We start from the raw sequence: 111946 nt of genomic DNA, 5'->3' as shown, positions 1-111946 counted from the left end.
GCCAAGGGGGCCTCGACCGTGCTGCTCTGTGCCAACCCGGAGGCGGAGGCCGCCCGGTCGGTGGACGTCTTCATCGGGGTGGACACCGGGCCGGAGGTCGTCACCGGGTCGACCCGGATGAAGGCGGGCACCGCGCAGAAGCTGGTGCTGAACACGTTCTCCACGGCCGTGATGGTCCGCCTGGGCCGGGTCTACTCGAACCTCATGATCGACATGGTCGCCACCAACGCCAAGCTCCGGGGTCGGATGATCTCGATCCTGATCGAGGCGACCGGCTGCTCGGAGGAGATCTGCCGGCGGGCCCTCCACGAGGCCGACGGCGACATGAAGGTGGCGCTGGTCTCGCTCGTCTCCGGGGTGGAGGTGTCCGCCGCGCGGGCCGCCCTGGCCCGCTCCGCCGACCAGGTCCGCGGCGCCCTGGCCCTGCTCGCCTCCTGAGCCGACCCCTCCCCTCCGCCCGCACTGCGACCCCCGTCACGTACGGGCATGGGCCCGCTGCCCGGATTGTTCACCGGGGGGTGGGGTATTAGCACGGGCGTGGATGAACCGACCGGTCCACTTGTGCGTGTCTCCGCAGTGACCAGGATCGCAGCACGACGGTGACCCGGGTCGCTGCGTCCGCGGGCGTGGCGGTGCTGCCATGGACCGGGACACGTCGACACGTCGATCCGTCGTCCCTGGCGTGGTGCCCATCGGAGAGCCGCCACCCGGGGTGCTGACAGCAAACATGGACCGCGCTCTCAGCGGATTATCAGGCATTCGTGACACTTTCGACTCACGACATGGAATCCCCGGCGCGTCTCAACTGTTGTGTAGGTGTCAGCACCGGTGGGCACAGCGGAAGTTACGGGGGAGGGCTGATGGACGTGGGGATGGCAAGGAACCGGGCAACCGGCGCGAGCGAGGGGACCGTGGGCAACGTGGACAAGAACATCGGCATGCGAACCGACGAGGTTGCCGAGGAGCGCGACCTGGTCGGCGTCTACCTTCACGAGATCTCCCGGACGCCACTGCTGGACGCCGCCAAGGAGGTGGACCTCTCCAAGGCCATCGAGGCCGGCCTCTACGCCGAGCACCTGCTCGGTGAGGACCGCGTCCCCGCCGGCGCCGACCGGGACGACCTGGAGCGGCTGGTCGCCGAGGGTGAGCGGGCCAAGGACCTGTTCATCCGGGCCAACCTGCGGCTGGTCGTGTCGATCGCCCGCCGCTACGTGCGTTCGGGCATGCCCATGCTGGACCTGATCCAGGAGGGCAACACCGGCCTGGTGCGGGCGGTCGAGAAGTTCGACTACGTGCGCGGCTACAAGTTCTCCACCTACGCGACCTGGTGGATCCGCCAGGCGATCAGCCGGGCGATCGCCCAGCAGGAGCGCACCGTGCGACTGCCGGTGCACCTGGTCGAGGACGTCAACCGGATGCGCAACGTGGCCCGGCAGCTCACCCGCGAGCTGGGCAGCGACCCGGAGCCGGAGCAGATCGCGGCGTCCCTCGGGGTCACCGTCGAGCGGGTCAACGAGCTGGTCCGCTGGTCGCAGGACACCGTCTCGCTGGACACCCCGGTGGGCGACGACGGCGACACCAACCTCGGTGACCTGGTCGCCGACAGCGACGCGCCGTCGCCGGAGGAGATCGTCCTGACGGGGCTGGAGCGGCAGCGGATCGAGGGTCTGCTCAACCACCTCGACGACCGTTCGGCCGGCATCATGCGGGCCCGCTACGGGCTCGAGGACGGCCGGGAGCACTCCCTCACCGAGGTGGCCTCGCGGTTCTCGCTCTCCCGGGAGCGGATCCGGCAGCTGGAGATCCAGGCGCTCGGCCGGCTCCGCGAGCTGGCCCGGGCCGAGGGGCTACAGGCAGCCTGAGCAGGGTAGGAACAACGGCGAACGGCCGGCGTCCGATAGGGGGACGCCGGCCGTTCGCCGTTCTGCCGGGTCAGCGGACCCGACCGTAGCCCTGGATGGGCATCAGGTTCATGCCCCGTTTGAGCACGTTACGCCCGGCGCTCGGCGCGTCGATCACCTGTCCGCCGCCGACGTAGAGGCCCACGTGCCCGAGCCCGCTGTAGAAGACGAGGTCGCCGGGGCGCAGCTCGCTCCGGCTGATGTGGGCCACCGCGCCCCACTGCATCCGGGTGTTGTGCGGCAGCGACTTGCCGGCCGCCCGCCAGGCCGCCGAGGTCAGGCCCGAGCAGTCGTAGCCGTTCGGCCCGTCGGCGCCCCAGACGTACGGCTTGCCGAGCGCGCCGTACGCGTACCGCACCGCGACGCCGGCCCGGCCGGAGACCGCCGGCGCCTCCTTCGCGCTGTCGGGTCGGGCCGCCGGCTTCTCGGTGGCGCGGCCGTACGCCTGCCGGCGCAGCTCGTAGAGCTCGGCCAGGTCGCGCTCGATCCGCTTCTTCGCGGCGGTCATCTCGCGGGCCTGCGCCGCCTGCCGGCCCAGCGTGACCTCCAGCCGGGTCTTCTCGTCGAGCAGCCGGCGCTGGTTGCCCGTGAAGTTCGAGATCTTCTCCTGCCGCTGCCGCGTGAGCTGGTCGAGCATGCCCAGCCGGTCGAGTAGGGTGTCGGCGCCGCCGGGACGCAGCAGCGCCTCCGCGGTGGTCAGGTTGCTGCCGGTCTTGTACGCGGTCACCGCCATCTCGCCGACGTCCGCCCGGCTCCGTTCGGTCTCCTGCTCCAGCGGACCGATCCGGCTCTGCACCCGTGCCACGGCGGCCTGGTTGGTCTTGATCTCCTCCCGGAGCTTGTTGTACGCCTCGACGACGTGTTCCAGCTTCGCGGAGGAGTTCTCGATCCGCCGGGTCAGCTCGGCGGGGGACGGTTCGGCCCGGGCGGGTACCGCCGGTGCGAGCAGCGTGGCCGACACCACGGCGACCGCCAGGGCGCGCAGCGTGTTCCTGAGGGACGACAAGAGCGGAAGGCTCCTCTCCCACCGGCCGCCGCGGGCTGCTGACGCCCCCGGCGACACCGGGCCGGTGCTGTCCGGGTGGACGGCGATCGACCGGGCCGGCCCGGACAACCTAACCCGGGGCAGGAGTGATGCGCAGTTGAAGCAGGGTCGAATGTTGGCCGAGTGACGGAAATTGTTGATCACGAGGGGGGCGGTGCGTGATCGACTCCTCCGGCCCGCCGCAGTAGGCAGCGGCTAATGTCGGCGATCGGGCGATCCATGCCGTTCGTCGTTGTCGACACATGCCGCCGCAACCTGAGCCGTTATGACCGACAAGACCGACATGGCGGTCGGAACCGGCGGGGCACGCGATCGCGGCCCTCGGACGCGAACCGAAATCGCCGTCCGGGCTGGCACGTGCGCCACACAATGAAGCGCGCAGCCGGGAATCCCGTCGACCGGCACGATGCGGGACCGTCGACGGAACCGACCCGGCACCAGCCGCGGGAGGTAGAACCGTGAACCCTCAAGGCGCCACCCGACAGACGCGGTCATCGCGGACGACCGCGCGGAAGAACACCCTCCTCTACGCCCGACCCGGGATCATCGTGACGGTCGACCGGTTCACCGTCGGCCGCAACAGCTGGCAGGTCACCGAGCTGACCCACCTGCAGACCGGCCGCGGCCCGCACGACCGCGTCGCGGTACGGGCCGTCCTGGTCACCGGCGCCATGATCGGCGGCGTCGGCCTGCTGCTCGGCTTCACCGGCGGGCTGCAACGGCTCACCGCGGGGGCGTACCTCGTCCTGGGCCTGGTGTTCCTGCTGCCGGTGCTGGTCGCGCTGGCGGGGGACCGGTGGCGACCGCCCGCGTACGAGCTGTGGGGCCGGCGCCGGGGCGAACGGGTGCTGCTGTTCAGCAGCGACGACGAGCGGCAGTTCGGCCAGGTCACCCGGGCCCTGCGCCGGGCCCGGGAGATGAACCGGTACGGCGGCTGGGAGGACCCGCTCGCCTCGGTCGACCCGTGGCGGCCCACCCGGTAGCCGGGGTCAGCCGGCCACCGGCTCCGGGGTGCGCCCGGACTGCTCCGCCGTCACCCAGGAGCTGACCCGGCGCTCCGCGTAGAAGGAGACGAACGGCACCGTGCCGGCCAGCATCACCAGGACCATCCGCTTCAGCGGCCAGCCGGCCCGGCGGGACAGGTCGAAGGCGGCCAGCAGGTAGAGCATGTAGAGGAAACCGTGCGCCTGGCCCACGGTCTCCACCAGGATCGGGTCGTCGAAGCCGTACTTCATCGGCATGCCGATCACGACCAGCAGGATCAGCGCCACGCCGACGATCCAGGCGATGACTCGGTACCGGGTCAGGGCTGCGCCCACCGTCGTCCGTCCTTTCGCGCCCGGCCTCAGCCGGGGTAGTCACCGGGCTTGGCGCCCGGGTTGTCGTTCAGCCATTGCAGGTAGTGGTTGTAGGCGGCCAGGTCGCCGTCGTCGCCGCCGTCGGCAGCCGCGGACACGCGGGCGACCCGCACGGGTCGGCGTACGACCGGGCGCGTCGCGGCGGCCTGCGGGGCGTCGGCCGGTCGCGTCCCGGCGGCGGTCGACGCCTCCTCGGGCGCGGCGGCCGCCGCCGGCCCACGCAGCGCGTGCCGGACCTCACGCCACCAGACGAAGACCACGAAGCCCGCGAAGATCGGCCACTCGACCGCGTAGCCCCAGCTGATCGCGTTGCCGGCGGCGGCCCGGCTGACCTGCCACCAGCCCAGCCCCAGGAAACCGGTGACGAGCACGACCATGGCCACGTGGCGCGCGATCCACGCCGGGGTCCAGAGCCGTTTCATGGCATCGAGAGTACCGGGGGCCGCCGGGGTCTCCGACGCGGCGTCGTAGGCGCGGGGAGGGTTTGGTGCCCTGCGGTGTGGGCATCCGTCTAGACGCGAGCCCAAACCAGAGCAGGGGGTCGATCATGACGGGATCGGTACGGCAGGACGACTTCGGCAGCCCGGAGCAGCGGATGCCCGAGTGGGACGGCGACCATGTCCACGACAGGGCCTCCGGCGAGGCGGATCCGCCCGACGGCGAGCTGCTCGGCGTCGACCCCGCCGAACTGGCCGACGAGGACCTGATCCGGGAGATGCACAGCCTGCACCGCACCCGCCTGGACACCCTGCGCCACGCGGCGGACTCCGCGCTCGCCAACCACCTGCGGCGCACCGCCGAGCTGGAGACCGAGTACCTCGCCCGGCACCCCGGCCGCGAGGTCGACCCGAACCGGCTGCGGGACGCGTGATGGCGTCCGCCGAGCGCGGGATGTCCGCGCCGCCGGAGGTGGTGTTCAACACCGCCACCGACCCCGCCCGGGCGTCGGCGTGGCTGCCCGAGCCGCTGCGGGCCGACGGCAGCCCGGCGGACGAGGTCAGCGCGGAGGAACTGCGGGCCCGGTGGAGCGCCGCCGAGGAGTGGTCGGCCGAGATCCGGGTGGAGCCCGCCCAGGCGGGCGGTGCCCGGACGCGGCTCGACCTCACCGGCGGTCCGGACGCCGGGCGCCTGGCCGACGAGGCGCTGGACAGCCTCGCCCGCGAGGTGGCCGACAACCTGCAGGCCGGCTGAGCCGGCCCGCACCACCGAGAAGACCGAGGAGACCGGGTGACCGCCCTGAAGGAGAAGGTGGCGCGGCTGCGCCAGGCGTACGCGCCGCACGAGCACCGGCCGCTGGGCGGCTACCTGGCGGCGATGGGCACCTACGCCGGGGTGACCGCCGGCATCGCCGGCCTGGTCCGGGCGACCGGCCGCCCGGTGCCCGAGCGTCCCGCCCCGGCCGACGTGGTGCTGCTGAGCATCGCCACCCACAAGCTCAGCCGGCTGCTGACGAAGGACGCGGTGACGAGCCCCTTGCGGGCGCCGTTCACCCGCTACGACAAGCCGATCGGCAGCGGCGAGGTGATGGAGCAGGTCCGCGACCAGGGCAGCTCCACCCGGCACGCGATCGGGGAGCTGCTGAGCTGCCCGTTCTGCCTCGCCGTCTGGGTCGCCACCGGGTTCACCGGCGGGCTGGTGCTCGCCCCCCGGCTGACCCGCCTGGTGGCGACCGCGCTGACCGCCGTGGCCGCCTCGGACTTCCTTCAGATGGCGTACGCGGTGGCGCAGCAGGCCGCCGAGGGCGGCGACCACGACGAGGACTGAGGACGTACGACGAAGGGGGCCGGCGCTTGAGCCGGCCCCCTTCGTCGTGCCTCTGCTTCGTCGCTGGACTGTGCTTCGTCGTGCCTGTGCCTGTTGTGCCCGGCGCGCCGGTTGTCTCGGCTCCGCCCGGCGGCCCGGGACGCTGTCGTGGCCCTGCCGGGGCGCCGGGTCGGCGTGTGCGGTGATCGTCGCCGCCGCGTCAGGTCGGGGTCGTGCCGTGGTCCTCGCCGGCCCAGCCACGGGAGGCCTCCGGCTCGCGCTCGTCGGCGTCCGCCCCGGTGATGATGTCCCGGTCGACCGCGGTGCGGTCGTGCTCGTTGGCGAAGTCGGGCTCCGGCAGCGTGTCCCGGCCCTCGGGGGGCTGACCGAGCGCCGGCAGCTTCTCGTGCTCTTCCTCGTGGTGGGACATCTCGCTCTCCTCACTGCTCGTCGGCCTCCGGTGCGGAAGGCCGTCCGCCCCCGGGGGACGGGTGGGCGGCGGTATCGCCCCACGACGGGTCGCCACGGCCCGTCAGGGCCGTGCCGGTCCCGGGCCGCCGGGCGTCAGGTGACCGAACCGCCGAGCAGGTCGGCCACCTCGTCCACGGCGTACTCGCCCTCGGGCAGGGCGGCCATGCGGGTGAGAAGCTGCGCGGGAAGCTCGGCGGCGACGGCCCGGCGGTAGATGTCCGCCTGGCTGATCCGCTCCTGGCCGTGGTAGAGATCCTCAAGGAGGTCGTCGAGGCGCCGGATGTCCGGCTCCTCGGTCACGGGCGCGTCCGTCACGGGTGCGTCGTCGGTCACGACGGTCAGCTACCCGCGTCCGAACCGGTCAAACGTCACCGCCTCGCCGTCCACGGGTCCGCGCCACCGCACTGACGGTCCCCGCGCCACCGCACTGACGGTCCCCGCGCCACCGCACTGACGGTCCCCGCGCCAGGCCGACGGTGCCCGTGGCCGTGCCGGCGGTGCCCGCGCCGTGCTGACGGCACCCGCGGTGCCGAGGGCGGCGGTCCGGGGGTGGGTCCGGCGGCGGTGCCCGCGGTGCCCGCGCTGTGCCCGGCCGACGCGGAGTCGCCACCGGCCTGTGACGGCGGTCACGGCGGGGACCCGGAACACCGGCGGCGGGTCGCCGGTTGAGTGAGGTGTCGGTGTGTCCAGTGTCCCCGGGCCTCACCTAATTGCCTTCGCGGAATACCGTCCGGCTGGAGCCGCGTCGTGCCACTCGCCGAGAGGCGACCTGCACACCGACACCGGTGCCGCCCCCGAGCCCTAGGGCCCGGGGGCGGCACTGTCCGTCTCCACCTCCCGCGCCGCCCCGCCCTCTCGCCCGCCGGCCTCGCGGCGATCATGAGGTTGGCGGCAGTGATGAAGATCGACTTCGCCGTTAACCTCATGATCACCCGGGGCGGGGCGGGGCGGGGCGGGGTGGGCGGGGGAGAGGTGGGGTGGGGTCAGGCGGGGGTGGGGGCGGGGGTTCGGCGGCGGGTGCGGACGGCGGCGGCCAGGTGGCTGAGGACCTCCTCGGTGGTGTCCCAGCCGATGCAGGCGTCGGTGACCGACTGGCCGTACGTCAGCTCGCGGGTCGGGTCGAGGTCCTGGCGGCCGGCCAGCAGGAAGCTCTCCAGCATGATCCCGACGATGCCGCGCTGGCCGGCGTCGAGCTGGGCGGCCACGTCGGCCGCCACCCTCGGCTGGTTGCGGTGGTCCTTGCCGCTGTTGGCGTGGCTCGCGTCGATCACCACGCGCTCGGGCAGGCCCGCCGCCCGCAACAGTTCCAGGGCGCCGGCCACCGACTCCGCGTCGTAGTTCGGCCGTCCGCCGCCGCCGCGCAGCACCAGGTGCCCGTCCGCGTTGCCCCGGGTGTGCAGGATCGCCGGCGTGCCGGAGACGTCGATGCCGGGGAAGACGTGCGGTACGCCGGCGGCCCGGATGGCGTCCACGGCGGTGCCGATGCTGCCGTCCGGGCGGTTCTTCATGCCGATCGGCATCGACAGGCCGGAGGCGAGCTGCCGGTGCACCTGGCTCTCCACCGTCCGCGCGCCGATCGCGCCCCACGCCACCGTGTCGGCGATGTACTGCGGGGTGATCGGGTCGAGGAACTCGCAGCCGACGGGGAGGCCCAGGCGCAGCACGTCGAGCAGGAGCGCGCGGGCGGTACGCAGGCCGGCGTTGACGTCGCCGGAACCGTCCAGCCCGGGGTCGTTGATCAGGCCCTTCCAGCCCACCGTCGAGCGCGGCTTCTCGAAGTAGACCCGCATCACCACCAACAGGTCGTCGGCCACCCGGGCGGCGGCGTCGCGCAGCAGGTGGGCGTACTCCAGGGCGGCGGCCGGGTCGTGCACCGAGCACGGGCCGACCACCACCAGCAGGCGGTCGTCGGCGCCGTCCAGCACCCGGCCGACCGCGCGTCGCCCGGCCAGTACGGCCGAGGCGAGCGTGTCGTCGAGGGGCAACTCGTGGTGCAGCAGGGCCGGGGTGGTCAGCGGCACGACACGGTCGATCCGCTGATCGCTGACCCGATCGGTCTCCGGGGTCGTCACGGTGGGAATCCTTCCGCCGACCGTGCCCCGGGGCCGGTGCCCGGGTCGAGCCGGCTGCTCGTACGCAAAAAGGCAGGAACGAGAGTTCCTGCCCGGCCGGCTCGAATGTGGTGACGTCAGATCATGGTGAAGTCACCGGCGTGCGAGCCGGCTGCCTAAACCATCGATACGAACGCGTCACGCGGCCCAGCGTACCCGACCGTGCGGGAAGGTCCACCCGGTCGTCGGGAAAGACTCGCTTCGCGTTCACCTTCGTCGATGCCTGCGACGGTAGTTTCATCGACACCGATCGCTGCATCTCCGGAGGTTTCCGATGGACCGTCGTACCGTCCTGCGTGCCACCGTCGTCGGCGGCGCCGCCGCCTTCGCCGGCAGTCTCTGGGCCGGCGCCGCCCAGGCCGCCCCTGCTCAGCCGGGCGCCAGCCCGTACGGGCCGCTCGGCGCGGCCGACGCCAACGGCATCCAACTGCCCGCCGGCTTCACCAGCCGGGTGATCGCCCGGTCCCGGCAGGCGGTGCCCGGCACGTCGTACACCTGGCACGACGCGCCCGACGGCGGCGCCTGCTTCGTCGCCGGCACCGGCTGGATCTACGTCTCGAACTCCGAGATCCTCACCACCGGTGGGGCGTCCGCGGTGCGCTTCGCCGCCGACGGCAGCGTCGTCTCGGCGTACCGCATCCTGTCGAACACCAACCGCAACTGCGCGGGCGGCGCGACCCCGTGGGGGACCTGGCTCTCCGGCGAGGAGGTCAGCCGGGGATACGTCTACGAGACGTACCCCGAGGGCGGCCGGGCCGGCGTGCGGCGGGCCGCGATGGGCCGGTTCAACCACGAGGCCGCCGCCTGCGACCCGGACCGCCGGGTCGTCTACCTCACCGAGGATGAGACCAGCGGCTGCTTCTACCGGTTCCGGCCGACCACCTGGGGCGACCTCTCCGCCGGCACCCTGGAGGTGCTGGTCGCGGGCACGGGCACCAGCGGCCCGGTGAGCTGGGCGCGGGTGCCCGACCCGGACGGCTCGCCCACACTCACCCGCGACCAGGTCGCCGGGGCGAAGAGGTTCAACGGCGGCGAGGGCTGCTGGTACGCCGGCGGCACCTGCTGGTTCACCACCAAGGGCGACAACCGGGTCTGGGCCTACGACGCGGTCAACCAGCGCATCGACCTGGCGTACGACGACTCGCTGGTCTCCGGGACGGCGCCGCTGACCGGGGTGGACAACATCACCGGGGCCCGCTCGGGCGACCTCTACGTCGCCGAGGACGGCGGCAACATGGAGATCAACGTGATCACGCCGGCCGGGGTGGTCGCCCCGTTCCTGCGGATCACCGGCCAGTCCTCGTCGGAGATCTGCGGGCCGGCGTTCTCGCCCGACGGCAGCCGGTTCTACTTCTCGTCGCAGCGCGGCACGTCCGGCTCCTCCTCGGGTGGCATCACCTACGAGGTGCGCGGACCGTTCCGCTCCTGAGCGGCCCGCCTCCGCCCGCGCCCGCCCGGCCGGGTCGGTCGCGATCATGCGGCGTGCCGGAGGCGGCGGCGGGGTATGTGGGCGGTCATGAGTCACGAGCAGAGCGACCAGGAACGGGTGGAGTCCCGCGCACACCTCCTGCCGGAGGAGGCGGCGGCCGGCAGCGACGACCCCCACGCGCAGGCGGAGGCCATCCTCGCCGAGTCCGACCTCCGGGAGGAGGACCGCAACGCCGCCCCCGACACCGTGCTGGAGCGGCGTACCTCCGATCAGACGGTGACCCCCATCGAGCCCCCCGACTGAGCCACTGCCCCTCGGGCCCGTCGCGAGCCCCGGTAGCTGTGCTCCCGCAGCCAGGCGACCGGGCCGACCGCCCGCAGCCCCGGCGGCAGGTTGTCGATCGGGTCGAAGGCCAGCGCCGCGTCCTCCCGGGCGCTGAGCTGGGCACCGAGGCTGACCTGCCCGAACGGACGCCACGGTCCGACGGCGGACGCGACCGCGAGCACCAGGCGCGGCGCGTCCGCCCGGGCCGCGGCGGCCACCTCGGCCAGGCTGCGGCCCAGGTCGGGCGACTCCGGGTCGGCCAGCGCGGCCAGGAAGAGCCGCCGCCGGCCCGCGCGCAACGGCATGATCGTGCTGTACGTCCCCGCGAAGCGCCGCCGGGGCAGCGGCAGGTTCCGCAGCAGCGGCGCGGCCCCGCTGGAGCTGACCAGCAGGTCGAACGGCCGGCCACCGTCGCGGTGCAGCCGCACGGCCAGCCCCAGCACGTCCGGCCAGCCGCCCGGGGTGGGCACGCCCTTGGAGAGCCGGACGGTCGCCCGGAAGCGACCCGGACCGTCCAGCAGCGGTACCCCGGTCGGCGGTCCCGACGTACCCCAGACGACGACCTCGCCCGCGAACGAGCGGCCCGCGGGATGCAGGAGGCGGGCCCGGCGCAGCCGGGTCAGGGCGGCGGTCGCGCGGTCGACCGCGACGGCGGCCCGGTCGGTCACGGTGGCGGCAGGCGGCATCCTCCCCCGGTACCCGGCCGCCGGCGGTCGATGCCTCGCCGCGTGCGGCGCGTCCCTTCCCGCGCACCTGATCGGATAGCGTCGTGCCATGCCCGACAGCGGTTACCCCTGGCCCATCGAGACCACCCGACTGGACAACGGCCTGCGCGTGGTGGTGAGTGAGGACCGCACCGCCCCCGCGGTCGCCGTGAACCTCTGGTACGACGTCGGCTCCCGGCACGAGCCCGAGGGGCAGACCGGTTTCGCGCACCTCTTCGAGCACCTGATGTTCGAGGGCTCGGTCAACGTGGCGAAGACCGAACACATGAAGCTGGTGCAGGGCGCGGGCGGCTCGCTCAACGCCACCACCAACCCGGACCGCACCAACTACTTCGAGACCGTCCCCGCCGAGCACCTGGAACTGGCGCTGTGGCTGGAGGCGGACCGGATGGGCGGCCTGGTCCCCGCGCTGACCCAGGAGACGCTGGACAACCAGCGGGACGTGGTCAAGAACGAGCGGCGCCAGCGCTACGACAACGTGCCCTACGGCGACGCCTGGCTGCGGCTGCTGCCGCTGCTCTACCCGCCCGGGCATCCCTACCACCACGCCACGATCGGGTCGATGGCCGACCTGAACGCCGCCGACCTGGGCACCTTCCAGGCGTTCCACCGGACGTACTACGCGCCGAACAACGCCGTGCTCACCGTCGTGGGCGACGCCTCGGCCGCCGAGGTGTTCGCGCTGGCCGACAAGTACTTCGGCGCGATCCCGCCCCGCGCGGAGATCCCGCCCGCGCCGGACGGCCGGACCGTCCCGGCCACCGGCCGACCCGCCGTGGAGACGGTCACCGCCGAGGTGCCGGCGCCGCGCGTCTACGTCGCGCACCGCACCCACCCCTTCGGCAGCCCCGGCTACGACGTGATGACGGTGCTCGCCACCGTCCTGGGCAGCGGCCGGGGCAGCCGCCTCTACCAGCGCCTCGCCGACGGTGAGCGGATCGCCCAGCCCGACCTGGTCGGGGCGTACGGCGTGGACCTGGCGCACGCCCCCGCGCCGCTGATCGCCACCGCCACGGCCCGCCCCGGGGTGAGCGCCGAACGACTCGGCGCCGGGCTGGCCGAGGTGGTCGACGAGTTGGCCACCGTCCCCGTCACCACCACTGAGCTGGACCGGGCCAAGTCCCTGCTGAGCACCTCGTGGTGGCGGCAGATGGCCACGGTGGACGGCCGGGCGGACACGCTCGGGCGCTACGCCACCCAGTTCGGCGACCCGGCGAAGGCCGCGGAGCGGCTGCCGGCCTGGCTCGCGGTGACCGCCGAGCAGATCGCCGAGGCCGCCGCCGAGGTGCTCGCCGCCGACGACCGGGTGACCCTGACCTACCTGCCCGAGGAGAAGCCCTGATGACGCTGATCGCCGACCGTCCCGGGCCCGGCGCCGCCCGCCCGTACCGGTTCCCGCAGGTGGTCCGCCGCACCGTGGCGGGTGGTCAGGTGGTCGCCGCGCACCTGCCCGGGCAGAACCTGGCCGTGGCCCTGCTGCTGCTCGACGCGGGCGCCGGCCGCGAGCCGACCGGCAAGGAGGGGCTCGGCGCGGTGCTCGCCAAGGCCCTGGAGGAGGGGACCGCGCAGCGCGACGCGACGGCGTACGCGCTGGCGATCGAAGGGCTCGGCACCGAGCTGGTGATCGGGCTGGACTGGGACTCCTTCCAGGTCAGCGTGCAGGTGCCGGTGGAGCGGCTGAACGCCGCCGTGGAGCTGCTCGCCGAGGCGGTGCGCACCCCGAAGCTGGACCCGGACGACGTCCGGCGGGTCCGCGACGACGAGGCGACCGCGCTGCGGATGGACTGGGCCAACCCCGGCCCGCGGGCCGACGCGGCGCTGCGCGCTGACCTGTTCGGCGCCGGTAACCGCTGGGGCCGCCCCCTGTACGGCGACCCGGAGTCGGTGGCGGCGCTGGACGTCGAGGACGTCACGGTCTTCCACTCCGAGTGGTTCATCCGCCCGGGCACGCTGGTCGTCGCCGGCGACCTGGACCGGCTGGACCTGGACGCGCTCGGCGCGGCGGCGTTCGCCGGCACCGGCGGCGGGCCGGTCGACCGGGGCGGCCCGATCGAGGTGCCGACCCGCCCCGGCCGGCGGATCATCCTGGTGGACCGGCCCGGCTCGGTGCAGTCCACGCTGCGGCTGGGCCACCCGTCGCCGCACCGCTCCCACCCCGACCACGTGCCGATGACGCTCGCCGGCACGGTGCTCGGCGGGGCGTTCACCTCCCGGCTCAACCACCTGATCCGCGAGGTGCGCGGCTACACGTACGGCATCCGGGGCGACTTCGCCTCGTCCCGCCGCTTCGGCCGCTTCGGGGTCAGCTCCAGCGTGCAGACGGCGGTCACCGCGCCGGCCGTCGTCGAGGCGGTCGGCGAGATTACCCGTACCCGGGAGACCGGGGTGACCGACGAGGAGCTGGCGGTCGCGCGCTCCTGGCGGGCCGGGCAGCTCTCGGTCGAGTTGCAGAGCCCCCGGGCGATCGCCTCCGCGTTGACCACCCTGGTCGTGCACGACCTGCCGGACGACTACCACGCCCGGTTGCGCGAGTCGCTGCTTGCCGCCGACGTGGCGGAGGTCTCCGCGGCGGCCGCCACGCACCTGCGCCCGGAGGAGCTCACCCTCGTCGTGGAGGGCGACGCCGCGGTGATCCGCGACGAACTCGTCGCCACCGGCCTGGGCGAACTGGTCGAGCACGCCTCCTGACCGGCCCGGGGCGGTGTGACATCGGTCGCGCCGCCCCCGCCCGGTGCGGGTGGCCCGTCCGGGGCGGCCGGCGTGGATGCTTCGGCGGGCCGCCCCGCCGGCTGACGATCCTCCCGTCCCACCGGCCCTTCCGGCGGTGTCGTTCCGTCCCGGTCGCGGCCCGGGGTGGCCACGGCCACCGCCGGGCGGGAGCGCCGCCGGCCCCGGTGGGTGGGAAAGCGTTCCCGGTCGGGTCGCCGGGCTGGGTAGCCTCGCGGGCATGAGGATCGGCATTGTGGGGGCCACCGGCCAGGTCGGTGGCGTGATGCGGCAGGTGCTGGCGGAGCGGGAGTTCCCGGCGGAGCAGGTGCGGTTGTTCGCCTCGGCGCGGTCGGCCGGGCGCGCCCTGCCCTGGCGGGACGGCGAGGTGACCGTGGAGGACGCGGCCACCGCCGACTACTCCGGGCTCGACATCGTGCTCTTCTCCGCCGGCAAGGGCACCGCGAAGGAGCTCGCGCCCCGGGTCGCCGCCGCCGGCGCCGTCGTCATCGACAACTCCTCGGCGTTCCGCATGGACCCGGAGGTGCCGCTGGTCGTCGCCGAGGTCAACCCGCACGCCGCCGCCGTACGCCCCAAGGGGATCATCGCCAACCCGAACTGCACGACGATGGCCGCGATGCCCGTGCTGCGCCCGCTGCACGCCGAGGCGGAGCTGGTCAGCCTGGTCGTCTCGACGTACCAGGCGGTCTCCGGCGCCGGCCTGGCCGGCGTCGCCGAACTCGACGAGCAGGTCCGCAAGGTCGCCGAGCACGCCGCCGGTCTCGCCTTCGACGGCGCGGCCGTGGAGTTCCCGGCCCCCCGCTCGTTCGCCCGGCCGATCGCGTTCAACGTGCTCCCGCTCGCCGGCTCGATCGTCGACGACGGCAGCTTCGAGACCGACGAGGAGCAGAAGCTGCGCAACGAGAGCCGCCGCATCCTGGAGATCCCCGGGCTGCGCGTCTCCGGCACCTGCGTGCGGGTGCCCGTGTTCACCGGCCACTCGCTCCAGATCAACGCCCGCTTCGCCCGCCCGATCACCCCGCAGCGGGCCCGCGAGCTGCTCGACGGCGCCCCCGGCGTGGCGCTCGCCGACGTGCCGACCCCGTTGCAGGCCGCCGGCCAGGACCCGACCTACGTCGGGCGGATCCGCGCCGACGAGACCGTCGAGCACGGCCTCGCCCTGTTCTGCTCCAACGACAACCTGCGCAAGGGCGCCGCGCTCAACGCGGTGCAGCTCGCCGAGCTGGTCGCCGCCGAGCGCCGCTGACCATCGCGTCCTTCCCGGGCCCCCGCCGGATTCGGCGGGGGCCCGCCGCGTCCTCCGTCCGGCCCGCCGCGTCGGCGTTCGGCAGGCACGCGGGCGCGGCGGGGCGTCCGCCGTGGTTCGATGGGTACGCCGTGACCGGTCGAGCGGGAGGTTGCCGTGACGGACGACGAGACCCAGCGGGCGTTGACGGAGCTGATCGCCGGCCACCGGCTGGGGGTGCTGGCCACGCTCAAGCGGGACGGGCGTCCGCAGCTCTCCACCGTCATCTACGCCTTCGACAGCACGTCGGCCCTGATCCGCGTCTCGGTGACCGACGGCCGGGCCAAGACCGCCAACCTGCGCAGGGACCCGCGCGCCTCCTTCCACGTCGGCAGCGACGACGGCTGGGCGTACGCGGTCGCGGAGGGGCGCGCCGAGCTGACGCCGGTGGCCGCCGACCCGGACGACGCGACCGTGACGGAGCTGGTCGACCTCTACCGGGCGATCCAGGGTGAGCATCCGGACTGGGCCGACTACCGGCGGGCGATGGTCGCCGAGGGACGCCTCGTGCTCCGGCTGCACGTCGAGCGCCTCTACGGCCTCCCGCCGCGCGCCTGACCCGGGCCGGGGTCGCACGCGTTACCCCGTGCGGTCGGCGGGTAGACGGCGGTGCCGACACCGAGAGGGGAGCACCATGACAACGGTCGGAGAGTTCATGACGACCCGGTTGGTGACGATGGACGGCAACGACACGCTGACCGCCGCGGCGCAGGAGATGCGCGACAGCGCCATCGGCGACGTGGTGGTGACCGACGGCGACGACGTCATCGGCATCGTGACGGACCGGGACATCACGGTCCGGGGCGTGGCCGAGAACATGGACCCGAACTCGACCCCGCTCAACCGGATCACCAGCAAGGACGTGATCACGGTGAGCCAGCACGACGACGCGGTCGCGGCCGCCGACCTGATGCGGACGTACGCCGTGCGCCGGTTGCCGGTCATCGACGACGGGCGGCTGGTCGGCCTGGTCTCGATGGGTGACCTCGCCGTGGAGCGGGAACCGCAGTCGGTGCTCGCCGACATCAGCGCCGACGAACCGAACAACTGACCGTCCGCCGCGGCGCGCCGGCTCCCCGAAGCGGGAGCCGGCGTCGCGTCTTCACCGTGGGCGTGGCGTCGTCGCCCCGGCGTGATGGACCGCCAGTCCTATGATCCTGCCGTGTCTGCAGAACCCCCCACACCAGGCCGGAGCCAGCCGAGCGGATGGCCGCCCCAGCACCGATCCACGACGACGGCGCCGGCCGGGGCGCCGCCCACCCGTTCCGGACCCATGGCGGGAGCCTGGTCGGCCGGCAGGTCGATCACGACGACGATGCTGGTGGTGCTGCTCGGTCTGGTCGTGATCGCGCTGAACACCGCCGTCGCGTACGTGGCGGTGGGCGCGACGGTCGTCCCGATCATCACCGGCCTGCTTCTCTGCCTGGTCTTCGTGTTCGCCGTACGTCTGCTGCACCGGGCCGCGTGGCTGGCCTTCCTCGCGGTGCTTCCGGCGCTGTTCGTCCTCGTGGGGTCGGTGCAGCTCGCCCCTGAGGCGGTGCTGGAGGCGCGCGGCGTACGCCAGGAGGTGACCATCGTCGACGTGCAGGTCGTCGGCAAGCGGCACGAGTTCATGCTCCAGGGCGCCGACGGGCGCCTCGACGAGCCGCTGGTCCATCAGGGCAGCAACCCCGGCTACCGGGTCGGCGACAGGCTCGCCGTGCTCACCGATCCGGACGGGGTGGTCGACCTCGAGGCCGCCGACCGGGTCGACTCCGGCGGCATGCTGGCGGCACTGCTCCTCGGCGGCGTCGGCTGGACCGTCATCGCGCTGCTCGCCGGGTGGCGCGGCCACGTCCGCCGGTGGAAGGGCCGCCACGACACCCTGGTGATCTAGCCGATGCGCCCCGGAACGGGGAGCGGGCCGCACCGTCGCGACGCGCCGGACGGGCGACTCACCCCATCCGGGCGAGGTTGGCCCGGCACCGGACGGGGACCCCTTGCTCGGGACATTGACCGACGGGGGGAGGAGAGGACCCGATGGTGGACGCGACGACGAGGTTCTTCGAGGACCTCGACCGGCGGGGGTACGACCCCCTGCTGGCGAAGTCCTCCGGGACCCTGCGCCTGGACCTGCACGAGGGGGCGCACACGACGCACTGGCTGCTGCGGATCGACCACGGCCGGCTCCAGGTGAGCCGGGAGGACCAGGAGGCCGACACGGTGGTCGGGACCAGCCCCGAGCTCTTCGAGGAGCTCGCCGCCGGCCGCGAGCACGGGGTGGCGGCGCTGCTGCGGGGGGACATGACGGTGAGCGGGGACCTCCGACTGGTGGTGCAGATGGAGCGGCTCTTTCCCGGCCATCCGGACGCCCGTGGACCACGCCGGCACTTCGAGGTCCATCAGGAGGTGCGGTGATGGCGCAGAGCAACACGGTCCGGATCCTGGACGGCAGCACCTTCGTGGTGTCCGAGGACACCGGTGACATCGAGGCGACACCGAGCGAGCCGACCGGGTTCTTCTCCCTGGACACCCGGTACCTGTCGACGTGGGTGCTGACGGTGAACGGCGACCGGCTCACCCCCCTGTCGTACGACGACCTCCAGTACTACGAGGCCCGCTTCTTCCTGGTGCCGGGGATGGCGACGCACTACATCGACGCCAAGCTGTCGATCATCCGGGAGCGGGCGGTGGGGGGCAGTTTCCGGGAGACGCTCACCATCCTCAACCACGACGAGAAGCCGGTCGACCTGGAGATCAGGATGGAGGCGGCGTCCGACTTCGCCGACCTGTTCCAGGTCAAGGACGAGATCCTCAACAAGAAGGGCGAGATCTACACGGAGGTCGAGTCGGACCGGCTGCGCCTGGGTTACCGGCGGGGCAACTTCATCCGCGAGACGCTGATCTCCGCGTCCCCGGCGCCGCGGTACGACCGCAAGGGCTTCGCCTACTCCATCCACCTGCAGCCCAACGAGCGGTGGGAGTCCGAGATCGACGTCAAGACCATGGCGCTCTCCCCGGGCGGGCGGGACCTGCGGATGGGCCTGCGGGCGCACACCACCGAGCGGCTCGCCCTCAAGCACGACCTCGACGAGTGGATCGCCAGGGCCCCCAAGGTCAACAGCCAGCACGACCGGGTCGCCTCGACGTACCGGCGCAGCCTGATCGACCTGGCCGCGCTGCGCTTCTCGCCGCTCTCCCTCGGCGGGGCGTCGTTGCCGGCCGCCGGCCTGCCCTGGTTCATGACCATGTTCGGGCGGGACAGCATCCTGACCTGCCTGCAGACGCTGCCGTTCACGCCGGACCTGTCGAAGACCACGCTGCGGATCCTGGCCTCGCTCCAGGGCACCCGGTTCGACGACTTCCGCGACGAGGACCCGGGCCGGATCCTGCACGAGATGCGGTACGGCGAGACCGCCGCCTTCGAGGAACAGCCGCACTCGCCGTACTACGGGTCCGTGGACGCGACCCCGCTGTTCCTGGTGCTGCTCGACGAGTACGAGAAGTGGAGCGGGGACGTCGAGCTGGTCATGGAGCTGGAGCGGGAGTGCCGGGCCGCGCTGAAGTGGATCGACGACTACGCCGACCTGGTCGGCAGCGGCTACATCTGGTACGAGCGGCGCAACACCGACACCGGCCTGGAGAACCAGTGCTGGAAGGACTCCTGGGACTCCATCTCCTACCGGGACGGCAAGCTGCCGCCGTTCCCCCGGGCCACCTGCGAGGTGCAGGGGTACGCGTACGACGCGAAGCTGCGGGCCGCCCGCCTGGCGCGCGAGTTCTGGGGCGACCCGGACTTCGCCGACCGGCTGGAGCGGGAGGCGGCGGCGCTGAAGGAGCGGTTCAACCGGGACTTCTGGGTGGAGGACGGCCAGTACTACGCCCTGGCCCTGGACCCGGACGGCCGCCAGTGCGACGTGCTGAGCTCCAACATCGGTCACCTGCTCTGGAGCGGCATCGTCGACCACGACCGGGCCGAGAAGATCGCCGAGCACCTGGTCGGTCCCCGGCTCTTCACCGGCTGGGGGGTGCGGACGCTGGCCGAGGGCGAGGTCCGCTACAACCCGATCGGCTACCACAACGGCACGATCTGGCCGTTCGACAACTCGTTCATCGCCTGGGGCCTGCGCCGGTACGGCTTCGCCGAGGAGGCGGCGGTCATCGCCAACGGCATCCTCGACGCGGCCACCTACTTCGAGGGCCGGCTGCCGGAGGCGTTCGGGGGCTACCCCCGCGAGCTGACCAAGTTCCCGGTGGAGTACCCGACCGCGTGCAGCCCGCAGGCCTGGTCGACCGGCACGCCGCTGCTGCTGCTGCGGACCATGCTCGGCCTGGAGCCGCACGAGGGGCACCTCGCGGTGGAGCCCCGGCTGCCGATCGGGATGGGGCGGATCGAGGTGCTGGACATCCCGGGCCGGTGGGGCCGCGTCGACGCGTTCGCCCGGGGCCGCCTCGACATGCACCGGCTCACCGACTAGCGCGGGCCCGGCTCCCGCGGGGGCCGGCGGCGACCGGGCGGACCGGGCGCCGCCGGCCTCCCGCGACCGGGGGCCGGCCCGCACGGGCGGGCGGGAGCGGGCCGGGCGCGGCGGCCCGGCGGGTCGGCATGGGGTTCAGCCGGGCAGGGTAAGTTCGCGCCATGCCGGAACTCGTGTACCCGCCCGTGATCGCCGCCGCCAAGACGATGTTCCGGGTCCTCGACCTGAAGATCACCATCGAGGGCGCCCACCACGTGCCGCGTACGGGCGGGGCGGTGCTGGCCAGCAACCACGTCAGCTACCTCGACTTCATCTTCTGTGGGCTGGGCGCGAATCCGGCGAAGCGGCTGGTGCGGTTCATGGCCAAGAAGTCCGTCTTCACGCACAAGGTGTCCGGCCCGCTGATGCGGGGCATGCGGCACATCCCGGTGGACCGGCGGGCGGGCGCCGGGTCGTACGCGACGGCGGTCAGCGCACTGAAGCGCGGTGAGGTGGTCGGCGTCTTCCCGGAGGCGACGATCAGCCGGTCGTTCACGGTCAAGTCGCTCAAGAGCGGGACGACCCGGATGGCGTCCGAGGCCGGTGTGCCGGTGCTGCCGGTCGCAATCTGGGGCACCCAGCGGCTCTGGACCAAGGGCCGACCGCGCACCTTGACCCGCCGGCACACCCCGATCACGATCCTGATCGGCGAGCCGATGGACCCGGCGGCCTACCCGGACGCCAACGCGATGACCGTCGACCTGAAGGAGCGGCTGACCGCGCTGGTCGACCGGGCCCAGCGGGAGTACCCCGACGCCCCCGCCGGCCCCGACGACACCTGGTGGCTCCCGGCGCACCTGGGCGGCACCGCGCCCACGCTGGAGGAGGCCGCCGACCTGGAGGTCCGCCGCCGGGCCGCCGCGGTCGACCCCGACGCCTGAGAAGGGTTCCCCGATCGACCCGACGCCCGACGGGGGGTTCCCCGGCCGGCGGGCCGGTCGGCGGGGGCCCCAGGGTGGCCGGATCGTTCCGCAGCGGGGCGGGATGGTGCCTGCCGCGCCGGCGCGTACCCGGCGAGGATTCAACCCATGAGCAGATCAGCACTCGTCGTCATCGACGTCCAGGAGTCCTTCCGCCGCCGCCCCAGCTGGGCGTACGCCTCCAATCCCGGAATCGTCGGCCAGGTGGACCGGCTCGTCGCCGCCGCCCGGGGGCGCGGCGAGCTGGTCGTCTGGGTCCTGCACGCCGAGCCGGGCACCGGCGGGGTCTTCGATCCGGCCAACGGGCACGTCCGCCTGATCGAGGGGCTGTCGCCCGCCCCGGGGGAACCCACGCTGGTGAAGACGTCGCACAACGCCTTCACCACCACCAACCTCCAGCAGCTGCTGACGACGGCGGGCGTCGGCGAGATCACCGTCTGCGGCATCCGCACCGAACAGTGCGTCGAGACCACCGCCCGGGTCGGCTGCGACCTCGGCTACGAGGTGACCTTCGTGACGGACGCGACGGTGACCTTCCCGACCCCGCACCGGGACCTGCCGGCCACGGCCACGCAGGAGGAGATCCTCGCCGACCCGCGCACCCTGTCGAACGAGGAGATGACCGCCCGCACCGAGTACGCCCTCGCCGGCCGGTTCGCCACCATCCGCACCGTGGCCGAGGTGACCGGGGCGGTTCCGGCCGGCGCGCGGGCCTGAGCCGATGCCCCGGGTCGTCTTCCTGCTCGTCCCGCAGCTGCACCTGCTGGACCTCGCCGGCCCGGCCCAGGTGTTCTCCGCCGCCGCCGACCTCGGCCACGACTACCGGCTGCACTACGTCGCCGACCGGGAGGTCGTGCCGACCGTGCAGGGCGTACCGCTGGTGGCCGGGCTCCGGTGGCCCGAGCTGACCCGCGACGACCTGGTGGTCGTACCCGGATGGCGGCTGCGCGCGCACGGACCGCAGGGGCCGGTCAGGCCGGACGACCTGCGGCGGCTAGCCGACCACCACGCCGGCGGCGGCACCGTCGCCAGCGTCTGCGCCGGCGCGTACGCCCTCGGCCGGGCCGGCCTGCTCGACGGCCGCCGCTGCACCACCCACCACGACGTGCAGGACGAGCTGGCCCGCCGGTTCCCGGCGGCGCGGGTGGTCCGCGACGTGCTCTACGTGGTCGACGAGCGGGTGGTCACCTCCGCCGGCATCGCCAGCGGCATGGATGTGGCGCTGCACCTGGTGGCCACCCGGCACGGGCCGGCGGTGGCGGCGCGGATCGCCCGCACCCTCGTCCTGCACTCCCGGCGCAACGGTCACGAGCCGCAGGCCGGCGCCCTGCTGCGGCACCGGTCCCACCTCTCCGACGCCGTGCACCGGGTGCAGGACCTGATCGACCGCCGGTTCGCCGAGCCGCTGCCGCTGGCCGACCTCGCCTGCGTCGGCGGGGTGGCCGAGCGGACGCTGACCCGGCTGTTCCGGCAGGCCACCGGGCTGACCCCGCTCGGCTACCAGCAGCTGCTGCGGGTGGAACGCGCCGAGCACCTCATCGGGCACGGCGCCACCGTGGAGGGGGCCGCCCGTACCGTCGGCTTCACCGATGCCCGGATGCTGCGCCGGCTGCGGGCCCGTGCCACCCACGGTCGGAGCGTCCCGGTCGGTAGTAGTCGTCCCGGGAGTGGAACTCGACCGGCAGCGACCCGGGCAGGGTGATCCGGGCCTCGCCGGCGCCCGGCCCCGACCCGGCCCGCACCGCCAGCACGTCCCGCTCGGGCGGCGACAGGTCCACCAGCTCGGGGTGGGCCAGCCGGAACCCGGCCACCGCCCGGCGCACCCGGCGGGTCAGCTCGACGACCTCCCCGGCGGGGCCGGTGAGGCCGAGGGCCGGCTGCTGGATGGTGCGCAGCGCGTCGCAGACCACCAGCAGGCGGGCGTGCTCCGCGGGCCCCGCCGCCCGCAGCTCCAGGCGGGACGGCCACTGCCAGCGGATCTGACCGCTGATCAGACCCGGCAGCCGGACGCCCCGGCGGTGCCGCGCGCCGTCACCGGCCCCGTCGACCAGGGCGAGCTGCGGCCCGCCGCCGATGTACGCGATCCGCCGGTCGGTGACGGTCACCGCCACCGGCTCGGGCAGCGTCCACCGCCGCCGGGCCTCCGTCGGGCCGAGCAGGTGCCCCGACGCGTGCAGCCGGTGCCGGGCGAGCACCCGCTCACCGGCCTCGACGACCAGCTCGTGCCGCCGGTCCAGCGCCGGGGCCACGTCGTCGTCCGCGTCGAAGCGGTGCGGGGCGATGAAGAAGGGGGACGCGTCATCGTGCATCGTCATGACCTCCGGTGCCGACGGCATCTCACTACGAGCGTCGCCGACCCCCGGCCGGCTGTCATGACGCCCGTTAGGGGGTCGGCCGGTCGTAGGAAGCCTGTGACCGATAGATGCCGATCTCCTCCGGCCGGACTAGGCCGTCCTCGATCGCCCGGGCGAGCAGCGCCGCCTTGGTGGCGGCCGGTCGCCCCGCTCGGGTGTACTTGATCCGCGCCCGGTCGACGTACTGCTTGACGGTGTGCTCGCTGATCCGCATCCGACGGGCCACCGACGCCTTCGACATCGACTGGAACCACAGCAGCAGCGCCTCACGTTCCTTGTCGGACAGGGCGGGCCGGTCCGGGCGGGGGTCACCCACGATCGCCCCGGCGAGCGCCGGCGGCACGTACGGGCGGTCGCTGGCGGCGGCCAGCACGGTGGCCACGCAGTGTTCCCGCCCCTCGTGCTTGGCCAGGAACGCGACCGCCCCGGCGTCCAGGGCGGCGAGGATCGTCTGCGGGTCGGTGTGCTCCGAGTAGACCACCACCCGCCGACCGGCCGCGCTCAGCTCGGCGAGCTTGTCGAGGGCCATCCGCCCGTGCAGCCGCAGGTCGAGCAGGACCACGTCGGCGTCGGGGGCGGCCCGCAGCACGGCGTCCGGGTCGTCGCCGGTCGCCAGCACCGTCAGCCGGGGCTCGGCGGCCAGCCAGACGCGGACCCCCTCGATGACGACCGGGTGGTCGTCCACGATCGCCACGCCGACCGGTCGACCGCCGGTCACCCCCGCCACCGGGTCTGCGCCCATCTGATCTCCCCGTCCCGCTCGTAGAGGTACTCCACCCGCCCGTCGTCGCCCGGCGGTCCGGCGGTGTCGGGACCAGGCCGGTCGGGCGTGACCAGGCTGACCACCACCTCGTCGGGCCCGGCGACCACGGTCAGCCGGGCCCAGCCCCGGGCGTCGGCCAGGAGCGCGGTGAGCGGGTCCGCCAGCCGGCGGCGCACCTGCACCGGCAGGGGCGGCGGGTCGCCGATCGTCACCAGGTCGATCGGCAGCCCGTTGCGGTCCGCCAGGTCGGCGGCGGCCCGCAGCTCGTGCAGCAGCGGGTCGGGCACGTCGTCGGACTCGGCGATGAGCCGGCGCAGCCGGGCGGCGGCCAGCACCGCCCGCCGCTGCACGTCCGGGTCGGCCGGGTCCGCCCGACCCTCGGCCAGCTCCGCGAGCACCTCCTCGGCGGCACCGCTGACCAGCGTCAGGCGGGCGCGCCGTTCCCGCCGGGCCCGTTCGGCGGCGTCCCGTTCGGCCTCCGCCGCGTGGGCGGCCGCCGCCGCGCCGGCCCGCTGCCGGGCCAGCCGCGCGATCGCCGTGCCGCCCACGAAGACCGCCACCTGAAGGGTCGACGTGGCGTAGACGGACATGGCGTACCGGGCCAGGTCGGCGGGGGCGGTCGCGCCGTGGCCGAGCACCCCGGCCAGCGCGATCAGCGCGTGGACGCCCAGCGTCGCGACCAGCCCGGAGGCCCGCCGCCCCCACAGCACCATGACGAAGAACCAGCCGAGGGTGCCCCACACCCAGTTCGCGGCGGTGAAGAGGTGCCGCTCACCGGCCGCCGCGAACACCACCGCGTCGACCACCAGCAGCAGCGCGGCCAGCGGCCAGGCCGGCAGGCGCGCGCCGCGCAGCAGCCGCAGGCCGGCCAGCACCCCGATCGCCGCCGCGAGCAGCCAGCCGGCGAGGACCACCGTCGGCGCGGCCAGCTCCGCCCACGCACTCAGCACCGCGGGCAGCGCGATCGCCGTGTGCCAGGCCAGCGCGATGACCACCGCCACGATCCGGGCGCCGCCGTCGGAGGCGGCGGCCACCGCCGCCGCCGGGTCCACCGGGGACCGGCCCGCGTCCGACGTACGCGCCGCCGGCACCGCCGTCGCCGGAACCGGCGTCGTTTCAGTCGACACCGGACCACTCCAACCGGATCCGGGTGCCGGCGCCGGGGCGCGAGTCGATCTCGGCGCTCCCCCCGACGGAGGACATCCGGCCGCGTACCGACTCGCGTAGCCCGTACCGGTGCGCGGGAACGGCCGCCGGGTCGAAACCCGGACCGTCGTCGGCGAGCTCGACCACGACGGTCTCGGCGACCCGGCTCAGCCGCAGCGCGGCGGACGCGCCCGGCGCGTGCCGGAGCACGTTGGACAGCGCCGCGTACGTGCTCTCCGCGAGCGCCTCCGCGACCGGGGCGGGCACGACGCACGGCGCCAGCTCGGTGGTGACCGGCAGTTCGGGCAGCCGGGCGCGCACCGCCCGCAGCCGCCCGTCCAGCGGCACCGGCCCCTCCTCGGGCGCGGACCGCGCGTCGGCCAGCGCGGTGAGGGTACGCAGCTCGGCGGCGCACCGGTCGCGCAGCGCGGCGGACGGGCCGGCGACCGCGCCCAGCCCGACCATCGTCAGGGTGGCCAGCACCGTGTCGTGCAGATCCCGGTTCTGCCGCCGCTCCGCGTCCCGCGCGGTCCGGGCGACCAGCGCCTCCCGGGTGAGCCGCTGGTGCGCCACGAAGGCGTCGTCGGCCCGACCGATGCGCCGCCGCATGATGGCGGTGATCAGCGCGCCGCAGGCCGTCTGCACCAGCAGCGTCACCGCGTGCGCGGCGGCCTCGTCGGGCTGGCCGGCGGCGTGCGCGCCGGTCGCGTAGGCCGCCGTCACCAGCAGCCCCGCCGGAACCGACCAACCGATGGGGGCGTTGGCCTGCGCGTTGAGGACCGTGGTGCTGGCCAGCACCGCGATCCAGCTCACCTCGCCGGGCAGCACCTCCGGGGCGACCAGCACCGGCATCGCCAGGCAGGCGGCGGCGGTCAGCGCCACGTCGCCGAGCACCATCGGGCGGCCGATGCCGTGGCGCAGCGCGCGGAACGCGTACCAGACCGACCAGGCGGTCAGGGCCGCGACGGCCGGAACCAGCAGCGTCGGCTCGACGGGCGGGGTGCGCACCGACAGGGCGACCACCGCGCCGACCAGGCCGCAGGCCAGGCGCAGCAGCGCCGGCAGGCGGGTGAAGATCAGAGTGAACGCGCCGCCGGCCGGAGTGTCCAGCGTGGTGGGCGACGTGGTCGGGGCGGCAACGGCCGGCATCGGGAAAGAGGGTCCTTCTGCGACAACGACCCGATCCGGGCCAAAAAGGGGGGATCGACGCCGGAGAATAGCACGAGTAACCGCCCGCGATCACCCTCGGTGCCTGCCGTGTCGCCGGTCGGTCAGCCCTTCCCGGTGCGGATCCGGACCGCCGACGAAACGGTGACCCGCCCGCACCGCCCCCGCGGACGCCCGGTCAGTTGATCGGCAGGACCTTCGTGCCGCCGCCCGCGATCGAGCGGGTCAGCTTCTTGCCGCTGGACCAGTACCAGCAGCGCACCCCCCGGTCGCCGCGCGCCCACGCCTCCTCGGACGGGAACCGGTACGTGCTGCCCGTGCGGTAACGGAGCATGCCGTCGACCGGCACCTTCGCGTAGCGGGCGATGACCGGCCGGCACTTCGCGTGGACGGCGTCCTCGTCCTTCGTCGCGTCGTCGTAGGACACGTCGGGCGCGGTCCAGACGCCCACGTACTCGAAGCGGTGGACCTTCGTGCACGGCACCGCGAGCAGGTTCGACCACTCGTCCTCCTCGGCGCAGCCGTACCGCAGCGGGGTGGCCGCCTTCAGCACGCCACGGAGGCTGCCCGCCCGGTTGACCGGCCGGTCGTTGTCGCCGTTGGCGCCGCTCACCGCGTCGAGCTCGAACAGGTCGCACCGGTACCACCGGCTGCCGCCCGTCCAGCCGGCCGGCGACGTGGGCGCCACCTGCACCGACAGCCGGGCGTCGCGCCACTCGCCGCGGACGAACTCCTTGGCCTTGGTGTCGCACTCGGCGAACGCGGACCGCATCGCCGCCGACCCGACGCGGGGCGGGATCGGGCGGGCGGCCAGGTCGCCGTTGAACGTGCCGATGTGGAACGTCTCGACCAGGTGCGCCTTCGCGCAGTCGACCGGCTGGTGACTGGTGAGGTAGGCGGTCGGCTCGGCGACCACGTGACACTCGCCGGCCTGCGGCGCGAACTGGCGGGCCTCGGCCACGGGCCGCCAGTCATCGGTCAGGTCCCCGTCGGTGCCGGCCGGCGTGCCGCACCCGCTCACCGCCGCCGCGACCAGCGCGGCCGAAGCCGTGACGCCCAGCCAGCGTCGCATGTGGTCCTCCCATGCCCCGTGACAACCGGCGCAGCATATGGCACCCGGGGTCGGACCGGATGCCCGCGGGGCGCGCCGCCGAGGTCAGCCGAGCCGCAGGTGCAGGTCGCGCAGCAGCGCCACCTCGGCGAGGTGGTGGATGGCCTCCCGGTTGATGTGCAGCACGAGCGTCGCCAGCGACCGGTCCGCGTAGGGCCCCTCCGCCGGGCCGCACGGCCGGGCCAGGCCGTCGAGGCCCAGGCCGCGCACCCCGGCGACCCAGCGGTCGTACGCCTCGTCGAGCTGCGCCAGCGCCGCGTCGGCGGTGCCGGCGTACGCGAAGGAGCCGTAGTCCACGGGGGGACCGCCGAAGTGGGCGGCGACGCGGGCGCCGAACACCCCCACGACGAGGTGCCCGAGCCGCCAGGCGATCGTGGTGACGGGCGCGGGCTCGGGCTGCGGCATCGCGAAGTCGATCAGGTGGTCGCCCTGCCCGACCGCCGTCGGGGCGGTGCTGCGCCCGCGCGGCCGCACGCCCCAGGCGCCCGGGACGGGCTCCCAGTGGTATTCGGCGTCGGTCAACCCGTCGAGGCGCGGGCGGGCCTGTAGGCGCCAGTGCCAGTCGAGCTGTTCGAGCAGCTCACCGTTCCAGTCGACGTCCATGCCCCGACGCTACGCCGTGCCTCCGACGTACCGCCGACTTTGGACCCTGGTGCTACCTTCACGCCATCGCCGCCGCACCGAGCCGGGAGCCGATCGTGCAGAAGAGGTACGTGGGCCTGCTCGCCGTCGTCGTGGCGACGGCGTGCCTCGCCGTCGTCGGCACCCTCGGCGGCTGGTACCTGGCCGACCGCACCGCGTCCGGGCCGGTCGACCCCACCACGTCCGGGCCGGTCGCCGCCACCACTGCCGCTGCCACCACTGGCGGCCCTTCGGCGGGCTCTCCGGCCACCGGCTCGTCGCCGTCGCCGTCGCCGTCGCAGCCCGCAGCCCGGACGTACCCGCTCGACCAGTCGGTCTACCGCCAGGCGGGCCTGACCGTCACGCTGGTCAGCGCGGAGGTCACCGGCGGCAAGCTGCGGCTGAACCTCACGTACCGCAACGGCTCGCCCGTCGCGTGGCCGGTGAGCTGCCCGACGGCCGAGGTGGACCGCACCTCCTCGCGGGTCGTCCTGCCAAACGGCCGGACCGTGCGTCCCGAGTCCACCTGGTGCACCACGACGCGGCCCGACGAGTCCTTCAGCATCGCGCCGGGCGAGCGGGTGGACAGCTGGGGCCTGTTCCCGGTGGCCCCGGAGAGCGGGTCGTCCTTCGCACTGACCTGGTACGACTTCCCGGCCCTCGACGTCCGGCTCCGCTGACCGTCCCCGTCGCGCCGTGGCCACGGGCTGCGGTGCCCGGCGCACGATCGACGACCCGGAGTGCGCCACGGCAGCCGGGCGCCCGGCAGGCCCGGGCGACCGGGCACGGCCGGCACGGGCACTGTGAGTTCAGTGACCGTGCCGGCCGGCAGGTGACATCTCTGGTCACCCGGATCGCCGTCGGTGGTGGACCCACCGGTGGCGGCCGCGCGGGTTGCGGCGGCGAGACAGAGGCGCTCGCCCACCTACCCGCGCGCTCGTGCTGACGGTGGCACTCCGGGCCGGATGCGATGCCTGGAATCCGTTGTACGGGTCAGGCCTGAGTCGCCCTGCGGCGCAGTCGGCTGGCTCCGACCAGGAGAGCGCCCGCGGCCAGCAGGCCGCCACCCAGCGAGAGTGCCTGGGCGGAGTCGACGCCGGTGACCGGCAGGTGGGGCTTGCCGTCCTTGCCGTGCTTGCCGTCCCAGTCGTCCTTGTCCTTGTCGTGCTTGCGGGGGTCGAACTTGCCGTGCCGGATGCAGACGGTGACGGTGGCCGGGTCGGATGTCACGGTCGCGCCGTCGTACCTGCCGGTCGCCCGGGCGGTGTTGACCACCTTGCCCTTCTTGACGTCGGCCGCGGTCACCACGTGCGGGTTGACGGCGTGGCAGTCGGTGCTCGTACCCGGTGCCAGGGTGGTGTTGTTGCAGACCACCGGGCCGGCGGTCGGGTCGTTGACCGCGACGTTGGTGATGGTGACGGTGCCGGTGTTGGCCACCCGGTAGGTGTAGAAGATCTTGTCGCCCTTGGCCGCGAAGCCGTCCTTCTCGCACTTGTCGCGGCACTCCGACTCGACCCGGGCCTTCTTGTCGATCGACAGGCTGGCCTGCGCCTCCTGGGTGGTGACGGTGAAGGTGGCGTTGTTGGACGGCACCAACTGCTGGCCGAGGAACCCGGTCGCCTGGGCGGTGTTGACGATCTTGCCGTTGGCCACGTCGGCCTTGGTGACGGTGTACGTGCCGGTGCAGGTGGTGCTCGCCCCCGGCGCGAGCGAGGTGGCCTGGCAGGTGATGCCGCTGACCGTGTTGTCGCTGACGGTGATGTTGGTGATCGGGTTGGCCGTGCCGGTGCTCTGGTTCGTCACCGTGTACGTGTAGGTGACCTTGTCACCGGCCTGGAGACCGCTGGTCGGCGTGCCGGTCTTGGTCAGGGTCAGCTTCGGGTTCACCTCGGGGTTCGAAGCGGCGCAGGTGTGGCTGAGCACGAAGAAGTCGCCGGTTCCGGAGATGACCGCCGAGGCGCCGGTCAGCGTCCAACCAGCCGGGAGCCTGATCCAGGCCTTGCTGGTGCCCATGTCGTTGACGATGGCGCTGTTGGGATCGGTCGGGATCGTCCGGGTGACGGCGCCGCCGGGCGTGCTGAACGTCGCCGTGACCGACTGGAACGTGCCGCTGGTCTGCGGGTTGCCCGGCAGGTTGAACACCCAGACGTCCTCGTTCGCGTAGGGCCCGCCGCCCAGGTTGGGATTGCAGTTCTGAGTGGACTGGGCCGCCGTCGTCGGCACGTTGCCTGGATTGATGTTGATGGTCTCCGCTGCCAGGGCCGGCGAGCCGCCCAGCAGCAGGGCGCCGGCCAGCAACGCGAAGGCGGCCAGCCGCGCGCAGAGGCGGGCCGGTCCGTACGTGGTAGAGGTTCTGCTCATGTAATCCCCCGTGCGTTGATCGTTGACAACGTTGGCAACGAGGGGTAAGGGGATACGTCACGTCGAGCGGAGAGGAATCCCCCACTAGGGGTATTGCCAGGTGGCGGCCTCAGCTGCACGCGGTTCGGAAAGTGCGCGCCAGCCATCCACGTCCAGCCGGCTTGACGGAATTCGCGTCCCGGCCGAGAGAAGTATCTGTGCGCCCGGCAGGATTCGAACCTGCGGCCTTGGGATTAGAAGTCCCCTGCTCTATCCGCTGAGCTACGGGCGCGCGCGTGCGTGTCGCGCGAGAAGGGTACCGCCGCCCACCGGGTGACCGGTGGAACGGGTGGTCGCGTGCCACGTCGCGAACCAGGGTCGCACGCGCCTCCGGCGCCGGTCACCCGGGTTCCGGTGTCCGCGCGGCCGGTACGCGGCGGGTCGTACCCTCGGCTGGTGCTGCTTGACCCGGAGATCGAGAACGACGTCGCGTACGAGTTGTGCCAGCTCCTCGGCCGCGCGATCCTGCCCGTCCGCCGGACCGACGCCGGGACGGGGGACGGCGACCGGGGCGAGGGCACCGCGTTCCTCTTCACCGGACAGGGGTCCGAGTACCTGCTGACCGCTGACGCGCTCACGCGAGCCGGGGCGGGTGAGATCGGGCTGCGGGCGAGCGTGACCGAGCCGGCCGGGGTGGCCGCCGACGCCGTGGCCCTGCCCGACCTGGCCGACCGGTGGCGGCACCACGAGGATCTCGGCGTCGCCGTCATGCCCACCGTCGGCCTGCACGAGCACGCCGCGGGGGAGGGCTGGCGGTGGCGTACCCAACAGGTGCCGGATGCGATCGCGGCCGATCGGGACGCGATCGCCCGGATCGGCGCGGAGCCGGGTTCCGCCGTCGTGCTCGCCCACGGCGTCGGCGCGGGCGACGCCCGGCCGCTGGAGGTGGCGATCGAGCGGGTGGCGCGGGTGGGCGACGCCGTCCGGCTCACGGCGGAGCTGCCGGCCGGCTACGTGGGCGCGCCGGTGTTCGGCGTGCAGGCCGGCGGCGACGGCGAGCCGGGGCTGCGGTGCCTGGGCCTGGTGCTGCCGGCCCGCGACGGCGGCCACCCGCTGGCGACCTTCGACCGCATCCGCGAGGCCGTCGACGCGCCGTGAGTCGAGGGCGGCCCGGCGCGGTCGGCGGTGAATGGGCGGCCGGCGGCGGACGGCGCGGTCGGCGATCGGTGGCGCGCGGGGCTGTCAGCGGGCGGCGTTCAGCCGCCCTGCGTGGGGGCACCCGCCGGGTCGGCCTCGTCCGCCGGCTGCCGGCTCGCCGGTGGGCGCTCCCCGGCGCGGACCGTCGGCCCGGCGTCGAAGAACGCGTCGGCCCAGCGCCCGACCTCCTGGAAGACCTTCTCCCGTACGGCGGTGCCGGAGAGCGTGAGGTCGTGCATGCCGCCGTCGAAGCGCGCCACGGTGACGTGCCGGCCGAGGCGGGGCGCCCAGCGGACCATGTGCTCGACGTCCAGGACGGCGTCGGCGAGGGCGGCCGACTCGTGCCACTTCGTGCCCTTGAACGAGCGGGTCGAGCAGGCCAGCAGCACCGGCACCTGGATGTCCAGGCCGGCGCGTAGCTGCCGCTGGGCGGTGCGGACGGCGTTCAGCCAGCCGGCCCGGACGGGGAATCCGGCGAGCGGCTTCCAGGTCAGGTCGTAGTTCCACTCGCCGTGGTGTTCGGCGTGGATACTCTCGCTGTAGACCGTGCCCAGCCCGAACGGCAGCACCCGGCGCGGCGCCCGGCGGCCCAGCCGGCCGACGGCGGCGGCGAGCGGCCGGCGCACCAGCCACGGGGCGTTGATGTCGAAGAAGGGGCTGTTCAGGAAGAGCCCGTCGATGATCCCGGCGTCGCGGCGGGCGTGCGCCCAGAGCGGCATGATCAGCCCGCCGGTCGAGTGGCCCATCGCGAGCAGCGTGTCGTGCCCGTCGTCCTCGCGGATGATCCTCGCGGCGGCGTCCAGCTCGGGGAAGTAGTCGCTGAGGTCGCGGCAGAAGTTCGGCGTCTGGTGGGGCCGCAGGCTGCGTCCGTACTTGCGCAGGTCGAGGGCGTAGAAGTCCCAGCCCCGCTCGGCGAAGAAGTCGCCGAGGTGGCCCTGGAAGAAGTAGTCGGTGAAGCCGTGCACGTAGAGCACGGCCCGCCCCGTCGGGCGGTCGGCCCGGCGACGGACCAGGGTGGCGACCACCGGTCCCTCGTCGTCGGTGCCCAGGTCGATGGTCTGCCGCTCGTACGGCGGGCCCAGCACGTCCGGTTCCACGACCGCGACGGTACGCCGGGAAGCTACCGGGCGGTAGCCCTGGGTGCTGCCCGGCCCCGCCCGCCCGCACCGGCGGACGGGGCCTCGGGCGTACGCGTCAGACGGTCTCGGCCTCGGCGCGGGCCGGGTCCGTGTCGGGCTCGACCTCGGCCTCGGCGGCCGGCGGGGGCACGTCACGCAGGTGCTTGTTGTGCCGCGGCTCCTGCTTGGTCTTCGCGTCGTTGAGCCGCCGCCGCAGGTCGTCCCGGACGTCGTTGAGCGCGGCGTGCAGGTCCTCCTCGGCGGAGGTGGTGACGATCTTCTGCCGACCGGCGATCCAGCACTCCAGGGTGACCTTCTGGCCCCTGGCCTCCCGGTCCTTGACCGACACCTCCAGCTCGGTGGCGTCGGCGTGGAAGCCGGCCAGCCGGGAGTCGAGCGTGGCGAACTGTTCCGCGATCCAGTTCCGGTCGCCCTGGGAGAACCCCGCGCCGACCCGCAGGCACTCCGCCACGGTGGCCGGGTTGGCGACGGCGCTCATCGCCGCACCTCGCCGGAGACGATGGCGGCTGCGGTGCTGGTCATCTTCATGATCGCTGACCTCTCGTTCGTGGTGCTGTCGGCGGTGCGGTTGATCGAATCCATACCCCGCCGGGCTCCGTCCGGAACGTGACGTGTGGCCCGCCCGTGGCGGCACCCGAAGCGCGGCCCCGCCTCCCGATCGTCGAGCCGATCGTGCGGGCTCCCCAGGGTCGCCCGGCCCTACCACACCGGGACCTTGATCAGGTTCTTGTCCACAGGCGGTCCGGTTGTCCACAGGCTCGGCGCGCGGCGCTGGCGACGCCCGCGCCGAGGGCCCAGGCTCGGCACCGAGTCGACTCGCGATGGCAAGCCCGATCTCCCCCTGGAGGGACGATGTTCGACACCTACGTCACGATCGTGGGCAACGTGCTGACCGCGCCGGAGTGGCGTCGCACCACCCAGAGCAACACCCTGGTGGCCAACTTCAAGGTCGCCTCGACCGCCCGCCGGCTCGACCGAGACAGCGGGCGCTGGGTCGACGGCAACAGCCTGCGCGTCCGGGTCAACTGCTGGCGCAAGCTCGCCGAGGGGGTGGCCGCCTCGGTGATGGTCGGCGACCCGGTGGTGGTCTGCGGCCGGCTCTACACCCGCGACTGGACGGACGACGCCGGCAACCACCGCTCGCTCTACGAGCTGGAGGCGGTCGCCGTCGGCCACGACCTGTCCCGGGGCCGCAGCCGGTTCCAGCGCAACCGGCCGACGATGACGACCAGCACCGTCGAGGACGCCGAGGCCGAGCACCGGGTGCGCGGGGAGACGACCGAGCCGGTGCCGGACGAGGACGCCCCCGTCCTGCCGGACCGCCGACCGCTCGACGACGACTTCGAGCCCGACTTCGGCGTGTTCGCCGGTCACGACCTGCCGGCCGACGCCACCGGCGACGACTCCCTCGACCCCTTCGACGACCCGACGGACGATCCCCACGGCGGGCAGCCCGACGGGCCGGAGCCGGAGGCCGACGGCCCGACGCCGGTGACTGACGCACCGGAGGACGCCCCGGGTGCCCGGGGTGGTCGGGGCGACGTGGCCGTGGGGGAGTCGGTCCCCTCGTCCGAGGAGGCCGAGGCGGGCGTCTCCCCGGCCGGCCGTGGCCGCCGGGGCCGGGGGCGGGTGCCGCAGCCCGCCTGACCGCCCGCGCCCGGGTGACACGACGGGGGCGGGGTGGCGCCGGCGGTGCCGTCGTCACCCCGCGTGTCCCCCGGGGCGCTCGGGTGAGTCGTTCTAATGCGCGGTGGGCGGTGGGCGGTGGGCGGTGGGCGGTGAGCGGGTGAGCGGTGCGCGGGTGAGCGGTGCGCGGTGCGCGGTGGGCGGTGCGCGGAGCCGGCCCGTCGGGGCCGCCCGCTGCGCGGTGGGCGGTGCATCGGCGGGCTCGTGGTGGACCGTTGCGGGGGGCTGCCCGACCGCGGCTGGGTCATGCGTGATCGTTTGCACGGCAGCCGGGCGTCCGCCGTCGTTCCTTCCGGGGCGGCGCCAAACGATCATGGGTGTCGCGGCTCGGGCCCGCACTGCCCGCACTTCCCCTGCCCCGCGCTCGACCGCCCGACCGGTCAAGTGGTCGACCGGACCGTGGGTCATTGGGGGAGGCGGAGTGGCCGGCGCGGTCCGGGCGATCGGGGACGACGGCCGCCGGGGCGCGGGTGGTCGGGTGTTCGGCCGGGGTCGGCAGGGCGCTCGGCTAGGCTGGCCGGCCGGAGGTGGTGGCGGGTGCGACAGGCGACGCCGGTGGCGACCGCGGCGGGACTGGTCGCGGGGTACGCCCTCGACGCGCTCCTCGGAGACCCCCGCCGGTACCACCCCGTGGCCGGCTTCGGCCGTGCCGCCGGGGCACTGGAGCGGCGGACGTACCGTCCGGACCGGCTTGCCGGAGCGGCGTTCACCGCGCTGGCGGTCGGCGCGCCGGTGCTGCTCGGCGTGGCCGCCACGGTCGCCACCCGGCGCCGGCCGGTGGCCCGGGCCGCCCTGGTCGCCGCCGGCACCTGGACGGTGCTGGGCGGGCGCACGCTGCGGCACGAGGCCACCGTGATGGGGCGGGCGCTGCGCGCCGGCGACCTCCCTGCCGCCCGGCAGCGGCTCGGCCACCTCTGCGGCCGGGACCCGTCCGGGCTCGACGAGCCCGAGCTGGCCCGCGCCACCGTGGAGTCGCTCGCCGAGAACACCTCGGACGCGGTCGTCGCGCCGCTGCTGTGGGGCGCCGTGGCGGGGCTGCCCGGCCTGCTCGGCTACCGCGCGGCGAACACCCTCGACGCCATGGTGGGTCACCGCTCGCCGCGGTACGCCCGGTTCGGCACCCCCGCCGCCCGCCTCGACGACCTGCTCAACCTGGTGCCAGCGCGGCTGACCGGCCTGCTCACCGTCGCGGTCGCGCCGACCGCGCACGGCGACCGGGAACGGGCGTGGCGCGTGTGGCGCCGGGACCGCAACGACCACCCCAGCCCGAACGCCGGGCAGTGCGAGGCGGCGATGGCCGGCGCCCTCGGCGTACGGCTGGGCGGACGCAACGTCTACTTCGGGCGCTCCGAGGTGCGCCCGTTCCTCGGTGACGGCCCCCGCCCCGAGGCGCGACACCTCAAGCGGGCCGCCCGGATCTCGGGCGCGGTCGGGCTGGCCGCGCTCGGGCTGGCCGCCGCGTACCCGCTGACCCTCGGCCGGCTGGTGGGCGCCGTCGGGCGCCGGGCCGCGCACCGGAGCGTCGCAGGCCGATCCGTCCTCGGCCAACTCGTCCTCGGACGATCCGTCCTCGGGCGGGCCGGCGTCGATCGGAGCGGCGTCGGTCGCGGCGTCCTCGGCCGGCGCGTCGTCGATCGGGTCGGCGTCGGGCGGCGCGTCGTGGCCGCGGCGGGGCGGGAGAGCGGGCGGTGAGCGGCGGCCTGCTGGTCGCCGGCACCACCTCCGACGCCGGCAAGAGCGTGCTCACCGCCGGAATCTGCCGCTGGCTGCACCGCCGGGGCGTGAAGGTGGCGCCGTTCAAGGCGCAGAACATGTCCAACAACTCCGCCGTCGTCGTCGGCCCGGACGGCCGGGGCGGCGAGATCGGGCGGGCGCAGGCGATGCAGGCCGCCGCCTGCGGTCTCGCCCCCGACCTGCGGTTCAACCCGGTGCTGCTCAAGCCGGGCAGCGACCTGGCCAGCCAGGTGGTGCTGCTCGGCGAGGCCGTCGACACGGTCACCGCGGGCAACTTCCGCGAGCTGCGTCCCCGGCTCGCCGAGACCGCGTACGCGGCGCTCGCCGAGCTGCGGGCCACGTACGACGTCGTGATCTGTGAGGGCGCCGGCAGCCCGGCGGAGATCAACCTGCGGGCCGGCGACTACGTGAACATGGGCCTGGCCCGGCACGCGGGACTGCCCACGATCGTGGTCGGCGACATCGACCGGGGCGGGGTCTTCGCCTCGATGTTCGGCACCCTCGCCATGCTGGACCCGGCCGACCAGGCGCTGATCGCCGGCTTCGTGATCAACAAATTCCGGGGCGACCTCGGGCTCCTCCGGCCGGGGCTGGACATGCTGCGCCAGGTCACCGGCCGACCGACGTACGGGGTGCTGCCCTGGGCGCTCGACCTCTGGCTCGACGCGGAGGACTCGCTCGCGTACGGCCGGGTGCTCGGCCGACCGGCGGCCCCGCGCGGCACCGACTGGCTGGACGTGGCCGTGGTCCGGCTGCCCCGGATCAGCAACGCCACCGACGTCGAGGCGCTCGCCACCGAGCCGGGCGTACGGGTCCGGCTGACCGTCGAGCCGGCCGAACTGGCCGCCGCCGACCTGGTCGTGCTGCCCGGCTCGAAGTCGACCGTGGCCGACCTGGCCTGGCTGCGGCAGACCGGCCTGGCCGACGCCGTCCTGGCGCACGCGGCGGCGGGAAAGCCGCTGCTCGGCATCTGCGGCGGCTTCCAGATGCTGGCCCGGGCGATCCACGATCCGGTGGAGAGCCGGCAGGGCAGCGTGCCGGGGCTGGGCCTGCTGCCGATCGAGGTCACCTTCGATCCACGCAAGACCGTCCGGCAGTCGGTCGGCACCGCCCGCGGCGACGTCCCGGTCCACGGCTACGAGATCCACCACGGGTACGTCTCACACGCCGACCCGGCGCTGACCCCGCTGCTGACCTGCGCGGACGGCAGCGGCGAGGGAGCCGTTGTGGGCGCCGTGCACGGTACCCACTGGCATGGCGCCTTCGAGTCCGACGGGTTCCGTCGCCGGTTCCTGACCGAGGTGGCCCGGCTCGCCGGCCGGACCGGCTTCACGGTGGCCCCGGACACCGCCTTCGCCGCCGTCCGCGAGCGCTCCCTGGACCTGCTCGGTGACCTGGTCGAGGAGCACCTCGACACCGACGCCCTCTGGCGCCTCGTCGAGTCCGGCCCGCCCGCCGGCCTCCCCTTCATCCCACCCGGAGCCCCACAGCTCCCCTGATCCCGACCCACCGCGCGGCCGCCCACCGCGCGGCCGCCCACCCCTCGGCCCCTTGGCGAGAGTGATCAAGAGGTTTGCGCCCTGTGGAGCCGCGAACCAGGACGCAAACCTCTTGATCATCGGCATGCGGCATGCGGCATGCGGCATGCGGCATGCGGCATGCGGCATGCGGCATGAGGCATGCGGCAGGGGCGCGGGTGCGGGGTCAGCGGGTGGGGCAGTCGGTTGGCGGCCCGGGTCCGGTCAGCGGCGGATGTCGGCGGGGCGGTCGGACATGGGTAGCCCCGCCTCGCGCCACGCCTGCACGCCGCCGATCATGTCGGTCGCGCGGTGCAGCCCGAGCGCCCGCAGGCTCGCGACCGCGAGGCTGGAGCTGTAGCCCTGCCGGCACACCACCACGATGCGCTGGTCGTACGCCGTGGCCTCCGGGATCCGCCACGCGCTGGCCGGGTCGAGGCGCCACTCCAGCACCGTCCGGTCGATGACGATGGCGCCGGGCAGGTCGCCCTGCTCCTGCCGCTGCGCGTCGGTGCGGGTGTCGATCAGCAACGCCCCGGTACGGACCGCCTCGACGGTCTGGTGCGGGGTCAGCCGGCGTACCCCGGCGCGGGCCTGTTCCAGGAGGGCGTCGACGCCCGGACTCATCACGGTGTGGGACACCAGCAGATCATCCCGCCCCGTTCCACGCTCCGCCCGACGAACGCCCCGCCGTACCCGACGAACGCTCGTTCGGGCGACCCCCGATCGGAGCGTCCGCGTGGCCGCCGACGCCGGGCTTCCCGCCACCGCAGGCTCGCATGGCGGCCGGGCTTCCGCCAGCGCCACGAGGTGCAACCGGATCCGGACGCCGCCTGCGGGCCCGCGCGGTGGCCGGGGATCCGGCCTGGTTACCGTCGGCCTCGTGGCGGTGGCGGTGGTCGAGGCGTACGACCGGCTGGCCCGGCGGGTGCTCGCCGGGCCGGCGCGGTTGGGGCGGACCCGGCTGGTGGCGGTGGACGGGCCGAGCGGCGCGGGCAAGAGCGCGTTCGCGGCGCGGCTCGCGGACGCCCTCGCCGCCCTGCCCGGCGGCAGCCGGCCGCCGGTGGTGCACACCGACGACCTGCTCGACGGCTGGGACGACCAGCTCACCTTCTGGCCCCGGCTGGAGGAGTGGGTGCTCGGGCCGCTGCGCGCCGGCCGGGCGGGAGCGTACCGCCGGTACAGCTGGGTCCGTCGGGCCTTCCTGCCGCGCCCGGTGCCGGTGCCGGTCGCGCCGGTGCTCCTCGTCGAGGGGGTGAGCGCGGCGCGGGCCGCCGCCACCGTGGACCTCACCCTGGCCGTCTTCGTCACCGCCCCGGCGCCGTTGCGGCTGGCCCGGGCGCTGGAGCGCGACGGCCCGGAAATCCTGCCGGACCTGCGCCGCTGGCACCTCGGGGAGCGGTCGCACTTCGCCGCCGACGGCACCGAGGCGCGCGCGGACCTGGTGGTCGACGGCGCCCCGGTCCTGCCGCACGACGCCGACCGCTACTACGTGCGCCGCCGCTGAGGCCCGTCGCGGCGGGCTCGGGCGATGTGGTCGGTAAGGCCGGCATACGATGCCGGTCATGACCACACCGATCATGTCCGAGTCCGAGGTCCGGGCTGCCGTCGAGCGGGAGCTGCCCGGCGTCCGCGCCGACCTGGAACGCCTCGTCCGCATCCCCGGCATCGCGTTCGAGGGCTTCGACCACTCGCACGTGGAGCGTTCCGCCGAGGCGGTGGCCGAGCTGCTGCGCGGCTGCGGTCTCGACGTCGAGATCGTGCGCTCCGGTGGCCAGCCCGCGGTCATCGGCAAGAAGGCGGCCCCGCCGGGGGCGCCGACGGTGCTGCTCTACGCCCACCACGACGTGCAGCCGGTCGGCGACCTGACGCTGTGGGAGTCGGACCCGTTCGAGCCGGTGGAGCGGGACGGCCGGCTCTACGGCCGGGGCGCCGCCGACGACAAGGCCGGCATCATGGCGCACGTGGCGGCGCTGCGCGCGTACGGGGACGCGTTGCCGGTCGGCGTGGTGCTCTTCATCGAGGGCGAGGAGGAGTACGGCTCCGACTCGTTGGAGAGGCTGCTCGCCGCGCACCGCGACGAGATCGCCTCGGACGTCATCGTGATCGCCGACTCCGCGAACTGGGACATCGGCGTACCGGCGCTGACCACCAGCCTGCGCGGCATCGTCAACTGCTTCGTTGAGGTGCGCACCCTCGACCACGCCGTGCACAGCGGCATGTTCGGCGGGGCGGTGCCGGACGCGCTGACCGCCCTGGCGCGGTTGCTGGCGACCCTGCACACCGACGCCGGCGACGTGGCCGTCGACGGGCTGGTCGGCCGGGAGGGCGCGAGCGTCGACTACCCGGAGGACCGGTTCCGGGCCGAGGCGGGGCTGGCCGAGGGCGTGGGCCTCATCGGCACCGGGCGGATCACCGACCGGCTCTGGACCAAGCCGGCCCTCGCGGTGCTCGGCATCGACGCCCCGACCACCGCCGAGGCACCGAACGCCCTGGTGCCGGCCGCCAGGGCCAAGCTGAGCGTACGGCTGGCACCGGGCGACGACCCGAAGCGGGCGTACGCGGCCCTGCGCGCCCACCTGGAGAAGCACGCCCCGTGGGGTGCGCGGGTGAGCGTCACCTTCGAACACGACGGCGACCCGTGCGTCATCGACGCGTCCGGCCCGATGTTCGACGCGGCCCGCTCGGCGTTCCGGACCGCCTGGGACGGCACCGACCCGGTGGACCTCGGCATCGGTGGTTCGATCCCGTTCATCGCCACCTTCCAGGAGATGTTCCCGCGCGCGGCGATCCTGGTGACCGGCGTGGAGGACCCGCAGGCCCGGGCGCACGGCCCGAACGAGAGCCTGCACCTCGGGGAGTTCGCCCGGGTCTGCCTGGCCGAGGCGCTGCTGCTCAAGAACGTCGCCGAGGCGGGCGTCGCCGGGCGTTAGGTGTCGGAACCGTAACTTCCGGGTCGATGTGGGCGTTTGCGGTGTGTCGGCGGTCGGGTTGTTATAGCCTCTCGAACATGCGTACGAATGAGGTGATGGGCCGGCTCGAGGCCGCCGTCAGCGCCCTGGGGGACGTCGACGTCTCCGCGTGGTCCGAGGACACGCTCAAGGAACAGCTCGGCGACCTGTCCGCCGCGCTGGTCGCTCTCGACACGGTGCTCTCCCGGGTCGCCGAGGAGATCCGCGCCCGCGGCCTGCGCATCGAGGAACCCGTCTCGGCCTGACCCGCCCACCCCTGGCGGGCGGAGGTTTCCCGGCGCCCGGGCACGGCAATGCCCGGGTCGTGTCGGAGGTGGCTGGCAGGATGGAGCCCGTGCGGTTCCTCGACCTGGCAGCCACCTCCGCCGCCGTCGGCGCCACCCGGGCCCGGCGGACCAAGGTGGAGCTGCTCGCCGCCGCGTTGCGGGCGCTCGACCCGCCCGAGGTCGCGGCGGGCGCCGGCTGGCTGGCCGGCGAGCTGCGTCAGCGGCAGACCGGGGTGGGCTTCGCGAGCCTGCGTGACCTGCCGCCGCCGGCCGCCGAGCCGACCCTGACCGTGGCCGCCGTCGACGCGGCCGTCGACGAGATCGCGGCCGTGCGCGGGCCGGGTTCCCAGGCCCGCCGCCGGGCGCTGCTGGGCGCGCTCTACGCCGCCGCCACCGCCGAGGAGCAGCGGCTGCTGACCGGCCTGTTCAGCGGCGAGCTGCGCCAGGGCGCGCAGGCGGGTCTGCTCGCCGACGCGATCGCCCGGGCCGCCGACGTGCCGCTCGCCGCCGTACGCCGGGCGCTGCTGCTCGCCGGTGACCTGCGCGCGGTCGCGGTCGCCGCGCTCGACGGGGGCGCGGCGGCCCTGGGCGCCTTCGGGCTCCAGGTCGGCCGCCCGCTCGCGCCGATGCTGGCCCAGAGCGCGCCCTCGGTGGACGAGGCGCTCGCGGCCACGGGCACCCCCGCCGTGGTCGACGTCAAGCTCGACGGCATCCGGATCCAGGTGCACCGCTCCGGCGACGACATCGCCGTGTTCACCCGCAGCCTGGACGACATCACCGCCCGGGTGCCGGAGGTGGTCGCCGCCGTGCGGGCGCTGCCCGCCCGCGAGCTGGTGCTCGACGGGGAGGCGATCGGGCTCGACGAGACGGGCCGGCCGCTGCCCTTCCAGCAGACGTCGAGCCGGGCGGCGCGGCGCACCACGCCGAGCGGCGCCGGAGGCGCCCCGGTGGCTCCGGCCGTGCGCGCCGCCGCCGCGTCCACCGGCGGGACGGTGCTGACGCCGTACTTCTTCGACCTGCTGCACCTCGACGGCGACGACCTGGTCGACCGGCCCGGCCGCGAGCGTTGGGCGACGCTCGACGCCGCGGTCGACGCCTCGCTGCTGGTCGGCCGGATGGAGGTCGACGGCCCGGAGCGGGCCGGCGAGGCGTTCGCCGCCGCCATCGACGCCGGCCAGGAAGGGGTCGTCGTGAAGGCGCCCGACGCCCCCTACGACGCCGGCCGGCGGGGTGCCGCCTGGGTGAAGGTGAAGCCCCGGCACACCCTCGACCTGGTGGTGCTGGCGGTGGAGTGGGGCAGCGGCCGGCGTCAGGGCTGGCTGTCCAACCTGCACCTCGGCGCCCGCGACCCGCGCACGGGCGACTTCGTCATGCTCGGCAAGACGTTCAAGGGCCTCACGGACGAGCTGCTGCGCTGGCAGACCGAGCGCTTCCTCGCCCTCGCCGTCGAGCGCGGCGACTGGGTGGTGCGGGTCCGCCCCGAGCAGGTGGTCGAGATCGCCTTCGACGGGGTGCAGACCAGCTCCCGCTACCCGGGCGGGATGGCGCTGCGCTTCGCCCGCGTGGTGCGCTACCGCGACGACAAGACGGCGGCGGAGGCCGACACCATCGACGCCGTACGCGCCATCCACGCCGGCCGCGTCACCGGCTGAGCGGGCCGGCGGGGCGGGCCGGCGGGGCGGGTCAGGCGGCGCCCTGCGGCGCGGGCTCGGCGGCCCGGTCGACGGGCCGCCGCGGTTCCACGCCCGCCAGCCGACGGGCCTCCCGGCGGGCCACCCAGCCGTAGCCGAACAGGGTCATCACGGCGAAGATCCACCACTGCACGACGTAGCCGAAGTTCTGCCAGTTGTTGGTGTATCCGACCGGCACGTCCTTGAAGGCGGGGTCGGCCGCCGGGGTCTGCTCGTCGAGCAGCAGGTACGCGCCGTGCACCGGGTAGGGCAGCTCCCGGGCCAGCCGGGGCACGCCGATCCGCCGGGTCTCCAGCTTGCCGTCCCGCCGGTTGACGGCGACCGAGCCGCTCTCGCTCAGGTGCACCCGTCCCGTCACGGTGACCTCGCCGGGCGGGAGGGCCGGCACGTCCGGCTGGACGGTCGCGTCGCCGCCGCGGGCCGGCGGGATCCAGCCCCGGTCGACCAGCACGGCCGTGCCGTCGGCCAGCACGAGCGGGGTGACCACCTCGAAGCCGACCGTGCGGTCCACCGAGCGGCCCCGGACCAGGACCACGTTCGCCGGGTCGTAGCGGCCGGTCACGGTGACCTTGGTCCAGGCCTTCTCCGCGACGGGGGCGGGGCCGGCCGTGCCGCTGCCGCCGGTCGGGGCGGGCAGCACGTCACGCAGCGGCACCGGGGCCATCCGCAGGCCGGCGTCGATCCGCTCGTTGACCTCCGTACGGCCGTGGTAGCGGTCCAGCTGCCAGTTGCCGAGCAGCACCATCACCGCCGCGGCGACCAGGGTCAGCGCGAGAATGCCCAGCCAGCGCGGCGTCAGCAGGAACCGGTACACGCCCACGAGGCTACCCCTGTGACCGGAGGCACTCGCTTCGACAGCCCCCTTCCGGGCCGGGCGGGGGGTGCCGGCGCCTCCGCCCGGCGTGCCCGACACCGCCGGCGGGGCCCGTTCGGCGGCGACCACCCGGCGGCCGCTTCGGCTATCGTCACGCGGGCGGACCGCGCGGTCGGCCCGCCGCAGGTCCCCCCGCCGCCCCGCAGGGAGTCGATGATGACCGTCGTGCCGCGCCTGGTGCTCAGCGCGCCGTCCTCCGGCCACGGCAAGAGCGCGCTGGCGATCGGGCTGCTCGCCGCGTTCGCCGACCGGGGCGTCGACGTCGCCGGGTTCAAGGTCGGCCCGGACCGCGTCGACGCCGCGTACCTCGGGCTCGCCGCCGGCCGCCCCGGTCGGACCCTGGATCCCCGGCTGGTCGGCGCCGACCGGATCGCCCCCCTCGTCGGCCACGGCGCGGCCGGTGCCGGGCTCGCCGTGGTGCAGGGCAGCATGGGCCTGTACGACAGTCTCGCCGGCCGCCCGGAGAGCGAGTCGACGGCCGCCGTGGCCACCGCGCTGCGCAGCCCGGTCGTGCTGGTGGTCGACGTCGCCGCGACGGGGCAGTCGGTGGCCGCCCTGGTGCACGGCTTCCGGTCGTACGACGAGCAGCTCTGGCTCGGCGGGGTGATCCTGAACCGGGTGGCGTCCTCCCGGCACGAGGAGCTGCTGCGCGAGGCGCTGGACGACATCGGCGTGCCCGTCTACGGCGCGCTGCGCCGCCAGGACCTGCCGTCCGTGCTGCCCGCCCGCCGGTACGGGGCGGTGCCCGCGCTCGCCCGCACCGACGAGGCCACCCGCGCGGTCCGCCGGCTCGGCGAGGCGGTCGCCGCCACCGTCGAGCTGGACCGGCTGCTGGGCCTGGCCCGCTCCGCCCCGCCGCTGCCCGCGCCGCCCTGGACGCCGCCGGCCGGGCGGGAGGCCGCCGGGTCGCGTCCGGTCGTCGCGGTCGCCGGGACGCCGGGCGGCAGCTACAGCCACCCCGAGACCGTCGAGCTGCTCCAGGCGGCCGGCGCCGAGGTGGTGACGGTCGACCCGCTGCACGACGAGGCGCTGCCCGCCGGCACCGGCGCGCTGGTCGTCGGCGGCGGGCTGCCCGAGTCGTACGCCGAGCAGCTCTCCGCCAACCGCCGGCTCTGCATAGCGGTCGCCGAGCTGGCCCGCACCGGGCGACCCGTCGTCGCCGAGGGGGCCGGCCTGCTCTGGCTGGCCCGGGAACTGGACGGGCTGCCCATGTGCGGCGTGCTCGACGCGGTGGGGACGCGCCGCGACGGCCTGGTGGCGGGCTACCGACAGGCGACCGCCCTGACCGACAGCCTCGTGGGGCCGGCGGGCACGGTCGTGGCCGGGCACAAGGAGCACCGCGGCGTGCTCACCCCGCGCGCCGGGGCGCGGCCGGCGTGGAGCTGGGACGGCGGGGCGCCCGAGGGCTTCGTCTGGCGGGGCGTGCACGCCTCGCAACTCACCCTGCACTGGGCCGCGTACCCGCAGCTGGCGGCCCGGCTCGTGGACGCGGCGGTGGCGGCGGCGGCCGACCCCGCGGACGCCCGGCCGGACGGGGTGCCCGCGTGATCGGCCAGGTGGCGGTCCGCCGCTTCCCGGCGCTGACCGTCTCCACGCCCCGCACCGAGGTACGCGCGCTGACCGGGGCCGACGCGGCGGCGGCCGACGAGGTCTTCGCCGACCGGCAGACCCAGCGGTGGCTGCCGCTGGCCGACACCTCCGGTCAGATCGACGGGCTGGCCTGGTGCACCGACCTGGCGCGGCAGCGGCGCGACAGCGGCGACGGCGACCACTACGCGGTGGTACGCCGGGAGGACGACCGGGTGGTGGGCTGCCTGTGGACCCGGCGCACCGACTGGGGCGCGCGGTGCACGGAGGTCTCCTACGCCATGGCGGCGCACGCGCGGGGCTTCGGCCTGGCGGCCGAGGCGGTCGACGCGCTCGCCATCGCGCTGATCCTCGAACACGGCTTCCAGCGCGTCGAGCTGCGGGTCGCCCCCGGCAACCTGGCCTCCCGCCGGGTCGCCGAGAAGGCCGGGTTCAGCTACGAGGGCCTGCTCCGCAACGCCGGCTTCGTCGGCGGCGGGCGGGTGGACCTCGAGGTCTGGTCCTTCGTCGCCGCCGACCTGCGCTGACTGTGGGTCCAGACGCGCGCGTGGCTCGTGGTGCGCGGCCGCCGGGGCGACTCCGGTGTCCACGCAGGTCATCGAGGCCGCCCTGGTACCACTACCGTTCGGCGTCGCTCCAACTAGGCGATCCTGCGGCGGTAGGTGACGATGGCGAAGGCGTACGCGACGACGAGGATGCCGACGCACCAGGCGAGGGCGATCCAGATGTCGGTGCCGACGGGCTGCTGTGAGTACATGTCACGGATGGCGTTGACGATGGACGTCACCGGCTGGTGTTCGGCGAAGGCGCGCACCGGGCCGGGCATGGTGTCGGTGGGTACGAATGCCGAGCTGAGGAACGGCAGGAAGATGAGCGGGTAGGAGAACGCGCTCGCGCCGTCGACGGTCTTCGCGGTGAGGCCGGCGATGACGGCGAGCCAGGTCAGGGCGAGGGTGAACAGGGTCAGAATGCCGGCGACGGCGAGCCAGGCGAGGATTCCGGCCCCGGAGCGGAAGCCCATGAGCAGGGCGACGAGCGTGACGACCATGAGTGAGATCAGGTTGGCGACCAGTGAGGTCAGCACGTGTGCCCACAGCACGGACGACCGTGCGATCGGCATGGACTGGAATCGTTCGAAGATGCCGCTCTTCATGTCCTGGAAGAGCCGGAACGCGGTGTAGGCGATGCCCGACGCGACGGTGATGAGCAGGATGCCGGGTAGCAGGTAGTTCACGTACGAGTCGGACCCCGTGTCGATCGCGCCGCCGAACACGTAGACGAACAGCAGCAGCATGGCGACCGGTGTGATCGCGGTGGTGATGATGGTGTCGACGCTGCGGGTGATGTGGCGTAGGGATCGGCCCAGCAGGACGGCGGTGTCGCCGAAGAAGTGCGTGGTCATCGTTGTTCCTCGCTCGTCGGTGCCGATGCTGCGGTCAGTGCGGGCTCGCCGGCCTTGCCGGCGGCGCCGACGAGCGTGAGGAAGACGTCTTCGAGGGTCGGTTGTTTCTCGACGTACTCGACCGTGGCGGACGGGAGCAGCTGCTTGAGTTCGGTGAGAGTGCCGTTCACGATGATGCGGCCCTCGTGCAGGATCGCGATGCGGTCGGCGAGGTGCTCGGCCTCGTCCAGGTACTGGGTCGTGAGCAGCACGGTCGTGCCCTGCGAGGCGAGCTGCCTGACGGCCTGCCACACCTCGATGCGCGCCTGAGGGTCGAGGCCGGTGGTCGGTTCGTCGAGGAAGATGACCGGCGGGTTCCCGATGAGGCTCATCGCGATGTCGAGGCGCCGGCGCATGCCGCCGGAGTATGTCGCCGCCTTCCGGGTGGCGGCGTCGGTCAGTGAGAACCGCTCGAGCAGCTCGTCCGCGATGGTGCCCGGGTTCCTGAGGTGCCGTAACCGGGCGACCAGGACGAGGTTCTCCCGCCCGGTGAGGATCTCGTCGACGGCCGCGAACTGCCCGGTGAGGCTGATCGACTCGCGTACCCTCGCCGCCTGGGTGGCGACGTCGAAGGCGTTGACGCTGGCCGCCCCCGCGTCCGCCTTGAGGAGCGTGGCGAGGATCTTCACGACCGTGGTCTTGCCGGCCCCGTTGGAGCCGAGCAGGGCGAAGATGCTGCCCCGCGCCACGTCGAAGTCCACGCCCCGCAGCACGTGCAGCTTCTGGTAAGACTTTTCCAGGCCCCGCACGCGGATCGCCGGGACTTGCTGTGTCGTCATCAGACGGCCCTCTCTTCGTTTCCGGTGTCTTCCCCGACGACTTCGCGGATCGTGGTTCCGTTCGCCGCGGCCTGGCCGCCGGGCGACGTCCCCGGCCCTCCTGCGGCGATCGGTGGTCGGGATCGGGTGATGGTCATGGATCGCTTCACCTCGGGCGCCGGAAGTGTCAGGAACGGTGGACGGTGATGTCGCCCCAGGAGGTGCGGGCGCGCACCTCGACGGTCTCGTCGGTCTCCTCGGGGCGGGTGGTGTTCTCCATCAGGTTGCGCACGTGACCGAAGCCGGTGTTCACGTCCAGCCAGGCGGCGGTGCCGTTGGCGATGCCGATGTCCAGGTCGCCCGCGGCTGTCCCGAGTACGACGGAGCCACGGAGCACCTCGCCGAGGCGGATGCCGCCGTTGGACGTCTTCGCGTCGACGCCGGCACCGGCGTGCCCGATGTCGATGGCACCGTTGGCGTTGCGCACCCGCACGTCGCCGGTGACGGCGTCGATCGCGGTGTCGCCGTTGGAGTTCTTGACCTCCGCGGCGCCTTTGATCTCGCCGACCTGGATCTTGCCGGAGCCGGTGGAGATCTCGGCGCTGCCCGTGATCTCGTCGGCGGTGACGTGACCGGCCCCCGTGTGCAGGCGCAGCGGGCCGGTGCGTTCGAGCCAGATGTTGCCGGTGGTCTTGAGTCGGCACTCCCCGAGCCGGCCGGCGCAGCGGAAGTCCCCCATCAGCAGGTGGGCGGAGAGCTGGGAACCGCTGGGCAGCGCGATGGACACATCGACCGACCTGCTCTTCTTGGAGAAGTCGAAGGCGCGCCTCGGACCGGTGACCTGGAGTGTGCCGTTGGCGTAGTCGATGCGGATCTCCGCAGCGGCTCTCACGTCGGACTCGTCGGACTCGTCGCTGGGGCGGACCTCGACGACGGTGTCGGCGCGGTCGCTCGCGGTGATCCGCACCTCGCCGACGCCGAGTTCGAGCGTGACGGAGATTGGTTCGGGCGTTTCGTAACTGGGCATGGTCGTCCCCGCATCATGGGTGGGTGAGTCGTCCCGCAGGTCGGGGACGTGGGGTGAGGAGAGGGTGCGGTGCGGCTAGCGCACCCAGCCGGTGAAGCCCTGCTTGGCCCGTTTCCCGCCGCCGCGTGGCTCGGGACGCTGGTCACGCTCGGAGCGCTGCAAGCCGGCGGCGGCCGCCCGGGCGAGCCAGGCGTTGACCGAGCGCCCCTCCTTGGCCGCGGCCTGTTCGATCGCGGCCTTGAGCTGCTCGGGCAGGCGCACGTTGATCCGGGCGGCGGGGCCGTCCTCGGCGACCAGCAGGTCGCTCTCCGGCCCGCCGTGGGCGGTCACCGCGGCGTCTTCGGAAGCGAGCTCGGGCTGTTCGGCGGGGGGCGAGGTCACGACGAAGTTCGGATCGCGACCGCGCAGGCGCAGTTCCACCGAACCCGGAGCCAGGTCCCGGGTGATCTCGTCGGCGGCGGCCGACAACACCTCCAGCAACGTCATCCGGATCGCCGACTCGAGCGACCCGGCCAGGCGCTCGGCCAACGCACGCGCCTCGTCGCCGCCGGCTTCGGCAAGCGTGCCGAACTCGCGTCCGAGGTTGCTCACATACGGGGTCAGGTCCATGGTGCCATCTTGGCACACTCATGTGCCATGGACAAGCCATCTTGGCTCATGCATGTGCCGGACATCCCCGCGAACGTGCCAGACGCCCCCGGCAAGCCCGTGCCGGACGTCCCTGCGGACCCGTGCCCTTCCGCCGGTCTGGCGCGCGGTTCAGCCGACTATGCGGTCCGAGGGTGGGGTGAACTGGCGGGTGGGCTGGCCCTTGAGGCCGTCGCGCAGGGTCTGCGCCACCGCCTTGATCGGGATCTGCGACTGGCCGTCGCCGACCGCGTTGAACGGGTTGTCCGGGTCGGAGATGAAGCTCGCCGCCGCCAGCTCCGGGGTGTAGCCGACGAACCAGGCCGACCGGGTGCTGTCGGTGGTGCCCGTCTTGCCCGCCACTGGGCGGCCGACGGTGCCCCGCACGCTGTCCGCGGTCGACCAGCCGCCGCAGCTCCCGCGGGCCGGGGTGTCGCCGGTCGGGCAGCGGGCGGCGTCGGTGGCGGCGCGGGCGGCGTCGGCGTCCACCACCTGCCGGCAGCGCGGCTTGGCGACCTCGCGTTCGATCCCGGAGGCCGTCTTCCAGGTGGTCGGCGTGCCGTCCCGGTTGTAGATCGCCTGCACCGGGATCGCCTCGCAGTAGCGGCCGTCCGCGGCGATCGCGGCGTACGCGTTGGCCATCTCCAGCGGCGTGGCGTCGGAGACGCCGAGGGTGAACGCGCCCCACTGTTTCGCCTTGGCCGGGGACGCGTGTTCCCGGTCGACGTCGGTGCGCCAGCGCAGCCCGAGCTGCTCGGCCAGGCGGACCGCCTTGTCCGCGCCGACCTGCTCCTCCAGCCACACGAAGTACGTGTTCACCGACTTGCCGAAGCCGGACCACATGGTCTGGTTGCCGCTCATCGCGCCGCTGGCGTTGGAGGGCGACCAGCCGTCGTAGACCTCGGAGCGGTACCGGTGCGGCGCGTTGAACGAGGTGGACAGCGGCATGCCCGCGTTGAGCGCGGCCAGCATCGGGAACATCTTGAACGTCGAGCCGGCCTGGTAGCCGGGTAGGTCGCCGCCGCCGAGCAGGGGCGCCACGGTGTTCGGGTAGTTCGCCTTGATGTTCGGCCCGGCCTCGGGGTTGGAGCTCTGCCCGTTCTCGCTCAGGTCCAGCGAGTACGTCCGGTTCACCGCCATCGCCTTGACCCGCCCGGTGCCGGGCTCGGAGACCACGATGCCGTTGGCGAACGGGCTGCCGGTGTTCTCCTTGGTGCCGACGTTCCTCTCCGCCGCCTCCTGGATCTTCGGGTCCAGGCTGAGCACGATCCGGTAGCCGCCCCGGCGCAGCTTGTCCATGCGCTCCAGCCGGTTCTCCCCGAACGCGGGCTGCGCGCTCCACCAGTTCTTCATGTAGTCGCAGGCGAAGCCCCAGCTGTTCCACTTTTCCGGCACGGAGGCGCAGTCGTTCGGCGGGTAGGTCAGCTTCAGCCGGATCGGCTCGGTCTTCGCCTGCGTGACGGCGTCGGGCGAGAGGTAGCCGAGCTGGGCCATCCGGTCCAGCACGTAGTTGCGCCGGCCGGTGGCGTCCTTCTGGTCCGAGCTGGCCGGGTCGTACTCGGACGGGGACTTGACCAGGCCGGCGAGGGTGGCCGCCTCGACGGCGCTGAGGTCCTTGGGGGCCTTGGAGAAGAAGATCTCGCTGGCCGCGTAGATGCCGTACGCGCGGTGCCCGAAGTACGCGGAGTTGAGGTAGCGCTCCAGGATCTGGTCCTTGTCGAGTTCCTTCTCCAGGTCCATCGCCATCCGCATCTCCCGGACCTTGCGCAGGCTGGTCTGCTGGGTGGCCTCCTGCACCTCCTTCGGCGTCTTCGCGCTGTCCCGCAGCGCCATGCGCACGTACTGCATGGTGAGCGTGGAGGCGCCCTGGGAGACGCCGCTGGAGCGGGCGTTGGCCACGAAGGCGCGGGCGACGCCCTTCGGGTCGACGCCCCGGTGCTGGTAGAAGCGGTTGTCCTCGGCGGCGACGATCGCCTGCTGCATGTTCGGGGAGATGTCGGCCAGCTTCGTGTACTGCCGGTACTCCTCGTAGAACATCGTCAGCACCGTCTTACCGTCCGGCGCGTAGACGTACGACGTCTCGGCCGGCAACGCGGTGGCGAGGATCTTGGTCTTGTGTTCCATGGCGTGCGCCGTGACCTTGGCGCCGAGGCCGGTGGCGGCGGCCACCGGGTACGCCACGGCGGCGACCACGATCCCGGCGATCAGTCCGGCGCGGAGGAGGGGGACGAGACGACCAGCGGCAGCAAGGGGTCGATTGCTCACCTGCTCAAGTTATGACATTTCCGATTCGTACCTGAGAAATATTCATAAACGCCCGTGTGGTGATGCGGCCCACGCCGGGATCCGCTGTCCCGCGCGGCACCTTCCCGGCAGGATCGCGGACATGCATGGTCAGCCGACCGAGACCCACCCCGAACCGGGGCCCACCGGAGGCGAACCCGACCTCGCCCACCACGGCGACGCCGAGGTGGGGCCGGGGCTCGTCGACCTCGCCGTCAACGTGCGGCGCGACGCGATGCCGGACTGGCTCGCCGACCCGATCACCGCCGCGCTCGGCGACCTCGCCGCTTACCCCGACCCGGGGCCGGCGCGCGCGGCCGTCGCGGCCCGGCACGGCCGCCCGCCGGCCGAGGTGTTGCTGACCGCCGGCGCGGCCGAGGGCTTCGTGCTGATCGCCCGGGCGCTGACCGGCGTACGCCGACCGGTGGTGGTGCATCCGCAGTTCACCGAGCCCGAGGCGGCGTTGCGTGCCGCCGGGCACCAGGTGGAGCGGGTGCTGCTCGACGCGGCCGACGACTTCCGGCTCGACCCGGCCCGGGTGCCCGCCGACGCCGACCTCGTGATGATCGGCAACCCGACCAACCCGACGTCGGTGCTGCACCCCGCCGGCGACCTGGCCGCCCTGGCCCGGCCCGGCCGGGTGCTGGTGGTCGACGAGGCGTTCGCCGACACCACCGTCGCCCCCGGCGTGGCCGGCGAACCGGAGTCGCTGGCCGCCCGGCGGGACCTGCCCGGCCTGCTGGTGGTCCGCAGCCTCACCAAGACCTGGGGCCTGGCCGGCCTGCGGATCGGCTATCTGCTCGGCGAGGCCCCGCTGCTGGAGCGGCTGGCCGCCGCCCAGCCGCTCTGGGCCGTCTCCACCCCCGCCCTGGCCGCCGCGTCGGCCTGCGCCACGCCCGTCGCGGTCGAGGCCGAGCGCGCCATCGCCGCCCGGCTCGCCGCCGACCGCGAGCACCTGGTCGCCCGCCTGTCGGCCCTGCCCGGCGTACGCTTCGCCGGCCGCCCCGCCAGCGCGTTCGTGCTGGTGCACGTCCCCGACGCCGCCGACGTGCGGCTCGCCCTGCGGCGACGCGGCTGGGCGGTGCGCCGGGGCGACACCTTCCCCGGCCTCGGCCCGGACTGGCTGCGCGTCGCCGTGCGCGACCCGGCCACCACCGACGCGTTCACCGAGGTACTGGCGGAGATCCTGGAGGCATGATGCTGGAGACCACGATCGCGGCGATCCCGCCGCCGGACGAGTCGGCCATGGCCGCCGCCCGGGAGTTGCAGGGACGGCTGACCAAGCCCGCCGGCTCCCTCGGCGCCCTGGAGGACCTCTCCGTACGCCTCGCCGGCCTGGCCGGGCACTGCCCGCCGCCGCTGCCCGAGCCGGCCGCAGTCGCGATCTTCGCCGGCGACCACGGCGTGCACGCCCAGGGGGTGACGCCCTGGCCGCAGGAGGTCACCGCACAGATGATCGGCAACTTCCTGGCCGGCGGCGCGGTGGTCAACGCGTTCGCCCGGCAGGCCGGCGCCTCGGTCACCGTGGTCGACGTCGGCGTGGCCACCCCGCTCCCGGTCGCCGCGCCGGGCGGGGAGGCCGGGGGAGCCCCGCCGACCCGCGACGCGCCCCGGCTGGTCGCGGCGAACGTCCGCCCCGGCACCCGGGACCTGGCGGTGACCGCCGCGCTCACCCGCGACGAGGCGCGCGCGGCCGTCGAGACCGGCATCCGGGTGGCCGACGAGCTGATCGACGCGGGCGCGGGCATCCTGCTCACCGGGGACATGGGCATCGGCAACACCACGCCGGCCGCCGCCCTGATCGCCGCGTTCGCCGGCATCGACCCGGCGGAGACGACGGGCCGGGGCACCGGGGTCGACGACCCGACGTACGCCCGCAAGGTCGACGTCGTGCGGGCCGCGCTGCGTCGGCACGCCCCCGACCCGGCCGATCCGCTGGGCGTGCTGGCTGCCGTCGGCGGCCTGGAGCACGCCGCGCTGGCCGGGCTGATCCTGGGTGCCGCCGCCCGCCGGACGCCGGTGCTGCTGGACGGGGTGATCGCGGTCGCCGCGGCGCTCGCCGCGGCGGCCTTCGCGCCGGCCGCCGTGGCCGCCATGGTGGCCGGGCACCGCTCGGCCGAGCCGGGGGCCACGGTCGCGCTGCGCCGGCTGGGCCTGGAGCCGCTGATCGACCTCGGGCTGCGCCTGGGCGAGGGCACCGGCGCGCTGCTCGCGCTGCCGGTGGTCACCGGCGCGGTCCGGGTGCTGCACGAGGTCGCCACGTTCGACTCGGCGGGGGTGGCCGAAAAGTGAACGGGCCCACCATCGGCTCCGGCGGCGAGGCGGCGGCGTGAGCGGCAACCCGTACCCGCTCGGCCTGCGGCTCGCCGGCCGACGGGTGGTCGTGGTGGGCGGGGGAGCGGTGGCCACCCGGCGGGTGCCGGCCCTGCTCGACGCCGGGGCGCACGTCCTCCTCGTCGCGCCCGAGCTGACCCCGGCGCTGCGCGCGCACGCCGACGCCGGGCGGCTGCACTGGGCGCCGCGCCGGTTCGCCCCCGACGACCTGGACGGCGCGTGGCTGGTCCAGGTCGCCGTCGACGACCCGCTTGCCGCCGCGTCGGTCAGCGCCGCCGCCGCCGAGCGCCGCATCTTCTGCGTACGCGCCGACGACCGCGCCGCCGCCACCGCCTGGACGCCGGCGGTGACCCGGCACGGTCCGGTGACCGTGGCGGTGCTCGGCGGGGGCGACCCGCGCCGGGCGATGGCCGTCCGCGACGCGGTCCGGGCCCTGCTGGAGGTGCGGGAGGGCGCCCTGTCGGCGCCCGCCGTGCCGGAGGGGACCCGTCCCGGGCGGGTCGCGCTGGTCGGTGCGGGCCCGGGCGACCCGGAGCTGATCACCGTCAGGGGCTGGCGGCTGCTCACCGAGGCGGACGTGGTGGTCGCCGACCGGCTCGTCCCGGGGCTGCTCCTCGACGAGCTGCGCGCCGACGTCGAACTCGTGGACGCCTCCAAGATCCCGTACGGTCCGTCCCGCGCGCAGGAGGAGATCAACCGGATCCTGGTGGACCGGGCCCTGGCCGGGAAGTTCGTGGTCCGGCTCAAGGGCGGCGACCCGTACGTCTTCGGCCGGGGCGGCGAGGAGCTGCTGGCCTGCGCGGCGGCCGGTGTGCCGGTGACCGTGGTGCCCGGCGTGACCAGCTCGATCGCGGCTCCGGCCGCGGCGGGCATCCCGGTCACCCATCGGGGGGTGGCCCACGAGTTCACCGTGGTCTCCGGGCACGTCGCGCCCGACTCGCCGGCCTCCCTGGTCCGCTGGGACGCGCTGGCCGGGCTGCGCGGCACGCTGGTCGTGCTGATGGGGCTGAAGAACCTCGCGGCGATCACCGCGACGCTGCTCGCGCACGGCCGCCCGGCCGAGACGCCGGCCGCCGTCGTGCAGGAGGCGACCACCGGGGCGCAGCGGGTGCTGCGCTCCACGCTCGGCGCGGTGGCCGCCGACGTGCTCACCGCCGGGCTGCGCCCGCCCGCGGTGGTGGTGCTGGGGGACGTGGTCGACGCCCTCGGCGGGGCTGGTCCTGAGGGAATTCCGGGGGGCGGGTCGGGTTCGACCGGGCAGAGTTGACGGGATGAACGACGGCGGCCGGAGACTGGGGAGTCTCCGGCCGCCGTCGTCGCTGGTCAGGTCACTGCTTGAGCATGTTGTCCAGCAGCAGGGCGCAGCGGATCAGGCCCAGGTGGCTGTAGGCCTGCGGGTGGTTGCCCAGCCCGCGCTCGGCCAACGGGTCGTACTGCTCGGGCAGCAGGCCGGTCGGGCCGGCGGTGTCCACCATCTGCGAGAACAGCTCCTCGGCGTCGGTACGCCGCCCGGTGCGCAGGTACGCCTCGATGAGCCACGCCGTGCAGATATGGAAGCCGCCCTCGCGCCCGGGCAGGCCGTCGTCCCAGTGGTAGCGGTAGACGACCGGGCCGCTGCGCAGATCCGCCTCGATCCGCAGGACGGTGGAGAGGAAGCGCGGGTCGTCGCCGGGGAGCAGGCCGGAGAGCCCGATCCACAGCGACGAGGCGTCCATCTCCTCGTCCCCGTACGCCACGCTGTAGGCCTCGACGGTCTCGTGCCAGCCGTACTCCAGCACGTTGGCGCCGATGCGGTCGCGCAGCTCCACCCACTCCGGCCGGTCCTCGCCGCCGTGCTGGCGCATCACGTGCAGCGCCCGGTCGACGGTCATCCAGCACATCACCTTCGAGAAGATGTGGTGCCGCGGGGGGAGGCGGGCCTCCCAGATGCCGTGGTCGGGCTCGTGCCAGCGGCGGCGGACCGCCTCGACCATGTTGTCGAGCACCCGCCACTCGTCCTCGCGGACGGAGCCGCGCGCGTCGGCCACGGCCGCGATCAGGTCCGCGATCGGGCCGAAGACGTCGAGCTGGAGCTGGTGGTTGGCGAGGTTGCCGACCCGGACCGGCCGGGAGCCGGCGTAACCGGGCAGGGTGTCGATGACGGCCTCGGCGCCCAGCTCGTAGCCGTCCACCGTGTAGAGCGGGTGCAGCCGCTCCGGGTGCCCGCCGGTGCGCTCGATGCACCCGTCGACCCAGCGCAGCAGCGCCTCGGCCTCCTCGATCGAGCCCAGGTCGACCAGGGACCGCGCGGTCATCGCCGCGTCCCGCAGCCAGCAGTAGCGGTAGTCCCAGTTGCGGACCCCGCCCAGCTCCTCCGGCAGGGAGGTGGTCGCGGCGGCCAGGATCGAGCCGGTGGCCTCGTGGCAGAGCCCACGCAGGGTCAGCGCGCTGCGGACCACCAGGTCCCGGGCGGTGCTCGGCAGCCGCAGGGTGGCCACCCAGTCCTTCCAGGGCTGCTCGGCCAGGGCCTGCCGCTCGTGCACCGGCAGCCGGTGGTGCTCCAGGCTGTGCGTGCCGAAGCGCAGCTCCAGCACGACCTGCCCGCCGGCGGCGGAGAGGTCGACGACCGCCTTGGCCGTCTCGTAGCCGCCGTCGTTGGTGACCTGCCACTCGACCCCGGGCGAGTAGAGCGCGACCGGCTCGTTGGAGCCGAGCACCAGCAGGCCGTCGCCGATCGGCTGCAACTGCACCGCGACCTGGCCGAACTCGGGCCGGGGCGCGAACTCCAGCCGGGCCCGACCCGAGCCGGTGAGCACCCGGACCATGGTCGAGTCGCCGGTCACGACGGCCGGGCCGTCGGGCGTGGTCTCCCTGGCCGGCTTGTCCAGCCAGTCGGTGACGGTCAGGCCCGACCACCGGGTCTCGACGGTCATCGTGCCCGAGCGGTAGCGCTGGCCGAGCGGGATGCCCCCGCGTTCCGGCGCGACGCTGAAGTGCCCGGCCGGGCTGCCGCCGACCAGGTCGGCGAAGATCGCCGCCGAGTCCGGCTTGGGGTGGCAGAGCCAGGTGACCTTGGCCTCGGGCGTGAGCAGGGCCACGGTCCGCCCGTTGGCCAGCATCGAGTGTCGCTCGATGGGCACCGCCCGCTCGCCGAAGAGCCAGTGCCGACGGGTCTCCAGCAGCAGGCCGAGGGCGCGGGCGGCCTCGATCGGCTCGGCGACCCGGTAGCCGGCCTGGGTCTCGCCCGGGCCGATCTTGATGCCGACGTCCGGCCCGTGCAGGTTACCGAAGGCGTTCTCGTCGGTGACGTCGTCGCCGATGAAGAGCACCGCGCTGGCGGAGAGCTGGGTGCGCAGCTGGTCGACGGCCGTGCCCTTGTGGGTGGCGACCACCGACAGCTCGATGACCTCCTTGCCCTGGGTGACCGTGACGCCGTCCCAGGTCGCGGGGCCGCCGCGGACCGCCTCGATGGCGGCCGCCGCGACCTCGGGGGCCACCCCGCGGGTGTGCACCGCGACGCTCGCCGGCTTGCGCTCCAGCCGGATGCCCGGGTGGGCCGCGGCGATCTCGCGCAGGGCGTCGCGCAGCCGGGTGCGGACCGCGATCAGCTCGGGGGAGAGCCGCTCGACGAAGCCGATGTCGAACTCGGAGCCGTGGCTGCCGACCAGGTGGACCTCGCTGGGCAGCCGGGAGAGGGCGGCCAGGTCGCGCAGGGCCCGCCCGGAGACCACCGCCACGGTGGTCTGGGGCAGGGCGGCCAGCGCCCGGACGGCCGCCACCGACTCCGGCAGCGGCACGGCCTTGCTCGGGTCCTCCACGATCGGCGCCAGGGTGCCGTCGTAGTCGCAGGCGATCAGGAGCTGGGGCACCCGGGCGATGCGGCCGATGGCCGCGCGCAGTTCCGGGTCCATCGTGCCGGCCGCCGGGGTGATGATCTCGCTGGCGGCGTTCACGCGTCCTCCGTCTGAGGCACACCGAGCTCGGTGAGGAAGGACTTCGCCCAGTGCCCCACATCGTGGGCGCGTAGGTGGCGTTGCATTGTCCGCATTCTGCGGCGTGCCTCCGGCTTCTCGACGTGCACGGCCCTCAGCAAGGCGTCCTTGACCGCGTCAGGGTCGTGCGGGTTACACAGGAACGCCTGACGCAGCTCGGTGGCGGCGCCGGCGAACTCGCTGAGCACGAGTGCACCGCCCTGGTCGGCGCGCGATGCGACGTACTCCTTGGCTACCAGATTCATTCCGTCTCGCAGCGGGGTCACCATCATCACGTCGGCGGCGGCGTACATCGCGGCCAGTTCAGTGCGACTGTACGACTGATGCAGGTAATGCACCGCCGGCACGCCGACCCTGCCGAACTCGCCGTTGATGCGCCCGACCTCCCGCTCCACCTTCACGCGTAGTGCCTGGTAGTGCTCCACGCGCTCGCGGCTGGGCGTGGCGACCTGCACCATGACCGCGTCGGGAACTGTCAACTTTCCGTCAGACAGCAGTTCGCGGAAGGCCTTCAGCCGCAACTCGATGCCCTTGGTGTAGTCCAGCCGGTCGACGCCCAGGATGATCGTCTTCGGGTTGCCCAGCTCCTCGCGGATCTCCTTCGCCCGGGCCTGGATCGCCGGGTCGGCGGCCAGCCGCTCCATCTCCTTCGTGTCGATGGAGATCGGGAACGCGCCGGCCTTCACCTGGCGGCCGTCGACCTGGATCATCTGCCCCTCGTAGCGCAGCCCGAGCAGGTGCCGGGCCAGCCGGACGAAGTTCTGCGCGGCGAGGCGCTGCTGGAACCCGACCAGGTCGGCGCCGAGCAGGCCGCGCAGGATCTCGGTGCGGAACGGCATCTGCATGAACAGCTCGATCGGCGGGAACGGGATGTGCAGGAAGAAGCCGATCCGCAGGTCGGGCCGCAGCTCGCGGAGCATCGCCGGGACGAGCTGGAGCTGGTAGTCCTGCACCCAGACCGTCGCCCCCTCGGCCGCGACCTCCGCCGCGGCCTCCGCGAAGCGGGCGTTGACCAGGCGGTACGCCTCGCGCCAGCGGCGCTTGTAGGCCGGCGTCTCCACCGCGTCGTGGTAGAGCGGCCAGATCGTCGCGTTGGACTGGCCCTCGTAGTAGCGCTCCAGCTCCTCCGCGCTCAACGGCACCGGGTGTAGCCGGATGCCCTCCAGGTCGAAGGGCTCGGGGGCGGCGCCGGTGCCGCCGGCCCAGCCGACCCAGGTGCCCTGGTGCTCGGCGAGGACGGGGTGCAGGGCGGTCACCAGCCCTCCGGGGCTGCGACGCCACTGCCGTCCCTCGGGGGTGCTCACCTCGTCGACGGGTAGCCGGTTCGCCACTACGACAAAGGAGCTGCGGACGGTCACGTTCGGCCACCTCCGGGTGCTGACGGGTCAACCGCGAATGAGCGTACTGAGCGTAGCTGCGGCTTCTGGGGCCCCGTGCCGGACTCACCTACCCTTCCCACGATGGTCCAACCCCTGGCGTGATCTTGTCGATACCCCTGCTCGGAAGCAGGGGTGGCGCGACGCGTCCGGAGCGTCGGGGGCGGGGTGATGTGGGCGCGACGGCGCGTACCTGTCAGGATTGACGATGGCGTGCGTGCGGCCGGCCACCGGCCGGCGGCGGCGGGCGGAGGTCGCAGCCCGCGCCCGCGCCCGCCGACCCCAGTCGCAACCTACGGAGGTAGCCCGCACCGTGGCCCAGTACATCTACGTCCTGGAAAAGGCGCGCAAGGCGCACGGCGACAAGGTCGTGCTCGACAACGTGACGCTGAGCTTCCTCCCGGGGGCCAAGATCGGTGTGGTCGGCCCGAACGGCGCCGGTAAGTCCAGCCTCCTCAAGATCATGGCAGGCCTGGACCGGCCGAGCAACGGCGAGGCCCGGCTGATGCCCGGCTACACCGTCGGCCTGCTCGCCCAGGAGCCCCCGCTCAATGACGCCAAGACCGTGCTCGGCAACGTCGAGGAGGCGGTCGCCGAGACCAAGGCCAAGCTGGAGCGGTTCAACAAGATCGCCGAGCAGATGGCCACCGACTACTCCGACGAGCTGATGGAGGAGATGGGCAAGCTCCAGGAGGAGCTGGACCACGCCGACGCGTGGGACATCGACTCCAAGCTCGAACTGGCGATGGACGCGCTGCGCTGCCCGCCGCCGGACGCCGACGTCACCCAGCTCTCCGGGGGCGAGCGGCGCCGGGTCGCGCTGTGCAAGCTGCTGCTGGAGGCCCCCGACCTGCTGCTGCTCGACGAGCCCACCAACCACCTGGACGCGGAGAGCGTCTCCTGGCTGGAGCAGCACCTGGCCAAGTACGCGGGCACCGTCATGGCGATCACCCACGACCGGTACTTCCTGGACAACGTGGCCGGCTGGATCCTGGAGCTGGACCGCGGCCGGGCCGTCGGCTACGAGGGCAACTACTCCACCTACCTGGAGAAGAAGGCCGCCCGGCTGGCGGTCGAGGGCCGCCGCGACGCCAAGATGAAGAAGCGCCTCACCGAGGAGCTGGAGTGGGTCCGCTCCAACGCCAAGGCGCGGCAGACCAAGTCCAAGGCCCGCCTCGACCGCTACGAGGAGATGGCCACCGAGGCGGAGAAGACCCGCAAGCTGGACTTCGAGGAGATCCAGATCCCGCCGGGCCCGCGCCTGGGCAACACGGTCATCGAGGCGCACGGCCTGACCAAGGGCTTCGGCGACCGGGTGCTCATCGACAACCTGTCCTTCTCGCTGCCCCGCAACGGCATCGTCGGCATCATCGGCCCGAACGGCGTCGGCAAGACCACCCTGTTCAAGACCATCGTCGGGCTGGAGCAGCCGACGAGCGGCGACGTCCGGGTCGGCGAGACGGTCTCGCTGTCGTACGTCGACCAGAACCGGCAGGGCCTGGCCGGGGACAAGACGGTCTGGGAGGTCGTCTCCGACGGGCTCGACCACCTGATGGTCGGCAAGGTCGAGATGCCGTCGCGGGCGTACATCGCCGCGTTCGGGTTCAAGGGGCCGGACCAGCAGAAGCCGACCAAGGTGCTCTCCGGCGGCGAGCGCAACCGGCTCAACCTCGCGCTGACGCTGAAGATCGGCGGCAACGTGATCCTGCTCGACGAGCCGACCAACGACCTCGACGTGGAGACCCTCTCCAGCCTGGAGAACGCGCTGCTGGAGTTCCCCGGCTGCGCCGTGGTCATCTCCCACGACCGGATGTTCCTCGACCGGGTCGCCACGCACATCCTGGCCTGGGAGGGCGACGACGAGAACCCCGCGAAGTGGTTCTGGTTCGAGGGCAACTTCGAGGCGTACGAGAAGAACAAGGTCGACCGGCTCGGCGCGGAGGCGGCCCGCCCGCACCGGGTGACCTACCGCAAGCTGACCCGCGACTGACGTGGCGGACCGTTTTGTCTACCACTGCACCCTGCGGTGGTCCGACCTCGACGCGTACGGCCACATCAACAACTCGCGCTTCCTCACCCTCTACGAGGAGGCGCGGGTGGCGTTGATGTTCGCCGGCGGCCGGGCGTGGGGAGTGGGCTCGTTCGCCGACGGCGTCGTGATCAGTCGGCACGAGATCGACTACCTGCGCCCGGTCGAGTACGCCCTCGGCCGGGCCACCGCCGAGGCCGCCCCCACCGTGCGCATCGAGCTGTGGGTGGAGGAGATCCGGGGCGCGTCGTTCACCGTCGCCTACGAGCTCTTCGACGGCGACGTGCTCGCCAGCCGCGCCCGTTCGGTGCTGGTGCCGTTCGACCTGACCCGGCAGCGGCCCCGGCGGATCACCCCGGAGGAGCGGACGTTCCTGCTCACGTACGCGCCGCAGGGGCCGGTGGCGTGACGGCGGCCGACGGGCCGGTGGCCCCGGCGGGGGCCGGTGGCGGCGGGACGGTCGCCGGCGGGCACGGGATCGTCGACGCGGCCGACGCGGAGGCCTTCCTGGCCCGCCTCGTCCGGCTGGACGGCGGCGCGCCGGTCCGGCTCAGGTCGGCCGGCGCGACGGGCCGTACGGCCCTCTGGGGGCGTCTGCCGTGGGGCGTGCTGGTCGTGCGCACGGTGGCCGGCGAGGGCCCCGGCGACGCCACGGTCGCGGCCGGCGAGTTGCTGGCCGAGTTGGCGGCGGGCGGCGCGGCCCTGCCGACGCGGCGGGACGAGCGGTGGCGGTGGCCGCTGCCGCCCACGGCGAGCCGCCGCGTGGAGACGCTGCCGGGCGCGGAGCTGCGGCGGATCGCGGCGGCGGCGGCGGGAGCCCTGCGCGACGCCAGCACCCACGGCGTCGGCGGGCGTGCGGTCGGGCAGCGGGCGCTGCGGGACGCGCTGCTCGACCACGTGCCCGTGGTGGTCACCCCGGAGGACCCGCCCGGCGAGCCGGTCGAGGTGACCCAGCGGATGGTCCAGGGGTTGGTCCGGATGGGCTTCCTGGGGTCCGCCGAGGGGTCCACCGGGACGGTCGGCGGGGGCGACGTCCAGGTGCGCACGGTCGGCCGATGGGTCGGCCTGGTGGGACCGTACGGAGCGATCTGGTCGCAGAAGGCCACCGATCTTGCCGTGCGGCCCGTCTGAGTTCATCCGTTCGGATGACCCGCTGTCATTCTTCTGTCCTGGGGCTGCCGTTGGGGGGGTGCTTCAACCCGGCTGTCCGGGTACCGTCCATCCTCGGATCCAACGCACCGTAGGCGACTGGATCCGCTGGGGAGTGAGGTGCGCGAGCGATGCCGTGGTGGTCATGGCGCCCCGGTCCCGCCAACGGCGGCGGCGACTCGGAAAGGCGGAGCGGGATCACAGTGGAGAGCACCGTCCGGGTCGGACCACCGACCCCCCGTCAGCCGGCAGACGACTGCCCGCCGACGGAGCGAGCCGTGATCGCGGACATGTCCGCCACGGTCGAACCGGTAACCCTGCGCCGGGTCTGCGACGCACTCGACAGGCTCGACGTGCGCTACCTGGCCGACGGCGACGGCAACCTGCTGGCCATGTGGGAGCGGCACGCCGTGCTGGTCACACTGGAGGGTCCGGAGGACGAGATCCTGGTGATGCGGGCCCGTCCACACGCGACGGTGCCGCCGGACTGGGCCGACCGCGCCTACCGCGTGGTCAACGAGTGGAACCACACCCGCCGCTTCTGCAAGGCCTACATCGGTGACCCGACCGAGCGCGGCCAGTTGCCGATCTACGCGGAGTTGCAGGTGCCGTTCGGCGCCGGGGCACACGACGCGCTGCTGGTCGAGATGCTCGACTGCGGCGCGGCGGTCGCCACCAGCTTCGTGGACTGGCTGCACGACGAGGGCGCCCTGCTCTAGAGCCGCCGGACCCCCGCCGGGCGATCCGGTACCCGTCCGACGCCGTCGGGCCGCCTGGCATCCGCCGGGCCGCCCGACGGCCGGCCGGGTCAGGCCGGCCCGGCCGGGTCCTCCATCGCGTTGACCATGAAGTAGGCGGCCCGCTCCAGGTAGTCCCACAGCGCGGTGGCGATCTCCGGCGGCAGGTCGAGGCGGTCCACGGCGCGGCGCATGTGGAGCAGCCACGCGTCCCGCTCGGCGGCGCCGATCCGGTACGGCGCGTGGCGCATCCGCAGCCGCGGGTGCCCCCGTTGCGCCGAGTACGTGTTGGGGCCGCCCCAGTACTGCATGAGGAACAGGGTCAACCGGTCAGCGGCCGGGCCCAGATCCTCCTCGGGATACATGGGACGCAGCAGCGGGTCGTCGGCGACCCCGGCGTAGAACTCGTCCACCAGCTTGCGGAAAGTGGGCTCGCCGCCGACCGCTTCGAAGAGGGTCATCGACGCACCGGGACGGTCGGACTCACCTGCGGCATTCACCGTTCCATCCTGCCAGGTGCCGCGTCGGGCGACCGGGGGGTGCCGGCTGTGGGTCGGGTCACCGTGTGCCGCCGCTGTCCCGCCTCGCCGGGGTGACCGCCCAGCGGCCCGCCGGCCCGCTCTCCCCGGACCGCTCCTGCGCGCCCGCCGGCGTGGCGGGACCGGTGGCCCCGTCCGCCTGCCGGGGGGCCACCGCGCCCGCCTGCTGGGCCGCCTCGATGGCCGCGTCGATCGCCGACCGGCTCGGCCAGCGCAGGGCGGCGAGCGTCATCAGCAGCACCCCGACGGCGCTCCACACCCCGACCACGAGCGGGATGGAGTATCGCTCGGCCAGCAACCCGGTGACCAGGACGGCCAGGCCCTGGATGACCTGGACGCCGGTCGCCATCACGCCGAAGGCGCGGGCCCGGAAGCCGTCGGGCAGCGCCCGGACGAAGAGCCCGTTGGCCACCGGCAGCATGCCGGCGACGGCGAACCCGCAGGCGGCGGCGAGCAGCGCCACCACCAGGGGCGGCGGGTCGAACAGGGCGGGCACCAGGGCCAGCGGGGAGAGCACCGCCAACGGCCGCATCAGGCTCAGCCGGCGGTCCGGCCCGAACGCCCGGCTGACGATGAGGCCGCCGAGGATGAAGCCGACGGGGTTCGCCGCCATGATGATCGCCTGGGCGGCGCCGGCGTCCAGCTGGCCGGCGTGCTCGCTCGCCCAGGCGGCGGCGAGGCCCTCCGGCACCACGGAGAAGAGCATGGCGGCGAAGACCAGCACGGCGATGGCCCGCAGCACCGGCGTGCCGAACACGATCTGGAAGCCCTGCGCGGTCTCCCGCAGCAGGTGGCTGCGGTGCGCGGCGGTCATCGCCGTCGGTCGGTCGGCCACGCCGAAGCGGACCAGCGCGGCCGACAGGGCGAAGGTCGCCGCGTTCACCAGGAGCGCGGTGGTCGGGTTGAACGCGGCGATGGCCGCGCCCGCCAGGTAGCCGACGACCTGGGCGGCCTGGCCGACGCTGCTGATCATCGACAGCCCGACCACCAGGCGGTCCCCGGTGAGGATCAGGGGGATCAGCGCCGACTTGGCGGCCTGGCTCGGTGGATTGGCCAGCGTGGTGGCGAAGAGCAGGGCCAGGATCATCGGGACCGGCATGCCGGGGATGGCGATGCACACCATCAGCACCATCCGGACGAGGTCGCAGATCACCATGACCTGCCGGTAGCGGTGCCGTTCCGCGAGCGTGGCGAGCAGGGGGCCGCCGACCAGCCAGGGCAGGTAGCTCACCGCGAAGGCGGCGGCCGAGAGCGCGACCGACCGGGTCTCCTCGTAGACCAGCAGGGTGACCGCGGCCTTGGCGATGTAGTCGCCGATCCAGGAGAGCGCGCTCGCCGTGAAGACGGCGCCGTACTCGCGATTGGCGAACACCTCGCGGAAGGTTGCCGGCCCTTCCGGGGATGGTCGCTCGTCAGGCACCGTCGCCTCCATCGTTCCCCTGGCGGGCCACTCGTGATGGACGGCCCGGGAACCGTCGTCAGATCTACGGATCAGCGAGGACGTATCACGCTCCGGGGGAGCGCGTGCACCGGATTTTGCCCGATCGTCCGACGAGTGGCTAGGGCGAAGGGGTAGATCGTCGCATCTCCGACTGAACGAACGGACGATACCCGAGGGGCCACCCGGCTTGCGACCCCCGCCGCCCGGCGTTCGGGCGCCTCAGGTGGCGCCGCCCTGCCCGGTCTCGCCGGGGGTGCGCACCGGCATGCCGGGGTAGAACCGGGCGGCGGCGATCTTCGCGGTGATGCCGGAGTTCTCCAACGCCTCGGCGAGCCGCCGACGCAGCTCCCGGCCGACGGCGAACTGCCCGTCCGCGGTCGTCTTGACCACCGTACGGATGACCGCGCCGTCGACCGTCATCTGCTCGACGCCCAGCACCTCCGGGGCCTCGACGATCTCCGGCGCCAGGTCGGGGTCGATCGCCACCGAGGCGGCGGCGGTCCGCAGCACGGCCGTGGCCTCCTCCGTGCCGGCGAAGCCGATCGGCAGGTCGACCACCACCAGGGCCCAACCCTGGCTCTTGTTGCCCACCCGGACGATCTCGCCGTTGCGGATGTACCAGAGCACGCCCCGCCCGTCGCGGACGGTGGTGACCCGCAGCCCGACCGACTCCACCACGCCGGTCGCCTCGCCGAGGTCCACGGTGTCGCCGACGCCGTACTGGTCCTCGATCAGCATGAACAGGCCGGCGATCAGGTCCTTGACCAGGCTCTGCGCGCCGAAGCCGAGGGCGACGCCCGCGATGCCGGCGCTGGCCAGCAGCGGGGCCAGGTCGAAGCTGAACTCCTTGAGGATCATCAGCAGCGCGATGCCGAAGATGAACGCGGTGCTCAGGCTGCGCAGCACCGAACCGATCGCCTCGGCCCGCTGCCGGCGTCGCTCCGGGACGAACTCGCCCGGCTCGACGGAGGCGGTGGGGATCCGCTCGCGCAGCGGGCGCAGCATGGTCGGCACGCCCGCGTCGGTGGTGGTGCGCACCAGCCGGCGGATCGTGCGGTGCACCAGCCACCGGGCGGCGACCGCCAGCAGCAGGATCAGCGCGATCCGCAGCGGCTTGAGCAGGATCCAGTAGCTGCCCTCGGCGAACCACACCGAGCCGGTCATGTCGTAGACGCTCTTGCAGAGGGCGTCGTCCAGGCAGGTCGGCGACGGAGCCGGGTCCGGCGCCTCGACGGCGGGCAGGGCGGGCGGCGTCAGGCTGACAACGGTCACGCTGTCTTCGTACCCCACCAGGCGGGGCCGGATCCCGCCGACCCTCCGCGGCGTGACCCCGCCCGGCGTCCCTCGGGCCACAGCGCCGTGCCTCAGGCGCCACACCAATGAGCTTGAGTACCTCACTTTCGTGAGGCACCCACTTCGGTGCGCGCCACAACCCGCGCAGAAAATGCACAGGGTTAACGCCGCTGCAAAGATTCTCGCGGAGAACCTTGTCGGAGGCGGTCGCAGGTAGGCCGTGGGCTTACGGAGCCCTTCGCAACAACTGTGACAGAACCACTTTTACTTGACGCTTGACGTTGTATCGGATCTAGGACAATCGCCCGACGATTTGTCCGGTGTGGGCTTCGCCCGCAAGTCGGCTACTGTCTGCGACGTATTGACTACCCTCTTTCCGGGTCTTACCGTCAGAGCCCTGAAACCCGGCGACGGCACAACTGCGCAGCGAAGGGACGGCGTATGCCAGAGCTAGACACGGACGTGATGGTCAAGTTCATCGGCCCGTATTCGTCTTGGAGGCAATACCAACAGAAGACCAACTGGTGCTGGAACGCGACGACGGTCAGCGTGGCAAACTACTACGCCGCCGCAGAGCGTTTTACCCAGTGCCAGCTCGCCACCCCGGTGATGGACCAGATCTTTGCTGACTGGCACGCACAACACCCTGATCAGCCGACGTACGACTGTTGTGCGCCTGGCGGCGGCCCCTGGGATTGCAACCACGGCCACTGGCCGGACGAGGCGGCGCTGCGAGTGGCCGGGCACGACGTTCCGGTTCCCGCCGGTGAAAACCCTGACAATTTCTCCCGTGACACCAACACCATCACCTGGGGTGAGCTCAAAAGGTTCAACGCGTTGACGAAGGAACAGGTCAAGGCGGAGATAGACGCCGGGCGCCCGATCGTCATGAACATAGGCTGGCGCGGTGGGCTCAGCGGCCACATCGTCAACATCTGGGGGTACAGCTACCGCGCAGACAGCAACGAACTGGTACACGTATTCGTGCACGACCCCTGGGAGGACACGGGAGGGCAGCACGACGGCTTGGAAGACGCCCCCATCCTCTGGGTCGAATGGGATACCCTTTTCGGCGGGTATCCAGGCGGCGTGAACGGCACGTGGAACCGGACTTTCAAGACTCGGAGAAACTAGCCCAAGAGAGGTTCGCAATGCCGTTGAACATGCCTGAGCCGCCGGGTCGGATCCGGGATGAGACACGCTCCAAGCTCGGCCATGTCGCCAGGGCTGGCGGGGGCGGCCCGAAACTGCTGGGTGAGGTCGCCCCGGAAGACGTGGAGGTGTCCACGCCGCACCAGGTGTTCGTCCTGGCACCCGACGATATCGAGGCCGAGGGCGGTCTGGAGCGGGCGCAGCCGGTAGGGTGGCGCTTCCTGCTGGAGTCCGGCGGCAACGTGATCGCCGGCGCCGAAGTCTCCGAGACGCCGGAACGCACGTTCCCGCCGAGTTTCTACCGAAGCTCGTCGGTGGGAGCCACTGCCACCGCGATCAAAGCCGCGCGGGCCCTGCCACAGCTCGAAGCGGCCGGGTTCGACCTGCGACTCCTGCGGATTCCGGAGCTCTACCAGATGGCCCTGTGGCTGCACTCACCCCACACCGACCTGCTCATACCGCTAGCACCCTCCCCAATCGGAAACGAAGGCAAGATCACACCACCATCCGTGTTCTTCCGGGAACTCATCGCTGCGGCCCGTGAATACAGGGCCCGCCGAGTTCCCGGCCCCGGAGACGGCCCACGAACGCCACAGCCGCCGGCAGGTAGAAATAGGAACCCGGGACTACCGGGTCGCTAGCTGGAGCGTGTGTTCGGATTTCCTTCACCTGGTCAAGCGGCGGGCCGCTTGCGGCCCGCCGCCGCGTCAGCTCCGGGCCGCGCATGCGGCCTGGCGGCCGGTCACGTCCCGGCGCACGCGGCGCGGTATTGGAGAGGCATGGACACGGCTGCGAGCCGCCGGGCCGGCGGCGATCAACACCAGGAGCACGAGCAGTTCTGGCGCCAGCCGCGACCGGACGTGCGCGGCGGTGGACACGACGGGCGCGCCGGGGTGGAGCCGGCTGGACGGGGTGTCCGGCGCCGTCTGTGGCTCAGCTTTGAGGACCGCGAGGCGTGGTCACGGTTGCCGGCTCGCGGTGACTGCTCACCCTGGTTGGGATGCCGCCGTGGTCCTCCTTCGGTGGCTGCGCTTGTCCGAGGGTGAGGTTGCCGAGGTGTTGACCGGTGGGCACGAGGGGCGGCCGGTTGGCCGTCGACGAGACGTCCGCTCATGTCGATGAGCGTGCGGCATCCGAGTCCTCACGGCTGTTGAGAGAGCAGTTGACATCCGCGCTCCTGCCAGGGCTCGTCCCGGCGTCGGAGTGCCCTGGCGCGATCTTCGGCCGTGGAATGTGCGAGCTTGGCGTCATCCGTGCTCATCCAGCCGTTGCGGCACGCCTGTTCGTACTCGTCCCAGTCCTCGATCTCGACACGCGAATCCCGCTCGTGGAGCACTGGGTCCAGTTCGAGATCGACATACTGCCAGCCTGCTTCGGAACCCTCCGACGGGAGGCACACGTCGATCTCAAGCCGTCGATCAGCAGGATCGCCGACCCGCCACGCCACCCACGGACGGCCCGCCGCGAGCAACACCACGACGGGTACCGGAAGAGTGCCACTGTCATGCGGAGCCCCCATGGTGAACCGGCCGGGCCCCGCAGCCACGTCCCGTCACGGTCCTGAAGGACCTGCTGGAGATCAAACCAAAAGACGCCTCCGGGGCGTTTGATCTTGCACAGACGTACGCTTCCGCTGCTCTGAACCACGCCCACAGGAGCACCGTAGGGGCAGACGGAGTGCGACCGCGACCGGCGGGGCTAGCGGATCTTGACATCAGCGTCTCGAGGGGCCTGCCTCTTCACGTCAGGCACTTCAGTGATCTTAAGTTGGCTTGATCAATTTTATCAACTTCAATGCATAAGCAAGATCATTGGGCACGGATCCGGCACAACTGAGATCGAGAACGGGTGTAGAACGTCGAGAGGTGCTGATGGGTCAGGCCCTGCTCAGAAGCCGACTCTGTCCGTTTCCGGGTGATGTCCAATCGGCTTCCGACATTAGTACGTGCAATCCGGGGTCCGATCAGGGACGATGGGCGCACGGACGTCGGTGATCCGGCCGGCGTCGGCCGTGGTGGGTCGCCGTGCCCGTGCCCGGTCGGCGGTGGCGAGCAGGGGCCGCTGAACCGGGAGGGTGAACGCGATGCCTGACATACGACCCACGGTGGGCTCCGGTGCGCTGGTCCTCAACGCCACCTACGAGCCGCTGTGTGTCGTGTCGGTGCGTCGTGCCGCCATTCTCGTGCTCTCCGCCAAGGCGGTCTGTGTCGCCGACGGCGACGGCATCCTGCACAGCGCCCGCGACGCGCTGCCGGTGCCGTCGGTCGTCCGGCTCACCCGCTTCGTACGGGTGCCCTACCGCACCCACGTCGGGCTCTCCCGCCGCGGCATCTTCGCCCGGGACGGCTGGCGTTGCGCCTACTGCCGGGGTCCCGCCGAGACCATCGACCACGTCTTCCCGCGCAGCCGGGGCGGCCGGCACGCCTGGGAGAACGTCGTGGCGGCCTGCGCCCGGTGCAACCACACCAAGGGCGACAAGACGCCGGCCGAGCTGGGCTGGCGGCTGCACGCGCTGCCGGCGGCCCCGAAGGGCACCGCCTGGCGGGTGCTCGGCCACCGGGCGCCGGATCCCCGCTGGGCGGACTGGCTCGACCTGCGCGAGCCCGAGGCGGCCTGACCGTCGCCCGCGCGGGGGAATCTGGCCCGCGGACGGCGTCGGGGGCCGGTCACGTCGTGCGGGCCCGGACCAGCGACGCGAACACCACCACGTTGTCGGCGTACCCGGTCTCCCCGCCCACCCAGCGCCCGCCGCAGGTGATCAGGCGCAGCCGGGGGCGGCTGAAGTCCCCGAAGACCTCGTCCACCGGCAGCCGGTCCTTGTCGAAGCGCTCGACGGAGTCCACCTCGAAGACGGCCACCGACCGGTCCTGCCGGGCGATCTCGATCCGATCCCCGTCGTGCAGGTCCCGCAGCTTGTGGAAGACCGCCGGCCCGGTGCTGGTGTCGACGTGCCCGACGATCACCGAGGGGCCGTACTGACCGGGGGTCGGGCCCTGGTCGTACCAGCCGGCCTCCTGGGCGCGGGCGGCGTCCGGCACCGCGATGCTGCCGTCCGGGGCGATGCCAACGCCGTGCACGGGCGCCCGGACGTCGATCGGGTCGATCTCGATGCCGACGGGCCGGCTCGCGGGCAGCACCGGGAACTTCTTCGGCGCGGGTCGCAGCCCTGCGAGGAACCGCTCCGGCAGCACGCTCACGCCGGCGATCCGCTCCACGCCGAGCATCGTGATGATCAGCGCCATCAGCGTCCCGATCACGAGGACCGGCAGGCCGGGCCCCCGGCCGGGAGCCCACCGGCTGCGGCCGGCCGGGATCCGGCGGTACCGCGGTCGGGCGGGCAGCGGACCGGCGGCCGGATCGGTGGTGGCGACGCTCGCCGACACCGCCTCCCCGGCCACCCGGCGCAGCCGGCGGGCGGTCGCGGCCGCCGCCCGGCGGGACGCCCGCAGCGCCCGCCGGGTGGTCGCCCGGACCCGGCCCGGATCCGATCGCCTGGTACGCCTCTGGGAGCCGGCCATGGCGACGGCGGGTCAGGAACCGGACCCGGTCCGGCGGCGGTTGCCGAAGAAGCCGAAGCCCACGGCCAGGGCCACGACCGCGAGGCCGCCGATCATCAGCATCGAGCCGGTGCCCGAGGTGCCGGCGGTGCCGCCGCCCCCGGTGGCCGGGCCCTTGCTGGGCTGCTCCATGTTCAGCACCGTGAGCGTGCTGGTCGCCGTCTTGCCGTTGTCGCAGCGCAGGTCGACCGGGTAGTCGCCGGGCTCCTTGCTGCCCGGGATGGTGACCTGGCCGGTCAGGAAGCCGTTGTCCGGCCGCAGCATCACCCGCCCGAAGGCGTCGGAGTGCACGTCGGCCTGGCGGTTGTTGGCGTTGTCGCAACCGGCCCGGATGCTGACCCGGGTACCGGCCTGCGCGCTGTTGGGCACCACCTCGACGAATGTGTTCTCACCCGCCCACGCGGGTGCGACGGTCGTCAGGACGAAAGCCCCGACCAGCCCCAAGACGGTCAGAGCGCGGGTCAGGGCACGTTGGAACGCTGTGAGCACCGGCATGATCCCCCCTTCCGGTGACGATCACCGGAATCCTCCCCGGGCAACAGGGCCTGCTTTCCCGCTGGCCGGGGGGCAAACCCGGGGCGGGTCAGCGCGGCCGGTCGGCGGGGGGCAGCGGGGTGACGGGCTGCCACGCCAGGGGGGTGGAGAGGACCATCGTGCTGGACGGCTGGCCGTACGGGGCGAGCCGGTCGATGACGCCCTCGAAGTCGTCAATCGACCCGGCGGCCACCTTGAGCATGCTGCACGCGTCGCCGGTGATGCGGTGGATCTCCAGGATCTCGGGCCAGCCCGCCACGTTCGGGTCGTGCAGGATGCACCGCGCCCCGTAACAGGACATCCGGATCAGCGCGACCACGGTGCGGCCGGCCCGGGTCAGGTCGACGTGGGCGTGGTAGCCGGTGATCACGCCGGACTCCTCCAGCCGGCGCACGCGCTCGGCCACGGCCGGCGGCGACAGGTGCACCCGGCGGGAGAGCTCGCTGAAGGAGAGGCGCGCGTCGGCCTGCAGTTCCCGCAGCAGCGCCCAGTCCATGTCGTCCATGAGGCGACCTTACTTTCTCGAAGCCGAATCCGGCTCATGCCTTCTGCGTCGCAGGTCAGACGGGGTGAGCGCCGTTGATCCGGCATTCCATCCGGGGGTTCCGCCGAGAGATCATGTCGGCATCCCGAAAACGGCCGACCGTCGGCCGTCCCGGGGTGACGAAGCAGAGGGAGGCCACCGGTGAAGCAGACGGACGTGCGCGTACCCGCCATGGCGGCGGTGCGCCCGGCGACCCCGCGGCAGCGCGCGGCCCGCGCCGCCCGCAACGGCGGCGAACCGACGCTGGAGTTCGCCGAGCGGGTGCCGTACGACGCGTACGTGCACGCCAGCACGCTGCACCAACTGCAACAGCCGCTGAGCGACGACCCGGGTGAGATGTCCTTCCTGATGGTCAGCCAGATCATGGAGCTGTACTTCGGGCTGACCTGCCACGAGCTGCGCGAGACGCAGCGGCTGCTGCGGGCCGACCGGGTGTGGGACGCGCTGGCCCCGCTGCGCCGCGCCGCGCTGCACCTGGAGGGGCTGAACGCGGCCTGGAACGGGCTGCGCTGGATGACCCCCGCCGACTTCAACCGGTTCCGCAACCTGCTGGGCGAGGGCTCCGGCTTCCAGTCGGCGATGTACCGCCACCTGGAGTTCCTGCTCGGCCTCCGCGACGAGACGCTGATCCGGCCGTTCCGGCGACAGACCGACGTCCACACCGAGCTGCGCGCCACCCTGGCGGCGCCGAGCCTCTGGGACGACGTGCTCGCCCTGCTGGCCCGGCAGGGCCACGACCTGCCGGCCGACCTGCTCGACCGGGAGTTCGCCGCCGAGCACCAGCCGCACGCCGCCGTGGAGGCCGCCTGGGTGCGGATCTACGCCGAGCCCGGGCCGGAGAACCACCTGCGGATGCTGGGCGAGGCGCTCACCGAGGTGGCCGAGCAGTTCGGCGACTGGCGGCAGCACCACGTCAAGGCGGTGCAGCGGACAATGGGCGCCAAGGTCGGCAGCGGTGGCTCCGCCGGACTGGCGTGGTTGCAGCGCAGCATGGCCCGGGTGGTCTTCCCCGAGCTGTGGTCGGCCCGGACAGCGATGTGACCCGAGAGCGAGACGACCCCATGACCACCCCCACATCCGAATCGTCCAGCTTCGCCGCCGGTGAGGCCGAGGCGCGCCGCCTCGACGCCGCCCATCCCGGGCACCGCCACCTGTTCCACGTGCCGCCGGCCGACGGCGGGCGCTTCCGCGACGCCGCGTACCTGGCCGGAAACTCCCTCGGTCTGCAACCGCGGGCCACCCGCGACGAACTTCTCGCCGACCTGGACGCGTGGCGCCGGCTCGGGGTCGAGGGGCACCTGGAGGCGGAACGCCCCTGGCTGCCGTACCACGAGCTGCTGACGGCGCCGGCCGCGCGACTGGTCGGCGCCACCCCGGCGGAGGTCGTGGTGATGAACTCCCTCACCGTCAACCTGCACCTGCTGATGGTCAGCTTCTACCGGCCGGCGGGGGCGCGCACCAGGATCGTCATCGAGGACAGCGCCTTCCCCTCGGACAGCTACGCCGTGCGCAGCCAGGTCCGCTTCCACGGCCTGGACCCGGACACCAATGTCGTCCGGCTGCGCCCGCGCGCCGGCGAGGACACCCTGCGCACCGAGGACGTGACCGCCTACCTGGCCGCCGAGGGCGACACGGTGGCGCTGCTGCTGCTCGGCGGGGTCAACTACCTCACCGGCGAGCTGATGGACATCCCGACGATCACCGCCGCCGGCCGCGCGGCGGGGGCCGTGGTCGGCTGGGACCTGGCGCACGCCGCCGGCAACGTCCCGCTGGCCCTGCACGACTGGGACGTCGACTTCGCTGCCTGGTGCTCCTACAAGTATCTGAACTCCGGGCCCGGCGCGCTGGCCGGCGTCTTCGTGCACGAGCGGCACCTCGGCGACCCGGACCTGCCCCGCTTCGAGGGCTGGTGGAGCACCGAGGCGGCCACCCGGTTCGAGATGACCCCCGTCTCCCGGCCGCCGGCCACCGTGGAGGCCTGGCAGATCTCCAACCCGCCGATCTTCGCGATGGGCCCGGTGCGGACCTCGCTGGAACTCTTCGACACCGTCGGGATGCCCGCGCTGCGCGAGCGCAGCCTCCGGCTCACCGGCTACCTGGCGGGGCTGCTGGACGAGGTGACCGCGAACCGTCCGCTGACCGTGGTCACCCCACGCGAGCCGGAGCGGCGCGGCTGCCAGCTCTCGGTGCGCATCGGCGCGGGCAGCGCGGCCGGGCTGGCCAAGCGGCTGCGGCACGAGCACGGCGTGATCGCCGACGCCCGGGAGCCGGACATCATCCGGTTCGCTCCGGTACCGCTCTATTCCACGTTCCACGACTGCTGGCGGGTCGCCGACGCGCTGGCCGCCACGGTGGAGGTGAACTCATGGTGAGCGCGAGGAGTGAGCCGGGGTTGCGAGCCCCGCAGTCGCGAACGGAGGTGAACTCATGACCGACGAGCGGAACGAGATCGCGGTGGTCGGCGCGGGCCTGGCCGGCTGCCTGCTGGCCTGCTTCCTGGCCCGGCGCGGCTACCCGGTGGCGCTCTACGAGCGGCGACCCGACCCGCGTACCGGCACGGTGGAGCGGGGACGCTCCATCAACCTGGCGCTCTCCGAGCGGGGCCTGGACGCGCTGCGCCGCATCGGCTTGGACGAGCAGGTGCTGGCGGACGGGCTGCCGATGCGCGGCCGGATGATCCACCCCGTCGACGGCGAGGCGCAGTTCCAGTCGTACAGCGCCTCTGGCGACCGGGCGATCAACTCGATCAGCCGGGGCGCGCTGAACAACGCCCTGCTCGACGCGGCCACCAGCCTGCCGGGGGTGCGGGCCGCCTTCGACCACCGGCTCGTCGGGCTCGACCCGACCAGCGGCGAGATGACCTTCGAGACCCCGCAGGGCCCGGTCGCGGCCACCGCGTCGGTCGTCCTCGGCACCGACGGCGCCGGCTCGGCGGTGCGCGGGCAGCTGCTGGCGTACGGGCTGCTGACCGAGAGCGTGGACTTCCTCGACTACGGCTACAAGGAGCTGACGATCCCGCCGCTGGGCGGGGACTTCGCCCTCGACCCGGAGGCGCTGCACATCTGGCCGCGCGGCACCTCGATGATGATCGCGCTGCCGAACCCGGACCGCTCGTTCACCTGCACGCTCTTCTGGCCCACCCACGGCACCGCCAGCTTCGCCTCGCTGGGCAGCCCGGCGGCCATCGAGCGGCACTTCGCCGAGCATTACCCGGACCTGCCGCCGCTCGCCCCGGGCCTCGTCGACGACTACCAGCACAACCCGGTGGGTGTGCTCGGCACCGTCCGCTGCACCCCCTGGCAGGCGTACGGGAGGGTCGGCCTGCTCGGCGACGCGGCACACGCCATCGTCCCGTTCTACGGCCAGGGCGCGAACTGCGCCTTCGAGGACGTGGTCGAGCTGGACCGCTGCCTGGACGAGTGCGCCGACGACTGGTCGGACGCGCTGCCGCTGTTCCAACAGCGGCGACAGGAGAACGCCGAGGCGATCGCGCAGATGGCGCTGGCGAACTTCGTGGAGATGCGGGACAAGGTCGCCTCGCCGCTGTTCCAGGCGGGTCGGAAGGTCGAGCACGCGCTGGAGCGGGTCCTGCCGGGCCGGTACGTCTCCCGCTACGAGCTGGTGTCCTTCTCGACCACCCCGTACGCGGAGGTGCGTCGCCGGGTCCGCCGGCAGCACCGGGTGCTCGGGGCGGTGGCCGCCGGGGCGGCGGCGCTGCTGGCCGGCGCGGTCGGCCTCACGATCAGCCGAGGGAGGCGTCGATGACCGTGACCTGGGATCCCCGGCTGATGGCCGGGCGGGCGCCCGACGGCCCGGGCCTGCTGCGCAACTTCGTCGGTGGTGAGTTCGTCGAGGGTGGGCGGCGGTTCGTCAAGCGCAGTCCGGTGACGGGTGAGCCGGTGTTCGAGGTGGCCGAGGCGGATCGGGCGTGTGTGGACGATGCGGTCGCGGCGGCGCGGGCGGCGCTGCGGGGGCCGTGGGGTCGGATGGGGGAGCGGGAGCGCGCGGAGGTGCTGCGTCGGGTCGCCGACGAGTTGGAGCGCCGTTTCGACGATCTGGTGACCGCGGAGGTCGCCGACACCGGTAAGTCGATCTCGCAGGCGCGGACGTTGGACATCCCGCGTGGTGCGGCGAACTTCCGCGCGTTCGCGGAGATCGTGGCGACGGCGCCGACGGAGTCCTTCACCACGGTCACGCCGACCGGCGGGCGGGCGCTGAACTACGCGGTGCGTAAGCCGGTGGGTGTGGTGGCGGTGATCGTGCCGTGGAACCTGCCGTTGCTGCTGTTGACGTGGAAGGTCGCTCCGGCGCTGGCGTGCGGTAACGCGGTGGTGGTGAAGCCGAGTGAGGAGACGCCGGCGTCGGCGACGTTGTTGGCGGAGGTGATGGCCGCGGCGGGGGTGCCCGAGGGGGTGTTCAACCTGGTGCACGGCTTCGGTCCGGACTCGGCGGGTGAGTTCCTCACCCGGCATCCGGGGGTGGACGCGATCACGTTCACGGGTGAGTCGTCGACGGGGGGTGCGATCATGCGGGCCGCCTCCGACGGGGTGAAGGCGGTTTCCTTCGAGTTGGGTGGCAAGAACGCCGGTCTGGTGTTCGCCGACGCGGATCTGAATGCGGCGGTGGCCGGCTCGGTGCGGTCGAGTTTCACCAACGGTGGCCAGGTGTGTCTGTGCACTGAGCGGATCTATGTGCAGCGGCCGGTGTTCGAGGAGTTCACGGCCCGGTTGGCGGAGCGGGCTGCCGAGCTGCGGTTCGGGTGGCCTGCGGATGAGGCGACGGTGAACATGCCGTTGATTTCGCATCAGCACCGGGACAAGGTGTTGGGCTATTACGACCTTGCCCGTGCCGAGGGTGCGCAGGTGCTTGCTGGGGGCGGCGCACCGCGTTTCGGTGATGCCCGTGACGGTGGGGCTTATGTGCTGCCGACGGTGTTGGCCGGGCTGGGCCCGCAGGCCCGCACCAACACCGAGGAGATCTTCGGGCCGGTGGTGCATGTGGCGCCGTTCGATGATGAGGATGAGGCGTTCGCGTTGGCCAACGGTACGGAGTACGGGTTGGCGGGGGTGGTGTGGACGCGGGATGTGGGTCGGGCGCATCGGGCGGGGGCGCGGTTGGATGCGGGGATCGTGTGGGTGAACACGTGGTTCCTGCGGGATTTGCGGACGCCGTTCGGTGGGGTGAAGGCGTCGGGTATCGGGCGTGAGGGTGGCGTGCACTCGTTGGGTTTCTATTCCGAACTCACCAACGTCTGCGTGGACCTGACATGAGCGTGCAGGCCATCAGGCGCAGTGGCGTGGAGCCCCGTGGCGGCTTCGCGGGCAGCGAGGAGTCGACATGAGCGTTGATTACGAGGCGGCGGCCCGGGAACTGGTCGACGCGCGGGACAACGGCACGCCGTGTGCGCCGCTGCGCGGGCGGCTGCTGCCCGAGGGGGACGTCACGTCGGCGTACGTGGTGCAGCAACTCCAGGTGCGGCAGTGGTTGCAGCGGGGCCACCGGCGGGTGGGCGCGAAGATCGGGCTGACCTCCCGGGCGGTGCAGGAGAGCTTCGGGGTGTTCCAGCCGGACTTCGGGGTGCTGCTGGACGACATGGCGGTGCCCGACGGGGCCGAGGTCGCGATGGACCGGCTGTTGCAGCCCCGGGTGGAGGCGGAGGTCGCCTTCGTGCTGGGCGCGGACCTGCCCGACGAGCGGATCACCAGCGCGGACGTGATTCGGGCGGTGGATCACGTGTTGCCGGCGATCGAGATCGTGGATTCGCGGGTGGCGGGGTGGGACATCTCGATCGTGGACACGGTGGCGGACAACGCCTCCAGCGGCCTGTTCGTGCTCGGCACGACGCCGCGTCGGCTGGCGGATGTGGACCTGCGGTTGTGCGGGATGGTCCTCGAACACGCCGGTGAGCCGGTGTCGGTCGGGGCGGGCGCGGCGTGCCTGGGCAATCCGTTGCACGCGGTGCAGTGGCTGGCGCAGACGATGGCCCGCTCCGGCGACCCGCTGCGCGCCGGTGACGTGGTGCTCTCCGGGGCGCTCGGTCCGATGGTGCCGGTGACGGCAGGCGCGGCCTACGAGGCGCGGATCTCCGGTCTGGGCTCTGTCCGCACGTGTTTCTCGAAGGAGGCGTCGTGACCACCGGCGTGGCGGTGATCGGGTCGGGCAACATCGGCACCGATTTGATGATCAAGGTGTTGCGGTTGTCGGAGTCGTTGCGGATGGTGGCGATGGTGGGCATCGACCCCGACTCCGACGGTTTGGCGCGGGCCCGCCGGTTGGGTGTGGCGACCACCGCCGAGGGTGTGGACGGTCTCGTCGGGATGCCGGAGTTCGCGGATGTGGAGTTGGTGTTCGATGCCACGTCGGCCGGCGCACATCGGCGCAACGACGCGGTGTTGGCCGCGCACGGTCGGCTGGTGGTGGATCTGACGCCGGCGGCGATCGGCCCGTATGTGGTGCCGCCGGTGAACCTGGACGAGCATCTGGGTGAGCGCAACGTGAACATGGTGACGTGTGGTGGGCAGGCGACCGTGCCGATCGTCGCCGCTGTCGGTCGGGTGACGCCGGTGGCGTACGGGGAGATCGTGGCGTCGATCGCGTCGAGGTCGGCGGGTCCGGGGACGCGGGCGAACATCGACGAGTTCACCGAGACGACGGCGCGGGCGATCGAGGTGGTCGGTGGCGCGCAGCGCGGTAAGGCGATCATCGTGTTGAACCCGGCGGATCCGCCGTTGTTGATGCGCGACACGGTCTACTGCCTGTGCCCCGATGCTGACGCCGATCGGGCGGCGATCGCCGGGTCGGTGGCGCAGATGGTGGCGTCGGTGCAGGAGTACGTGCCCGGCTACCGGCTCAAGCAGGACGTGCAGTTCGACCGGGTCGACACCTATGTGCCGTCGTTGGGTCGGCACCTGAGCGGTTTGCAGGTCTCGGTGTTCCTGGAGGTCTCCGGCGCGGGCCACTATCTGCCGGCGTACGCGGGCAACCTGGACATCATGACCTCAGCCGCGCTGCGCACCGCGGAGCGCCTGGTCGCGCTGCGCCCCAAGGCCGCCTCGGAGGCCCTGTCATGACCGATCTGTACATCCAGGACGTGACGTTGCGCGACGGCATGCACGCCGTCGCCCACCGGTACACCGTCGAGCAGGTCCGCACCATCGCCGCGGCGTTGGATGCGGCGGGGGTGGCGGCGATCGAGGTCGCGCACGGTGACGGGCTTGCTGGTTCGAGTGTGAACTACGGTCATGGTGCGGCCAGTGACGCCGAGTGGATTTCGGCGGCGGCCGAGGTGATGACGTCGGCGAAGCTGACGACGTTGTTGCTGCCGGGGATCGGCACGATTGCGGATCTGAAGGCGGCGAAGGCCCTCGGCGTGACGAGTGTGCGCATCGCGACGCACTGCACTGAGGCGGACATCTCGGCGCAGCACATCGCGTGGGCGCGGGAGAACGGCATGGACGTCTCCGGCTTCCTGATGATGTCGCACATGAACGACCCCGTGGGCCTGGCCGGGCAGGCGAAGCTGATGGAGTCGTACGGGGCGCACTGCGTCTACGTCACCGACTCCGGCGGCCGACTACTCATGTCCGATGTCGCGCAGCGAGTCGACGCCTATCGGCAGGTGTTGGAGCCGACCACGCAGATCGGTATCCATGCGCATCACAACCTGTCCCTCGGCGTCGCCAACAGCGTGGTCGCGGTCGAGCACGGCCGCATCCTCGGCGACGGCCCGCTCGGCTCGCCGTCGGGGCGCACGGTGCGGGTGGACGCCTCCCTGGCTGGGCAGGGCGCCGGCGCGGGAAACGCGCCGCTGGAGGTGTTCGTGGCCGTCGCGGAGCTGCACGGCTGGCAGCACGGGTGTGACGTGTTCGCGTTGATGGACGCCGCCGACGACATCGTGCGGCCGTTGCAGGACCGGCCGGTGCAGGTCGACCGGGAAACCCTCTCCCTCGGCTACGCCGGGGTGTATTCCAGCTTCCTGCGGCATGCGGAGCGGGCCTCGGACAAGTACGGCGTGGACGTGCGCTCGATCCTGGTCGAGTTGGGTCGCCGCCGGATGGTCGGCGGGCAGGAGGACATGATCGTGGACGTGGCACTGGACCTCGCCGACGGTCGCGCACAGAACGGCGCGGCACAGTGAGCGCGAGCAGTGAGCCGGGCGTGCGAGCCCGTGCAGTCGCGAACAGAGGAGACGCCATGATCGGGCCGGACACTGTCGGTATCGCCGAGCGCCTCGGCGTGGCCGCCGACACCGCCACCGCCATCCCACAGTTGGCCGCCGAGACGGGCCTGGACGTCGATGCCGCGTACGCGGTGCAGACCGCGCTGATCCAGCGCCGCCTCGACCGGGGCGAGCGCCTGGTGGGGTTGAAGATGGGCCTGACCAGCAAGGCGAAGATGGCCCAGGTCGGCGTGGACGAGGTCATCTGGGGCCGCCTCACCGACACCATGCGTATCCCCGACGGCGGCACCCTCGACGTCAGTGCCTTCATCCACCCCCGCGTGGAGCCGGAGGTGGCGTTCCTGCTCGACCGCCTGCCCGAACCCGGCGAACCCGTCGGCGACTTCACCGACGCCGTGCGCGCGGTCGCCCCCGCCATCGAGGTCATCGACTCCCGCTACGCCAACTTCACGTTCTCCCTGCCGGATGTGATCGCCGACAACACCTCCGCCGCCGCGTTCACCATCGGCCCCTGGTCCCCGGTGCCCGACGGGCTCGACAACCTGGGTGTGTTGCTGGAGATCGACGGACGCGTCGCGCAGGTCGGCTCGACCGCCGCGATCCTCGGCGACCCCCGCCGCGCCCTCGACGAAGGCATCCGCCTCGCCGGCCGCCACGGCGTACGGCTGCGCGAAGGCTGGGTCTTCCTCGCCGGCGCCGCCACCGCCGCCGTCCCCCTGAAACCCGGCGCCCACGTGCGCGCCGTCGTCGAGAACCTTGGCACCGCCACCCTGCGAGCATCGGCATGACCACAAGCCACGGCGCGACAGCAGGCCACGGCACGACCGCGAACCATGGCACGACCGCGCAGGCGCACGTCGTCGCCGGCAAGGCCGTACCTCGCGGCGCGTTCCCCCACGTCAAGGTCGCCGGCGGCTTCGTCTTCGTCTCCGGCACCTCGTCACGACGGCCCGACAACACCTTCGCCGGCGTGCAGGTCGACGAGTTCGGCACCACCAACCTCGACATCCGCGCACAGACCAGAGCCGTCATCGACAACATCGCCGACCTGCTGCGCACCGTCGGCGCCGACCTGACCGACCTCGTCCAGGTCACCACCTACCTCGTCAACATGAACGACTTCGGCGGCTACAACCAGGTCTGGGCCGAATACTTCGACGCCACCGGACCCACCCGCACCACCGTCGCCGTGCACCAACTACCCCACCCGCACCTGCTCATCGAGATTCAGGCCGTGGCCCTTCTTCCGTCAGGAGGTCAGTCGTGAGTGAGATCGCGGAGCCGTTCAGCTTTCCCGGTTGGATCGCGGAGAACCAGCACCTGCTCAAGCCGCCGGTCGGCAACAAGGAGATGTTCCCGGGCGGGGACGACTTCATCGTGATGGTGGTGGGCGGGCCCAATCAGCGCACCGACTTCCACGTAGACCCGTACGAGGAGTTCTTCTACCAGGTCAAGGGCAACATGCACGTCAACCTGATGACCCCGGAGGGGCCGCGTACGGTGCACGTGCGCGAGGGCCAGATGTGGATGCTGCCGCGCAACACCCCGCACTCGCCGCAGCGGCCCGAGGCCGGCTCGATCGGCGTGGTCGTGGAGCGGGTCCGCGAGGAGGGCACGCTGGAGAAGTTCCAGTGGTACTGCACCGAGTGCGGGCACAAGGTGCACGAGGTGGAGTTGCAGGTCAGGGACATCGCCGCCGACCTGCCCCCGGTTTTCCAGGCGTTCTACGCCGACGAGGCCGCCCGCACCTGCGGGAACTGCGGCGCGCTGCACCCGGGCAAGGGCTGATGCCCGCCGGGCCCGGGCCGGCGCGGCCTCCCGTGGTCGACGTGCACACGCACGTCGTACCGAAGGGGTGGCCGGACCTCGGCGCGGCGTGCGGCGGGTCCGGCTGGCCCTGGCTGCGGGTCGACTCCGAGCGGGCGGCCATGATCATGGTGGGGGAGACGGAGTTCCGCCCGGTCGGGGCGGAGTGCTGGGACGCGCCGACCCGCCTCGGCGACATGGACGCCGACGGCGTGGACGTGCAGGTCGTCTCGCCCACCCCGGTCTTCTTCAGCTACGACCGGCCCGCCGACCAGGCGGTGAAGGTGGCCCGGATCTTCAACGACCTCACCCTGGAGGTCACCGCCGCCGGTGGCGACCGGCTGGTGCCGTTCTGCCAGGTGCCGCTGCAGGACCCGGAGGCGGCCTGCGCGGAGCTGGACCGCTGCCTCGCGGCCGGGCACGCCGGCGTGGAGATCGGCAACCACGTCGGCGACCGCGACCTGGACGACGCCGGGATCGTGGAGTTCCTGACGCACTGCGCCGAGGTGGGCGCGCCGGTCTTCGTGCACCCGTGGGACATGCCGGGCGGCCCCCGGCTGGACCGGTGGATGGCCCGCTGGCTCGCCGGGATGCCCGCCGAGACGCACCTGTCGGTGCTGGCGCTGATCCTCGGCGGCGTCTTCGACCGGGTGCCCGACACGCTGCGCATCTGCTTCGCGCACGGCGGCGGCAGCTTCCCGTTCTGGCTGGGCCGCGCCGACAACGCCTGGCACCGCCGGGGCGACCTGGTACGCGGCGCCTCCACCGCCCCGCCCAGCTCGTACGTCGACCGGTTCTGCGTCGACTCGGTGGTCTTCTCCACGCCCGCGCTGCGGCTGCTGGTCGACACGATGGGCGCCGAGCGGGTGCTCGTGGGCAGCGACTACCCGTACCCGCTGGGGGAGCGGCCGGTCGGCCGGGTGGTGCGGGAGGCGGACTTCCTCACCGGGGAACAGCGCGCCCTGCTGCTCGGCGGCAACGCGCTGCGGTTCCTCGGCACCCGCTCCTGAGCCCGCGTCCGGGCGACGCGGTCCCCGAAGGGCCCCGCGCCGCCCGGCGGGTGGAATCCGGAGCCGTCGCGGCCCCCAGTGCGCGCGACGGCTCCGGAGCGTGGGGTCAGGAGTGCGGGCAGGTGTCCCGGTACTCCTCGATCGCCGAGCCCACGGGGGCCGGGCAGAGGAACTGCTCGTAGCGGGTGTCGTCGTCGACGAACCGCTTGAGCCAGGAGATGCTGTACTTCGCCACCGTCACGTTCGACGAGGTGGGCGCGGAGTGGCTCGCCGCGTTCAGCTCCAGGTACGCCTTGTCCAGAGTGGCCGGCAGGCTGGTGTAGAACGGCTCCGAGTGCGACGAGACCGGGGCCACCGTGTCGTTCTCGGCCCCGATGACCAGGGTCGGTACCTGCACCGTCGACCAGCTCTTCTGGGTGTGCCAGCCGGTCAGCGGGATCGCCGCCTGCAACGCGGGCCGGGTGCTGGCCGCCGACAGGCTGCCGCCGCCGCCCATCGAGTGACCCATCACGGCGAGCCGGTTCCGGTCGATCCGGGTGCGGACGGTGCTGGTGTTGGTCAGGTAGTCCAGGGCCGCCAACAACTGGGTGCCCCGGCTGGCCGGCTGGTCGTACACGGACCGGGTGTCGATGGTGATGACGACGAAGCCCTGCGAGGCCAGGCGGGGGCCGAGCCACGCGACCGAGGTCTGGCGCGCGGTGAAGCCGGGGGAGATGGCGACCGCGCCGAAGGTGCCCTCGGCGGTGCTGGTCGGGTAGTAGATCGTCCCGCCGCCGAAGCCGCTGACGCTGCCGGCGGCGACGGTGGTCTGCGCGGTGGCGAACGGGCCGCGGGTGGCCTCGATGCTGGCCACGGTGGGCGCGGGGCCCCGCTCGTACGGGTTGGCGGCCAGCGGCGCGGCCGGGGGCAGGTCCCGGGCGCCGGCCGGCGCGGCGGGAGTGGCGGCCAGGCTCGCGCCGACCAGGGCGAGGGCCAGCAGCGGACGGGTGGCGCGCGAGGACCAGCGACGGCCCGGGCCGGGGTGGAGGGCGGGTACGGGTTGCACGGCGACGCTCCCTGCGGGGGGTGGGGGTCGGTGGCGGCGGTGCGGGGCCACCGGTGGGGGGTGATCGTCTTCGATCTGTCTCCATCCTCTGTGCCGGGTGCCGGTGGCCGGTCATCCCGATGTGGTCATGTCAGGGGGATATGGCGCTCGTCGCACCGCCGGCCGGTCGTGTCGTGCGGCGGAGCGGGGGCCGGGCGGGCAGGATGAGGGGATGGCCGAGCCGCACGACCTGACCGCGCTGGAGCAGGCCGCCGCGATCGCCGGCGGCGAGCTGTCCAGCGTCGAGTTGGTCGAGCACCACCTGACCCGGGTCGACGCCCTCGGCGACACCGTCGGCGCGTTCGTCACGGTCACCCCCGAGCGGGCCCGCGCGGCGGCCCGCGCCGCCGACGCCGCCCCCGCCGACGGGCGCGGCCCGTTGCACGGCGTGCCGACCGCGATCAAGGACCTCACCCTCACCGCCGGGGTGCGCACCACCTTCGGATCGGCGGCGTTCGCCGACTTCGTGCCGCCCGTGGACGCCGACGTGGTCCGGTTCATGGCCGAGGCCGGGCTGGTGAGCCTGGGCAAGACCACCACCTCCGAGCTGGGCTGTTCGCTCTACTCGGAGGGGCTGGTCGCGCCGCCGGCCCGCAACCCGTGGGACCTGGCGTACACCGCCGGCGGCTCCAGCGGAGGGGCGGCGGCGGCCGTCGCGGCCGGCCTGGTGCCGGTCGCCCAGGGCTCCGACGGCGGCGGCTCGGTGCGCATCCCGGCGTCGCTGTGCGGCCTGGTCGGCTACAAGCCGAGCCGGGGGCTGGTCTCCGGTGGGCCAGTCGGCTCCGGCGCCTATGGCCTGCCGACCAACGGGCCGATCGGGCGTACGGTCGCCGACGTGGCGGCGCTGCTCGACGTGCTGGCCCGGCCGGTGCCCGGCGAGCCCTACCTGGCGCCCGCCCCGCCCGCGGGCGGTTGGCTCGGCGCGGCCCGCGCGGCCGACCCGGGGCGGCTGCGCGTCGGGCGGTTCACCGCCCCGATGCTCGCCGACGAGCCGGTCCACCCCGACTGCGTCGCCGCCGTGGACCGGGCGGCGGCGCTGCTCACCGCCGCCGGCCACGAGGTGGTCGACGTCCCCGCGCCCCTCGGGCCCGCCGTGTGGCCGCTGTTCGAGATCGTCTGGTACGTGCTGGCGCTCGCGCCCGTGCCGCGGGAGCGGGAGAGCGCGCTGCTGCCGCTGACCCGGCACCTGCGGGCCCGGGGCGCGGAGATCTCCGCCGGCACCCTCACCGCCACGCTCGGCGAACTCCAGGCGCAGGTACGCCTCGGCGTGCGCCGCACCGCCGGCTGTGACCTGCTGCTCTGCCCGACCCTCGCCGCGCCGCAGGCGCCGCTGGGCTGGTTCGCCGAGGGGGGCGACCCGGCGGAGGACTTCGACCGGCAACGCCGGTTCTCGCCGTACTGCGCCGTCTTCAACGTGACGGGCGATCCGTCCGTGTCCCTGCCGGTGGGCGTCACCGCCGAGGGGCTGCCCGTGGGGGTCCTGCTGACCGGTCGGTACGGCGACGACGCGAGGTTGATCGCCACGGCTGCGCAACTGGAGCACTCCAGTGGCGGTTGGGATCGCCACCCCGCAATCTGGCGGGCCGTGGGCTCCGCTAACGTGAATGGCAGCGGTGTCGGGCGGTCGGCGCCATGATCGTCCACCCGACCCGGATCCTTGAGGTCTCTTCTTCCGCCTGGGGGCGTTGGGATTGTCTGTAACCGAGACGTTGCTGGTCTTCGTCGGCATCCCGGCGGCCGCGGTGCTGGTGATCGCCGGTCTGGCGTACGCCGGTAGCCGTGGTGGCGGCGGTGGCGGCGCCAAGCGCTACCGACCGGGCCGGCCCTTCGACTTCACTCCGGTCTGGTTCCTGGGCCGGCCGGAGCAGCTGGCCGACTCGGCCGGCACCGCCCTGGCAGCGGGCGCGCAGGCGCCGGCGCTGACCAGCCACAAGCTCGAGCGGGCCGGCGTCGAGCCGCCGGCCGGTGGAACCGGAGGCGCAAGTGACCGTTGGTGAGAAGCAGGCCGGGACGGGGAACCCGCCCGAGGTGCTGGACGGGCCGTTCTCGACCCGCCAGCTGCTGCGCATCGACGAGGCCCTGCGCCTGGCCGACCAGGGCACCGGCCTGGTCTTCTCGGTCTTCGTCGGCGGTCTCGACGAGCCGATCCGGGAGCACGCCGAGCGGCTGCACCGCCAGCTCGCCGAGCCCGACCGGTCGGTCCTGATCGCGGTGTCGCCCAACCAGCGGCAGCTGGAGATCGTCACCGGTCGGCACGCCCGCAAGCGCATCCCCGACACCTACGCCCGGCTCGCGGCGCTCTCGATGGTGGCGGCGTTCGGCGGCGGCGACCTGGCCGGCGGCATCATCAACGGCCTCGACCAGCTCGCCAGCCACGCCGGCAAGGGCTGACCGACCCGGCGCGTCCCGCGCCTGCACCTGAGTGACGAAGCCCGGTCCGCGACGCGGACCGGGCTTCGTCGTGTGACGCGTACGTCAGGCGCTGCGGGCGTCCCGCTCGCGGGCCCGCAGGGCGCGGACGACGCCGTCGCGGCCCTCGACCACCAGCCGGCGCAGCGACGTCGGGTGGCCGTCGCCGGCCAGCCACGCGTCGGTGGCCGCCACGGTCTCGTCGTCCACCAGGTACGCCGGGTACGCCAGCTGCGCGAACTCCTGCGCCGGCTCGCTGTCCCGGCTGCCCCAGACCTGGTCCACCACGGCGAAGTACCTGTCCCGGTAGGGCACCGTCAGCTCGATCTGCGCCGGGTGGATGAGGCCCTGCAACAGCGCCCGGTTGCGCCAGTTCGGCAGCGCCTCCGGGCCGGTCAGCTGGGCCCATACGGCCGCCTTGTTCTCCGCCGTCGGCACCAGCGCGTGCGCGTACGCGGCCTCGCGTTCGCCACTGGCCGTCCGGTCCCCGGCCAGCTCGGCCTCGATCTCGGCGGGGCCGGCCGCGCCGTTGGCGACCAGCGCGTCCAGCACGGCCCAGCGCAGCTCGGTGTCGATGGACAGGCCGGCCGGGACGTCGGTGCCGGCCAGCCAGCCGCGCAGGGTGGCCAGGTCCTCGGCCGAACGGGCTGCCGTGGCGTACGCGCGGGCCCAGGTCAGCTGGAAGCCGCTGCCCGGTTCCGCCGTCGCCAGCGTCGTGCGCGCGGTGCGGGCCAGCTCCGCCCAGCCGGTCGGCGCCCAGGCCGGGTCGGCGTAGAAGCTGAGCGCCGTCTTGGCCTGGCGCAGGGCGGCGTTGACCAGGTTGATGTCGGTCTCGGCGGGCAGCCCCGCCAGCACCAGCGCCACGTAGTCGCGGGCGGCCAGTTCGGCGTCGCGGGTCATGTCCCAGGCGGCGGTCCAGCACAGCGCGCGGGCCAGCGAAGACTCGAAGCCGGCGATGTGCTGCACCACGGTGGCCATGGAACGCTCGTCGAGGCGCAGCTTGGTGTAGGTGAGGTCGTCGTCGTTGAGCAGCAGCACGTCGGCGGCGGGCACGCCGCGCAGCGCGGTCAGCTCGGTCCGCTCGCCGGTGACGTCGACCTCGTGGCGCTCGCGGCGGACCAGCCGGCCGTCGGTCAGGTCGTAGAGGCCCACCCCGATCCGGTGGGTACGCAGCGTCGGGTGCCCGGTGGGCGCCTCCTGGAGCACGACCACCTGCTCGTAGGTGCCGTCCGCGCCGATCGTCAGCTCCGGCCGCAGCGTGTTGACCTGCGCCGTCTCCAGCCACTGGGCGGCGAACTTGCGCAGCTCCCGGCCGGAGGCCGTCTCCAGCTCGGAGAGCAGGTCGTCGAAGGTGGCGTTGCCCCAGGCGTGCTTGGCGAAGTACGCCCGCAGGCCGGCCAGGAACGGCTCCTCACCGACGTACGCGACGAGCTGCTTGAGCACGCTCGCGCCCTTGGCGTACGTGATGCCGTCGAAGTTGACCTCGACCGCCTCCAGGTCCGGCATCTCGCAGTAGACCGGGTGGGTGGAGGAGAGCTGGTCCTGCCGGTAGCCCCAGTTCTTCCGGATGGACAGGAACGTCGTCCAGGCCTCGGTGAAGCGGGTGGCGTGGGTGTTGCACCAGTGGCTGGCCCACTCGGCGAACGACTCGTTGAGCCACAGGTCGTTCCACCAGCGCATGGTGACCAGGTCACCGAACCACATGTGCGCCAGCTCGTGCAGGATCGTGTTCGCCCGCTGCTCGTACTCGTAGTCGGTCACCTGCGAGCGGAAGAGGTAGTGCGACTCGGCGTGCGTGACGCAGCCGAAGTTCTCCATCGCGCCGGCGTTGAAGTCGGGCACCCACAGCTGGTCGTACTTGGGCAGCGGGTAGCGCACGCCGAACTGCTCGTGGAAGAAGTCGAAGCCCTGCTTCGTGACGAGGAAGAGGTCGTCCGAGTCGAGGTGCGGTGCCATCGAGGCCCGGCAGAACGCGCCCAGGTCGATGCCGTCGTGGCTGTCGCGCACCTCGTGGTACGGCCCGGCGCAGAGGGCGGTGATGTAGGTGCTCATCCGCACCGAGGTGGCGAGGTGGACCGTCTTCAGCCCCTCGCCCGCCGGCTCCTCCCGCTCCACCGGCATGTTCGAGACCACCTTCCAGTGGTCCGGGACGGTGGCGTGCCAGGTGTAGACGCTCTTCAGGTCGGGCTGGTCGAAGCAGGCGAAGACCCGCTGGGCGTCGGCCGTCTCGAACTGGCTGTAGAGGTAGGTCTCGCCGTCGACCGGGTCGACGGTGCGGTGCAGGCCCTGCCCGCTGTTCGAGTACACGAAGTCCGCCTCGACGACCAGCGTGTTCTCGCTGTCGAGTCCCGACAGGGTCAGGCCCTTCTCGGCCGACCAGTCGCCCAGGTCCACCGGAGAGCCGTTCAGCGTCGCGGACCGCACGGAGTCGGCGGCCAGCTCGATGAAGGTGCTCGCGCCGGGTTCCGCGCACCGGAAACGCACCTCGGTGGTCGAGCGGAAGGTGCGAGCCTCGGCCGCCCGTACGGCGGACGAGAGGTCCAGACTGATGTCGTATCCGGTCACGTCGAGCAGGCGGGCCCGCTCGGTGGCCTCGACCTGCGTCAGGTTGCGCACTCCCGGCACTTTTCGTCTCCATCCCGTTTCGCCGCACGCCCTGGTGGCGCCGTCATCGACCGTTCGTGGCGGCCGGATTCGAGTCTTCCATGCACGAACACCCCGTGGCGGGCGAGGTCACGCTTCCATTCCGCTGCCGGCCGGTGCCCGCCGGGGTGAGGATCGCAGGAGGTGCCGGGAGGCCGGCGCACCCGTCGTGAAGGGACCAGCCGTGAGCGAGCGTGCCGCCGTAGACATGTGGTTCGACCCCCTCTGCCCGTGGGCGTGGATCACCTCCCGCTGGCTGCTGGAGGTGGAGCAGGTCCGGGACGTGGACGTCCGGTTCCGCGTGATGAGCCTGTCGGTGCTCAACGAGGGCCGGGAGCTGCCCGAGCGGTACCAGGAGCTGATGCGCACCGGCTGGGGCCCGGTGCGGGTCTGCGTCGCGGTGGAGCAGCGCTACGGCCAGGACGCCGTGCGCAAGCTCTACACGGCGCTCGGCACCCGGATCCACCTCGGGCAGGAGGAGCCCACGCGGGAGCTGTTCGTCGCCGCGCTGACCGACGTCGGGCTCGACCCGGCGCTGGCCGACGTCGCCGAGGGCACCGCCCACGACGAGGCGCTGCGGGCCAGCCACGAGGCCGGGATGCGTCCGGTCGGCACCGACGTCGGCACCCCGGTGATCCACGCGCCCGGCCCGGACGGCGGCACGGTCGCCTTCTTCGGCCCGGTGGTCACCCCGGCGCCGAAGGGGGAGGCCGCCGGCCGGCTCTGGGACGGCGTCCTGCTGGTCGCCGGCACCCCCGGTTTCTACGAGCTGAAGCGCTCCCGCGACCGCGACCCCATCTTCGACTGACCCGCTGCCTTCTCCGGCCCTCCGGTGGGCGCCTCCCGGACCGGTCAGGGGGTCGCGTCGGAGTTCCCGACGCGGACCCCCTGAGCGACGGGGGAGGCGGGGCCGGGGGAGGGCGGGGCGGGCGTCACCGGGGTGGCGGCGGGATCGTTGGCCCGGGTGTCCGCCGCAGCGACCCGCAGGGCCGCACCCCGCAGCTCGTGGAGGCAGTTCCGATGGCCAAGCACCGTGTGCCCGGTGACGATCCGTCGACCCGGGAGGGGGTGACCGAGCGCCCGGACGCGGCGTACTGGTCGGTCGACGACTCCCGCTGGCCGGCGGTCCGTCCCGACCTTCCCGCCCACATGGTGGACCTGCTCGCCCCGCCGATCGTGGTCGGCGTCGCCCGCGTGCCGGCCACCTCCCGGCTCACCCCGCCGGCCGAGCACCGGCCGGTGCCGGCCGCGTCGGCCGGGACCCGCAGGATCGTGCCCGCCGCACCGGGCGTGCCGGGCCGGCGACCGGCGGGCGGCCCCACGCCGGGCGGCCGGCACCGCCGGGCGGCGGGACAGTCCGACCGCACCGCCTGAATCCGGCCCACCGGCCCGGTAGCTCTTTCATCTGGTGGACCCCGCGCGGGTCCCGCGCCGGCGGGGCTCGCGTCGCCGGTAGCGTCTTCGCCCATGACGGTCGTGCATCCGATCGCCCGGGCCTGGATCACCACTGGCGGCACCGGCGCGCAGAACTACGACGAGTTCGCCGACGACGCGGAGATCACCGCGATCATCGAGGCGAACCCGCACAGTGCCCTCGGCATCGAGATGCCGCACCGGGCGCCGGAGAGCCTGGGGAAGCCCTTCCTCGACGCCCTGCCGGACGCGGTGACCCGGCTCGCCGAGGCCAAGGCCGACGGCAGCTACACGCCCGCCGAGCAGGTCGTGGTCCTCTACCGGATCAGCGCGCCGGGGGAGGAGAACGCGTACGGGCTCTTCGCCATGGTGGACACCGACCAGATCTCCACCCGGGCCGACGAGCCCGGCCTGGTCATCCGCAACGAGGACGTCTTCATCGCCAAGGTGCGGGAGCGGGTGGCGCTCGCCGAGGCCCTGGGCCACCTGCTGTCGCCCGTACTCCTGCTCCAGACCGGGCGCGGCGACGAGCTGCACGCGGCCCTCGCGGCGGCGACCGACGCCGCCGGCGCGCCGGCGGCGACCGACACCGACCAGGCCGGGCGCACCCACGCCATCTGGCTGCTGGGGCCGGGCCCGGCCCAGGACGAGCTGACCGCCCTCGCGGGCGGCGGCGAGCTGGTCGTGGCCGACGGCAACCACCGCAGCCTGGCCGCGCAGACCGGCGGGCTGCCGCGCTTCCTGTCGGTGATCACGACCCCGGCGTCGGTGGCGATCCAGCCCTACAACCGGCTGGTCAGCGAGCTGACCACCACCGCCGACGACCTGCTCGCCCGACTCCGCGCCGCCGGGGCGGAGATCAGCCCGATCGACGGCCCGGTCGAGGTCCCGGCGTCCGGCGGCACCGTCCACCTCCGCCTCGCCGGCCAGGGGTACGAGGTCACCCTGCCGCATGTCGGCGAGAACCGGCTGGAGAACCTGGACCACGCCCTGGTCGAGCGGCTGCTGCTGCGCGACGCGCTCGGGCTCGACCCGGGCGACAAGCGGATCACCTACGTCGGCGGCGACTACCCGGCGAGCTGGCTGACCGGCGAGGTCGACGCGGGCCGGGCCGAGCTGGCGGTGCTGGTCGCCCCGGTGACGGTGGACGACTTCGTCGCGGTCAACCTGGCGCGGGAGAAGATGCCGCGCAAGAGCACCTGGTTCACCCCGAAGGCGCGCGGCGGCCTGGTGGTCGCCGAGCTGTCCCGCTGATCCTGTGACGAATCCGCCTCCGGGGCGCCGCCCGCGCGTCGTCCCGGAGGCGCGCCTGACAGACTGCGCGGTATGCGCGTCTACCTGGGATCCGACCACGCCGGTTTCGAGTTGAAGGTGCACCTGGTCAACCACCTGACCAAGGAGGGGCACGACGTGGTCGACGTCGGCCCGCACGCCTTCGACCCGGACGACGACTACCCGGCTTTCTGCCTGCACACCGGTGACCGGGTGGTGGCTGACGTGGGCAGCCTCGGGGTGGTCATCGGCGGCTCGGGCAACGGCGAGCAGATCGCCGCGAACAAGGTGGCCGGCGTCCGGGCGGCCCTCGCCTGGAGCATCGACACCGCCCAGCTGGCCCGCGAGCACAACGACGCGAACGTCGTCGCGGTCGGCGCCCGCCAGCACACGCTGGACGAGGCCACCGCCATCGTCGAGGCGTTCCTGACCACCCCGTTCTCCGGCAACGAGCGGCACGCCCGCCGGATCGCCCAGGTGGCCGACTACGAGGGCACCCGCCAGCTCCCCACGCTCCCCTGACCGTCCACCCGGCCGTCCCGCCGGCCGGGTGACGCCGGGGCGGTGCGGGTCCTGGACGGATCACGCTCCCGGAGGGGGCGTTTCTCCGGTCGCGTCGCGCGGTGCGACCCTCCGCACGCTCCCAGCGTCCGGGGTCAGCGGCGGGGGAGGTCCTCGCGGGGCGTCCAGTTGCGGCGGATGATCACGACGCGTTCCTCGGCCGCGGCCAGGTCCTCGTCCGTGGGGCGGGCGGCGTCGCGCGCCCGCATCGCGGCGGTCACGCTCACCTGGGAGGAGCCGGGGCCGACGAGACCACGCAGGCCGCGATCGCCCTCGTCACCCGGGCCGCCCCGGCGGCCACGCGGCGGCTCGGGGCCGTCGTGCACCCCGGCGGTCGCCGCGTTCGGGCCCTCGGTCCCGCCCGTGTCACCGCTCGGGTGCCGTAGCCGGCGCCGGCGTCGCTCCGTCTCGCCCATCAGCCGACCGTACCGCCCCGGCCCGGTCGGCGCCGGCTCGCGCGTCCGACGGGCGGCGGGCGGGGCGGCCGGTGACCTCGGTCACGACGACGCGCTCGTCGGCCGCCGCCGGGCCGACCGGCCCTCGCCGTGGCCGGCGGATCGGGGGCCCGCGCCCCGGTACGGCCTCGGCGACCGGTTTGCGGGCTGGCTACCCTCGGAACAGACGGCGGCCGGTGGTCGCCGTCGGTCCAGGGGAGGGACGAGATGGTCGACCAGACGCAGCCGTGGGCCGAGCGGACCGTCGAGGTGCCGCCGCAGCCCGGTGCCGGGGTGCCGCCGCAGCGCGACGGCTTCCAGCGGGGGGTGGCCTCGGTCGGGCAGTCCCGTACGACGCGCACCGAGCCGTTCCCCGTCGTCGAGCACGAGCCGACGGGCACCGGGTGGCCGGGCGCGCCTGCTCCGCGCCGGCCGCTGAGCTGGCACGTCGAGCAGTTGAAGCGCGGCGGCGAGTGGAGTGCCGCCGGCGCGCTCTTCGCCTTCGTCTGCTGGGGGATCTGGGCGATCTCGGGCGGCGGGAACCTGGGCGGCCCGTTCCTGATCTTCCTGCTGAGCCTGCTGGTGGCCGCCGGCCTCTTCGCGTTGGCCCGGCTGCTCGGCCGCGTGGTGCTGGAGCGTCAGCTGGGCCGGGTGCGGCGCAGCGCGCGCGGGGCGCACCTGGTGACGGCGGTCTTCCTGGCCGGTCTCGGGATCGCCTACCTCCAGCAGACCGAGTGGGTCATGTCGGCCTGGAACTGGATCAGCAACAACTGACCGTACGCCCGGGCGGGCCGGCCTGCGCCGCCCGCCCGCGCGCCCGGTCGCGGCGTCTCGCGACCTCCGGTCGTTCCACCAGGTCGCCGGCTGCTTACCCGGCCGGCCGCGGTTCATCCGCGCCCGGCCGGGGCTGATCCGCGGGATCAGTGCTTCCCGCCGTGACCCTCCGCGTCCGCCTTCGGCGAGGCCACCCGGGCCTCCGGGTCCTCGACGCCGGGCTCCCCGCCGTCCGGCGCCACCATTCCGTCGTAGTTGTAGACCGTGCCGTCCTCGCCGTGCTGCTTCGTGGTCCGGATGTACCGGTGCATCATGCCGTCGATCTCCACCTCGAGCAGGGCGTCGCCGCCCGTGTCGATGGTGCTGCCGTCGCGGGGTCCGCCAACCAGGTGTGCCTTCGTGTTCGTGTCCATGTGAAGGCCGTACCCGGGCGGTCCCGGCGCAAAACGGGCGGTGTGCGTACGGCGCGCCGAATCCTGGTCGGCTGCGGTATGACCGACGCGGGATGTGTCGGGGCATTGCCATTCATCGATAGATCTCCATAGGCTCCCGCCATCGGTTTCCGGCGCGCCGCCTCGGCGCGTCGCGAGGGTTCGGGAGGCTCCCATGGTCCGTTGGCGCACACTCGTCGGCCGGTTGGCCGCCGCGTTGGTGGCGGTCACCGCCGGCTCGTTCGTCCTGGCCGTTCCGGCCTCCGCCAAGCCCGGGCCCGAGGTGACCCCGTACGTCGTGGGCGGGACGCTGGCCGCGCAGGGCGAGTTCCCCTTCATGGTCCGGCTCTCCATGGGCTGCGGCGGTTCCCTCTACAGCCCGCGCCTGGTGCTGACGGCCGCGCACTGCGTCGGCGGGACCGGCACGAACACCAGCATCACCGCCACCCTCGGCGTGGTGGACCTCCAGTCGTCGAGCCGGATCCAGGTCCGCTCGAACTACGTCTACCGGGCGCCCGGCTACAACGGCAACGGCAAGGACTGGGCCCTGATCCGGCTGGCCACGCCGGTCACCACGCTCCCGACGCTGAAGATCGCCACCAGCACCGCGTACGACAACGGCACGTTCACGGTCGCCGGCTGGGGCGCCACCCGCGAGGGCGGCGCGCAGCAGCGCTACCTGCGCAAGGCCACCGTGCCGTTCGTCAGCGACGCGACCTGCAACTCCTACTACGGCGGCCAGATCATCGCGAACGAGGAGATCTGCGCCGGCTACGCCAGCGGCGGCATCGACACCTGCCAGGGGGACTCGGGCGGCCCGATGTTCCGGCGGGACGCGAGCAACGCCTGGATCCAGGTCGGCATCGTGAGCTGGGGCAACGGCTGCGCCCGGCCCTCGTACCCCGGCGTCTACACCCAGGTGAGCACCTTCGCCCCGGCGATCGCCTCCGCGGCGGCGAGCCTCGGCGGCTGACCCGCACCGCCCCCGGGGGCCCGGCCGGCTCGTCCGGCCGGGCCCCCGCGCGTGCTCCGGCTGCTCCCTGCCTGTGCGCCCGCCCGACCGCCGCGCACGCGCCGACCCGATCGCCGCGCGTGGCGCTGGCGGTCCACCTGCGGTTCCGGCGGCGGATGCCGGGCGCACCCGGCATCGAGCCCGCGCGGCCAGTTCTTCCGCTGTTACCCAGGGATGGACGGGCGCCGATTACGTTCAGTTCGCGCTCGCGCACAAAGGGGGAACAGCGATGACAACATCGCCGGTCAGGAACGGCGCGCCGGTCGGGCGGGCGACATTCGCCGATCATCCGGTACCGCTGGCGGACGTCCTGCGTCCGTACGCCGGTGCGAAGACCCGGTACCTCAAGTCCGCGACGGTCGCCGCGGCCAACGGGCTGGCGAGCGCGGAGGGCGGGTTCGTCCAGATCATCGACATGCCCTGGCGCTTCCGGGACGACAACGGCGGCATCGTCGAGGGCGAGGTGCGGATGGCGCTGGTCGACCCGCCCGGCATGCGTCTCGCGGCCGACGCGGCGTGAGTCGCCCCCACCCGTACGCCCCCTGAGGAGGACCCCGGTGACTGTTCAGTTGCGCACGCTCGTCGACGTGGTGCGCAGGCACGCCGCCCAGCAGCCGGACGCCGTCGCGATCATCTGCGAGGGCCGGCGCGTCGACTACGCCACCCTGCACCGCGTCAGCAACCAGGTCGCGCGCGGCCTCCAGGCGGCGGGCCTGCGCCCCGGCGACCGCATCGCCTACCTGGGCAGGGAGTCCGAGCACTTCTACGACCTGTTCTTCGGGGCGGCGAAGGCCGGCGTGGTCTTCGTACCGATCAACTGGCGGTTGGCCGCCGGCGAGGTCGAGCACATCCTGCGGGACTCCGGGGCCGCCCTGCTCTTCGTCGACTCCGACTCGGCCGTCGTCGCCGAGAAGCTGGCGCCGGAACTGCCGATGCTGCGACAGGTGGTGGCGCTGGACTCCGACGGCGTGGCCCGCGCCGGCTTCGCGGCCTGGGTGTCGGCGCAGCCGGACGCGAACGTGCTGGCCAAGGTCACCTCCGACACTCCGCTGGCGCAGATGTACACCAGCGGAACGACGGGCCTGCCGAAGGGCGTCGTCCTGGCGCACCGCAGCTTCCTCGCGGTACGCGACGGGCTCGCCAGCGAGAACCTGGACTGGCTCGACCTGCGCGAGGGAGACGTCAGCCTCCTCTGCAACGGCGGCTTCCACATCGGCGGCCTGTCGTGGGCGGCGATGGGTTTCGCCGCGGGCGCCACGAACGTGGTGATGCGCGAGTTCACCACGGCCGGTGCGGTGGAGCTGATCAGGACCCTGCGGGTCACCACCATCCTCGCGGTGCCCTCGATGCTGCGACTGCTGCTCGCGGAGCCCGGCGTCACCAAGGCGGACTTCGCCTCGCTGCGCAAGATCGTCTACGGCAGCGCGCCCATCTCGACGGCGCTGCTGGCCCGCTGCATCGAGGGCTTCGGCTGCGAGTTCGCCCAGATCTACGGCCTGACCGAGACCGGCAACTCCGCGGTCTGCCTGCCCCCGGCCGACCACACCCCCGACAGCGGCAAGATGCAGTCGGCGGGGCTGCCGTACCCGGGCTTCGAGGTCAGGATCGTGGACGACAAGGGCGACCCGTTGCCCCCCGGCGAGGTCGGCGAGGTCTGGCTGCGGTCGCCGGGCGTGATGGTGGAGTACTGGAACCTGCCGGAGGCCACGGCGAAGACGCTTGTCGACGGGTGGGTCGTCACCGGCGACGCGGGCCTGCTAGACGAGGACGGCTACCTGTTCATCCGCGACCGAATCAAGGACATGATCATCGTGGCGGGGGAGAACGTCTACCCCGTCGAGGTCGAGAACGTCATCAGCCGGCACCCGCTGGTCGCCGAGTCGGCGGTCGTGGGCGTGCCGGACGAGCGCTGGGGCGAGGCCGTGTACGCGTTCGTGGTGCCGGTGGAGGGTCAGCAGCTCACCGAGCGCGACCTGGCGCTGCACCTGCGCGGCCAGCTCGCCGGCTTCAAACAGCCGCTGCACTACGAGTTCATCGACCGGGTGCCGCGCAACCCCAGTGGCAAGGTCCTGCGCCGCGAGCTGCGGGAGCGGTTCTGGCAGGGCCACGAGCGCCGGGTGAGCTGAGCGCGGCGGTGGTCGGCGAGGGGGACACCGCGACCCGCCGTACCGGCTGCGCCGACGCGAGCCCGCCGTGGCCTCGTCGACGGCTGGATCGGGACCGCCCTCGCGGGTCCGGCCGGCCCGTCCGGTCGGGCCTCACACGGGTGCCCGTTCGATTCCTGGCCGCGCGCCACCTGAAGGCGTCGCCGGTCCGGCGGCCCGCGCGTCGCCGGCTACCGCCCGTCATCGTGCCTGCTCGTCCGGGTGGCGGGGACGGTCCGTCCGCCCCGTCGGTCCGCCTCCGCGCGGTCGAGGGTCCAGCGTGGATTCTGCGCGTACGCCGGTGTGTGGGCGAAGGATTCCCTGGTGGGGGGCCTGTTCGCCGGACGGTCGGCGCGCGGGGAGCCGCTCGGGGACGCGGTCGCGAATTTCAAGTGACGAAAATCGATGTAGCAGAAAGTTGCGTGTTCCCTCCTTTCGGTCGGCCCTCTAATGTCCTTGACCAGCAGCTAGGGCATCGACCGGTGACGATAAGAACCCTTGCTGTGCGTCGGGTCGGATTCGTCCCGTCCGCGGCGTGACGACAGGCCGGGCGAGCTCGGGGACAGGAGGCGTGATGAGGGCGGGCGACACCGGACACGCGGCGGCGGTTGCCGTCTCCGACGGACCCACCTGCCGGTGCACCGCCAACCCTCCGGCGGCCGCCGGGACACCGCACGACGACCGGCCCTTCCTCGCCGTGCCCGGCATGGTCGAGGAGCGCGTCGACCGGCACCCGCACCGTCGGGCGGTGTCCTTCCGGGGCCGCTCGCTGACTTACCGCGAACTCGACGACCTGGCCAACGGCGTCGCCGCCGCCCTGGCCGGGCGGGGCGTCCGGCGGGGCGACGTGGTGCCCGTCCTGCTCGCCGACGGGCTCGAACTGCCCGTCGTCGACCTGGCGTTGATGAAGCTCGGCGCGGCCTTCGTACCCGTCGATCCCGGCTGGCCGGCGGACCGCCTGCACGCCTCGCTGCGGGTGGTCCGGCCCCGGCTCGCGGTGGTACGCGGCGCCGGCCCGCGTCCCGACACCGGAGACGTCCCCTGCCTGCCCGTCGACCTCGACGAGATCACCCCGACCCGCCGCCGGCCCGGCGTGCCGATCGGCCCGGCCGACCTGATCTACGGCATCTTCACCTCCGGCACCACCGGCACCCCGAAGTGCGCGCTGAACCGGCACGACGGGATCGCCAACCGGCTGCGGTTCATGACCCGCCACTTCGCGGCGACCGGCGACGAGGTGGTGCTCCAGAACAGCCGGCACACCTTCGACTCGTCGGTGTGGCAGATGTTCTGGCCGCTGACCACCGGCGGCCGGACGGTGGTGCCGGTCGAGGGCGGGTTCCTCGACGTCGAGCGGACCGTCCGGACCATCGCCGACGAGGCCGTCACGATGACCGACTTCGTGCCGAGCGTGCTCGGCGCGCTGGTGTCGGTCCTGGACCGGGACCCGGCCGCCCGCCGCGCCGTCGCGTCGCTGCGCAACGTGATCGTCGGCGGCGAGGAGATCGACCCGTGGGCGGTGCACCGCCTGGTCGAGCTGGTGCCGGGGGTGGCGGTCACCAACGGCTACGGCCCCACCGAGGCGTCGATCGGCATGATCTTCCACACCGTCGCCCGATCCGACGGCGACGTCATCCCCATCGGCCGGCCCATCGACAACTGCTACGCCGCCGTGGTGGACGCCGAGCTGCGTCCCCTGCCGCCGGGCGAGACCGGCGAGATCGTCATCGGCGGCGTGTGTCTGGGCGAGGGGTACCTCGGCGACGCGGCCCGCACCGCCGAGGTGTTCGTGCCCAACCCGCTGCCCGGCATCCCGGGCCCGCGGCTCTACCGCACCGGCGACCTCGGCCGGATCGCCCCCGACGGCCGGCTGCACTTCGCCGGCCGCCGCGACCACCAGCTCAAGGTCAACGGCGTGCGGATCGAGGCCGGCGAGATCGAGACCGCCGCCACCCGGCTGGCCGGCGTACGGCAGGCGAAGGTCCTGCTCGCCCGCGAGCACCGGGGGAAGTCGCTGGCCCTCTTCCTCGCCGCCGACCCCGAGGTGACGGAGCCGCAGGTGCGGGCGCACCTGCGGCGGCTGCTGCCCCGGACCCACGTGCCCCGGCACGTCGTCGTGCGCGACGCGCTGCCGCTGACCGGCAACGGCAAGGTCGACCGACGGGCGCTGGAGGCCTGGCTGGACCGTACGCTCGCCGACCGGACGCGCCCGTCGGCCGCGCCCGCCGAGGCGCGGACGCTGCCCGACCGTGTGCTGGGGGTGTTCCGGACGGTCCTCGGCCGGCCCGACCTCGGCCCCGACACCGACTTCCTCGACGCCGGGGGCGACTCGCTGCAGGCCCTCGACGTGGTCACCGCCCTTGGCGCGGACCAGAGCCTCCGCGTCGGCGTGCAGGACCTGTTCACCCACCGCAGCGCCGCCCGGCTCGCCCGTGCGCTCGCGGTACGGCTGCGCGCGGCCGACCCCGCCGAGACCGAGGACGAGCTGGTGGAGCGGGACGCGAAGGTCCCGGCCGACCTGCCCGTACGTCCCGTCGGCCGGCGCCGGGCACCGCGTACGGTCCTGGTCACCGGGGCCACCGGATTCGTCGGCGCGCGCCTGGTCCACGAGCTGCTCGCCACCACCGACGTCCGGGTGCTGTGCCTGGCCCGCGCGGCCGACGACGCCGAGGCCACCGCCCGCGTCGTGCGCGCGCTGGCCGAGCGGGGCCTGTGGCGGCCCGGCCACGGCCTGCGCCTGCACGGGTACGCGGCCGACCTCGGCCAGCCGGCCCTCGGCCTGACCCCGCAGGCGTGGGACCGGCTGGCCCACGACTGCGACCTCGTGCTGCACGCCGGGGCGCTGGTCAACTTCCTGTTCGACTACCGGGCCCACCGCGCCGCGAACGTCCTCGGCACCGCCGAGCTGCTGCGGCTGTGCCTGACGGGCCGGCCGAAGCCGCTGCACCACGTCTCCACCCTCGGCGTCCTCGACAGCGAGGCCGCCCGCCATCCCCAGCCGCTGCCCGAGACGTACGACCCGGCCCTCGCCGTCCCGCCGACGAGCGGCTACAGCCGGTCGAAGTGGGTGGCGGAGCGGTACCTCGACGACGCCCGGCGGCGGGGCGCGACCATCACGATGCTGCGCCTCGGCGAGGTGATGCCCGCGGCGGACGACGGCCACCCCAACCCCCGGGCCCTGACCCACCTGCTGCTGGCGGCCTGCCATCGGCTGCGGATGCGGCCCGACGCGCCCGTGCGCTCCGACTGGACGCCGGTGGACTGGGCCGCCCGGCGGATCGTCGCCACGGTCGTCGACCCGCGCCAGTGGGGCGGCACGCTGCACGTCCTGCACCCGGTGAGCGTCGACTTCACCGACCTGCCGCTGGCCGGCCCGGACGCCCTGCCCCGGGTGAGCTGCGGGCGGTTCCTGGCGGGGCTGCGCGAGGCGGCGGACGAGGGCGACCGCGACGCCGCCGTGCTGCTGGCCCTCTTCCCGCCCGGCGCGGGCGCCGACGAGGAGCCGCTGCGCGCGGTCTTCGCGACGCTGCTCACCGACAACCCCCGGCTCTTCCGGCGGGACGGCTGCGCCGAGCTGGAACGGCACCGGGGCTTCAGCGACCACCGGCTCGGCCCGTCCGTCGGTGCCTACCGCGCCTGGCTGGGCGAGCACGTGCGGCGGGCGGCGGACCGGCTGCTGCTGCCGGCGGGACCAGGGTGAACGGCCGCGCGTGACGCGGTGACCGGCACGGATGAGGGAGTGGAATGCGATACCGCAGGATGGGTCGGCTCGGCTGGCAGGTCAGCGAGGTCGGGTACGGGATGTGGGGCATCGGCGGTGGACCCGGCGGCTTCACCGGCTGGGACTACGACACCGCACCGGCCTGCCTGGACGAGGCGGTGGAACGGGGCTGCAACTTCTTCGACACCGCCTGGGTCTACGGGCGGGGCGTCAGTGAGCAGCTCCTCGGCGGCCTGGTGCGCCGGCACCCGGACCGCCGGCTGTACCTGGCCACCAAGATCCCGCCGAAGAACCGCGAGTGGCCGCCCGGCCCCCAGGACAGCCTGGACGACGTCTTCCCGGCCGAGCACATCCGCGAGTTCACTTACCGCAGCCTCGAGAACCTCGGCGTGGACCGGATCGACCTGCTCCAGTTCCACGTCTGGGAGGACCGGTGGGCCGCCGACGGCCGCTGGCAGGAGGCCGTCGCGGACCTCAAGCGGGAGGGCGTGGTCGAGGGTGTCGGGATCAGCGTCAACCGGTGGGAGCCGACGAACTGCCACGCCGCCCTCGACACCGGCCTGATCGACGTCGTGCAGGTCATCTACAACATCTTCGACCAGGCGCCGGAGGACGAGTTGTTCCCGCGCGCCCAGCGCGACGACATCGCGATCATCGCCCGGGTCCCGTTCGACGAGGGGACGCTGACCGGCACGCTGACCGCCGACAGCACCTGGCCGGAGGAGGACTGGCGTAGCACGTACTTCGGGCCGGAGAACCTGCTGCCCAGCGTGGAGCGCGCCGAGCGGCTGGCCGCCGACGTGCCGGCGGGGATGACCATGCCGGAGCTGGCGCTGCGGTTCATCCTGCACCACCCGGCGGTGAGCACGGTGATCCCCGGCATGCGCCGCGTCGAGCACGTCCGCGCCAACCTGGCCGTCAGCGACGGCGAGCCGCTGGACGCCGGACTGCTGGACACGCTGCGCGCGCACCGGTGGGACCGCAAGCCCACGTCGTGGTCGCAGTGAGCGCGGCGCAGCGCCGGGCGACGCGGTACGGGAGGCCCGCATGCCGGTGATCGCCATGTGGGCGCACCCCCGGGCGCTCTCCACCGCGTTCCTGCGCATGATGATCGCCCGCGGCGACGTCACGGTCGTCCACGAGCCCCTGGTCACCCTCGTCGACGAGGGGCACGTCGAGCTGCCCGCCGCCGACGGCGGCACCGTCACCGTGACCGACGTGGCCGAGGTCGTCGCGCACCTGACGGAGCTGGGCCGGGACCGGACGGTCTTCGTCAAGGACACGCTCGAATACCGCTACGAGCACCTGTTCGCCGATCCCGGGGCGATCGCGGACGTCACGCACACCTTCATCGTCCGGGAACCGGCCCGCACGATCAGTTCGCACTACGCGATCAAGCCGACGGTCACCTGCCCGGAGATCGGCTACGAGCACCAGTGGGAGCTGTTCGACCTGGTCAGCCGCACCGCGCGCCGGCCGCCGGTGGTGATCCGGGCCGAGGACCTGCTGCGGCACCCCGGCGAGACGGTGTCGGCCTGGTGCGCCACCGTGGGGCTGCCGTACCGGCCGGAGGCGCTGAACTGGGCGCCGGGGGAGCGCGCCGAGTGGCGGCGCACCCGCAAGTGGCACCTCGACGTCGAACGCACCTCGGGCTTCTCGCCGGTCGAGAAGTCCTTCGAGGTGACCGTCGCCAACAACGACACCCTGCGGTCGTACCACGACCACCACCAGCCCTTCTACCAGCGGCTGATCCGGCACGCCATCTCCATCGGGGAGGACTCATGACCACCACCGCCGCGCCGCCCGTGACCGCGTCGTCGACGCTGTCGCCCGGTGAGCTGTTCGCCCGCGCGTACGCCGACGATCCCGCCGGCGCCGAGGTGCGCTTCGACTACACCATCACGGACGCCTTCCAGCCGACCAAGGAACGCCCCCGGGTGACCGTCCGCAACCTGTTCCGCAAGCGGCCGGTCGGCATGGAGCCGGTCCGGTTCTGGTGCGAGGGCCGGCCCGACGCGGGCGAGGCCGCCGTGGTGCACGAGTCGGGCCTGCGCCGGGAGGCCGCCTTCCGGTTCGGCACCGCCTCCGCCGGCGTGCACCCGATCCGCGCCTGGGTGCGCATCCCCGAGGAACTCGCCGACGACCCGGAGGGGCTGGCCTCCTTCATCGACTACCGGCTGCTGGTCCGCCTCGCCACGGCCGAGAACCAGGCGCTGACCATCGGCGAGGGCGGCCTGCTGCGGCACCCGGAGATCGGGCGGCTGCCGTACCGGCACGACTGGCTCAGCGGCCTGCTCGCCGCCTGCGACGAGATCGAGCAGACCGGGGCCACCCCGCACGCGATGATCGTCAACCCGCGGGACTACTACACCCACCTGCTCGGCCGGGGCGCGCTGCTGGCGGACCTGACCCGCAACGGCGTCCAGATCAGCCGTACGCGGATGGTGGCGCCGGGCGAGGCGGTGGTGGGGGACTTCGCGATGGCGGCCCGCCTGCTGGACGCCGGGCGGTCCTCGATTCGCGTCGATACCCCGCCGCCCGGTACGCTATCCATCGATGGCTCTGCCGTCTGTGCCGAGATCCACGAGGGCTTGGCCGTGCACCTGCCGACCCACTTCTTCCACGTCGTACCGGCCTAGGAGCGTCATCGCATAGCCATGACCGGCGGAAAACTCTCGTACTACCGGCCCATAGCGCCGCTCTTCGCCGCGATCTTCCTGTGCCTTCTGGGCGTGGGCGCGTCCCTGGCCGTGCTGCCGTTCTACGTGCTCGAGGAGCTGGACGGCAACCGGGTCGAGGTGGGGGTGGTGATCGCCGCGATCGCGGTCTCCGCCGTGATCGCCCGACCCATCGCCGGCCGGATCGGCGACCGGCACGGTTACCGGACGGTGATGCTGGGCGGGGCGCTGGTGTGTGCCGCCGCCGGAGCGGCCTACCTGGTGGCCGGCAGCGTCGGCGTGCTGGTCGGCGTCCGGGTCCTGCACGGGATCGGTGAGGCGGCCGTCTACACCGCCGGCGCGGCCTGGCTGGTGGCGCTGGCGCCGGCCGACCGGCGGGGCCGCGTCGTCGGCCTGTACGGCATCCACATGTGGCTGGGCATCACGCTGGGCACCGTGCTCGGCGCGGTGCTGCTGCGTACCTCCGGTTATGCCACGGTGTGGCTGTTCGCGGTCCTGGCGGCGGCCGCCGGGGCCGCGTTCGTCGCCGCCCGGCCGGGGCCGCAGCAGGCGAGCCCGGCGGGCCGGGCCGGCATCCTGCCGCGCAGTGCGGTGGCGCCCGGCGTCGCGCTCTCCCTGGCCGGGTTCGGCTACGCCGCGCTGGCCTCGTTCGTGGCCCTGCACATGGCCGAGCGGGGCGTCGAGAACGGCATCGCCGCGCTCAACGCGTTCGGCTTCACCTACGTGGGGGTCCGGCTCTTCGTGGGTGGGCTGCCCGACAAGCTCGGCGCCGGCCGGGTGGCCGTCGGGTCGGCCCTGGTGGAGGCGGTGGGGCTGCTCCTCGTCGCGCTCGCGCCGAACCTGCTGGTCGCGGTCCTCGGCGGGCTGGTGATCGGCGCCGGGCTCTCGCTGCTCTTCCCGGCGCTGGCCCTGTTGGTGATCAACCGCACGGACCCGGCCCATCAGGGGGCGGCGCTCGGTGCGTTCACCTCGTTCTGGGACATCGGCCTGGTGGCCGGGGCACCGCTGGCCGGCCTGGTCGCCAGCGTGTCCGGCTACCCGGCGGTCTTCCAGGTGATGCTGCTGGCAGCGCTGCTGTCGGCCGCCCTCTCGGCGCTGACGATGCTCCCCCGCCGCCGCTCCCTCTAACCCCCTCCCCCTCCCCCCCCGGGGCCCCCCGTAACCCCGCTGATCATGAGGTTGGCGGCGAAGTCGATCTCCTCGGCTGCCGCCAACCTCATGATCGACGCGCGTGGCCGGGGCCGGGTGGGTGGTTGGGTCAGGGGAGGCGGGTGGGGGAGAGGGGGGTGGGGTCCACGGGGGGTCTGGCGTCGACCGCCAGCGCGGCGAGCAGGGCGCCTGCCGCGGGCGAGGTCTGTACGCCGTAGCCGCCGAGCCCGGCCATCCAGAGGAAGCCCGGCGCGTCGGTCGCCGGGCCGATCACGGGCACGTCGTCCGGGGCGGCGGTCCGCAGCCCGGCCCAGGGCTGGTGGACGCGGCGGATCTCCAGTGTGGTCGCCGCCTGCACCCGCTCGGCGCCGATCGCCACGTCGAGGTCGTCGGGGCGGGCGTCGCCCGGCGGCACGGGAGTGGTGTCGCACGGGGAGACCAGCAGGCGCCCCGACTCCGGCTTGAAGTAGAAGCTGCTGTCGACGTCGCCGACCATCGGCCAGTCCGCCGCCGCGACGCCGGCCGGCGCGTCCACCAGGAAGGCGGTGCGTCGCAGCGGCGTCAACCCCAGCGGTCGTACGTCGGCCGCCGCCGCGACCTCGTCGGCCCAGGCGCCCGCGGCGTTGACGACGACCCGGGCGGTGAACTCGCCGGCGTCCGTGGTCACCTGCCATCCGCCGCCGACCCGCCGCAGCCGGCGCACCCGCGCGCCGCACACGACCCGGCCGCCGGCCGCCCGGACGCCCCGCAGGTAGCCCTGGTGCAGCGCGGCGACGTCCAGGTCCCGTACGGCCGGCTTCACCATCGCCCGCCGGCACCACTCGGGCCGCACGACGGGGCAGTGCCGGGGCAGGTCGGCGACGTCGATCTCGCGGGCCGGCGGGTCCACCTCGGCCCCGTCGCGCAGCGCCGCCTCGAAGGCGTCCTCGCTGCCGGGCGGGCAGAGGGTGAGGACGCCGCGCGGGGTGAGCAGCGGGTGCTCGGTGAACCCCGGCGGCGGCGCGGTGAGGAAGCCCCGGCTGGCCCGGGTCAGGGCGCGCACCGCCGGTCCGCCGTAGTACTCGGAGTACGTCGCGGCCGAGCGGCCGGTGGAGTGGTGGCCGGGAACCTGCTCCATCTCCAGCAGCACCACGGTCCCGTACGCGGCGAGATGGTGTCCGGCGCTGGCGCCCGCGATGCCCCCGCCGATGACCAGGTAATCGATCATCGACTGAACGGTAGTCGGCGGACCCACGGGGGACAAGGGTCGACGAACATCGATCGTCGAGCCGCGATCCGGGCGTCACCCCCGAGAGCGGGCCGCGTCACCCCCGAGAGCGGACCGTGCGGCCCGCCGGTGCGACGGGCCGCGCGGACAGCGCGCCGGGAACGGGTGCCCGGCAGTTCGGACGTACGCCGGATCCGGTGCCCGGCAGCTCGGCCGGGCACCGGCGTCCGGCGCCCGCGTGGGCTCAGGGGCCGCAGTAGAGCAGACGGTTCGGCGTGCCGCTGACCACGCCAGTGACCACGCCGGTCGTCGCCCTGCCGACCAGATGAGCCGCCACCTGGGCGGGGCTCCAGGTCGGGTTGGCCGAGAGGGCGAGCGCGGCGCAGCCGGCGACGTGTGCGGCGGCCATCGAGCCGCCGCTGATGGTGACCGCCGCCGCGTCGCCGGTGTGCCAGGTGGAGGTGATGTTGGCGCCGGGGGCGAACAGGTCGATGCAGCTGCCGTGGTTGCCGCTCGGCATCCGGGCATCGGTGATGGTGGTGCCGGCCACGGTGAGCGCCGCCGCCACCCGCGCCGGGGAGTAGTTGCAGGCGTTGGCGTTCGAGCTGCCCGCCGTGACGGCGTAGGTCACCCCGGACGCGATCGACCGGTTCACCGCGGCGTCCAGCGCCGTGCTGGCGCCGCCGCCGAGCGCGAGGAGCGCCACCGCCGGCCGCACGGCGTTCGCGGTGACCCAGTCCACCCCGGCGATCACCTGGGAGAAGGTGCCGCTGCCGGCGCAGTTGAGCACCCGCACCGGCCGCAGCCGGACCTCCTTGGCCACCCCGTGCAGGGTGCCGCCGATGGTGCCGGCGAGGTGGGTGCCGTGGCCGTTGCAGTCGTCCGCCGGGCCGCCGTCGACGAGGTCGACGCCGCCGCCGGCCCGGACGCCGAAGTCGCCGTGCGTGCTCCGGATGCCCGTGTCGATGACGTACGCGTGCACGTTGTGCGCGGTGTTCGGGTAGGCGTACCGGCCGTCGAGCGGGAGGTGGCGCTGGTCGATCCGGTCCAGCCCCCACGACGGCGGGTTGAGCTGCACGCCCGGCCCGACGAGGGTCACCACCCGGTCCCGTTCCACGTACGCCACGGCCGGGTCGGCGGCGAGCCGGCGGGCGGCCCGCTCCGGCAGGTGCGCCACGAATCCGCTGAGCGCGTGCCCGTAGACGCGCTCGACGGTGGCCCCGTAGCGGTCTGCCAGCCGGCCGGCGGCGTCCGCCACGGCGGCCCGCCGGTCGCCGGCGCGTCCGACCGCGTCGTCCCTGAGCACCACGACGTATCCGTCGGTCACCGCGCTCGCGGCGTCGGCGTGCAGGATCTCGCCGGTGGCCGGGGTCGCCGCCGCGGGGGTGCCCATCGCGGCGACGACCGTGGCGGCGGCGAGTACGCCCACCGCGCGGGCCCGCCATCGCCGGGTACGGGGAAGTGTCATCTGCCGGTCCTCCTCCTGTCGGCCCCGCGTCGGCTCGTGACCGGAAGCGGAGCAGCCTGGCCGTTGAGAGGAGGCTATCGGCTATATAGATCGATCTGAATGGCTGTCGGGTATCGGCTACTCGGCGAACCGGTAGAGCACGAAGCCGTACGGGGACTCCGCCCCGGCGTCCCCGCTCTGCCTACCGGCACCGCAGGCGATCACGCTGGTGTTCCACGAGCAGCTGTCGCTGCGTACGTCCTCCAGCTGGCCCAGCTCGGCCACCTCGCCCGAGCCCACCGACACCCCGGCGACGCTGCGGTCGTCCTCGACCGAGCTGGGCGGGTCGGCGAGGAGCAGCAGGTTGCCCGCGTCGAGCCGGACCGCCACCCCGCCGCGCTCGGACAGCACGGCGCGACCGTCGGGGTCGAACAGCGTGCCGGCCGACTCGGGGGAGGTCCGCCGGGCGAGCAGGTGCTCGCCGAGCGGCACGAGCCGGGTGGCCCGCGGTGCGTCCCAGCGGCTCACCTTCTCCTCGGTGGCCGCCACGACCTCGGTGGTCTCGTCGTCGCCGCCGGTCACCTCCAGCAGGCACGCCCGCCGCTCGCCGCAGGGCACCAGCGCCTCCGGCCGGCGCTTGTCGTCCTCGGCCGTGTAGAGCACCTTCGGCTGGGCGTTGCTCGTCAGGTCGTACGCGAGCAGCTGGTAACCGGCGTCGTCGCGGGCCACGTAGAGCCGGTCCTCGTGCGCCACCACCAGGTCGTCGTAATCGGCCACCCCGGCACGGGTGCGGACCACCCGGCCGCTGCCCATGTCGATCAGCCGTACGGACCGGTCCGCGCCCACCTGCACGATCCGGCTGACGTCGCCCCGCCAGGGGTCGCGCGGGGAGCCGTCGAGGAAGGCCGGGCCGCCCAGCGCCTTGTCCGTGGTGACCGGGTGGACGCTGGTGCGGGTGTTGTCGTACTCGTCGCGCGGGCTGGGCTGCGTCCACTCCTCGCGGCCGTCGCCCAGGCGCAGCCCGACGAGCCGCTTCCCGGCGCGGTCCACCTGCACCGCGACGCCGTCGCCGAAGAGGACGTCGTCGTTGCCCAGGATCGGCCGGCGCCACCGCTGTTCGCCGGAGGCGCCGTCGAGCAGCAGCAGGTCGCGGGGGGTGTCGTCGCCGATGGCGTCGGCGAAGACGGCGACCGCGCCGGGCAGGGCGACGATCCGCTTCCACCGCTCGGAGGACGCCGCCGTCTGCCTGCGCCACTTCACCGCGCCGGTGCCGGCGTCGACCGCCACCACCTCCAGCCGCCCGTCGTCGAGCGGATACCCGAGGTACGCCCGGTCGCCGAGGACCGCGGTGAACATGTCCGCGGGCCGCTGCGTGCCGGCGGGCACCCGGGTCAGCTGGTCGACGGTGCGGAACTCCAGTGCCGGGTAGCGGTCCCGGGTCAGGTACAGCACCGCCGCGGTCGCCACGCCGGCCAGCGCGAGAACGGCGGCGAGCGAGATCCAGAGCGCCCGGCGTCGGGGGAGCGCCGGCCCACTCCGGCCGCCGCCGGGCGACGGCGACACCGGCGTTCCGGAGACGGGTACGCCCGACCACGGCCCTGCGGGACCGCCCAGGGGTACGCCCGGCGGTGCGTAGGGCGCCCCGCCTCCGGCCGGCACGCCCGGGGCCGGGCCGGCGGCCGGAGTCCCCGGCGGTGCGTACGGTGCCCCGCCTCTGGCCGGTGCGCCCGACGACGGGTGCGCCCCCGGCGCCCACGGCGGTGCGACCGGCGACGGGCCGGCGCCCGGCGGGGCGAACGCTGACGGGCCTGCGTCCGGCTGCGCGAACGACGACGGGCCTGCGTCCGGCGGGGCGAACGGGGTGGCCGGTGACGGGGCGGCGGGCACGGTCGGGGCGGTCGGCGGGCCGGCGACCATGGTCGGCGCCAGCCCGGCGGGCAGGGCCGGCGTGACGCCCTCCGGTCCGGCGACGGCGGTCGGCGTGGGGGCCGGGCCGGCGGGCACGGTCGGCGCGTTGCCGTCCTGGCCGCCGGCACGCCCGGCCGGCGCGGCGGGCTGGTGGGGCGCGGCCGGCCCGTGCGGCGGCCCGTCGGCGGGCCCGGGCTGCGCCGTCGGACCAGGCGGTGTCGATGCGGCGGCCTGTGGTGCCGGCGCGGCGGGATCGGGCTGTGGTGCTTTAGCCGGTCGCGCCGGGACGGCGGGCGCGGGGGGTTGCGCCGGCGCGGCGGCGGGCGCGGCGAAGGCGTCGGCGGACCGGGTCCGCCGGGGCAGGGGCAGGTCGGTCAGCGCCCCCTCGGCCACCGGCAGCTCAGGCTGCTCCAGCACGGTCGGGGCGACGCCCAGCTCGGCGTGCAGCAGCCGGGCCACCATCGGCATCCGGGTGGCGCCACCCACCAGGAAAAGGCCGGAGAGCTGCTGCGGGTCGAGGCCGGCCGCGCCGACCACCTCCCGGGTCACCGCCACCGCCCGGCCCAGCAGCGGCGCCGCCACCCGCTCCAGGTCGGCGCGGGTGAGCGTGACCGCCGCCTCCACACCCGGTACGGCCACCGGCGCGGCCGTGACCCGCGACAGCATCTCCTTCGCGCCCCGGACGTTCTCCCAGAGCTCGTGCCGCTCCCGCCACTGCGTCGCGGACTCCGGGCGGGTCAGCCGCTCCCACCGTGCCGGGTGCGCCTCGGCGACCAGCTCGCCGAGCCGACCCAGCAGGGCCACGTCCAGGTCCAGGCCGCCGAGGTCGTCGGCGCCTCCCGCGGTGACGACCGTGAACCCGGAGTCGCCCCACGGGTCGGCGCCCTCGTTGCGCAGCACCGCGACGTCCAGCGTCCCGGCGCCGAAGTCGAAGACCGCGATCGTCCCACCCACCGGCACCGGGCGGCGCAGCACCTGCGTGTAGTAGCGGGCGGCCGCCACCGGCTCGCGCAGCAGCCGGGTGCCGGGCGGCGTCGGACCGGAGAGCGTGTGCTCGGCCGCCGACGGCCAACCGGCCGTCGCCAGGGCGTCGGCCAGCACCTGGCGGCGGGCGGCGTCCCAGGTCGCCGGGCAGGTCAGCACGGCCGGGGGCAGGAACCCGACCGCCTCGACGGCGGCCCGGGCCACCGCGTGCAGCGTCGCGGCCAGCAGTTCGGCCGGCGGGTACCGGCGATCGCCCAACATGACCGCGGGCTCGTCGATGCGCCGCTTCGGGTTCGGCTCGTACCGGCCGGGATCGGTGCGGGCCAGCCGCTGGGCGTCGCGGCCGGCGTGCAGCAGCCCGTCGGTGTCGGCGTACACGCCGGAGGGGATGATCGGCTGCCCGTCCACGAGCAGCGGGCGGGTGTGCCCGTCGGGCCGGCGCAGCACGGCGACGGTGTGGGACGTGCCGAGGTCGACGCCGAGGGCGTACCCCTCGTGCTGGCCTGCCATCTGCCGTTACCTCCGCGGGACGAGGGGATGCCCGGCCCCGCATCGTACGCAGCAGCCGCACCAGGGCCGATCGCGCCCTGACGCGCGGCTCAGGCTGCGCGGGCCGTCAGCCCACGATCAGGTCCAGGCCGGCGATCTCGTCGGGGTCGGCGACCACCTCGATGCCGAGGATCCGGTCGGTGACCACGAAGCTGAGCACCAGGCGGGTAAGGCCGTCGACGACCACCACCGCTCCCGGCGCACCGTCGACGAACGCCGGCAGCGCCCCCTGTGCCTTGCCCGAGAAGAAGGCGGCCACCGTGGCCGAGCCGCGCGCCTCGCCGGCCCCGCCGATCCGGACGGCCGCGGCGTCGGAGCGCAGGACGACGTGCGGGTCGAGCAGGGTGAGCAGGTCGTCGAAGCGCCCCTCGCGGGACGCGGCGAGGAACGCCTCGACGGTCCCGCGCTGCCGGGCCCGGTCGGCCTCCGGCGCCGGCGACCCGTCCTGTACGCGCCGGCGGGCCCGGCTGGCGATCTGCCGTACGGCGGCCGGGCTGCGGTCGACGACGGGCGCGAGTTCGTCGAAGGAGACCGCGAACATGTCGTGCAGCACGAACACCAGCCGTTCGGTGGGACCGAGGGTCCGTAGCACCACGTCCAGCGCGCGCCCGACCGACTCCGTGAGCATCGCCTCCCGCTCGGGGTCGACCTCGCCGGCTCCGGAGGTGGTCGACTCGTCGGCGGCCACGTCGGCGGGCCGCTCGTGCCGCGCGGCGCTGGATCCCAGCCGGTCGAGGCAGACCCGCCCGACGGTGGTGGTGAGCCAGCCCGGCAGGTTGTCGATGCCGTCGGCGTCGGCGCGGCTGAGCCGCAGCCAGGTGTCCTGTACCGCGTCGTCGGCCTCGGCCCGGGAGCCGAGCATCCGCTGGGCCACGGAACGCAGCCGGGGGCGCTGCTCCTCGAAGCGCTCGGCGAGCAGGTCGGTGTCGCTCACGGCATCGCCACCCCGGCGGTTGTCCCGTCCTGGTGTGGCCCGGGTCACATCTGTCACGTCGCTCCTCCGGCTGTCGACAGCAGGGTGAGGAACCAGGAGCGCTGCGACGGCGAAGGCCGGCAGCGTAACAGGAAGGACCGTGCGAGATGTCCATGCAGGCCCGTATGCAGAACCCCGCGACGCTGCTCCCCGACACGGTGAAGGCGATCAACCTGCTCTACAAGGCGGCCCACTCGGCCGGCGTCCCCGGGAGCACCCTGGAACTGGTCCACCTGCGGGCCAGCCAGATCAACGGGTGCAGCGCGTGCGTCGATTCCGGCGCCCGCAACGCCCGGAAGGCGGGGGAGACCGAGGAGCGGCTGTTCGCGCTGGCCGCCTGGCGGGAGACGCCGTACTTCACCGACGCGGAGCGGGCCGCGCTCGCGCTCGCCGAGTGCGCCACCCGCCTCGCCGACCGGGCCGACCCCGTGCCCGACGAGGTGTGGGACGAGGCCGCCCGGCACTTCGAGGAGAAGGAACTGGCCGCGCTGGTGCTCTGGCTCGCCACCACCAACTTCTTCAACCGGTTGAACGCCACCACCCGCCAGCCCGCCCCCCAGAACTGGGGCTGAGCGGCGTCCGACCCGGGCGTGCGGCGTACGACCCCCCCCCCCCCGGCGGCGCGTACCCGGGCGGCGGTAAGACCGCGGGGCCCCGGCTCATATA

General features: G+C 73.7%; 107 protein-coding genes, 1 tRNA gene and 1 pseudogene (1 of these 109 only partly in view). 68 read left to right on the top strand and 41 right to left on the bottom strand.

The genetic code is table 11. The features are described from left to right. Window positions 1-438: the final stretch of an N-acetylmuramic acid 6-phosphate etherase gene (locus ACLQ22_RS23585; RefSeq protein WP_425694224.1), read on the top strand. Its footprint begins 519 nt before the window's first position; 438 of the gene's 957 nt are visible here — the last part of the coding sequence; its start codon lies beyond the left edge, outside the window; it ends in the stop codon at window positions 436-438. 434 nt (window positions 439-872) lie between these two features. Beyond that, window positions 873-1862, top strand: coding sequence for a sigma-70 family RNA polymerase sigma factor (locus ACLQ22_RS23580; RefSeq protein ID WP_199729496.1), 990 nt, complete (start codon window positions 873-875; stop codon window positions 1860-1862). A gap of 70 nt (window positions 1863-1932) precedes the next feature. Here ACLQ22_RS23580 and ACLQ22_RS23575 read toward each other — a convergent pair whose 3' ends face one another. Next, complete coding sequence (locus ACLQ22_RS23575) at window positions 1933-2907, bottom strand: NlpC/P60 family protein (RefSeq protein ID WP_425694223.1); 975 nt, start codon at window positions 2905-2907, stop codon at window positions 1933-1935. 587 nt (window positions 2908-3494) lie between these two features. Here ACLQ22_RS23575 and ACLQ22_RS23570 point away from each other — a divergent pair. Beyond that, window positions 3495-3929 (top strand): DUF6232 family protein, encoded by a 435-nt coding sequence (locus ACLQ22_RS23570; protein ID WP_425694222.1) that lies wholly within the window; start codon window positions 3495-3497, stop codon window positions 3927-3929. Window positions 3930-3935: 6 nt separating this feature from the next. Here the strand turns inward: ACLQ22_RS23570 and ACLQ22_RS23565 are convergent, their stop codons facing one another. Both ACLQ22_RS23565 and ACLQ22_RS23560 read right to left on the bottom strand, forming a co-directional pair. Further along, entirely contained in the window at window positions 3936-4265 is a 330-nt protein-coding gene (locus ACLQ22_RS23565; RefSeq protein WP_121399519.1) for a DUF3817 domain-containing protein, read from the bottom strand. A 26-nt stretch (window positions 4266-4291) separates the two neighbouring features. Continuing rightward, window positions 4292-4726, bottom strand: coding sequence for a hypothetical protein (locus tag ACLQ22_RS23560; RefSeq protein WP_425694221.1), 435 nt, complete (start codon window positions 4724-4726; stop codon window positions 4292-4294). A gap of 122 nt (window positions 4727-4848) precedes the next feature. Between ACLQ22_RS23560 and ACLQ22_RS23555 the strand changes: the two genes are divergently transcribed. The 3 genes from ACLQ22_RS23555 to ACLQ22_RS23545 are packed head-to-tail and all read left to right on the top strand — an operon-like array spanning window position 4849 to window position 6068. Beyond that, window positions 4849-5175 carry a DUF6158 family protein gene (locus ACLQ22_RS23555; RefSeq protein ID WP_121400100.1) on the top strand — a complete coding sequence of 109 codons (327 nt, stop codon included), beginning with the start codon at window positions 4849-4851 and terminating at the stop codon, window positions 5173-5175. After that, on the top strand, window positions 5175-5495 hold the full coding sequence (locus ACLQ22_RS23550) for a hypothetical protein (RefSeq protein WP_366644226.1): 321 nt from the start codon (window positions 5175-5177) through the stop codon (window positions 5493-5495). Before ACLQ22_RS23555 ends, ACLQ22_RS23550 begins: the two co-directional genes overlap by 1 nt. A 36-nt stretch (window positions 5496-5531) precedes the next feature. Further along, window positions 5532-6068 (top strand): DUF1360 domain-containing protein, encoded by a 537-nt coding sequence (locus tag ACLQ22_RS23545; protein WP_132239401.1) that lies wholly within the window; start codon window positions 5532-5534, stop codon window positions 6066-6068. Window positions 6069-6267: 199 nt separating this feature from the next. On the opposite strand, the gene ACLQ22_RS23540 is transcribed toward ACLQ22_RS23545, so the two are convergent. The 3 genes from ACLQ22_RS23540 to ACLQ22_RS23530 all read right to left on the bottom strand — a co-directional run bounded on the left by ACLQ22_RS23540 (window position 6268) and on the right by ACLQ22_RS23530 (window position 8599). Continuing rightward, complete coding sequence (locus tag ACLQ22_RS23540; protein ID WP_121399515.1) at window positions 6268-6477, bottom strand: hypothetical protein; 210 nt, start codon at window positions 6475-6477, stop codon at window positions 6268-6270. 134 nt (window positions 6478-6611) lie between these two features. Further along, window positions 6612-6860, bottom strand: coding sequence for a hypothetical protein (locus tag ACLQ22_RS23535; RefSeq protein ID WP_199729530.1), 249 nt, complete (start codon window positions 6858-6860; stop codon window positions 6612-6614). A gap of 641 nt (window positions 6861-7501) precedes the next feature. Further along, window positions 7502-8599, bottom strand: a complete 1098-nt coding sequence (locus tag ACLQ22_RS23530; RefSeq protein WP_425694281.1) for a 3-deoxy-7-phosphoheptulonate synthase — start codon at window positions 8597-8599, stop codon at window positions 7502-7504. A gap of 304 nt (window positions 8600-8903) precedes the next feature. On the opposite strand from ACLQ22_RS23530, the gene ACLQ22_RS23525 reads away from it, so the two are divergent. Both ACLQ22_RS23525 and ACLQ22_RS23520 read left to right on the top strand, forming a co-directional pair. Beyond that, complete coding sequence (locus ACLQ22_RS23525; protein ID WP_425694220.1) at window positions 8904-10058, top strand: alkaline phosphatase PhoX; 1155 nt, start codon at window positions 8904-8906, stop codon at window positions 10056-10058. Window positions 10059-10145: 87 nt separating this feature from the next. Further along, on the top strand, window positions 10146-10361 hold the full coding sequence (locus ACLQ22_RS23520; RefSeq protein ID WP_101415193.1) for a hypothetical protein: 216 nt from the start codon (window positions 10146-10148) through the stop codon (window positions 10359-10361). On the opposite strand, the gene ACLQ22_RS23515 is transcribed toward ACLQ22_RS23520, so the two are convergent. Then, window positions 10328-11068, bottom strand: a complete 741-nt coding sequence (locus ACLQ22_RS23515; protein WP_425694219.1) for a phosphodiesterase — start codon at window positions 11066-11068, stop codon at window positions 10328-10330. The genes ACLQ22_RS23520 and ACLQ22_RS23515 overlap by 34 nt on opposite strands. An 88-nt stretch (window positions 11069-11156) precedes the next feature. Here ACLQ22_RS23515 and ACLQ22_RS23510 point away from each other — a divergent pair, with 88 nt between their 5' ends. The 11 genes from ACLQ22_RS23510 to ACLQ22_RS23460 all read left to right on the top strand — a co-directional run bounded on the left by ACLQ22_RS23510 (window position 11157) and on the right by ACLQ22_RS23460 (window position 22237). After that, complete coding sequence (locus tag ACLQ22_RS23510; RefSeq protein WP_121399510.1) at window positions 11157-12449, top strand: M16 family metallopeptidase; 1293 nt, start codon at window positions 11157-11159, stop codon at window positions 12447-12449. Then, entirely contained in the window at window positions 12449-13795 is a 1347-nt protein-coding gene (locus ACLQ22_RS23505; RefSeq protein ID WP_425694218.1) for a M16 family metallopeptidase, read from the top strand. The genes ACLQ22_RS23510 and ACLQ22_RS23505 overlap by 1 nt, the downstream gene beginning before the upstream one ends. A gap of 259 nt (window positions 13796-14054) precedes the next feature. Further along, complete coding sequence (locus ACLQ22_RS23500) at window positions 14055-15080, top strand: aspartate-semialdehyde dehydrogenase (RefSeq protein WP_425694217.1); 1026 nt, start codon at window positions 14055-14057, stop codon at window positions 15078-15080. 156 nt (window positions 15081-15236) lie between these two features. Next, window positions 15237-15677, top strand: coding sequence for a PPOX class F420-dependent oxidoreductase (locus tag ACLQ22_RS23495; protein WP_425694216.1), 441 nt, complete (start codon window positions 15237-15239; stop codon window positions 15675-15677). A gap of 76 nt (window positions 15678-15753) precedes the next feature. Further along, window positions 15754-16170, top strand: coding sequence for a CBS domain-containing protein (locus tag ACLQ22_RS23490; RefSeq protein ID WP_121399506.1), 417 nt, complete (start codon window positions 15754-15756; stop codon window positions 16168-16170). Window positions 16171-16392: 222 nt separating this feature from the next. Beyond that, window positions 16393-16995 (top strand): hypothetical protein, encoded by a 603-nt coding sequence (locus ACLQ22_RS23485; protein ID WP_425694215.1) that lies wholly within the window; start codon window positions 16393-16395, stop codon window positions 16993-16995. Between the two features lie 143 nt (window positions 16996-17138). Next, window positions 17139-17516, top strand: coding sequence for an SCP2 sterol-binding domain-containing protein (locus tag ACLQ22_RS23480; RefSeq protein ID WP_425694214.1), 378 nt, complete (start codon window positions 17139-17141; stop codon window positions 17514-17516). Further along, a complete protein-coding gene (locus ACLQ22_RS23475) occupies window positions 17516-19576 on the top strand; it encodes a glycogen debranching N-terminal domain-containing protein (protein WP_425694213.1) in 2061 nt (686 codons plus the stop codon). The genes ACLQ22_RS23480 and ACLQ22_RS23475 overlap by 1 nt, the downstream gene beginning before the upstream one ends. Before the next feature lie 161 nt (window positions 19577-19737). Beyond that, the gene (locus ACLQ22_RS23470) at window positions 19738-20496 is read left to right on the top strand and encodes a lysophospholipid acyltransferase family protein (protein WP_425694212.1); all 759 of its coding nucleotides are present in this window, start codon (window positions 19738-19740) and stop codon (window positions 20494-20496) included. Window positions 20497-20643: 147 nt separating this feature from the next. Beyond that, window positions 20644-21252, top strand: coding sequence for an isochorismatase family protein (locus tag ACLQ22_RS23465; protein WP_425694211.1), 609 nt, complete (start codon window positions 20644-20646; stop codon window positions 21250-21252). Between the two features lie 4 nt (window positions 21253-21256). Continuing rightward, window positions 21257-22237 carry a GlxA family transcriptional regulator gene (locus ACLQ22_RS23460; RefSeq protein WP_425694210.1) on the top strand — a complete coding sequence of 327 codons (981 nt, stop codon included), beginning with the start codon at window positions 21257-21259 and terminating at the stop codon, window positions 22235-22237. On the opposite strand, the gene ACLQ22_RS23455 is transcribed toward ACLQ22_RS23460, so the two are convergent. The 6 genes from ACLQ22_RS23455 to ACLQ22_RS23430 all read right to left on the bottom strand — a co-directional run bounded on the left by ACLQ22_RS23455 (window position 22119) and on the right by ACLQ22_RS23430 (window position 27679). Then, window positions 22119-22844 carry a hypothetical protein gene (locus tag ACLQ22_RS23455; protein ID WP_425694209.1) on the bottom strand — a complete coding sequence of 242 codons (726 nt, stop codon included), beginning with the start codon at window positions 22842-22844 and terminating at the stop codon, window positions 22119-22121. The genes ACLQ22_RS23460 and ACLQ22_RS23455 overlap by 119 nt on opposite strands. Before the next feature lie 73 nt (window positions 22845-22917). Then, window positions 22918-23631 carry a response regulator gene (locus ACLQ22_RS23450; RefSeq protein ID WP_425694208.1) on the bottom strand — a complete coding sequence of 238 codons (714 nt, stop codon included), beginning with the start codon at window positions 23629-23631 and terminating at the stop codon, window positions 22918-22920. Further along, window positions 23604-24779 (bottom strand): hypothetical protein, encoded by a 1176-nt coding sequence (locus ACLQ22_RS23445; RefSeq protein WP_425694207.1) that lies wholly within the window; start codon window positions 24777-24779, stop codon window positions 23604-23606. The genes ACLQ22_RS23450 and ACLQ22_RS23445 overlap by 28 nt, the downstream gene beginning before the upstream one ends. After that, window positions 24769-25947: a sensor histidine kinase gene (locus tag ACLQ22_RS23440; protein WP_425694206.1), complete on the bottom strand. Its 1179-nt coding sequence runs from the start codon at window positions 25945-25947 to the stop codon at window positions 24769-24771. Before ACLQ22_RS23440 ends, ACLQ22_RS23445 begins: the two co-directional genes overlap by 11 nt. 196 nt (window positions 25948-26143) lie before the next feature. After that, the gene (locus tag ACLQ22_RS23435; protein ID WP_425694205.1) at window positions 26144-27037 is read right to left on the bottom strand and encodes a septum formation family protein; all 894 of its coding nucleotides are present in this window, start codon (window positions 27035-27037) and stop codon (window positions 26144-26146) included. A gap of 84 nt (window positions 27038-27121) precedes the next feature. Beyond that, the gene (locus tag ACLQ22_RS23430) at window positions 27122-27679 is read right to left on the bottom strand and encodes a DinB family protein (protein WP_425694204.1); all 558 of its coding nucleotides are present in this window, start codon (window positions 27677-27679) and stop codon (window positions 27122-27124) included. Window positions 27680-27774: 95 nt separating this feature from the next. On the opposite strand from ACLQ22_RS23430, the gene ACLQ22_RS23425 reads away from it, so the two are divergent. Beyond that, entirely contained in the window at window positions 27775-28377 is a 603-nt protein-coding gene (locus ACLQ22_RS23425; protein WP_425694203.1) for a hypothetical protein, read from the top strand. A gap of 313 nt (window positions 28378-28690) precedes the next feature. Here ACLQ22_RS23425 and ACLQ22_RS23420 read toward each other — a convergent pair whose 3' ends face one another. Together ACLQ22_RS23420 and ACLQ22_RS23415 are read right to left on the bottom strand one after the other, a co-directional pair. After that, window positions 28691-30058: a DUF7507 domain-containing protein gene (locus ACLQ22_RS23420; RefSeq protein WP_425694202.1), complete on the bottom strand. Its 1368-nt coding sequence runs from the start codon at window positions 30056-30058 to the stop codon at window positions 28691-28693. A 198-nt stretch (window positions 30059-30256) separates the two neighbouring features. Further along, window positions 30257-30329, bottom strand: a tRNA-Arg gene (locus ACLQ22_RS23415). Window positions 30330-30493: 164 nt separating this feature from the next. Between ACLQ22_RS23415 and ACLQ22_RS23410 the strand changes: the two genes are divergently transcribed. Then, on the top strand, window positions 30494-31195 hold the full coding sequence (locus tag ACLQ22_RS23410) for a hypothetical protein (RefSeq protein ID WP_425694201.1): 702 nt from the start codon (window positions 30494-30496) through the stop codon (window positions 31193-31195). A gap of 98 nt (window positions 31196-31293) precedes the next feature. Here ACLQ22_RS23410 and ACLQ22_RS23405 read toward each other — a convergent pair whose 3' ends face one another. Beyond that, window positions 31294-32331, bottom strand: coding sequence for an alpha/beta hydrolase (locus ACLQ22_RS23405; protein WP_425694200.1), 1038 nt, complete (start codon window positions 32329-32331; stop codon window positions 31294-31296). 97 nt (window positions 32332-32428) lie between these two features. Then, window positions 32429-32851 carry an HPF/RaiA family ribosome-associated protein gene (locus tag ACLQ22_RS23400; protein ID WP_425694199.1) on the bottom strand — a complete coding sequence of 141 codons (423 nt, stop codon included), beginning with the start codon at window positions 32849-32851 and terminating at the stop codon, window positions 32429-32431. A 374-nt stretch (window positions 32852-33225) separates the two neighbouring features. On the opposite strand from ACLQ22_RS23400, the gene ssb reads away from it, so the two are divergent. The 3 genes from ssb to ACLQ22_RS23385 all read left to right on the top strand — a co-directional run bounded on the left by ssb (window position 33226) and on the right by ACLQ22_RS23385 (window position 37292). After that, window positions 33226-34020 (top strand): single-stranded DNA-binding protein, encoded by a 795-nt coding sequence (gene ssb, locus ACLQ22_RS23395; protein ID WP_425694198.1) that lies wholly within the window; start codon window positions 33226-33228, stop codon window positions 34018-34020. A gap of 576 nt (window positions 34021-34596) precedes the next feature. Continuing rightward, window positions 34597-35751 (top strand): cobalamin biosynthesis protein, encoded by a 1155-nt coding sequence (locus tag ACLQ22_RS23390; RefSeq protein WP_425694197.1) that lies wholly within the window; start codon window positions 34597-34599, stop codon window positions 35749-35751. Next, a complete protein-coding gene (locus tag ACLQ22_RS23385; protein ID WP_425694196.1) occupies window positions 35748-37292 on the top strand; it encodes a cobyric acid synthase in 1545 nt (514 codons plus the stop codon). The genes ACLQ22_RS23390 and ACLQ22_RS23385 overlap by 4 nt, the downstream gene beginning before the upstream one ends. 243 nt (window positions 37293-37535) lie before the next feature. Here ACLQ22_RS23385 and ACLQ22_RS23380 read toward each other — a convergent pair whose 3' ends face one another. Further along, window positions 37536-37937, bottom strand: coding sequence for a rhodanese-like domain-containing protein (locus tag ACLQ22_RS23380; protein ID WP_121400090.1), 402 nt, complete (start codon window positions 37935-37937; stop codon window positions 37536-37538). Between the two features lie 256 nt (window positions 37938-38193). On the opposite strand from ACLQ22_RS23380, the pseudogene ACLQ22_RS23375 reads away from it, so the two are divergent. The 4 genes and pseudogenes from ACLQ22_RS23375 to ACLQ22_RS23360 form a co-directional block, all read left to right on the top strand. Then, window positions 38194-38901, top strand: a pseudogene (locus ACLQ22_RS23375) (uridine kinase family protein); the annotation flags it as partial. Then, window positions 38891-40243: a dipeptidase gene (locus tag ACLQ22_RS23370; RefSeq protein ID WP_425694280.1), complete on the top strand. Its 1353-nt coding sequence runs from the start codon at window positions 38891-38893 to the stop codon at window positions 40241-40243. The pseudogene ACLQ22_RS23375 and the gene ACLQ22_RS23370, both read left to right, overlap by 11 nt. 77 nt (window positions 40244-40320) lie before the next feature. Continuing rightward, the gene (locus tag ACLQ22_RS23365; RefSeq protein WP_121399432.1) at window positions 40321-40527 is read left to right on the top strand and encodes a hypothetical protein; all 207 of its coding nucleotides are present in this window, start codon (window positions 40321-40323) and stop codon (window positions 40525-40527) included. An 89-nt stretch (window positions 40528-40616) separates the two neighbouring features. Beyond that, a complete protein-coding gene (locus tag ACLQ22_RS23360) occupies window positions 40617-42200 on the top strand; it encodes an ATP-dependent DNA ligase (protein ID WP_425694279.1) in 1584 nt (527 codons plus the stop codon). A gap of 31 nt (window positions 42201-42231) precedes the next feature. Here ACLQ22_RS23360 and ACLQ22_RS23355 read toward each other — a convergent pair whose 3' ends face one another. Beyond that, on the bottom strand, window positions 42232-43059 hold the full coding sequence (locus ACLQ22_RS23355; protein ID WP_425694195.1) for an SURF1 family protein: 828 nt from the start codon (window positions 43057-43059) through the stop codon (window positions 42232-42234). A gap of 210 nt (window positions 43060-43269) precedes the next feature. Here ACLQ22_RS23355 and ACLQ22_RS23350 point away from each other — a divergent pair, with 210 nt between their 5' ends. Together ACLQ22_RS23350 and ACLQ22_RS23345 are read left to right on the top strand one after the other, a co-directional pair. Then, window positions 43270-44661 (top strand): cobyrinate a,c-diamide synthase, encoded by a 1392-nt coding sequence (locus ACLQ22_RS23350; RefSeq protein WP_425694194.1) that lies wholly within the window; start codon window positions 43270-43272, stop codon window positions 44659-44661. Further along, complete coding sequence (locus ACLQ22_RS23345; protein WP_425694193.1) at window positions 44658-45227, top strand: GNAT family N-acetyltransferase; 570 nt, start codon at window positions 44658-44660, stop codon at window positions 45225-45227. The genes ACLQ22_RS23350 and ACLQ22_RS23345 overlap by 4 nt, the downstream gene beginning before the upstream one ends. A 113-nt stretch (window positions 45228-45340) precedes the next feature. Here ACLQ22_RS23345 and ACLQ22_RS23340 read toward each other — a convergent pair whose 3' ends face one another. The 5 genes from ACLQ22_RS23340 to ACLQ22_RS23320 all read right to left on the bottom strand — a co-directional run bounded on the left by ACLQ22_RS23340 (window position 45341) and on the right by ACLQ22_RS23320 (window position 50818). Next, complete coding sequence (locus tag ACLQ22_RS23340; RefSeq protein ID WP_425694192.1) at window positions 45341-46102, bottom strand: ABC transporter permease; 762 nt, start codon at window positions 46100-46102, stop codon at window positions 45341-45343. Beyond that, the gene (locus ACLQ22_RS23335) at window positions 46099-46920 is read right to left on the bottom strand and encodes an ABC transporter ATP-binding protein (protein WP_425694191.1); all 822 of its coding nucleotides are present in this window, start codon (window positions 46918-46920) and stop codon (window positions 46099-46101) included. The genes ACLQ22_RS23340 and ACLQ22_RS23335 overlap by 4 nt, the downstream gene beginning before the upstream one ends. Before the next feature lie 166 nt (window positions 46921-47086). Continuing rightward, on the bottom strand, window positions 47087-47926 hold the full coding sequence (locus ACLQ22_RS23330; protein ID WP_425694190.1) for a DUF4097 family beta strand repeat-containing protein: 840 nt from the start codon (window positions 47924-47926) through the stop codon (window positions 47087-47089). 75 nt (window positions 47927-48001) lie between these two features. Further along, window positions 48002-48535 carry a ribbon-helix-helix domain-containing protein gene (locus tag ACLQ22_RS23325; RefSeq protein WP_425694189.1) on the bottom strand — a complete coding sequence of 178 codons (534 nt, stop codon included), beginning with the start codon at window positions 48533-48535 and terminating at the stop codon, window positions 48002-48004. A 150-nt stretch (window positions 48536-48685) separates the two neighbouring features. Further along, a complete protein-coding gene (locus ACLQ22_RS23320; RefSeq protein ID WP_425694188.1) occupies window positions 48686-50818 on the bottom strand; it encodes a transglycosylase domain-containing protein in 2133 nt (710 codons plus the stop codon). Between the two features lie 121 nt (window positions 50819-50939). Between ACLQ22_RS23320 and cobC the strand changes: the two genes are divergently transcribed. Genes cobC through cobA form a run of 3 tightly spaced genes read left to right on the top strand, consistent with a single transcriptional unit; the run spans window position 50940 to window position 54437 of the window. Then, the gene (gene cobC / locus ACLQ22_RS23315; protein WP_425694187.1) at window positions 50940-52034 is read left to right on the top strand and encodes an Rv2231c family pyridoxal phosphate-dependent protein CobC; all 1095 of its coding nucleotides are present in this window, start codon (window positions 50940-50942) and stop codon (window positions 52032-52034) included. Continuing rightward, the gene (gene cobT / locus ACLQ22_RS23310; RefSeq protein ID WP_425694278.1) at window positions 52034-53128 is read left to right on the top strand and encodes a nicotinate-nucleotide--dimethylbenzimidazole phosphoribosyltransferase; all 1095 of its coding nucleotides are present in this window, start codon (window positions 52034-52036) and stop codon (window positions 53126-53128) included. Before cobC ends, cobT begins: the two co-directional genes overlap by 1 nt. Before the next feature lie 37 nt (window positions 53129-53165). After that, on the top strand, window positions 53166-54437 hold the full coding sequence (cobA, locus tag ACLQ22_RS23305) for a uroporphyrinogen-III C-methyltransferase (protein WP_425694186.1): 1272 nt from the start codon (window positions 53166-53168) through the stop codon (window positions 54435-54437). A gap of 61 nt (window positions 54438-54498) precedes the next feature. On the opposite strand, the gene otsB is transcribed toward cobA, so the two are convergent. Together otsB and ACLQ22_RS23295 are read right to left on the bottom strand one after the other, a co-directional pair. Beyond that, complete coding sequence (gene otsB / locus ACLQ22_RS23300) at window positions 54499-57060, bottom strand: trehalose-phosphatase (RefSeq protein ID WP_425694277.1); 2562 nt, start codon at window positions 57058-57060, stop codon at window positions 54499-54501. 38 nt (window positions 57061-57098) lie between these two features. Next, window positions 57099-58499, bottom strand: a complete 1401-nt coding sequence (locus tag ACLQ22_RS23295) for an alpha,alpha-trehalose-phosphate synthase (UDP-forming) (RefSeq protein WP_425694185.1) — start codon at window positions 58497-58499, stop codon at window positions 57099-57101. Between the two features lie 331 nt (window positions 58500-58830). On the opposite strand from ACLQ22_RS23295, the gene ettA reads away from it, so the two are divergent. The 4 genes from ettA (at window position 58831) to ACLQ22_RS23275 (ending at window position 62414) form a co-directional block, all read left to right on the top strand. Next, entirely contained in the window at window positions 58831-60507 is a 1677-nt protein-coding gene (ettA, locus tag ACLQ22_RS23290) for an energy-dependent translational throttle protein EttA (RefSeq protein ID WP_121399423.1), read from the top strand. Between the two features lies 1 nt (window position 60508). Further along, the gene (locus ACLQ22_RS23285; RefSeq protein ID WP_366644192.1) at window positions 60509-60955 is read left to right on the top strand and encodes an acyl-CoA thioesterase; all 447 of its coding nucleotides are present in this window, start codon (window positions 60509-60511) and stop codon (window positions 60953-60955) included. Between the two features lie 17 nt (window positions 60956-60972). After that, window positions 60973-61677, top strand: coding sequence for a hypothetical protein (locus ACLQ22_RS23280; protein ID WP_425694276.1), 705 nt, complete (start codon window positions 60973-60975; stop codon window positions 61675-61677). 149 nt (window positions 61678-61826) lie between these two features. After that, window positions 61827-62414, top strand: coding sequence for a YbjN domain-containing protein (locus ACLQ22_RS23275; protein ID WP_366644191.1), 588 nt, complete (start codon window positions 61827-61829; stop codon window positions 62412-62414). Between the two features lie 89 nt (window positions 62415-62503). Here the strand turns inward: ACLQ22_RS23275 and ACLQ22_RS23270 are convergent, their stop codons facing one another. The 3 genes from ACLQ22_RS23270 to ACLQ22_RS23260 form a co-directional block, all read right to left on the bottom strand. Next, complete coding sequence (locus ACLQ22_RS23270) at window positions 62504-62893, bottom strand: globin (protein WP_192581484.1); 390 nt, start codon at window positions 62891-62893, stop codon at window positions 62504-62506. 97 nt (window positions 62894-62990) lie between these two features. Then, window positions 62991-64403, bottom strand: coding sequence for an MFS transporter (locus tag ACLQ22_RS23265; protein WP_425694184.1), 1413 nt, complete (start codon window positions 64401-64403; stop codon window positions 62991-62993). A gap of 228 nt (window positions 64404-64631) precedes the next feature. Further along, window positions 64632-65684: a mechanosensitive ion channel family protein gene (locus tag ACLQ22_RS23260; RefSeq protein ID WP_370040361.1), complete on the bottom strand. Its 1053-nt coding sequence runs from the start codon at window positions 65682-65684 to the stop codon at window positions 64632-64634. 462 nt (window positions 65685-66146) lie between these two features. Here ACLQ22_RS23260 and ACLQ22_RS23255 point away from each other — a divergent pair, with 462 nt between their 5' ends. Both ACLQ22_RS23255 and ACLQ22_RS23250 read left to right on the top strand, forming a co-directional pair. Further along, entirely contained in the window at window positions 66147-66839 is a 693-nt protein-coding gene (locus ACLQ22_RS23255) for a hypothetical protein (protein ID WP_425694183.1), read from the top strand. Between the two features lie 17 nt (window positions 66840-66856). Beyond that, window positions 66857-67498: a hypothetical protein gene (locus ACLQ22_RS23250; RefSeq protein WP_425694182.1), complete on the top strand. Its 642-nt coding sequence runs from the start codon at window positions 66857-66859 to the stop codon at window positions 67496-67498. A 500-nt stretch (window positions 67499-67998) separates the two neighbouring features. Here the strand turns inward: ACLQ22_RS23250 and ACLQ22_RS23245 are convergent, their stop codons facing one another. Then, complete coding sequence (locus tag ACLQ22_RS23245; RefSeq protein WP_425694181.1) at window positions 67999-68334, bottom strand: DUF402 domain-containing protein; 336 nt, start codon at window positions 68332-68334, stop codon at window positions 67999-68001. Between the two features lie 606 nt (window positions 68335-68940). On the opposite strand from ACLQ22_RS23245, the gene ACLQ22_RS23240 reads away from it, so the two are divergent. Then, window positions 68941-69474 (top strand): HNH endonuclease, encoded by a 534-nt coding sequence (locus ACLQ22_RS23240; protein WP_210832062.1) that lies wholly within the window; start codon window positions 68941-68943, stop codon window positions 69472-69474. A gap of 49 nt (window positions 69475-69523) precedes the next feature. On the opposite strand, the gene ACLQ22_RS23235 is transcribed toward ACLQ22_RS23240, so the two are convergent. The 3 genes from ACLQ22_RS23235 to ACLQ22_RS23225 all read right to left on the bottom strand — a co-directional run bounded on the left by ACLQ22_RS23235 (window position 69524) and on the right by ACLQ22_RS23225 (window position 71453). After that, entirely contained in the window at window positions 69524-70375 is an 852-nt protein-coding gene (locus ACLQ22_RS23235) for a class F sortase (RefSeq protein WP_425694180.1), read from the bottom strand. A gap of 12 nt (window positions 70376-70387) precedes the next feature. Further along, window positions 70388-70909, bottom strand: a complete 522-nt coding sequence (locus tag ACLQ22_RS23230; RefSeq protein WP_425694179.1) for a hypothetical protein — start codon at window positions 70907-70909, stop codon at window positions 70388-70390. Window positions 70910-70997: 88 nt separating this feature from the next. Further along, window positions 70998-71453 carry an Lrp/AsnC family transcriptional regulator gene (locus ACLQ22_RS23225; RefSeq protein ID WP_425694178.1) on the bottom strand — a complete coding sequence of 152 codons (456 nt, stop codon included), beginning with the start codon at window positions 71451-71453 and terminating at the stop codon, window positions 70998-71000. A 210-nt stretch (window positions 71454-71663) separates the two neighbouring features. Between ACLQ22_RS23225 and ACLQ22_RS23220 the strand changes: the two genes are divergently transcribed. From ACLQ22_RS23220 to ACLQ22_RS23170, 11 genes are all read left to right on the top strand, one after another. Then, window positions 71664-72533 carry a tryptophan 2,3-dioxygenase gene (locus tag ACLQ22_RS23220; RefSeq protein WP_425694275.1) on the top strand — a complete coding sequence of 290 codons (870 nt, stop codon included), beginning with the start codon at window positions 71664-71666 and terminating at the stop codon, window positions 72531-72533. A 20-nt stretch (window positions 72534-72553) separates the two neighbouring features. Further along, on the top strand, window positions 72554-73864 hold the full coding sequence (gene kynU, locus ACLQ22_RS23215; RefSeq protein ID WP_425694177.1) for a kynureninase: 1311 nt from the start codon (window positions 72554-72556) through the stop codon (window positions 73862-73864). Window positions 73865-73919: 55 nt separating this feature from the next. After that, window positions 73920-75257 (top strand): FAD-dependent oxidoreductase, encoded by a 1338-nt coding sequence (locus tag ACLQ22_RS23210; protein ID WP_425694176.1) that lies wholly within the window; start codon window positions 73920-73922, stop codon window positions 75255-75257. A 23-nt stretch (window positions 75258-75280) separates the two neighbouring features. Then, complete coding sequence (locus tag ACLQ22_RS23205; protein WP_425694274.1) at window positions 75281-76762, top strand: 2-hydroxymuconic semialdehyde dehydrogenase; 1482 nt, start codon at window positions 75281-75283, stop codon at window positions 76760-76762. A 67-nt stretch (window positions 76763-76829) separates the two neighbouring features. Continuing rightward, window positions 76830-77624 (top strand): 2-keto-4-pentenoate hydratase, encoded by a 795-nt coding sequence (locus ACLQ22_RS23200; RefSeq protein ID WP_425694175.1) that lies wholly within the window; start codon window positions 76830-76832, stop codon window positions 77622-77624. Next, entirely contained in the window at window positions 77621-78562 is a 942-nt protein-coding gene (locus ACLQ22_RS23195; RefSeq protein ID WP_425694174.1) for an acetaldehyde dehydrogenase (acetylating), read from the top strand. Before ACLQ22_RS23200 ends, ACLQ22_RS23195 begins: the two co-directional genes overlap by 4 nt. Next, complete coding sequence (gene dmpG / locus ACLQ22_RS23190; protein ID WP_425694173.1) at window positions 78559-79629, top strand: 4-hydroxy-2-oxovalerate aldolase; 1071 nt, start codon at window positions 78559-78561, stop codon at window positions 79627-79629. Before ACLQ22_RS23195 ends, dmpG begins: the two co-directional genes overlap by 4 nt. A gap of 56 nt (window positions 79630-79685) precedes the next feature. Next, the gene (locus ACLQ22_RS23185) at window positions 79686-80459 is read left to right on the top strand and encodes a 2-keto-4-pentenoate hydratase (protein WP_425694172.1); all 774 of its coding nucleotides are present in this window, start codon (window positions 79686-79688) and stop codon (window positions 80457-80459) included. Then, window positions 80456-80938 carry a RidA family protein gene (locus ACLQ22_RS23180; protein WP_425694171.1) on the top strand — a complete coding sequence of 161 codons (483 nt, stop codon included), beginning with the start codon at window positions 80456-80458 and terminating at the stop codon, window positions 80936-80938. The genes ACLQ22_RS23185 and ACLQ22_RS23180 overlap by 4 nt, the downstream gene beginning before the upstream one ends. Beyond that, the gene (locus ACLQ22_RS23175; RefSeq protein WP_425694170.1) at window positions 80935-81459 is read left to right on the top strand and encodes a 3-hydroxyanthranilate 3,4-dioxygenase; all 525 of its coding nucleotides are present in this window, start codon (window positions 80935-80937) and stop codon (window positions 81457-81459) included. Before ACLQ22_RS23180 ends, ACLQ22_RS23175 begins: the two co-directional genes overlap by 4 nt. Continuing rightward, window positions 81459-82487, top strand: coding sequence for an amidohydrolase family protein (locus ACLQ22_RS23170; RefSeq protein ID WP_121399406.1), 1029 nt, complete (start codon window positions 81459-81461; stop codon window positions 82485-82487). The genes ACLQ22_RS23175 and ACLQ22_RS23170 overlap by 1 nt, the downstream gene beginning before the upstream one ends. Window positions 82488-82593: 106 nt before the next feature. Here ACLQ22_RS23170 and ACLQ22_RS23165 read toward each other — a convergent pair whose 3' ends face one another. Next, window positions 82594-83532 carry a dienelactone hydrolase family protein gene (locus ACLQ22_RS23165; protein WP_425694169.1) on the bottom strand — a complete coding sequence of 313 codons (939 nt, stop codon included), beginning with the start codon at window positions 83530-83532 and terminating at the stop codon, window positions 82594-82596. 211 nt (window positions 83533-83743) lie between these two features. On the opposite strand from ACLQ22_RS23165, the gene ACLQ22_RS23160 reads away from it, so the two are divergent. The 3 genes from ACLQ22_RS23160 to ACLQ22_RS23150 all read left to right on the top strand — a co-directional run bounded on the left by ACLQ22_RS23160 (window position 83744) and on the right by ACLQ22_RS23150 (window position 85962). Continuing rightward, the gene (locus ACLQ22_RS23160) at window positions 83744-85207 is read left to right on the top strand and encodes an amidase (protein ID WP_425694168.1); all 1464 of its coding nucleotides are present in this window, start codon (window positions 83744-83746) and stop codon (window positions 85205-85207) included. Window positions 85208-85280: 73 nt separating this feature from the next. Next, entirely contained in the window at window positions 85281-85568 is a 288-nt protein-coding gene (locus ACLQ22_RS23155; protein WP_121399403.1) for an aa3-type cytochrome oxidase subunit CtaJ, read from the top strand. Beyond that, complete coding sequence (locus tag ACLQ22_RS23150) at window positions 85555-85962, top strand: DUF5130 family protein (RefSeq protein ID WP_132239293.1); 408 nt, start codon at window positions 85555-85557, stop codon at window positions 85960-85962. Before ACLQ22_RS23155 ends, ACLQ22_RS23150 begins: the two co-directional genes overlap by 14 nt. 84 nt (window positions 85963-86046) lie before the next feature. On the opposite strand, the gene pepN is transcribed toward ACLQ22_RS23150, so the two are convergent. Beyond that, window positions 86047-88596, bottom strand: a complete 2550-nt coding sequence (gene pepN, locus ACLQ22_RS23145) for an aminopeptidase N (protein ID WP_425694167.1) — start codon at window positions 88594-88596, stop codon at window positions 86047-86049. Between the two features lie 211 nt (window positions 88597-88807). Between pepN and ACLQ22_RS23140 the strand changes: the two genes are divergently transcribed. The 4 genes from ACLQ22_RS23140 (at window position 88808) to ACLQ22_RS23125 (ending at window position 91830) form a co-directional block, all read left to right on the top strand. Next, on the top strand, window positions 88808-89431 hold the full coding sequence (locus tag ACLQ22_RS23140; RefSeq protein ID WP_425694166.1) for a disulfide bond formation protein DsbA: 624 nt from the start codon (window positions 88808-88810) through the stop codon (window positions 89429-89431). A gap of 212 nt (window positions 89432-89643) precedes the next feature. Beyond that, window positions 89644-89997, top strand: coding sequence for a hypothetical protein (locus ACLQ22_RS23135; RefSeq protein ID WP_425694165.1), 354 nt, complete (start codon window positions 89644-89646; stop codon window positions 89995-89997). A 93-nt stretch (window positions 89998-90090) separates the two neighbouring features. Continuing rightward, window positions 90091-91290: a DUF1015 family protein gene (locus tag ACLQ22_RS23130; protein ID WP_425694164.1), complete on the top strand. Its 1200-nt coding sequence runs from the start codon at window positions 90091-90093 to the stop codon at window positions 91288-91290. 72 nt (window positions 91291-91362) lie between these two features. After that, window positions 91363-91830 carry a ribose-5-phosphate isomerase gene (locus tag ACLQ22_RS23125; protein WP_425694163.1) on the top strand — a complete coding sequence of 156 codons (468 nt, stop codon included), beginning with the start codon at window positions 91363-91365 and terminating at the stop codon, window positions 91828-91830. Between the two features lie 134 nt (window positions 91831-91964). Here ACLQ22_RS23125 and ACLQ22_RS23120 read toward each other — a convergent pair whose 3' ends face one another. Further along, window positions 91965-92285, bottom strand: coding sequence for a hypothetical protein (locus ACLQ22_RS23120; protein ID WP_425694162.1), 321 nt, complete (start codon window positions 92283-92285; stop codon window positions 91965-91967). Between the two features lie 246 nt (window positions 92286-92531). Here ACLQ22_RS23120 and ACLQ22_RS23115 point away from each other — a divergent pair, with 246 nt between their 5' ends. Then, window positions 92532-93077, top strand: a complete 546-nt coding sequence (locus ACLQ22_RS23115) for a hypothetical protein (protein WP_425694161.1) — start codon at window positions 92532-92534, stop codon at window positions 93075-93077. A 146-nt stretch (window positions 93078-93223) separates the two neighbouring features. On the opposite strand, the gene ACLQ22_RS23110 is transcribed toward ACLQ22_RS23115, so the two are convergent. Next, window positions 93224-93490, bottom strand: a complete 267-nt coding sequence (locus tag ACLQ22_RS23110; protein WP_121399395.1) for a hypothetical protein — start codon at window positions 93488-93490, stop codon at window positions 93224-93226. 193 nt (window positions 93491-93683) lie between these two features. Between ACLQ22_RS23110 and ACLQ22_RS23105 the strand changes: the two genes are divergently transcribed. The 8 genes from ACLQ22_RS23105 to ACLQ22_RS23070 all read left to right on the top strand — a co-directional run bounded on the left by ACLQ22_RS23105 (window position 93684) and on the right by ACLQ22_RS23070 (window position 104191). Next, window positions 93684-94481 (top strand): S1 family peptidase, encoded by a 798-nt coding sequence (locus tag ACLQ22_RS23105; RefSeq protein ID WP_121399394.1) that lies wholly within the window; start codon window positions 93684-93686, stop codon window positions 94479-94481. A gap of 268 nt (window positions 94482-94749) precedes the next feature. Continuing rightward, entirely contained in the window at window positions 94750-95040 is a 291-nt protein-coding gene (locus ACLQ22_RS23100; RefSeq protein ID WP_425694160.1) for a hypothetical protein, read from the top strand. A gap of 37 nt (window positions 95041-95077) precedes the next feature. Then, entirely contained in the window at window positions 95078-96646 is a 1569-nt protein-coding gene (locus ACLQ22_RS23095) for a fatty acid--CoA ligase (RefSeq protein WP_425694159.1), read from the top strand. Between the two features lie 592 nt (window positions 96647-97238). After that, complete coding sequence (locus ACLQ22_RS23090; RefSeq protein WP_425694158.1) at window positions 97239-100364, top strand: non-ribosomal peptide synthetase; 3126 nt, start codon at window positions 97239-97241, stop codon at window positions 100362-100364. A gap of 44 nt (window positions 100365-100408) precedes the next feature. Continuing rightward, window positions 100409-101392 carry an aldo/keto reductase gene (locus ACLQ22_RS23085; RefSeq protein WP_425694157.1) on the top strand — a complete coding sequence of 328 codons (984 nt, stop codon included), beginning with the start codon at window positions 100409-100411 and terminating at the stop codon, window positions 101390-101392. Between the two features lie 40 nt (window positions 101393-101432). Continuing rightward, complete coding sequence (locus ACLQ22_RS23080) at window positions 101433-102170, top strand: hypothetical protein (RefSeq protein ID WP_425694156.1); 738 nt, start codon at window positions 101433-101435, stop codon at window positions 102168-102170. Then, window positions 102167-103024: a family 3 encapsulin nanocompartment shell protein gene (locus ACLQ22_RS23075; RefSeq protein ID WP_425694155.1), complete on the top strand. Its 858-nt coding sequence runs from the start codon at window positions 102167-102169 to the stop codon at window positions 103022-103024. The genes ACLQ22_RS23080 and ACLQ22_RS23075 overlap by 4 nt, the downstream gene beginning before the upstream one ends. A gap of 18 nt (window positions 103025-103042) precedes the next feature. Next, a complete protein-coding gene (locus ACLQ22_RS23070; protein WP_425694154.1) occupies window positions 103043-104191 on the top strand; it encodes an MFS transporter in 1149 nt (382 codons plus the stop codon). A 130-nt stretch (window positions 104192-104321) separates the two neighbouring features. On the opposite strand, the gene ACLQ22_RS23065 is transcribed toward ACLQ22_RS23070, so the two are convergent. The 4 genes from ACLQ22_RS23065 to ACLQ22_RS23050 all read right to left on the bottom strand — a co-directional run bounded on the left by ACLQ22_RS23065 (window position 104322) and on the right by ACLQ22_RS23050 (window position 111241). Further along, complete coding sequence (locus ACLQ22_RS23065) at window positions 104322-105419, bottom strand: NAD(P)/FAD-dependent oxidoreductase (protein WP_425694153.1); 1098 nt, start codon at window positions 105417-105419, stop codon at window positions 104322-104324. A 244-nt stretch (window positions 105420-105663) separates the two neighbouring features. Continuing rightward, window positions 105664-106887 carry a S8 family peptidase gene (locus ACLQ22_RS23060; RefSeq protein WP_425694152.1) on the bottom strand — a complete coding sequence of 408 codons (1224 nt, stop codon included), beginning with the start codon at window positions 106885-106887 and terminating at the stop codon, window positions 105664-105666. Between the two features lie 117 nt (window positions 106888-107004). Then, window positions 107005-110268, bottom strand: coding sequence for an Hsp70 family protein (locus ACLQ22_RS23055; protein WP_425694151.1), 3264 nt, complete (start codon window positions 110266-110268; stop codon window positions 107005-107007). Window positions 110269-110374: 106 nt separating this feature from the next. Then, the gene (locus tag ACLQ22_RS23050) at window positions 110375-111241 is read right to left on the bottom strand and encodes a sigma-70 family RNA polymerase sigma factor (protein WP_425694150.1); all 867 of its coding nucleotides are present in this window, start codon (window positions 111239-111241) and stop codon (window positions 110375-110377) included. 152 nt (window positions 111242-111393) lie between these two features. On the opposite strand from ACLQ22_RS23050, the gene ACLQ22_RS23045 reads away from it, so the two are divergent. After that, window positions 111394-111852, top strand: a complete 459-nt coding sequence (locus ACLQ22_RS23045) for a carboxymuconolactone decarboxylase family protein (RefSeq protein WP_121400081.1) — start codon at window positions 111394-111396, stop codon at window positions 111850-111852. The last annotated feature ends 94 nt before the right edge of the window (window positions 111853-111946 follow it).

This window comes from Micromonospora sp. DT178, from assembly GCF_049841695.1.
Taxonomy (GTDB): Bacteria; Actinomycetota; Actinomycetes; order Mycobacteriales; family Micromonosporaceae; genus Micromonospora.
The sequence above is the reverse complement of the archived record's forward strand: the minus strand, read 5'-3'. Positions and strand labels throughout refer to the sequence as shown.

Bases quoted from the DNA above. Each gene is read 5' to 3' on its own strand.
- ACLQ22_RS23250 (WP_425694182.1), top strand. From the start codon at position 66,857: ATGCCGTTGAACATGCCTGAGCCGCCGGGTCGGATCCGGGATGAGACA.
- ACLQ22_RS23440 (WP_425694206.1), bottom strand. From the start codon at position 25,947: ATGCCGGCCGTTGCCGCCCCGACCACGTCGCCCACCACGCTGGACACT.
- cobT (WP_425694278.1), top strand. From the start codon at position 52,034: ATGCTGGAGACCACGATCGCGGCGATCCCGCCGCCGGACGAGTCGGCC.
- ACLQ22_RS23510 (WP_121399510.1), top strand. From the start codon at position 11,157: ATGCCCGACAGCGGTTACCCCTGGCCCATCGAGACCACCCGACTGGAC.
- ACLQ22_RS23205 (WP_425694274.1), top strand. From the start codon at position 75,281: ATGGCCGGGCGGGCGCCCGACGGCCCGGGCCTGCTGCGCAACTTCGTC.
- ACLQ22_RS23275 (WP_366644191.1), top strand. From the start codon at position 61,827: ATGCCGTGGTGGTCATGGCGCCCCGGTCCCGCCAACGGCGGCGGCGAC.
- ACLQ22_RS23540 (WP_121399515.1), bottom strand. From the start codon at position 6,477: ATGTCCCACCACGAGGAAGAGCACGAGAAGCTGCCGGCGCTCGGTCAG.
- dmpG (WP_425694173.1), top strand. From the start codon at position 78,559: ATGACCGATCTGTACATCCAGGACGTGACGTTGCGCGACGGCATGCAC.
- ACLQ22_RS23525 (WP_425694220.1), top strand. From the start codon at position 8,904: ATGGACCGTCGTACCGTCCTGCGTGCCACCGTCGTCGGCGGCGCCGCC.
- ACLQ22_RS23370 (WP_425694280.1), top strand. From the start codon at position 38,891: ATGTCCGAGTCCGAGGTCCGGGCTGCCGTCGAGCGGGAGCTGCCCGGC.
- ACLQ22_RS23115 (WP_425694161.1), top strand. From the start codon at position 92,532: ATGGTCGACCAGACGCAGCCGTGGGCCGAGCGGACCGTCGAGGTGCCG.
- ACLQ22_RS23400 (WP_425694199.1), bottom strand. From the start codon at position 32,851: ATGAGCGCCGTCGCCAACCCGGCCACCGTGGCGGAGTGCCTGCGGGTC.
- ACLQ22_RS23460 (WP_425694210.1), top strand. From the start codon at position 21,257: ATGCCCCGGGTCGTCTTCCTGCTCGTCCCGCAGCTGCACCTGCTGGAC.
- ACLQ22_RS23470 (WP_425694212.1), top strand. From the start codon at position 19,738: ATGCCGGAACTCGTGTACCCGCCCGTGATCGCCGCCGCCAAGACGATG.
- ACLQ22_RS23120 (WP_425694162.1), bottom strand. From the start codon at position 92,285: ATGGGCGAGACGGAGCGACGCCGGCGCCGGCTACGGCACCCGAGCGGT.
- ACLQ22_RS23580 (WP_199729496.1), top strand. From the start codon at position 873: ATGGCAAGGAACCGGGCAACCGGCGCGAGCGAGGGGACCGTGGGCAAC.
- ACLQ22_RS23485 (WP_425694215.1), top strand. From the start codon at position 16,393: ATGGCGGGAGCCTGGTCGGCCGGCAGGTCGATCACGACGACGATGCTG.
- ACLQ22_RS23455 (WP_425694209.1), bottom strand. From the start codon at position 22,844: ATGCACGATGACGCGTCCCCCTTCTTCATCGCCCCGCACCGCTTCGAC.
- ACLQ22_RS23560 (WP_425694221.1), bottom strand. From the start codon at position 4,726: ATGAAACGGCTCTGGACCCCGGCGTGGATCGCGCGCCACGTGGCCATG.
- ACLQ22_RS23080 (WP_425694156.1), top strand. From the start codon at position 101,433: ATGCCGGTGATCGCCATGTGGGCGCACCCCCGGGCGCTCTCCACCGCG.
- ACLQ22_RS23420 (WP_425694202.1), bottom strand. From the start codon at position 30,058: ATGAGCAGAACCTCTACCACGTACGGACCGGCCCGCCTCTGCGCGCGG.
- ACLQ22_RS23475 (WP_425694213.1), top strand. From the start codon at position 17,516: ATGGCGCAGAGCAACACGGTCCGGATCCTGGACGGCAGCACCTTCGTG.
- ACLQ22_RS23265 (WP_425694184.1), bottom strand. From the start codon at position 64,403: ATGGAGGCGACGGTGCCTGACGAGCGACCATCCCCGGAAGGGCCGGCA.
- ACLQ22_RS23350 (WP_425694194.1), top strand. From the start codon at position 43,270: ATGACCGTCGTGCCGCGCCTGGTGCTCAGCGCGCCGTCCTCCGGCCAC.
- kynU (WP_425694177.1), top strand. From the start codon at position 72,554: ATGACCACCCCCACATCCGAATCGTCCAGCTTCGCCGCCGGTGAGGCC.
- ACLQ22_RS23100 (WP_425694160.1), top strand. From the start codon at position 94,750: ATGACAACATCGCCGGTCAGGAACGGCGCGCCGGTCGGGCGGGCGACA.
- ACLQ22_RS23330 (WP_425694190.1), bottom strand. From the start codon at position 47,926: ATGCCCAGTTACGAAACGCCCGAACCAATCTCCGTCACGCTCGAACTC.
- ACLQ22_RS23240 (WP_210832062.1), top strand. From the start codon at position 68,941: ATGCCTGACATACGACCCACGGTGGGCTCCGGTGCGCTGGTCCTCAAC.
- ACLQ22_RS23130 (WP_425694164.1), top strand. From the start codon at position 90,091: ATGACGGTCGTGCATCCGATCGCCCGGGCCTGGATCACCACTGGCGGC.
- ACLQ22_RS23160 (WP_425694168.1), top strand. From the start codon at position 83,744: ATGGCCGAGCCGCACGACCTGACCGCGCTGGAGCAGGCCGCCGCGATC.
- ACLQ22_RS23110 (WP_121399395.1), bottom strand. From the start codon at position 93,490: ATGGACACGAACACGAAGGCACACCTGGTTGGCGGACCCCGCGACGGC.
- ACLQ22_RS23500 (WP_425694217.1), top strand. From the start codon at position 14,055: ATGAGGATCGGCATTGTGGGGGCCACCGGCCAGGTCGGTGGCGTGATG.
- ACLQ22_RS23255 (WP_425694183.1), top strand. From the start codon at position 66,147: ATGCCAGAGCTAGACACGGACGTGATGGTCAAGTTCATCGGCCCGTAT.
- ACLQ22_RS23465 (WP_425694211.1), top strand. From the start codon at position 20,644: ATGAGCAGATCAGCACTCGTCGTCATCGACGTCCAGGAGTCCTTCCGC.
- ACLQ22_RS23185 (WP_425694172.1), top strand. From the start codon at position 79,686: ATGATCGGGCCGGACACTGTCGGTATCGCCGAGCGCCTCGGCGTGGCC.
- ACLQ22_RS23365 (WP_121399432.1), top strand. From the start codon at position 40,321: ATGCGTACGAATGAGGTGATGGGCCGGCTCGAGGCCGCCGTCAGCGCC.
- ACLQ22_RS23060 (WP_425694152.1), bottom strand. From the start codon at position 106,887: ATGACACTTCCCCGTACCCGGCGATGGCGGGCCCGCGCGGTGGGCGTA.
- ACLQ22_RS23225 (WP_425694178.1), bottom strand. From the start codon at position 71,453: ATGGACGACATGGACTGGGCGCTGCTGCGGGAACTGCAGGCCGACGCG.
- ACLQ22_RS23230 (WP_425694179.1), bottom strand. From the start codon at position 70,909: ATGCCGGTGCTCACAGCGTTCCAACGTGCCCTGACCCGCGCTCTGACC.
- ACLQ22_RS23045 (WP_121400081.1), top strand. From the start codon at position 111,394: ATGCAGGCCCGTATGCAGAACCCCGCGACGCTGCTCCCCGACACGGTG.
- ACLQ22_RS23105 (WP_121399394.1), top strand. From the start codon at position 93,684: ATGGTCCGTTGGCGCACACTCGTCGGCCGGTTGGCCGCCGCGTTGGTG.
- ACLQ22_RS23085 (WP_425694157.1), top strand. From the start codon at position 100,409: ATGCGATACCGCAGGATGGGTCGGCTCGGCTGGCAGGTCAGCGAGGTC.
- ACLQ22_RS23550 (WP_366644226.1), top strand. From the start codon at position 5,175: ATGGCGTCCGCCGAGCGCGGGATGTCCGCGCCGCCGGAGGTGGTGTTC.
- ACLQ22_RS23335 (WP_425694191.1), bottom strand. From the start codon at position 46,920: ATGACGACACAGCAAGTCCCGGCGATCCGCGTGCGGGGCCTGGAAAAG.
- ssb (WP_425694198.1), top strand. From the start codon at position 33,226: ATGTTCGACACCTACGTCACGATCGTGGGCAACGTGCTGACCGCGCCG.
- ACLQ22_RS23210 (WP_425694176.1), top strand. From the start codon at position 73,920: ATGACCGACGAGCGGAACGAGATCGCGGTGGTCGGCGCGGGCCTGGCC.
- ACLQ22_RS23125 (WP_425694163.1), top strand. From the start codon at position 91,363: ATGCGCGTCTACCTGGGATCCGACCACGCCGGTTTCGAGTTGAAGGTG.
- ACLQ22_RS23135 (WP_425694165.1), top strand. From the start codon at position 89,644: ATGGCCAAGCACCGTGTGCCCGGTGACGATCCGTCGACCCGGGAGGGG.
- otsB (WP_425694277.1), bottom strand. From the start codon at position 57,060: ATGGACCCGGAACTGCGCGCGGCCATCGGCCGCATCGCCCGGGTGCCC.
- ACLQ22_RS23435 (WP_425694205.1), bottom strand. From the start codon at position 27,037: ATGCGACGCTGGCTGGGCGTCACGGCTTCGGCCGCGCTGGTCGCGGCG.
- ACLQ22_RS23325 (WP_425694189.1), bottom strand. From the start codon at position 48,535: ATGGACCTGACCCCGTATGTGAGCAACCTCGGACGCGAGTTCGGCACG.
- ACLQ22_RS23380 (WP_121400090.1), bottom strand. From the start codon at position 37,937: ATGAGTCCGGGCGTCGACGCCCTCCTGGAACAGGCCCGCGCCGGGGTA.
- ACLQ22_RS23340 (WP_425694192.1), bottom strand. From the start codon at position 46,102: ATGACCACGCACTTCTTCGGCGACACCGCCGTCCTGCTGGGCCGATCC.
- ACLQ22_RS23490 (WP_121399506.1), top strand. From the start codon at position 15,754: ATGACAACGGTCGGAGAGTTCATGACGACCCGGTTGGTGACGATGGAC.
- ACLQ22_RS23450 (WP_425694208.1), bottom strand. From the start codon at position 23,631: ATGGGCGCAGACCCGGTGGCGGGGGTGACCGGCGGTCGACCGGTCGGC.
- ACLQ22_RS23090 (WP_425694158.1), top strand. From the start codon at position 97,239: ATGAGGGCGGGCGACACCGGACACGCGGCGGCGGTTGCCGTCTCCGAC.
- ACLQ22_RS23170 (WP_121399406.1), top strand. From the start codon at position 81,459: ATGCCCGCCGGGCCCGGGCCGGCGCGGCCTCCCGTGGTCGACGTGCAC.
- ACLQ22_RS23055 (WP_425694151.1), bottom strand. From the start codon at position 110,268: ATGGCAGGCCAGCACGAGGGGTACGCCCTCGGCGTCGACCTCGGCACG.
- ACLQ22_RS23520 (WP_101415193.1), top strand. From the start codon at position 10,146: ATGAGTCACGAGCAGAGCGACCAGGAACGGGTGGAGTCCCGCGCACAC.
- ACLQ22_RS23270 (WP_192581484.1), bottom strand. From the start codon at position 62,893: ATGACCCTCTTCGAAGCGGTCGGCGGCGAGCCCACTTTCCGCAAGCTG.
- ACLQ22_RS23515 (WP_425694219.1), bottom strand. From the start codon at position 11,068: ATGCCGCCTGCCGCCACCGTGACCGACCGGGCCGCCGTCGCGGTCGAC.
- ACLQ22_RS23065 (WP_425694153.1), bottom strand. From the start codon at position 105,419: ATGATCGATTACCTGGTCATCGGCGGGGGCATCGCGGGCGCCAGCGCC.
- ACLQ22_RS23480 (WP_425694214.1), top strand. From the start codon at position 17,139: ATGGTGGACGCGACGACGAGGTTCTTCGAGGACCTCGACCGGCGGGGG.
- ACLQ22_RS23070 (WP_425694154.1), top strand. From the start codon at position 103,043: ATGACCGGCGGAAAACTCTCGTACTACCGGCCCATAGCGCCGCTCTTC.
- ACLQ22_RS23430 (WP_425694204.1), bottom strand. From the start codon at position 27,679: ATGGACGTCGACTGGAACGGTGAGCTGCTCGAACAGCTCGACTGGCAC.
- ACLQ22_RS23505 (WP_425694218.1), top strand. From the start codon at position 12,449: ATGACGCTGATCGCCGACCGTCCCGGGCCCGGCGCCGCCCGCCCGTAC.
- ACLQ22_RS23180 (WP_425694171.1), top strand. From the start codon at position 80,456: ATGACCACAAGCCACGGCGCGACAGCAGGCCACGGCACGACCGCGAAC.
- ACLQ22_RS23220 (WP_425694275.1), top strand. From the start codon at position 71,664: ATGGCGGCGGTGCGCCCGGCGACCCCGCGGCAGCGCGCGGCCCGCGCC.
- cobC (WP_425694187.1), top strand. From the start codon at position 50,940: ATGCATGGTCAGCCGACCGAGACCCACCCCGAACCGGGGCCCACCGGA.
- ACLQ22_RS23200 (WP_425694175.1), top strand. From the start codon at position 76,830: ATGAGCGTTGATTACGAGGCGGCGGCCCGGGAACTGGTCGACGCGCGG.
- ACLQ22_RS23235 (WP_425694180.1), bottom strand. From the start codon at position 70,375: ATGGCCGGCTCCCAGAGGCGTACCAGGCGATCGGATCCGGGCCGGGTC.
- ACLQ22_RS23075 (WP_425694155.1), top strand. From the start codon at position 102,167: ATGACCACCACCGCCGCGCCGCCCGTGACCGCGTCGTCGACGCTGTCG.